The sequence below is a fragment of the Pseudomonas sp. CDFA 610 genome (assembly GCF_021147865.1).
GTDB lineage: Bacteria > Pseudomonadota > Gammaproteobacteria > Pseudomonadales > Pseudomonadaceae > Aquipseudomonas > Aquipseudomonas alliivorans.
The window spans coordinates 115,344-229,836 of sequence record NZ_JAGTPM010000003.1 but is presented as its reverse complement, the minus strand read 5'-3'; the positions used below and the strand labels follow the sequence as shown (position 1 = coordinate 229,836).

108 protein-coding genes, 1 tRNA gene and 3 pseudogenes (2 of these 112 only partly in view) are annotated in these 114,493 nt (G+C 58.3%); 73 read left to right on the top strand and 39 right to left on the bottom strand.

The window, feature by feature from the left end; translation table 11 throughout:
• The 7 genes and pseudogenes from cyoB to KDX39_RS06530 form a co-directional block, all read left to right on the top strand.
• A protein-coding gene (gene cyoB / locus KDX39_RS06560; RefSeq protein WP_184318744.1) for a cytochrome o ubiquinol oxidase subunit I crosses the window boundary here: on the top strand, positions 1-878 show its 3' end. It extends 1,135 nt beyond the left edge of the window; 878 of the gene's 2,013 nt are visible here — the last part of the coding sequence; the start codon falls outside the window, past its left edge; it ends in the stop codon at positions 876-878.
• Positions 879-880: 2 nt separating this feature from the next.
• On the top strand, positions 881-1,513 hold the full coding sequence (locus KDX39_RS06555; RefSeq protein WP_122691033.1) for a cytochrome o ubiquinol oxidase subunit III: 633 nt from the start codon (positions 881-883) through the stop codon (positions 1,511-1,513).
• Positions 1,513-1,845: a cytochrome o ubiquinol oxidase subunit IV gene (gene cyoD, locus KDX39_RS06550; protein WP_004878631.1), complete on the top strand. Its 333-nt coding sequence runs from the start codon at positions 1,513-1,515 to the stop codon at positions 1,843-1,845. Before KDX39_RS06555 ends, cyoD begins: the two co-directional genes overlap by 1 nt.
• Positions 1,846-1,855: 10 nt before the next feature.
• A complete protein-coding gene (gene cyoE, locus KDX39_RS06545; protein ID WP_099227420.1) occupies positions 1,856-2,743 on the top strand; it encodes a heme o synthase in 888 nt (295 codons plus the stop codon).
• Positions 2,744-3,023: 280 nt separating this feature from the next.
• A complete protein-coding gene (locus KDX39_RS06540; RefSeq protein WP_210071328.1) occupies positions 3,024-3,908 on the top strand; it encodes a glycosyltransferase family 2 protein in 885 nt (294 codons plus the stop codon).
• Between the two features lie 40 nt (positions 3,909-3,948).
• A pseudogene (locus KDX39_RS06535) lies at positions 3,949-4,582 on the top strand (CatB-related O-acetyltransferase).
• A gap of 127 nt (positions 4,583-4,709) precedes the next feature.
• A complete protein-coding gene (locus KDX39_RS06530; RefSeq protein WP_099227423.1) occupies positions 4,710-5,729 on the top strand; it encodes a branched-chain amino acid aminotransferase in 1,020 nt (339 codons plus the stop codon).
• Positions 5,730-5,818: 89 nt separating this feature from the next.
• Here KDX39_RS06530 and KDX39_RS06525 read toward each other — a convergent pair whose 3' ends face one another.
• The 3 genes from KDX39_RS06525 to KDX39_RS06515 form a co-directional block, all read right to left on the bottom strand.
• Positions 5,819-6,790: an ATPase gene (locus KDX39_RS06525; protein WP_231659767.1), complete on the bottom strand. Its 972-nt coding sequence runs from the start codon at positions 6,788-6,790 to the stop codon at positions 5,819-5,821.
• Positions 6,791-6,888: 98 nt separating this feature from the next.
• On the bottom strand, positions 6,889-7,677 hold the full coding sequence (locus tag KDX39_RS06520; protein ID WP_184318749.1) for a transporter substrate-binding domain-containing protein: 789 nt from the start codon (positions 7,675-7,677) through the stop codon (positions 6,889-6,891).
• A gap of 127 nt (positions 7,678-7,804) precedes the next feature.
• Positions 7,805-8,464 (bottom strand): hypothetical protein, encoded by a 660-nt coding sequence (locus KDX39_RS06515; RefSeq protein ID WP_231659766.1) that lies wholly within the window; start codon positions 8,462-8,464, stop codon positions 7,805-7,807.
• Between the two features lie 246 nt (positions 8,465-8,710).
• On the opposite strand from KDX39_RS06515, the gene sodC reads away from it, so the two are divergent.
• The gene (gene sodC / locus KDX39_RS06510; protein WP_231659765.1) at positions 8,711-9,229 is read left to right on the top strand and encodes a superoxide dismutase family protein; all 519 of its coding nucleotides are present in this window, start codon (positions 8,711-8,713) and stop codon (positions 9,227-9,229) included.
• A 138-nt stretch (positions 9,230-9,367) separates the two neighbouring features.
• On the opposite strand, the gene KDX39_RS06505 is transcribed toward sodC, so the two are convergent.
• The 3 genes from KDX39_RS06505 to KDX39_RS06495 all read right to left on the bottom strand — a co-directional run bounded on the left by KDX39_RS06505 (position 9,368) and on the right by KDX39_RS06495 (position 12,834).
• Positions 9,368-10,555: an MFS transporter gene (locus KDX39_RS06505; protein ID WP_231659764.1), complete on the bottom strand. Its 1,188-nt coding sequence runs from the start codon at positions 10,553-10,555 to the stop codon at positions 9,368-9,370.
• A 105-nt stretch (positions 10,556-10,660) separates the two neighbouring features.
• Positions 10,661-11,380 carry a carbonic anhydrase gene (locus tag KDX39_RS06500; protein ID WP_184318755.1) on the bottom strand — a complete coding sequence of 240 codons (720 nt, stop codon included), beginning with the start codon at positions 11,378-11,380 and terminating at the stop codon, positions 10,661-10,663.
• 206 nt (positions 11,381-11,586) lie between these two features.
• Positions 11,587-12,834, bottom strand: a complete 1,248-nt coding sequence (locus KDX39_RS06495; RefSeq protein ID WP_231659763.1) for a DUF1835 domain-containing protein — start codon at positions 12,832-12,834, stop codon at positions 11,587-11,589.
• Between the two features lie 235 nt (positions 12,835-13,069).
• On the opposite strand from KDX39_RS06495, the gene KDX39_RS06490 reads away from it, so the two are divergent.
• Positions 13,070-13,906, top strand: a complete 837-nt coding sequence (locus KDX39_RS06490; RefSeq protein ID WP_210071316.1) for an AraC family transcriptional regulator — start codon at positions 13,070-13,072, stop codon at positions 13,904-13,906.
• Between the two features lie 49 nt (positions 13,907-13,955).
• A complete protein-coding gene (locus KDX39_RS06485) occupies positions 13,956-14,525 on the top strand; it encodes a LysE family translocator (RefSeq protein ID WP_231659762.1) in 570 nt (189 codons plus the stop codon).
• 23 nt (positions 14,526-14,548) lie between these two features.
• Here KDX39_RS06485 and KDX39_RS26350 read toward each other — a convergent pair whose 3' ends face one another.
• Positions 14,549-14,674: a hypothetical protein gene (locus KDX39_RS26350; RefSeq protein ID WP_269439839.1), complete on the bottom strand. Its 126-nt coding sequence runs from the start codon at positions 14,672-14,674 to the stop codon at positions 14,549-14,551.
• A gap of 228 nt (positions 14,675-14,902) precedes the next feature.
• Between KDX39_RS26350 and hmpA the strand changes: the two genes are divergently transcribed.
• The gene (hmpA, locus tag KDX39_RS06480) at positions 14,903-16,087 is read left to right on the top strand and encodes an NO-inducible flavohemoprotein (protein ID WP_231659761.1); all 1,185 of its coding nucleotides are present in this window, start codon (positions 14,903-14,905) and stop codon (positions 16,085-16,087) included.
• Between the two features lie 3 nt (positions 16,088-16,090).
• Here the strand turns inward: hmpA and KDX39_RS06475 are convergent, their stop codons facing one another.
• The 5 genes from KDX39_RS06475 to KDX39_RS06455 all read right to left on the bottom strand — a co-directional run bounded on the left by KDX39_RS06475 (position 16,091) and on the right by KDX39_RS06455 (position 21,290).
• Positions 16,091-17,038 (bottom strand): alpha/beta hydrolase, encoded by a 948-nt coding sequence (locus tag KDX39_RS06475; RefSeq protein WP_231659760.1) that lies wholly within the window; start codon positions 17,036-17,038, stop codon positions 16,091-16,093.
• Positions 17,039-17,244: 206 nt separating this feature from the next.
• Entirely contained in the window at positions 17,245-18,264 is a 1,020-nt protein-coding gene (locus KDX39_RS06470; protein ID WP_231659759.1) for a transketolase family protein, read from the bottom strand.
• Positions 18,261-19,109: a transketolase gene (locus KDX39_RS06465; protein ID WP_231659758.1), complete on the bottom strand. Its 849-nt coding sequence runs from the start codon at positions 19,107-19,109 to the stop codon at positions 18,261-18,263. The genes KDX39_RS06470 and KDX39_RS06465 overlap by 4 nt, the downstream gene beginning before the upstream one ends.
• An 18-nt stretch (positions 19,110-19,127) precedes the next feature.
• A complete protein-coding gene (locus KDX39_RS06460) occupies positions 19,128-20,429 on the bottom strand; it encodes an MFS transporter (RefSeq protein WP_231659757.1) in 1,302 nt (433 codons plus the stop codon).
• Positions 20,430-20,540: 111 nt separating this feature from the next.
• On the bottom strand, positions 20,541-21,290 hold the full coding sequence (locus tag KDX39_RS06455; RefSeq protein ID WP_231659756.1) for an SDR family NAD(P)-dependent oxidoreductase: 750 nt from the start codon (positions 21,288-21,290) through the stop codon (positions 20,541-20,543).
• A 188-nt stretch (positions 21,291-21,478) separates the two neighbouring features.
• Here KDX39_RS06455 and KDX39_RS06450 point away from each other — a divergent pair, with 188 nt between their 5' ends.
• Positions 21,479-22,396 (top strand): LysR substrate-binding domain-containing protein, encoded by a 918-nt coding sequence (locus KDX39_RS06450; RefSeq protein WP_231659755.1) that lies wholly within the window; start codon positions 21,479-21,481, stop codon positions 22,394-22,396.
• An 8-nt stretch (positions 22,397-22,404) separates the two neighbouring features.
• Here KDX39_RS06450 and KDX39_RS06445 read toward each other — a convergent pair whose 3' ends face one another.
• The 5 genes from KDX39_RS06445 to KDX39_RS06425 all read right to left on the bottom strand — a co-directional run bounded on the left by KDX39_RS06445 (position 22,405) and on the right by KDX39_RS06425 (position 25,457).
• Positions 22,405-22,614, bottom strand: a complete 210-nt coding sequence (locus KDX39_RS06445; protein ID WP_231659754.1) for a DUF2945 domain-containing protein — start codon at positions 22,612-22,614, stop codon at positions 22,405-22,407.
• A 94-nt stretch (positions 22,615-22,708) separates the two neighbouring features.
• A complete protein-coding gene (locus KDX39_RS06440) occupies positions 22,709-23,656 on the bottom strand; it encodes a bestrophin family protein (protein ID WP_231659753.1) in 948 nt (315 codons plus the stop codon).
• 96 nt (positions 23,657-23,752) lie between these two features.
• Positions 23,753-24,298, bottom strand: a complete 546-nt coding sequence (locus tag KDX39_RS06435) for a BRO-N domain-containing protein (RefSeq protein ID WP_231659752.1) — start codon at positions 24,296-24,298, stop codon at positions 23,753-23,755.
• 339 nt (positions 24,299-24,637) lie between these two features.
• Positions 24,638-25,033 (bottom strand): PA0061/PA0062 family lipoprotein, encoded by a 396-nt coding sequence (locus KDX39_RS06430; RefSeq protein ID WP_231659751.1) that lies wholly within the window; start codon positions 25,031-25,033, stop codon positions 24,638-24,640.
• Positions 25,034-25,151: 118 nt separating this feature from the next.
• Positions 25,152-25,457, bottom strand: coding sequence for an antibiotic biosynthesis monooxygenase family protein (locus KDX39_RS06425; protein WP_231659750.1), 306 nt, complete (start codon positions 25,455-25,457; stop codon positions 25,152-25,154).
• A gap of 399 nt (positions 25,458-25,856) precedes the next feature.
• Between KDX39_RS06425 and KDX39_RS06420 the strand changes: the two genes are divergently transcribed.
• A complete protein-coding gene (locus tag KDX39_RS06420) occupies positions 25,857-26,024 on the top strand; it encodes a hypothetical protein (protein ID WP_371321812.1) in 168 nt (55 codons plus the stop codon).
• Between the two features lie 133 nt (positions 26,025-26,157).
• Here the strand turns inward: KDX39_RS06420 and KDX39_RS06415 are convergent, their stop codons facing one another.
• The 3 genes from KDX39_RS06415 to KDX39_RS06405 all read right to left on the bottom strand — a co-directional run bounded on the left by KDX39_RS06415 (position 26,158) and on the right by KDX39_RS06405 (position 27,422).
• A complete protein-coding gene (locus tag KDX39_RS06415) occupies positions 26,158-26,568 on the bottom strand; it encodes a hypothetical protein (protein WP_231659749.1) in 411 nt (136 codons plus the stop codon).
• A gap of 84 nt (positions 26,569-26,652) precedes the next feature.
• A complete protein-coding gene (locus KDX39_RS06410; protein WP_231659748.1) occupies positions 26,653-27,168 on the bottom strand; it encodes a DUF6998 domain-containing protein in 516 nt (171 codons plus the stop codon).
• A 169-nt stretch (positions 27,169-27,337) separates the two neighbouring features.
• Positions 27,338-27,422, bottom strand: a tRNA-Leu gene (locus KDX39_RS06405).
• A gap of 117 nt (positions 27,423-27,539) precedes the next feature.
• Here KDX39_RS06405 and queA point away from each other — a divergent pair.
• The 6 genes from queA (at position 27,540) to KDX39_RS06375 (ending at position 33,627) form a co-directional block, all read left to right on the top strand.
• Positions 27,540-28,604, top strand: coding sequence for a tRNA preQ1(34) S-adenosylmethionine ribosyltransferase-isomerase QueA (gene queA, locus KDX39_RS06400; protein WP_210070094.1), 1,065 nt, complete (start codon positions 27,540-27,542; stop codon positions 28,602-28,604).
• 14 nt (positions 28,605-28,618) lie between these two features.
• Positions 28,619-29,734 (top strand): tRNA guanosine(34) transglycosylase Tgt, encoded by a 1,116-nt coding sequence (gene tgt / locus KDX39_RS06395; protein WP_004878719.1) that lies wholly within the window; start codon positions 28,619-28,621, stop codon positions 29,732-29,734.
• A gap of 55 nt (positions 29,735-29,789) precedes the next feature.
• The gene (yajC, locus tag KDX39_RS06390) at positions 29,790-30,125 is read left to right on the top strand and encodes a preprotein translocase subunit YajC (RefSeq protein ID WP_002552468.1); all 336 of its coding nucleotides are present in this window, start codon (positions 29,790-29,792) and stop codon (positions 30,123-30,125) included.
• A 62-nt stretch (positions 30,126-30,187) separates the two neighbouring features.
• Positions 30,188-32,056 carry a protein translocase subunit SecD gene (gene secD, locus KDX39_RS06385; RefSeq protein ID WP_231659747.1) on the top strand — a complete coding sequence of 623 codons (1,869 nt, stop codon included), beginning with the start codon at positions 30,188-30,190 and terminating at the stop codon, positions 32,054-32,056.
• Between the two features lie 9 nt (positions 32,057-32,065).
• The gene (gene secF / locus KDX39_RS06380) at positions 32,066-32,977 is read left to right on the top strand and encodes a protein translocase subunit SecF (protein WP_099229613.1); all 912 of its coding nucleotides are present in this window, start codon (positions 32,066-32,068) and stop codon (positions 32,975-32,977) included.
• 110 nt (positions 32,978-33,087) lie between these two features.
• The gene (locus KDX39_RS06375; protein ID WP_004878725.1) at positions 33,088-33,627 is read left to right on the top strand and encodes a glycine zipper 2TM domain-containing protein; all 540 of its coding nucleotides are present in this window, start codon (positions 33,088-33,090) and stop codon (positions 33,625-33,627) included.
• Positions 33,628-33,690: 63 nt separating this feature from the next.
• Here the strand turns inward: KDX39_RS06375 and suhB are convergent, their stop codons facing one another.
• On the bottom strand, positions 33,691-34,506 hold the full coding sequence (gene suhB, locus KDX39_RS06370) for a type III secretion system regulator SuhB (protein WP_004878727.1): 816 nt from the start codon (positions 34,504-34,506) through the stop codon (positions 33,691-33,693).
• A gap of 215 nt (positions 34,507-34,721) precedes the next feature.
• Between suhB and trmJ the strand changes: the two genes are divergently transcribed.
• From trmJ to KDX39_RS06260, 22 genes are all read left to right on the top strand, one after another.
• Positions 34,722-35,489, top strand: coding sequence for a tRNA (cytosine(32)/uridine(32)-2'-O)-methyltransferase TrmJ (gene trmJ / locus KDX39_RS06365; protein WP_231659746.1), 768 nt, complete (start codon positions 34,722-34,724; stop codon positions 35,487-35,489).
• A complete protein-coding gene (cysE, locus tag KDX39_RS06360; protein WP_231659745.1) occupies positions 35,489-36,277 on the top strand; it encodes a serine O-acetyltransferase in 789 nt (262 codons plus the stop codon). The genes trmJ and cysE overlap by 1 nt, the downstream gene beginning before the upstream one ends.
• A 158-nt stretch (positions 36,278-36,435) precedes the next feature.
• Positions 36,436-36,927, top strand: a complete 492-nt coding sequence (gene iscR / locus KDX39_RS06355) for a Fe-S cluster assembly transcriptional regulator IscR (protein ID WP_004878734.1) — start codon at positions 36,436-36,438, stop codon at positions 36,925-36,927.
• A gap of 44 nt (positions 36,928-36,971) precedes the next feature.
• Positions 36,972-38,186, top strand: coding sequence for an IscS subfamily cysteine desulfurase (locus tag KDX39_RS06350; protein WP_099229616.1), 1,215 nt, complete (start codon positions 36,972-36,974; stop codon positions 38,184-38,186).
• Between the two features lie 85 nt (positions 38,187-38,271).
• A complete protein-coding gene (gene iscU / locus KDX39_RS06345) occupies positions 38,272-38,658 on the top strand; it encodes a Fe-S cluster assembly scaffold IscU (RefSeq protein ID WP_002552476.1) in 387 nt (128 codons plus the stop codon).
• 34 nt (positions 38,659-38,692) lie between these two features.
• A complete protein-coding gene (iscA, locus tag KDX39_RS06340; RefSeq protein ID WP_003365093.1) occupies positions 38,693-39,016 on the top strand; it encodes an iron-sulfur cluster assembly protein IscA in 324 nt (107 codons plus the stop codon).
• A gap of 10 nt (positions 39,017-39,026) precedes the next feature.
• On the top strand, positions 39,027-39,548 hold the full coding sequence (hscB, locus tag KDX39_RS06335; RefSeq protein ID WP_231659744.1) for a co-chaperone HscB: 522 nt from the start codon (positions 39,027-39,029) through the stop codon (positions 39,546-39,548).
• A 45-nt stretch (positions 39,549-39,593) separates the two neighbouring features.
• The gene (gene hscA, locus KDX39_RS06330) at positions 39,594-41,456 is read left to right on the top strand and encodes a Fe-S protein assembly chaperone HscA (protein WP_231659743.1); all 1,863 of its coding nucleotides are present in this window, start codon (positions 39,594-39,596) and stop codon (positions 41,454-41,456) included.
• 3 nt (positions 41,457-41,459) lie between these two features.
• A complete protein-coding gene (gene fdx, locus KDX39_RS06325) occupies positions 41,460-41,801 on the top strand; it encodes an ISC system 2Fe-2S type ferredoxin (RefSeq protein WP_099229617.1) in 342 nt (113 codons plus the stop codon).
• 14 nt (positions 41,802-41,815) lie between these two features.
• Positions 41,816-42,016, top strand: coding sequence for a Fe-S cluster assembly protein IscX (gene iscX / locus KDX39_RS06320; protein WP_231659742.1), 201 nt, complete (start codon positions 41,816-41,818; stop codon positions 42,014-42,016).
• A gap of 96 nt (positions 42,017-42,112) precedes the next feature.
• Positions 42,113-42,538, top strand: coding sequence for a nucleoside-diphosphate kinase (gene ndk, locus KDX39_RS06315; RefSeq protein WP_002552482.1), 426 nt, complete (start codon positions 42,113-42,115; stop codon positions 42,536-42,538).
• A gap of 31 nt (positions 42,539-42,569) precedes the next feature.
• Positions 42,570-43,718 (top strand): 23S rRNA (adenine(2503)-C(2))-methyltransferase RlmN, encoded by a 1,149-nt coding sequence (gene rlmN, locus KDX39_RS06310; RefSeq protein WP_231659741.1) that lies wholly within the window; start codon positions 42,570-42,572, stop codon positions 43,716-43,718.
• 38 nt (positions 43,719-43,756) lie between these two features.
• Positions 43,757-44,515: a type IV pilus biogenesis/stability protein PilW gene (pilW, locus tag KDX39_RS06305; protein WP_231659740.1), complete on the top strand. Its 759-nt coding sequence runs from the start codon at positions 43,757-43,759 to the stop codon at positions 44,513-44,515.
• Positions 44,515-45,516: a RodZ domain-containing protein gene (locus KDX39_RS06300; protein WP_231659739.1), complete on the top strand. Its 1,002-nt coding sequence runs from the start codon at positions 44,515-44,517 to the stop codon at positions 45,514-45,516. Before pilW ends, KDX39_RS06300 begins: the two co-directional genes overlap by 1 nt.
• A 3-nt stretch (positions 45,517-45,519) precedes the next feature.
• Positions 45,520-46,629 carry a flavodoxin-dependent (E)-4-hydroxy-3-methylbut-2-enyl-diphosphate synthase gene (gene ispG, locus KDX39_RS06295; protein ID WP_099229621.1) on the top strand — a complete coding sequence of 370 codons (1,110 nt, stop codon included), beginning with the start codon at positions 45,520-45,522 and terminating at the stop codon, positions 46,627-46,629.
• A 22-nt stretch (positions 46,630-46,651) separates the two neighbouring features.
• A complete protein-coding gene (gene hisS / locus KDX39_RS06290) occupies positions 46,652-47,941 on the top strand; it encodes a histidine--tRNA ligase (protein ID WP_210072908.1) in 1,290 nt (429 codons plus the stop codon).
• A gap of 39 nt (positions 47,942-47,980) precedes the next feature.
• Positions 47,981-48,622: a tetratricopeptide repeat protein gene (locus tag KDX39_RS06285; RefSeq protein ID WP_231659738.1), complete on the top strand. Its 642-nt coding sequence runs from the start codon at positions 47,981-47,983 to the stop codon at positions 48,620-48,622.
• Positions 48,615-49,766 carry an outer membrane protein assembly factor BamB gene (gene bamB, locus KDX39_RS06280; RefSeq protein ID WP_099229624.1) on the top strand — a complete coding sequence of 384 codons (1,152 nt, stop codon included), beginning with the start codon at positions 48,615-48,617 and terminating at the stop codon, positions 49,764-49,766. Before KDX39_RS06285 ends, bamB begins: the two co-directional genes overlap by 8 nt.
• A 140-nt stretch (positions 49,767-49,906) precedes the next feature.
• Positions 49,907-51,376, top strand: coding sequence for a ribosome biogenesis GTPase Der (gene der, locus KDX39_RS06275; RefSeq protein ID WP_004878760.1), 1,470 nt, complete (start codon positions 49,907-49,909; stop codon positions 51,374-51,376).
• Positions 51,377-51,496: 120 nt separating this feature from the next.
• Positions 51,497-52,645, top strand: coding sequence for a pyridoxal phosphate-dependent aminotransferase (locus KDX39_RS06270; protein ID WP_231659737.1), 1,149 nt, complete (start codon positions 51,497-51,499; stop codon positions 52,643-52,645).
• On the top strand, positions 52,633-53,424 hold the full coding sequence (locus tag KDX39_RS06265; RefSeq protein WP_231659736.1) for an amidohydrolase: 792 nt from the start codon (positions 52,633-52,635) through the stop codon (positions 53,422-53,424). The genes KDX39_RS06270 and KDX39_RS06265 overlap by 13 nt, the downstream gene beginning before the upstream one ends.
• A gap of 58 nt (positions 53,425-53,482) precedes the next feature.
• Positions 53,483-53,920 carry a hypothetical protein gene (locus KDX39_RS06260; protein ID WP_231659735.1) on the top strand — a complete coding sequence of 146 codons (438 nt, stop codon included), beginning with the start codon at positions 53,483-53,485 and terminating at the stop codon, positions 53,918-53,920.
• Positions 53,921-54,012: 92 nt separating this feature from the next.
• Here the strand turns inward: KDX39_RS06260 and KDX39_RS06255 are convergent, their stop codons facing one another.
• From KDX39_RS06255 to xseA, 4 genes are all read right to left on the bottom strand, one after another.
• Positions 54,013-54,882 (bottom strand): isocitrate lyase/PEP mutase family protein, encoded by an 870-nt coding sequence (locus tag KDX39_RS06255; protein WP_083182860.1) that lies wholly within the window; start codon positions 54,880-54,882, stop codon positions 54,013-54,015.
• A 366-nt stretch (positions 54,883-55,248) separates the two neighbouring features.
• Complete coding sequence (gene leuA / locus KDX39_RS06250; protein WP_231659734.1) at positions 55,249-56,919, bottom strand: 2-isopropylmalate synthase; 1,671 nt, start codon at positions 56,917-56,919, stop codon at positions 55,249-55,251.
• A gap of 394 nt (positions 56,920-57,313) precedes the next feature.
• Positions 57,314-58,138, bottom strand: coding sequence for a peptidoglycan DD-metalloendopeptidase family protein (locus KDX39_RS06245; RefSeq protein WP_231659733.1), 825 nt, complete (start codon positions 58,136-58,138; stop codon positions 57,314-57,316).
• 7 nt (positions 58,139-58,145) lie between these two features.
• Positions 58,146-59,525: an exodeoxyribonuclease VII large subunit gene (gene xseA, locus KDX39_RS06240; protein ID WP_231659732.1), complete on the bottom strand. Its 1,380-nt coding sequence runs from the start codon at positions 59,523-59,525 to the stop codon at positions 58,146-58,148.
• A gap of 236 nt (positions 59,526-59,761) precedes the next feature.
• On the opposite strand from xseA, the gene KDX39_RS06235 reads away from it, so the two are divergent.
• The 5 genes from KDX39_RS06235 (at position 59,762) to KDX39_RS06215 (ending at position 65,931) form a co-directional block, all read left to right on the top strand.
• A complete protein-coding gene (locus KDX39_RS06235) occupies positions 59,762-60,541 on the top strand; it encodes a sulfite exporter TauE/SafE family protein (protein WP_231659731.1) in 780 nt (259 codons plus the stop codon).
• A gap of 76 nt (positions 60,542-60,617) precedes the next feature.
• Positions 60,618-61,166, top strand: a complete 549-nt coding sequence (locus tag KDX39_RS06230; protein WP_231659730.1) for a sugar ABC transporter ATPase — start codon at positions 60,618-60,620, stop codon at positions 61,164-61,166.
• A 95-nt stretch (positions 61,167-61,261) separates the two neighbouring features.
• Positions 61,262-62,731 carry an IMP dehydrogenase gene (gene guaB / locus KDX39_RS06225; RefSeq protein ID WP_231659729.1) on the top strand — a complete coding sequence of 490 codons (1,470 nt, stop codon included), beginning with the start codon at positions 61,262-61,264 and terminating at the stop codon, positions 62,729-62,731.
• A 105-nt stretch (positions 62,732-62,836) separates the two neighbouring features.
• Positions 62,837-64,414 carry a glutamine-hydrolyzing GMP synthase gene (guaA, locus tag KDX39_RS06220; RefSeq protein WP_231659728.1) on the top strand — a complete coding sequence of 526 codons (1,578 nt, stop codon included), beginning with the start codon at positions 62,837-62,839 and terminating at the stop codon, positions 64,412-64,414.
• A gap of 308 nt (positions 64,415-64,722) precedes the next feature.
• Complete coding sequence (locus KDX39_RS06215) at positions 64,723-65,931, top strand: tyrosine-type recombinase/integrase (RefSeq protein ID WP_231659939.1); 1,209 nt, start codon at positions 64,723-64,725, stop codon at positions 65,929-65,931.
• A 70-nt stretch (positions 65,932-66,001) separates the two neighbouring features.
• Here KDX39_RS06215 and KDX39_RS06210 read toward each other — a convergent pair whose 3' ends face one another.
• Entirely contained in the window at positions 66,002-66,973 is a 972-nt protein-coding gene (locus tag KDX39_RS06210; protein ID WP_231659727.1) for a hypothetical protein, read from the bottom strand.
• 83 nt (positions 66,974-67,056) lie between these two features.
• Between KDX39_RS06210 and KDX39_RS06205 the strand changes: the two genes are divergently transcribed.
• Both KDX39_RS06205 and KDX39_RS06200 read left to right on the top strand, forming a co-directional pair.
• Positions 67,057-67,278 carry a helix-turn-helix transcriptional regulator gene (locus tag KDX39_RS06205; RefSeq protein ID WP_231659726.1) on the top strand — a complete coding sequence of 74 codons (222 nt, stop codon included), beginning with the start codon at positions 67,057-67,059 and terminating at the stop codon, positions 67,276-67,278.
• A 114-nt stretch (positions 67,279-67,392) separates the two neighbouring features.
• Positions 67,393-68,745 (top strand): replication protein, encoded by a 1,353-nt coding sequence (locus KDX39_RS06200; protein WP_331462071.1) that lies wholly within the window; start codon positions 67,393-67,395, stop codon positions 68,743-68,745.
• 277 nt (positions 68,746-69,022) lie between these two features.
• Here KDX39_RS06200 and KDX39_RS06195 read toward each other — a convergent pair whose 3' ends face one another.
• The 5 genes and pseudogenes from KDX39_RS06195 to trbJ form a co-directional block, all read right to left on the bottom strand.
• Positions 69,023-69,640: a hypothetical protein gene (locus KDX39_RS06195; protein WP_231659724.1), complete on the bottom strand. Its 618-nt coding sequence runs from the start codon at positions 69,638-69,640 to the stop codon at positions 69,023-69,025.
• A 389-nt stretch (positions 69,641-70,029) separates the two neighbouring features.
• Positions 70,030-70,350 carry a hypothetical protein gene (locus KDX39_RS06190; RefSeq protein ID WP_122576273.1) on the bottom strand — a complete coding sequence of 107 codons (321 nt, stop codon included), beginning with the start codon at positions 70,348-70,350 and terminating at the stop codon, positions 70,030-70,032.
• Positions 70,351-70,352: 2 nt separating this feature from the next.
• A pseudogene (gene trbL / locus KDX39_RS06185) lies at positions 70,353-71,807 on the bottom strand (P-type conjugative transfer protein TrbL); the annotation flags it as partial.
• A 158-nt stretch (positions 71,808-71,965) separates the two neighbouring features.
• Positions 71,966-72,151 (bottom strand): hypothetical protein, encoded by a 186-nt coding sequence (locus KDX39_RS06180; RefSeq protein WP_231659723.1) that lies wholly within the window; start codon positions 72,149-72,151, stop codon positions 71,966-71,968.
• Positions 72,152-72,153: 2 nt separating this feature from the next.
• On the bottom strand, positions 72,154-73,047 hold the full coding sequence (trbJ, locus tag KDX39_RS06175; protein ID WP_231659722.1) for a P-type conjugative transfer protein TrbJ: 894 nt from the start codon (positions 73,045-73,047) through the stop codon (positions 72,154-72,156).
• 766 nt (positions 73,048-73,813) lie between these two features.
• On the opposite strand from trbJ, the gene KDX39_RS06170 reads away from it, so the two are divergent.
• The 7 genes from KDX39_RS06170 to tadA all read left to right on the top strand — a co-directional run bounded on the left by KDX39_RS06170 (position 73,814) and on the right by tadA (position 85,534).
• A complete protein-coding gene (locus KDX39_RS06170; RefSeq protein WP_231659721.1) occupies positions 73,814-74,185 on the top strand; it encodes a plasmid mobilization protein in 372 nt (123 codons plus the stop codon).
• A gap of 706 nt (positions 74,186-74,891) precedes the next feature.
• Positions 74,892-76,580 (top strand): RNA-directed DNA polymerase, encoded by a 1,689-nt coding sequence (locus KDX39_RS06165; protein WP_231659720.1) that lies wholly within the window; start codon positions 74,892-74,894, stop codon positions 76,578-76,580.
• Entirely contained in the window at positions 76,573-78,126 is a 1,554-nt protein-coding gene (locus KDX39_RS06160) for a DNA polymerase (protein ID WP_231659719.1), read from the top strand. The genes KDX39_RS06165 and KDX39_RS06160 overlap by 8 nt, the downstream gene beginning before the upstream one ends.
• Before the next feature lie 415 nt (positions 78,127-78,541).
• On the top strand, positions 78,542-79,456 hold the full coding sequence (locus KDX39_RS06155; protein WP_231659718.1) for a hypothetical protein: 915 nt from the start codon (positions 78,542-78,544) through the stop codon (positions 79,454-79,456).
• The gene (locus KDX39_RS06150; RefSeq protein ID WP_231659717.1) at positions 79,456-83,085 is read left to right on the top strand and encodes a DEAD/DEAH box helicase; all 3,630 of its coding nucleotides are present in this window, start codon (positions 79,456-79,458) and stop codon (positions 83,083-83,085) included. Before KDX39_RS06155 ends, KDX39_RS06150 begins: the two co-directional genes overlap by 1 nt.
• A 569-nt stretch (positions 83,086-83,654) precedes the next feature.
• Positions 83,655-85,028 carry a multicopper oxidase family protein gene (locus KDX39_RS06145; protein WP_231659716.1) on the top strand — a complete coding sequence of 458 codons (1,374 nt, stop codon included), beginning with the start codon at positions 83,655-83,657 and terminating at the stop codon, positions 85,026-85,028.
• Positions 85,028-85,534 (top strand): tRNA adenosine(34) deaminase TadA, encoded by a 507-nt coding sequence (tadA, locus tag KDX39_RS06140; protein ID WP_231659715.1) that lies wholly within the window; start codon positions 85,028-85,030, stop codon positions 85,532-85,534. Before KDX39_RS06145 ends, tadA begins: the two co-directional genes overlap by 1 nt.
• Here the strand turns inward: tadA and mltF are convergent.
• Positions 85,531-87,021 (bottom strand): membrane-bound lytic murein transglycosylase MltF, encoded by a 1,491-nt coding sequence (gene mltF / locus KDX39_RS06135; protein WP_231659938.1) that lies wholly within the window; start codon positions 87,019-87,021, stop codon positions 85,531-85,533. The genes tadA and mltF overlap by 4 nt on opposite strands.
• Before the next feature lie 213 nt (positions 87,022-87,234).
• Between mltF and purL the strand changes: the two genes are divergently transcribed.
• Together purL and KDX39_RS06125 are read left to right on the top strand one after the other, a co-directional pair.
• The gene (purL, locus tag KDX39_RS06130) at positions 87,235-91,131 is read left to right on the top strand and encodes a phosphoribosylformylglycinamidine synthase (protein ID WP_231659714.1); all 3,897 of its coding nucleotides are present in this window, start codon (positions 87,235-87,237) and stop codon (positions 91,129-91,131) included.
• 16 nt (positions 91,132-91,147) lie between these two features.
• Positions 91,148-91,459, top strand: a complete 312-nt coding sequence (locus tag KDX39_RS06125) for a Nif3-like dinuclear metal center hexameric protein (RefSeq protein WP_099229642.1) — start codon at positions 91,148-91,150, stop codon at positions 91,457-91,459.
• 100 nt (positions 91,460-91,559) lie between these two features.
• On the opposite strand, the pseudogene KDX39_RS06120 reads toward KDX39_RS06125, so the two are convergent.
• Both KDX39_RS06120 and KDX39_RS06115 read right to left on the bottom strand, forming a co-directional pair.
• A pseudogene (locus KDX39_RS06120) lies at positions 91,560-91,982 on the bottom strand (L,D-transpeptidase family protein); the annotation flags it as partial.
• A gap of 191 nt (positions 91,983-92,173) precedes the next feature.
• Complete coding sequence (locus tag KDX39_RS06115; RefSeq protein WP_231659713.1) at positions 92,174-92,725, bottom strand: NUDIX hydrolase; 552 nt, start codon at positions 92,723-92,725, stop codon at positions 92,174-92,176.
• 150 nt (positions 92,726-92,875) lie between these two features.
• Here KDX39_RS06115 and KDX39_RS06110 point away from each other — a divergent pair, with 150 nt between their 5' ends.
• The 5 genes from KDX39_RS06110 to purT all read left to right on the top strand — a co-directional run bounded on the left by KDX39_RS06110 (position 92,876) and on the right by purT (position 96,124).
• On the top strand, positions 92,876-93,472 hold the full coding sequence (locus KDX39_RS06110; protein WP_099229644.1) for a CoA pyrophosphatase: 597 nt from the start codon (positions 92,876-92,878) through the stop codon (positions 93,470-93,472).
• A 58-nt stretch (positions 93,473-93,530) separates the two neighbouring features.
• A complete protein-coding gene (locus KDX39_RS06105; RefSeq protein WP_099229645.1) occupies positions 93,531-94,055 on the top strand; it encodes a gamma carbonic anhydrase family protein in 525 nt (174 codons plus the stop codon).
• Entirely contained in the window at positions 94,055-94,273 is a 219-nt protein-coding gene (locus tag KDX39_RS06100; protein WP_099229646.1) for a DUF1289 domain-containing protein, read from the top strand. Before KDX39_RS06105 ends, KDX39_RS06100 begins: the two co-directional genes overlap by 1 nt.
• Before the next feature lie 98 nt (positions 94,274-94,371).
• The gene (locus tag KDX39_RS06095; protein WP_122438476.1) at positions 94,372-94,839 is read left to right on the top strand and encodes a VUT family protein; all 468 of its coding nucleotides are present in this window, start codon (positions 94,372-94,374) and stop codon (positions 94,837-94,839) included.
• Positions 94,840-94,942: 103 nt separating this feature from the next.
• Positions 94,943-96,124, top strand: coding sequence for a formate-dependent phosphoribosylglycinamide formyltransferase (gene purT, locus KDX39_RS06090; RefSeq protein ID WP_231659712.1), 1,182 nt, complete (start codon positions 94,943-94,945; stop codon positions 96,122-96,124).
• A 52-nt stretch (positions 96,125-96,176) separates the two neighbouring features.
• Here purT and KDX39_RS06085 read toward each other — a convergent pair whose 3' ends face one another.
• The 3 genes from KDX39_RS06085 to KDX39_RS06075 form a co-directional block, all read right to left on the bottom strand.
• The gene (locus KDX39_RS06085; protein WP_231659711.1) at positions 96,177-97,496 is read right to left on the bottom strand and encodes an MFS transporter; all 1,320 of its coding nucleotides are present in this window, start codon (positions 97,494-97,496) and stop codon (positions 96,177-96,179) included.
• A 296-nt stretch (positions 97,497-97,792) separates the two neighbouring features.
• On the bottom strand, positions 97,793-99,037 hold the full coding sequence (locus KDX39_RS06080; RefSeq protein ID WP_231659710.1) for a transporter associated domain-containing protein: 1,245 nt from the start codon (positions 99,035-99,037) through the stop codon (positions 97,793-97,795).
• A 12-nt stretch (positions 99,038-99,049) separates the two neighbouring features.
• Positions 99,050-99,862: a cytochrome C assembly family protein gene (locus KDX39_RS06075; protein WP_099229651.1), complete on the bottom strand. Its 813-nt coding sequence runs from the start codon at positions 99,860-99,862 to the stop codon at positions 99,050-99,052.
• A gap of 213 nt (positions 99,863-100,075) precedes the next feature.
• On the opposite strand from KDX39_RS06075, the gene ffh reads away from it, so the two are divergent.
• The 11 genes from ffh to KDX39_RS06020 all read left to right on the top strand — a co-directional run bounded on the left by ffh (position 100,076) and on the right by KDX39_RS06020 (position 113,591).
• The gene (ffh, locus tag KDX39_RS06070; RefSeq protein WP_004878868.1) at positions 100,076-101,452 is read left to right on the top strand and encodes a signal recognition particle protein; all 1,377 of its coding nucleotides are present in this window, start codon (positions 100,076-100,078) and stop codon (positions 101,450-101,452) included.
• Between the two features lie 247 nt (positions 101,453-101,699).
• Positions 101,700-101,957 (top strand): 30S ribosomal protein S16, encoded by a 258-nt coding sequence (gene rpsP, locus KDX39_RS06065; RefSeq protein ID WP_024685933.1) that lies wholly within the window; start codon positions 101,700-101,702, stop codon positions 101,955-101,957.
• Positions 101,958-101,962: 5 nt separating this feature from the next.
• The gene (rimM, locus tag KDX39_RS06060) at positions 101,963-102,502 is read left to right on the top strand and encodes a ribosome maturation factor RimM (RefSeq protein WP_069143792.1); all 540 of its coding nucleotides are present in this window, start codon (positions 101,963-101,965) and stop codon (positions 102,500-102,502) included.
• A gap of 5 nt (positions 102,503-102,507) precedes the next feature.
• Positions 102,508-103,260 carry a tRNA (guanosine(37)-N1)-methyltransferase TrmD gene (trmD, locus tag KDX39_RS06055; protein WP_099229652.1) on the top strand — a complete coding sequence of 251 codons (753 nt, stop codon included), beginning with the start codon at positions 102,508-102,510 and terminating at the stop codon, positions 103,258-103,260.
• 44 nt (positions 103,261-103,304) lie between these two features.
• Positions 103,305-103,655, top strand: coding sequence for a 50S ribosomal protein L19 (gene rplS / locus KDX39_RS06050; RefSeq protein ID WP_002552524.1), 351 nt, complete (start codon positions 103,305-103,307; stop codon positions 103,653-103,655).
• Positions 103,656-103,756: 101 nt separating this feature from the next.
• On the top strand, positions 103,757-104,653 hold the full coding sequence (gene xerD, locus KDX39_RS06045) for a site-specific tyrosine recombinase XerD (RefSeq protein ID WP_184318861.1): 897 nt from the start codon (positions 103,757-103,759) through the stop codon (positions 104,651-104,653).
• Positions 104,654-104,799: 146 nt separating this feature from the next.
• The gene (gene dsbC / locus KDX39_RS06040) at positions 104,800-105,540 is read left to right on the top strand and encodes a bifunctional protein-disulfide isomerase/oxidoreductase DsbC (protein WP_043303225.1); all 741 of its coding nucleotides are present in this window, start codon (positions 104,800-104,802) and stop codon (positions 105,538-105,540) included.
• A gap of 134 nt (positions 105,541-105,674) precedes the next feature.
• Complete coding sequence (locus KDX39_RS06035) at positions 105,675-106,979, top strand: homoserine dehydrogenase (RefSeq protein WP_231659709.1); 1,305 nt, start codon at positions 105,675-105,677, stop codon at positions 106,977-106,979.
• A 50-nt stretch (positions 106,980-107,029) separates the two neighbouring features.
• Positions 107,030-108,439: a threonine synthase gene (gene thrC / locus KDX39_RS06030; RefSeq protein ID WP_231659708.1), complete on the top strand. Its 1,410-nt coding sequence runs from the start codon at positions 107,030-107,032 to the stop codon at positions 108,437-108,439.
• 177 nt (positions 108,440-108,616) lie between these two features.
• Complete coding sequence (locus KDX39_RS06025; protein WP_231659937.1) at positions 108,617-112,201, top strand: ATP-binding protein; 3,585 nt, start codon at positions 108,617-108,619, stop codon at positions 112,199-112,201.
• 118 nt (positions 112,202-112,319) lie between these two features.
• A complete protein-coding gene (locus KDX39_RS06020) occupies positions 112,320-113,591 on the top strand; it encodes an EAL domain-containing response regulator (RefSeq protein ID WP_231659707.1) in 1,272 nt (423 codons plus the stop codon).
• Here KDX39_RS06020 and KDX39_RS06015 read toward each other — a convergent pair.
• Together KDX39_RS06015 and KDX39_RS06010 are read right to left on the bottom strand one after the other, a co-directional pair.
• Positions 113,560-114,222, bottom strand: a complete 663-nt coding sequence (locus KDX39_RS06015) for a response regulator transcription factor (protein WP_231659706.1) — start codon at positions 114,220-114,222, stop codon at positions 113,560-113,562. The genes KDX39_RS06020 and KDX39_RS06015 overlap by 32 nt on opposite strands.
• Positions 114,223-114,245: 23 nt before the next feature.
• On the bottom strand, positions 114,246-114,493 hold the 3' portion of the coding sequence (locus tag KDX39_RS06010; protein ID WP_231659705.1) for a hypothetical protein. Its footprint extends 22 nt past the window's final position; 248 of the gene's 270 nt are visible here — the last part of the coding sequence; its start codon lies off the right edge, out of view — the gene reads right to left on this strand; its stop codon occupies positions 114,246-114,248.

Below are 114,493 nucleotides of genomic sequence, written 5' to 3'. Positions count from 1 at the left end.
CGCCGGTACTCTGGACCCTGGGCTTCATGGTCACCTTTTCGATCGGCGGCATGACCGGCGTTCTGTTGGCGATTCCAGGTGCTGACTTCGTATTGCACAACAGCCTGTTCGTGATCGCTCACTTCCACAACGTCATCATCGGCGGTGCGGTGTTCGGTTACATCGCCGGCTTCGCGTTCTGGTTCCCTAAAGCGTTCGGTTTCACCCTGAACGAGAAGTGGGGCAAGGCAGCGTTCTGGTTCTGGATCGTCGGCTTCTTCGTCGCATTCATGCCGCTGTACGCGCTGGGCTTCCTGGGTATGACCCGTCGTCTGAACGCTACCGACATGCCAGAGTGGAACATCTACCTGGACGTTGCGCTGTTCGGCGCCGTGCTGATCGCGTGCGGTATCGCTTCGCAATTGATCCAGCTGTTCGTCAGCATCCGTGACCGTGCCAAGAACCCTGATCTGACCGGTGACCCGTGGAATGGCCACACGCTGGAATGGTCGACTTCTTCGCCACCACCGTTCTACAACTTTGCCGAACTGCCGAAGGCGGACGACATTGATGCGTTCACTGACGCCAAGCGTGCAGGCACTGCCTACAACGTTCCGGCCAAGTACTCGGCGATCCACATGCCTAACAACACGCCTACCGGCCTGTACATGGGCATGCTGCTGACCGTATTCGGTTTCGCGTTCATCTGGCACATCTGGTGGCTGGTTGGCGCAAGCCTGGTCGCAACCATTGCGGTCTTCGTTGCTCACGCTGCACGTGACGACCAGGGCTACATGGTGCCGGCTGAAGAAGTAGCGCGTATTGAAGGTGAGCATCACAAGGTCCTGGCGGCCAACGGTGCATACACTCCTGTCAAGTCCTCGCTGGAACAGGTTTAAACATGTCGAATATTGCAATCAACCCTGGAGCCCACGATCACGGTCACGATCATGATCACGGGCATGACGATCACCACGACAGCGGTGGGATGACGGTTTACGGCTTCTGGCTGTACCTGATGACCGACTGCGTGCTGTTCGCCTCGTTCTTCGCGGTCTACGCCGTGATGGTCAACAGTGTCGCGGGCGGCCCTTCGGGCCAGGACATCTTCCTGCTGCCATTCGTGGCCGTGGAAACCGCGTTCCTGCTGGTCAGTAGTATCACTTACGGTTTCGCCATGCTGGCCCTGTACAAGGGCAAGAAAAGCCAGGTTCTGGGCTGGCTGGCGCTGACCTTCCTGTGTGGTGCTGCGTTCATCGGCATGGAAATCTACGAGTTCCATCACCTGATCCACGAAGGTTACGGTCCTAGCCGCAGCGGCTTCCTGTCAGCGTTCTTCGCGCTGGTCGGCCTGCACGGTGTGCACGTAACCAGCGGTCTGATCTGGATGGCGATCATGATGATTCAGGTCCAGAGAAAGGGCCTGACCAACACCAACAAGACGCGCCTGAGCTGCCTGAGTCTGTTCTGGCACTTCCTGGACGTTGTCTGGATCGGCGTGTTCACTGTTGTCTACCTGATGGGGGCTTTGTAATGTCGAATTCACATCACCCGGCTGAAGACAATAGCCACGGCTCCGTGAAGTCCTACATCATCGGTTTCGTACTGTCGATCATCCTGACGGCCATCCCGTTCGCGCTGGTCATGTCTCCTTCGTTGCCGAAGGACATGACGATCGCGATCATCCTGGCGTTTGCAATCATTCAGATCTTGGTGCACCTGCATTACTTCCTGCACCTGGACTTCACGAGTGTGCAACGCAACAACGTGATGGCCTTCGCCTTTACCACGATGGTTATCGTTCTGCTGGTTGGCCTGTCGTTGTGGATCATCTTCAGCATCCACCGCGAAATGATGGCGCATTGAGGAATACCAGATGTCACTGAAGCACTTTATCCAAATCACCAAGCCGGGGATCATTTTCGGTAACGTGCTTTCGGTGGCAGGTGGCTTTTTTCTGGCTTCCAAGGGGAATATCGACTTCAGCGTGTTTCTGGCTGCAGTCATTGGTACTTCCCTGGTCGTTGCGTCCGGTTGCGTGTTCAACAACTGCATTGATCGTGACATTGATCAGCGCATGGAAAGGACCCGCAACCGGGTCCTGGTGCAGGGACTGGTTTCTCTGAAACTGGCCCTGCTCTACGCGACCGTACTCGGTATCGCAGGCGTAGGCCTGCTGTATACCAAGGCCAATCCGCTGGCTGCACTGTTCGCGGTGATCGGCTTTGTCATCTACGTCGGCTTCTACAGCCTGTACCTGAAACGCAAATCCGTTCACGGCACGCTGGTCGGCAGTCTTTCCGGGGCAATGCCTCCGGTCATTGGCTACTGCGCAGTGAGCAACAGCTTCGATTTCGCGGCACTGACGCTGCTGGTCATGTTCAGCCTGTGGCAGATGCCGCACTCGTACGCGATCGCGATCTTCCGTTTCAATGACTACCGTGCCGCGAAGATTCCGGTTCTGCCGGTCAAGCGCGGCATTCTGGTCACCAAGCGCCACATCCTGCTCTACATCCTGGCATTCCTAGTGGCGACCCTGATGTTGACGGTGGGCGGTTACGCAGGTCTGAACTACCTCGCCGTTGCGGCGGGCATGGGCATGTACTGGTTGTACATGGCGTGGAAAGGCTACAAGGCCGTTGACGATACTGTCTGGGCTCGCAAGCTTTTCGTGTTCTCCATCTTCACCATCACCGCGTTGAGCGTGATGATGTCGGTGGACTTTCAGGTCACCAAGGAGCTGCTGGTCACTTATGCGTTCTGACCGGTAACCTGTTTTACTAAAAACCCCATTCATTCGAATGGGGTTTTTTTTCGCCCCGATTTTGCCTCGCAAAACGCGTGGGCGGGTGCTCAGGTGCGAGCTAGACGTATCGCCATGTCGCCGATCGGATTCGTCATGGTGTGCGTGAATCTTTGCTCATGGGAGGGTCATGGAAAATAGAGATGACTTGTCGCATCATGTGCGTTTTGTATTCGATCTGTTACGCAATGCGCTGTATTTCAAAGCCTAGGGCTGGATAATAATTATGGCTGTTACCCCTATGACGTCCTCAACTGTTCAGGACATTTCGCCTAAACCGCTCGTGTCGATCATCGCCCCCTGTTACAACGCCGAGCGATTTCTGGAAGCTGCCATCCAGAGCATTTTTGCTCAGGATTACGAGAACTTCGAAGTCATCATTGTCGATGACGGCTCTACGGATAACAGCATTGCGATGCTGGAGGCGCTGCAGAGCCAGTATCCATTCCAGCTTTATCGCCAGCCTAATCAGGGTGTGAGCGCCGCGCTCAATCACGGGCTCAAATACGCCAGAGGCGCTTACGTGTCCACACCGGATCTGGACGACATCATGCTGCCGTCCTCCGTAAGTGTCCGTGCCCGATACCTTGATCAGCATCCGAAAGTGGGCTGCATCGGCGCGCTCATCAGTTACATGGATTGCGACGGCAATGAGATCAAGTGCCAGTCCCGCAATTACATCGAGCGTCTTGATTTTGACGATGTGCTGCGCGGTGCTGTGGTCGTAGGCGCTCCGGTCGCTCTTTACCGTATGCAGGCCGTCCGTGACGCGAACGGTTATGACCCCGAGATCAAGGTTCAGGATTTTCAGATGACCCTGAGAATCGCGGCTCAGGGTTACGAAATTCACGTCATCCCGGAAGTCGTGACCCGTTACCGCCGTCACCCCAATAACCTGTCGCGAAAATACAAGGTGCTGCTTGAGGCTGATCTCAAGACCATCGAGCCTTACCGTGATCATTCCGGTTATCAGAAAGGCCGAACCCTCATCGTCAACAAGGCCCTCAAATACGCATCGGTTTCAGACAAGCGATACGCCTGGAAACTGCTTTGCTCGATCCCGTTGAGGCATGTGGACCGCACCACCTGGCGTCGCTGCAAGCGCCTGCTGTTGAGCTACCGGTAGGTAGCCAGAACCTCTCGCAACCTATTGATCCAGAGTGCTCATGAGGTTCATCGAAAGGCTAAAGGCCAGAAAAATACGCAAGCAGCTTCGCCAGTTGGGCAAGCTGGAAAGGGCCGCCGAGAAAATCAGGTTGCGCTACCCGCGCAATGAAGTCGGGGTCGGTACCTACGGCATCCCGGACGTCATCAAGTTCGGCGATGATACGATCCTGCGAGTGGACTCCCATTGCCGAAGGTGTAAGGATTCTGTTGGGCGGCGAGCATCGAACCGACTGGATCACCACATACCCGTTTCCGGCCATGGTCGATCGAGTCAGCGACATCCAGGACTACGCGCCGAGTAAAGGCGACGTGACCATCGGCAGCGACTGCTGGATCTGCGCAGACGCGGTGATTCTTTCCGGCGTGACGATCGGGCATGGGGCCATTGTGGGCGCCGGCGCCATGGTCGTACGCGATGTAGCCCCCTTTTCCGTGGTCGGCGGCAATCCGTGCAAATTCATTCGCTGGCGTTTCGATGAGGACGTTCGCGAACTGCTGCTTCAGGCCGCGTGGTGGGACTGGCCCATGGAGGAGGTCAAGCAGGTTGCGCGCACCTTGTGCAGTTCGGACATGGAGGCGTTTCTGGCTTATGTTCGACAGCGGCAGGGCGCTGTGCAGGCAGTGACAGGCTGACGGTTTGAACGGATGCAAAAACGCTACATCGGTTTGTATTTATTTCAAGCCTCAGGTTTCGAATGATCTGGCAGAATACGGCAATGGCCTGACTCGTCCAGGCAGTCGCTAAATGATAGAGGGCGTTATGAGTCACGAAAGCATCAACTGGGACACTCTGGGTTTCGATTACATCAAGACCGACAAACGCTACCTGTCTCACTGGCGCGATGGTGCCTGGGATGCGGGCTCGCTCACGGAAGACAATACTCTGCACATCAGCGAAGGTTCTACTGCGCTGCATTATGGTCAGCAGTGCTTCGAGGGGCTCAAGGCCTATCGTTGCAAGGACGGTTCGATCAACCTGTTCCGTCCCGACCAGAACGCCCAGCGCATGCAGCGCAGTTGTTCCCGTCTGTTGATGCCCCACGTGCCCACCGATGTGTTCATCGAAGCCTGCAGACAGGTGGTGAAAGCCAACGAGCGTTTCATTCCGCCTTACGGTTCCGGTGGCGCGCTTTACCTGCGCCCGTTCGTGATCGGCGTGGGTGACAACATCGGCGTGCGCACGGCACCGGAATTCATTTTCTCGATCTTCTGCATTCCGGTAGGCGCCTATTTCAAGGGCGGTCTGAAGCCGAACAACTTCGTGATCTCCGGCTACGACCGCGCGGCACCGAATGGTACGGGCGCAGCCAAGGTCGGTGGCAACTACGCCGCCAGCCTGATGCCGGGTTCCGAAGCCAAGAAGCACAGCTTCGCCGATTGCATCTACCTGGATCCGCAGACCCATTCCAAGATCGAGGAAGTAGGTTCAGCCAACTTCTTCGCCATTACCAATGACGATGTGTTCCTGACGCCCAAGTCGCCGTCCGTGCTGCCGGGTATCACCCGTCTGTCGCTGATCGAACTGGCAAAATCCCGCCTGGGCCTGACGGTCGAAGAGGGCGATGTGTTCATCGACAAAATAGGTGAGTTCAAGGAAGCGGGCGCGTGCGGTACGGCTGCGGTGATCACGCCGATTGGCGGGATCTCGTACAAGGACCACCTGCATGTGTTCTACAGCGAAACCGAAGTAGGTCCTGTCACTCAGCGTCTGTACAAGGAACTGACCGGTGTGCAGTCTGGTGATATCGAGCCGCCAGCGGGCTGGATCGTCAAGGTCTGATACCGGCCCTGATCATGCCCACGCAGAGCGATGGGCACGATCAGGGTTGAGGCAGACTTGTGCATAACGAGGCGCGCTGTTTCAAACGCTCAAGCCGCAAGCTCCTTCTGCGGCCCCAATACAATCGCCAGATGCCGCAAATCATCGACCTCAACGCTGAAGCTCTTTCCTGAGGGGCTCTTCGTCAGCGTACCCAGTGCATAGACCGTAAAGAATTTCACTTCGTCGGCATGGCTCAGCAGTTCGCTGATGTAACGGCTGGAGCGATAGGCCTGCATCTGTGCGGGCGACACATAGAGCGTCACCAGCTTGCCCTCAAGTCTGTCAAAGAACTTGAACTTGAAACCCTGCCCGTAGCGCTGTTCCACCAGACCACCGCCATACAGCACACGTCCGTTGTCGCCCACCTGTGCGTATTTGATATGGCGAAAGTACGAGCGCAGTGACAGCTCGCCCTGACCCGGTATGCGTAGCTTCAGCAACTTGAACTCCTCGGGTGAGAGTTCAGCCTTTGCCTGGCGATAACTGTCCACCAGACGTTCGAGGTTGTTGGTGCGGGTTTCGCTGTAACGTAGCGCTTTCGGCTCGGCAGGCGGAGCAGGCGTCGTGCCGGGAGCCGGTGCAGGGGTGGGACTGCCCGCTTTTTCCACTCCGGACTTCTCCTTGGCGGGCTCCTTTATCGTGGGGTCGAACACGTCAATATAGTCGTCCAGCTTGCGCTTGGCCTTGCGCAGCGCTGTTTGAGGGTCGTTGGCGTCGACCTGATCTTCAGCAGATTCGTCTGCATCCGCGTCCACCCATTCACAATCGGCATGATGGTCGTGATGTGGATTGGCACGGAAGTGAGCGGCGACAAAGGTCGGATTGTCCTGCGGCTTGACGTCGTAGCGGACCCCGGTCACTTTCGCTCCCATTGCCCGGCAGGCTTCGTTCGAGCACAGAAACTCGAAGCGTTTGCGGGGCGGCTCCTGAGAGAAGTATTCGCGACGGGCGCCTGCGATGGACATTTCCTGCTGCAGTTCGACACAGAATGCGCGGGTGATGGGTTTCGTGGGCTTCATGCTCGCAGTTGCCTTCCAGACGGTTGATCCTGCAACACGCTATTTCAGCCGGGCCCGCCTTGCAACCAATGCCGGACGGGCTCGGGCCATCGTGTCGGTTACTGCGCGGGTACGGCCAGCCATTCACTCAGGGCCTGCTGATAAGCGCCTGTGGCTTTGCTCAGGTGCAGCCACTGATCGACGTAGGCTTTCCAGGCTACATCGTCGCGTGGCAGCAGGTAGGCTTTCTCTCCGTATTGCATGTAACGCGTCGGGTTGACTGCACACAGGCCGGGCATACGCTTCTGCTGATAGAGCGCTTCCGAGGCATCGGTGATCATCACGTCGGCCTTCTTGTCGAGCAGTTCCTGAAAGATGGTCTTGTTGTCATGGAACGCGATGGGTGCCTGAGGCAGATAGGCGCGAGCGAACGCCTCATTGGTGCCGCCAGCGGGCTCGATAAGGCGAACCGACGGTTTATTGATCTGCTCAATGGTCTGGTACAGCGCCTGGTCTTCACAGCGCACCAGCGGAATCTTGCCGTCGATATCCAGCGTGTTGCTGAAAAACGCCTTCTTCTGACGTTCCAGCGAAACGGAAATGCCCCCCATCGCGATGTCGCACTTGCCGGCAATCATGTCCGGCATCAGGGTTTTCCAGGTGGTTGGCACCCATTGCACGTTCACACCCAGGCTTTTGGCCAGCGAGCGGGCCATGGTGATGTCGATGCCTTCGTACTCACCGTCTTCGCGATGAAAGGTGTAAGGCTTGTAGTCACCCGTGGTGCACACCGACAACTGCCCGGCCTGCAACACCTTGTCCAGGTGCGAAGATGATTCCTCTGCCTGCACCATGCCTGTCAGACCCAACAGAAGGGCAGCCGATACGCTGTAATTCAGTTTCATCATGAAAGTAGGGGCTCGCATGTGTCGTCGATTTTTATTGGAAGCGACAGAGTGCTTCATTTGCAGGGAGGATGTGAAGCAGGAACAAGGCCTTGGGCTCAAAAGAAGCGGTCGTCAGACACTTGAGCGGTCAGGTGTACAGCTCTTCCAGCGACATCAACTGTTCTTCGATGAGGGTCATTTGCGATTCCCAGTCGGCCTGGGTTCTTTTCCAGGTTTCACCTTCATGGGCATAGAGGAAGTCGACGATGGTGTGCGTGACCTTGCCTTTGCCTACGGCACCGAACGCTTCCGCGCTCAGCGCGCGGGCCAGCATGTCCAGTTGGGCGGCGTGGTTGAGCCAGTGCCAGTGATCCTTGATCACCACCTTGTCGAGCAGAATGCACTGCTTCTTGAAGGCCCTGAGTGCAGATCCCAGAGCGCTTGCCGCCAGCAGTGTATTGATCTTGCCGACATCCTGGCCGGACTTCTGATTGGCCGCAGGGCCGAAAAACCATTCATTGAAACCGATTTCTATCTCGCGGAACGCGACGTTGGCGTCCCAGATGATGCTCAGGGCCTTTTGCTGGCGGGTCTCGCGCTTCCACGATCCGTAGGCCTTGAACACCACGCCCGCGATCCCGATCACCGCCAGTGCTTCGCTTAGCGATGACGCCGCCTCGACAATGTAATAGGCGTTGGCGGCACTGCCCGGCGATGTACTGACGGCTGCGCTGTAAAAAACTGCGGCTACAACGACCACCAGCGCAAAACAGGCACTGTAGAACCCGAACGCGTAGGGGTCTTTCATGGGGTGTTACGACCGTAAATTATGAAAGAGTCTGTGTCAGGTTAGCCGAGGCTGCAGAGGTTTGCAGGGTCGCCGGGCAGAGGGCGCCTGTCGAAGTTTTTGCATCAAAACCGTACCGGCTGTGGTCACAGGTGATGCCGTATACGAAAACGTTGATGAGCACAGCGAAGAAGGCCGCTTGATCGATGCCGTTTCACGCTCATCCGCGTTCAACCTCGATTCCTCCATCAAGGACGTATTGACCTTATGAAACCTTATCTTTGGCTAGGCCTGCTGGGCATGTTTTCCGTCGGCGTACAGGCCGCATCGCTGGACGTTCCGATCAATCTGGTCAGCGCTGATGGCGCACCGAAGCTGATTGGCACCGTGTCGGTGAGTGAAACGGAGTACGGGCTGGTGTTCACTCCCAACCTCAAGGACCTGCCGGCAGGCATTCATGGTTTTCACGTCCATGAAAACGGCAGCTGCGATGCAGGTACCAAGGACGGCGTGAAAGTCGCGGCGCTGGCCGCTGGCGGGCACTTCGATCCGGCCAAGACCGGCAAGCACCTGGGGCCATACGCCGACGGTCATTTGGGTGACCTGCCAGCGCTTTACGTCAATGCTGACGGCACCGCGAACTACCCGGTCCTGGCTCCGCGTCTGAAGAAGATTTCGGAAATCAAGGGCCATGCGCTGATGGTGCATGCCGGTGGTGACAACCATTCCGACCATCCAAAGCCTTTGGGCGGTGGTGGCGACCGGGCTGCCTGCGGCGTGATCTGATCGCGGTTTTATAGCGCTGGCGAGCATGCCTGACCTGCTGCAGCCACATTTGTGTGTAGCAGGTCTGGCGCTGACGCGCAGCAAGCTCCTTCTCACAGTCCGGTATGGTGTATGAACGTGGTGAGCATCCGGGATCATTCACTTCGGATCAGTACGACCTGCAAACACCCGAAGCGCCAGCCCGCCGAGCAGAGCAGTCAGCAGCGCCATTGCCACGATGACCACGCGGATGCCCAATGGACCGGCCAGCAGCGCGACCAGCAGACCGGCAATCGGCTGTGAAAGGTTATTGAGCAGTGTCATGACGCCTACGGTTTTGCCGAAGTCTTCTCGCGGGATAACTTGCTGCCGGATGCTGCGCATATAGACATTGAACATCTTGTCGAACCCGACGATCAGCAGAAAGCCCGCCACGTAGCCACTGAAAGATGGACTCAAGGCAATGGCCAACGCGCCGCCGGTAATCGCCACGTAAGACACAGCGCCGAGCACTCGCAGCGGCAGTACTGCCCGTGCCAGAAAAAACAGGATCAGAATGGTCGCCGCTGCGCCCGCCATTTGCAGTCCGGCATAGCGCTCCTGATCACTGCCGTATTCACCGATGACCATGGCGGCAGAGGTCGCCAGGGTTACGCCGACGATCAGATTCACCCCGGCCGCCAGGGTGATGATCTTCTTCAGCTCAGTGAGGCGCCGAATATGCCCGGCAGCGATACTCACTGATTGCCAGACGCTGTTGTCCCTTTGTTCGAACACGCAGGGATCGAGACGGCGAGTGCGGTGCCAGACCCATGTGGCCAAGTCCGCCAGCAGAAACAGAGCGGCGCAAGCCAGCACCACCCAGTGCCACGCCCACGTGTTCAGCAACAGCACGGCCACCAACGGGCCGAGCACCAGCCCCGTCTGATCGGCAATCTGAGAGTAGGAGAGCGTGCGCGCATAGCTGTAGCGCGGGAACACATGTGGCATCAGCACTTCGCGGGCCATCACACCTTGAGTGGTCAGTACGCCGCACAACGCCGACAGCAGGATCAGCCAGACAAGGCCGCCGAAAACCACGTACAACAGCATCGCCAGCAGACACAGAAACGCCCGGTACATCTGGCTGATGTGAAGAATCCGGACCGCAGAGAATTTATCGCACAGCGCTCCGCAGATCGGAAACGCCAGAAAGCGTGGCAGTGACTCGGCAAAGAACGCCAGGCCCGCCCATGACGCGCTGTTGGTGGTCTGAAAAACGACCAGTGGCACGATGAAAAGAAGAATCTGATCGGCCAGTCGCGACAGTAACAGAGCGCTGAAAAACGCCAGATAATCCTTGGTCACGCGACACTCCTTTTGGCGGTGATATCCAATGCCACATCAAGGAGGGTGGCGCAATCCGTGCGCTTGAATCTATCCGACTTTTTCTATGCCATACGACCATTCGTATCAGACGTCGAAGAAGTCGACCTTGCCGTTTTCCAGGCTGTAATAGGCGCCGACGACCTTGACGGTGCCTGCCTTGATCGGGTTCATCAGGGCTGGCTCGGACGCCGAGCGCAGACGTGCCACAGTGCGCTGGATGTTGCTTTTGACCGAGTCTTCCAGAAGGTTTTTGCTTTTCTTGCCCTTGGCTGTCAGGACGGCAGGAATGATCGGCTCGATCATCTGACCGATAGCGCCTGGAAAGACCGTGTTGTCTTCGACCACCGAAACGGCGGCGGCAACGGCACCGCATTTTTCATGACCCATGACCACGACCAGCGGAACGCCGAGCTGGCTGACACCGTATTCGATCGAGCCCAGCGCGGTGGTGTCGACAGTGTTGCCCGCGTTACGCACGATGAACAGTTCACCCAGACCGCGGCCGAACAGCAGTTCCGGCGGAACGCGCGAATCCGAGCAGGAAATCAGGATGCAGAACGGCGTCTGGCCCTTGGCGATTTCCAGACGGCGGTCACGATTGCCTTCGGTCTTGATGGTGGTGTCTTTCATGAACGCATCATTGCCGTCACGCAATGTTTTCAATGCCTGATCGGCAGTCATGTTGGTACGGGGCGATGCAGGTGAGGCGGCATTTGCGATGGAAGGCATTTGCATGAGTGCGGCAGCAGCCGGAAGGCAGCAGGCACCCTGAAGAATCTTGCGGCGCGACAAGGACGAATTCATAAAAAGCCTCGGGCTGATTAACTGTCGATAAGGAGGGGTGAATTCAGCGCCCGATGCCATGGTGTTTCGGGCGCAGAATCCTTTCACTTCATACAGTTAATGGAATTTATTTTCCAATTGAATTTGCCGTCGTTGTCACAAATACTTCACAGAAAAGTCGTCCGGCTCGACAGTTTTTTCCGCGCCTACTCACCCTGCATACGTCTTCAAACGCGCCATATGGGTCGGTTTTCGACGTTGATCGTCCAGTGAGGCTGGCCCGGAATAATGCACACACCACCGACCCAACGCAGGTGCTGCGCGTGGTCCAGCCAATAAGCGCCTTCATCCAGCACTCGCTTACCCAGGGCTGTCAGTGTCAGCGTTCGCTGCTGCCATTTCAGGTGCGCTTGCGCTTCTTTCAGCAAAGGAGCCGCTGAGTCGATCAAGGGACGCAGCAGCGCTTGAAACATCATGTCACCTAAAAAGGGCAGGGGGTCACGCTTGTCCATCAGTTCAGCGAAGACACGGCCAAAGGTGGTCGGGCCTGCTTCGCGAAGGTACTGCAAGGAAAGGCGTTCGGTGAGCGACAAACCGTCCTCACTGCCCGGCAGCTCTTGAAGTTGTCGTAACAGTGCCGGAGCCAGCAGTCGCAGAGGCAGTTGCGGTTCATGAGCCAGGCCTGCCAGTGCAACAGGTGATGCATCGCAATAGGCTCGCCACACCGTGCGTGCGCAGTTCAGCATGTCCTGAGTCACCGGTTTGCGCTGTGGCCACAGCCAGGCGAGAACGTTCGGTGCCAACTGACCGATGCCGATGAAGCGCTGAACCCCCGGCACACGGTCCACCTCGATCAGCTCAAGCCGTGGCGGCAGTCGCTCCAGACCTGCCAGGGCTCTTATCAGAAAGAGTTGGTCGTAGGCATCGGCCTCGCACCACAGCACATTGTGTTGATCGCTGCTCAGTTGTTCGAGACGGCCATATTCTTCGTCTGTTCTGCGGGCGACATCGGCGCGATTCATATCAAAGGTTGCGCTGATGAAATCACTGCGCTGCGCTCGAAAGTCCGCGTCTGGCAGGTCCTGAACCGGGCCCATGCACAGCGGGTCGCTGAGCATGTGGAACGAGCCTTTGAAGCCGGCCAGTTGCAGGCTGTGGGCGATGTCGTTGCCGCACCGCCAATGCACGGTCCGCGGCTCGTCGCTGGCGTCGAAGTCAGGATGCTGCGCGGCAAAGGCAACGGCGTCGACATGGGCCTTGAGTCTGGGCCAACTGCTGAAACCCAGTTGGCGCGCAATCAGCCACTGCGCATCGGAAAGCGTTGGCGCAAGCGTTCGGCCCGACGTACCGAGCAGTGCGAGCTGATCGGGGGCGGTACCCTGTTTCAGGCGCTGCAACAGTTCCTTTGCGCGCTTGCGCTGCTGCTCGAGGTTGATGCGGCCGTCTTGGGACCGGAAATCAGTACTGCTGGACATACGAGCTCCTTGTACAAACCTTGTCCGCTTGAAGGTCGGGAGTCGTAATGACAAGAGGGTGAAGCAGTGTCCTGGGCGCAGCCCTTTCCGCGGATGGAGGCGTGGAGGCGCCGGTCGCAAATATAGACGACCCAGGGTTTGCGCACAAACCTTCTAGACTTTGCACCTCTGCCGCGCGATAACGGCAGACACGCTCATCTGCCCACTCAAGCCACTCAAGCCACTCAAGCCACTCATGAAGTCAGCCAACTGGATCGACCTCGCTCAGGACCGGGATACCGGGATCGAGACGTTGCGCGCCCATTTTCGTGGGCATGCCTACGATCCGCATTGGCATGACAGTTATCTGGTGGGCGTCACGGAGCAGGGGGTGCAGCAGTTTCACTGTCGCAGGCAGCGGCATGCCAGCACCTGCGGCCAGGTGTTCATGCTTGAACCCGGTGAGGTTCATGACGGCGACGCGCCGAATGCCGATGGCTTTACCTACCGCATGCTGTATCTGGACCCGCACTGGATCGGCCGTGAACTGACGTCGTTGTTCGAAGACGCGCCGCAGGACTTCCAGCCCGGTTTTGCCAGCACGCTGGTGCGTGACCCGCGGCTGGCCCAGTCCATCGTGTCTGCGTTTTCGGCGCTGCATGGCCAGGAGTCGCGCATCATCCGGCAGAGTGCACTCGATAGTCTGCTCGAACGGCTGACCGCCCATGTGCACTGGCGAGTCAGGCAGCAGCACGACCCTCGACTGCCCTTGGTCGCCCTGCGTGCCCGGGATTATCTGCACGCCCATTTTCGGCGTGATCTGGGGCTGGACGAGCTCGCGATGGCCTGTGGCGTGGACCGCTTCAGGCTGACCCGCGCCTTCAAGGCTGCCTTCGGCCTGCCACCTCACGCCTATCTGGTGCAGTTGCGGCTGTCGATGGCGCGCAGGCTCCTGGCCCGTGGCGCGCAGCCTGCCGAGGTCGCCAGCGATCTGGGGTTTGCCGACCAGAGTCATCTGGGCCGCTGGTTCCTGCGCGCCTACGGCTTGACGCCTGCGGCCTATCGCACACGCTGCACAGACCTTCCAGACTGACGCTGCGTATTGCGCGAGCATGGCGGCTTGTCATCCATGGAGTCCGGTCATGCTGTCTTTTCTGCTGTTCGCTTTCGTCGCGTCGATCACCCCCGGACTCACCAATCTGCTGGTGCTGAGCAACAGCGCCCGTTACGGTCTGAAGGCCAGTCTGCCGATCATTCTCGGCGCCTGCATGGGGGCCGCCGGACTGGTGTTGCTGGTCGGCACCGGCGTCGGTCGTTCGTTGATGCAAGTGCCTGCCGTACAGCCCGTCATGGCGGCCATCGGCGTCGGCTGGCTGACCTGGCTGGCGTGGAAAATCTTCAACAGTCAGGCAGGTCCCTTGAGCTCCGATGACAGCCGTCCACGCCTGGGATTCGTCGGCGCGGCGGGTCTGCAGGTGGTCAATCCGAAGACCTGGATGATGGCGCTGGCCGTCGTCAGTGTGTTCAGTCAGGGAACCGTGGCCCATCTGGCGCTGGCGTTCTTCCTCGTGTCGTTGCCTTGTCTGGCGTGCTGGGCTCTGTTGGGCGCGGGGTCCGCACGCTTGCTCAAGTCTGCCGATGCCCTGCAATGGCTGAACAGGAGCATGGCGGTGTTGCTCTTGGTGTCAGCCTGGGCCGCTTACTTGCACTGAGAAACCCGCAGGCTTGACTGCCATCACGCCTGCATCGAGCACTCCAGTTGTTCGCGCGCGCAGCTCGGCAGGTCCGGGCAGGTAAATGGCTTGGCGAGCAGAAACAGCTCCGTGCTGGATGTGCGCTGTGCGGCGTCATTCTGGCTCATGAAACAGTCCGGTTCCAATTTCCCGAGGTAATACGCGCACGAGTGTTCAGCCGTTTTCGACAGAGTCCGGGAAGCGGGTCGGAATGACCCGTTCGTCCATGGAAAGGTCATTATGACCTTGTCATTTTGACTTCTTCTTCCTTGTTGCCCTTGATTTCATGAGGGTTTTCAGTTGGCACGTGCGTTGCTCTATCCAGGTATCGACTTTCAAGCGTTCTGGAGCTGACCATGCTGACCGACATTCAACGTGACATCGTCAAGGCAACCGTGCCCATTCTGGAAGTGGGGGGTGAAGCTCTGACTACCCACTTCTATCAGATCATGCTGCGCGATTACCCAGAGGTTCGTCCGCTGTTCAATCAGGCCAATCAGGCCAATGGTGCTCAGCCTCGTGCTCTGGCCAATGCCGTGCTGATGTACGCGCGCAACATTGATCGTCTGGAGAACCTCGGCCCGCTGGCCAGCCAGATCGTCAACAAACACGTGGCGTTGCAGATCCTCCCCGAGCATTACCCTATCGTCGGAACGTGCCTGCTGCAGGCGATCCGCGAAGTGTTGGGTGCCGAAACCGCCACTGACGAAGTGATCGCTGCCTGGGGCGCTGCTTATCAGCAACTGGCTGACATCCTCATCGGCGCCGAACACGCGGTGTACGAAAGCATCGCCTCAGCTCCGGGCGGCTGGCGTGGCGGGCGTGCGTTCAAGGTAAAAGCCAAGACGCCGGAAAGTGCCGAGATCACCTCGTTCTATCTCGAGCCTGCGGATGGTCAACCTGTCATCGCTCATAAGGCCGGTCAGTACATTGGCCTGCGCCTGGTCGTGAATGGTCAGGAAATCCGTCGCAATTATTCGCTGTCGGCTGCATCGACAGGCATCGGTTATCGCATCAGCGTGAAGAAAGAAGTGGATGGCGTGGCTTCGAACTACCTGCATGAACAGGTCAAGGCGGGTGACGAGCTGCAACTGTTTCCGCCGTCCGGCGAGTTCACCCTGATTGAAGGCAGCAAGCCGTTGGTGTTGATCAGCGGCGGCGTCGGTATCACGCCTACCCTGGCGATGGCCGAAGCAGCGCTGGAGGCTGGCGGTCGGGACGTGGTGTTCATCCATTACGCGCGCAACGCTGAAGCGCATGCGTTTCAAAAAGTGGTCAAGGAATGGCAGGCACGCTATCCGCAGTTCCGCGCCCATGTCGTCTACAACGACACGGTTGCTGATCCTGCCCAGCCCCATATTGTCGGCCTGCCTGCCGTCGAGCATCTTCAGCAGTGGCTGCCTGCGAACCGGGACGTCGAGGCTTATTTCCTCGGCCCCAAACCGTTCATGGCGTTCATCAAGCGAGCGCTGCACGAGCTGGGTATTCCGGACGAGCAGAGCCATTACGAGTTCTTCGGCCCGGCTGAAGCGCTGGTCTAGCGACTATGGCATGCCCTTGTCTGTGCACAGGCAGGCGAGGGCACGCGTGATGTCCTGTTTGAGCTGATCGGTCTGACGGCCCGGATACTGATCGAACATATGTGGTACGCCGGGGTACAGGTGCAATTCCACCGGCACGCCGGACCTGGAAAGCTTGAGCGCAAAGGCCAGGTTTTCTTCCAGAAACAGATCGAGCGCGCCGACGCTGATAAAGCTCGGCGGCAGCCCGGTCAGGTCATTGGCCAGTGCGGGTGAAAAAAGCGCTGCCCGTTCATCGTCCAGTGCATAGGTACCTTGCAGGCACTGCCAGCAGAACCGGTTCGCGTCACGGGTCCAGCTCAGCATTCCGGTGCCGGGGTTGTCGTCTGACGAATTGGCCGAGCCAGTGCGGTGGTCCAGCATCGGGTAGACCATCAACAGCCATGCCAGCCGATACTCGTTTTTGTCCCGCGCCATGATCGATACAGCAGCAGCCAGGCCACCACCTGCGCTGTGGCCCATGACCATTACCTTTTGCGTATCCACGCCGAGTGCCAGGCCTTCTTCGAAGATCCAGGCCAATGCTGCGTAGCAGTCGTTCAGCGGCGTGGGAAACGGGTGTTCGGGCGCAAGTCGATAATCGACGGCGACGATCAGGACGTTCAGCTCGTTGGCCAGATCGACGAGATAATCGTCAGCCATCTCGGGTCGGCCGAGCACGAAACCGCCGCCGTGGATGTACAGCAGTGTGGCAAGTTTCTGTGAGGGATTGAGGCTGTGTGCCGGGCGATAGACGCACAGCCTGATGTGATCCTTCTGTGTCCAGTACGGCGTGTGCCTCGCTCCGTCAGGCTGTTTCCAGGCGGCTTCAACGCGATGCCTGATGACGGGAAGATTATCGAGCGTCCAGACGCTCGAAGGCTCATCCAGAAAAACAGCGTAGGCCGGGTCGAGCAGGTGGTTGGCATCCATCGTCCAGTCTCGTCAAAAAGCGCAGCAAACACCGATGGCAGGCGGCTTGCCAGCCGACTACCGGGAACCGGCAGCAAGGCCTGCGCATGCGGTGTGCCAGATGCAACCAAGGGCCGCTGCGCAGCCCATCGCTGCTGGCGTAACTCCCAGATCTGCCACGCTCTGCGGGCAGAAGCAGATATCAGCGCTTCCTCAGTATCCGACCGCTACAACCACGCCTTGATCTGTGCACAGACCGCTGGTGTGGAAATGCCATAGCGATCATGCAGCGTCGGCAGGGCGCCGGCATCGAGAAACGCATCCGGCAGCGCGATCTGTCTGAAGGTTGGCGTGACGCCATTGCGCAGCAGCACCGTCGCAACCGCTTCACCCAGCCCGCCGATGATCGAATGGTTTTCTGCCGTCACCACCAGCCGCCCCGGTTTTCTGGCTTCGGCCAGAATGGTCTGTTCATCCAGCGGCTTGATGGTCGGTACGTGCAGCACCGCCACGTCGACGCCATCGGCCTGCAGTTCCTTTGCAGCTTCAAGCGAGCGCATGGTCATCAGGCCGGTGGAGATTATCAGCACGTCGTTGCCGGTACGCAGGGTCTTGGCCTTGCCGATCTCGAACTGATAGCCGTACTCGTCCAGCACCAATGGAACGTTGCCGCGCAGCAGGCGCATGTACACCGGCCCCTGATGCGCAGCGATGGCCGGTACGGCCTGTTCGATTTCCAGCGCATCGCACGGGTCGACGATCATCAGGTTGGGCATGGCGCGGAAGATCGCCAGGTCGTCCGTGGCCTGGTGGCTCGGGCCGTAGCCGGTGGTGAGACCGGGCAGGCCGCAGACGATCTTGACGTTGAGGTTCTCCTCGGCAATCGCCATGCAGATGAAGTCGTAGGCGCGGCGCGAGGCGAACACCGCGTAGGTGGTCGCGAACGGCACGCAGCCCTCACGGGCCATTCCGGCGGCGGCGCTCATCAGCAACTGTTCGGCCATGCCCATCTGGTAGAAACGCTCGGGGTGTGCCTTGGCGAAAATGTGCAGGTCGGTGTACTTGGACAGGTCTGCCGACAGCCCGACGATGTCCGAGCGCTGATCTGCCAGTGCCGCCAGCGCATGGCCAAACGGTGCCGAACGGGTGGCCTGACCTTCGGAAGCAATCGAAGCGATCATGGCCGACGTGGTGAGCTTCTTTTTCACGGCAGGTGCCGCCGCAGGGTTCTGGTTGACAGTGCTCATACGGTTTGCCCCTCGTCGAGGTTGTTCAGTGCAAGGTCCCACTCGTGCTCGTCGACACGGATGAAGTGAGTCTTCTCGCGGGTTTCCAGAAAGAGCACGCCTTTGCCCATTTTCGTGTCGCAGATGATCACCCGAGGCTGTGCGCCCGGATGCTGGCGGGCGGCATCGAACGCGGCGACCAGCGCGTGCAGGTCGTTGCCATCGACGCGTTGCGTGAACCAGCCGAAGGCCTGCCAGCGATCCACGATGGGCTCGAAAGCGAGCACTTCGCTGGAATGACCATCTGCCTGCTGGTTGTTCACGTCGATGATTGCGATCAGGTTGTCGAGCTTCCAGTGGGATGCCGACATCGCCGCTTCCCAGGTCGAGCCCTCGTTCAGTTCGCCATCCGACAGCAGGTTGTAAACGAAGGACGCCGAATTTTTGCGCTTCAGACCCAGACAAGCGCCGACCGCGATGCCCAGGCCGTGACCCAGCGAGCCGCCGGTGATTTCCATGCCCGGCGTATAGGCGGCCATCCCCGACATGGGCAGGCGGCTGTCGTCCGAGCCGTAGGTTTCGAGCTCGTCCAGCGGGATGACTTCAGCCTCGATCAAGGCCGCATACAGCGCGATGGCGTAGTGACCGATCGACAGGTAAAAGCGATCACGCTGCTCCCATTCCGGGTCTTCAGGCTTGTAACTCATGGCATGGAAGTAGGACACCGCCAGCAGGTCGGCCGCGCCCAGCGCCTGGCCGACATAGCCTTGGCCCTGAACCTGACCCATGCGCAAGGCATGGCGACGAATGTTGTGGGCACGCTGTGCCAGCGAGGTGGATGAGGCAGATAACGTTTGGGTTGTCATGGTGATGACTCCGTAAACTCAACGATTGACCGAAGCGGCAGGGATACGCAGGACCAGAAACGCACCGATGAACAGCACGCCGGTGATCAGGTACATGCCGATGGCGCTGGAGCCGGTGGTGGTCGTGATCCAGCCGATCAGGTAAGGCGAGCAGAAGCCCGCGAGGTTGGCGAAGCTGTTGATGCCCGCAATACCCGCCGCCGCAGACACGCCGCCCAGCAGGGTGGTAGGCAGCATCCAGAACAGGGATGACGCCGAGAGAACGCCCGCTGCGGCCAGGCACAGGCTCAGTACCGAGATCAGCAGGCTGTTGCCGAACACCGCTGCCAGGCTCAGGCCCAGCGCACCGGCGATCATCGGAAGAACCAGATGCCAGCGGCGCTCGCGGTGCTTGTCGCCGCTGCGGCCCATCAGCAGCATGGCGACGATGGCGCACAGGTAAGGCACGCTGGTCATCAGCCCGATGTGCAGCGGATCGGCCAGTCCGGCGTTGCGGATCAGTGTCGGCAGCCAGAAGGTGATTGCGTACTGACCCATGACCACGCAGAAGTAGATGCAGGCCAGCAGCCACAAACGACGGTCACGGATGAACTCACCCACCGAGGCATGCACGACCTTCTGGCTGTTGTCTTCGGCCAGCTCCTTTTTGATCAGCTCTTTTTCGTCATCGGTGAGCCAGGTCGCCTGATGCACACCGTCCTTCAGGTAAGCCAATACCATCAGGCCGACAATCACCGTGGGAATGGCCTCGATGACGAACATCCACTGCCAGCCTGCCCAGCCATGAAAGCCTGCGAAGGTGCCCATGATGTAGCCCGACAGCGGCCCGCCGATCATCCCGGACAACGGAATAGCGATGAACCACAGCACGGTCATGCGTGCACGGCGATAGGAGGGGAACCAGTAAGTGAGGTAGAGCAGCAGGCCCGGCGCCAGACCGGCTTCGGCCACCCCGAGCAGAAAGCGCAGGGCATAGAACTGCCATTCGGTTTCGACGAAGGCGAACAGGGCGGAAATGATGCCCCAGGAAATCATGATGCGCGCAATCCAGCGGCGTGCGCCGACGCGATGCAGGATCAGGTTGCTGGGTACTTCGCAGAGAAAATAGCCGATGAAGAACATGCCGGCGCCGAGGCCGTAGACGGCTTCGCTGAAGGCCAGGTCATTCATCATGGTCAGCTTGGCGAAACCGACATTGACCCGGTCCAGGTAGGCGCACAGGTAGCACAGCATCAGGAACGGCATCAGCCGCCAGGCGGTCTTGCGGTAGGCGTTGGCACGGGCGGTCGAAGCCGCATCGAGGGGCATGGTGGTTATCATGATGGTCTGATCTCTTGTTTTTATAGACCGCCAGGCAAACCGGCCCGGCGTGTCATCGATCCAGAGCAAATACGGGCCGTCACACTGGCTGATCGGCCCGCCGATGGGCTATCAGTGAATCAGCATGCCGCCGTTCACATCCAGCGTAATGCCGGTGAGGTAGGAAGACAGGTCACTGGCCAGAAACAGCGCGGCATTGGCCACGTCCTGAGCGGCACCCAGGCGACCCAGCGGAATGCCTTCGATGATCGCGTGGCGTCGCTCGTCCTGCATCAACCCGCCGGTGATATCGGTGTGAATCAGGCCCGGCGCGATGGAGTTGATGCGAATCTGGTCCGGTCCGAACTCCCGTGCCATGGCCTTGCCCAGGCCGAGCACGCCGGCTTTCGCCGCGCTGTAATGCGGGCCGCCGAAGATGCCGCCACCACGCTGCGCCGAGACCGACGACATGCACACGATGCTGCCCGAGCCTTGCGCACGCATGGTCGGAATGACCGCCTGCGACATCAGCAGCGTGCCGCGCAGACTGACGTCCAGCACCTTGTCGTAATCGCCGGGACGGATGTCCAGTGTCTTGATCGGTTGGGTGATGCCGGCATTGTTGACCAGCACGTCGATGCGGCCGAAGTGCTCAATGATCGTTGCAACGGCCTGTTTGACCTGGGATTCATCGGCCACGTTGGCGGCCAGGCCCAGATGGCCTTCGCCCAGCGCGGCGGCAGCGTCGCGTGCTGCGGATTCATCGAGGTCAAGGATCACGACGCGTGCGCCGTGTTGCGCGAACGTGACAGCCGTGGCGCGGCCGATTCCACGTTCGGAGGCAGCACCGGTGATGATTGCAATTTTGCCTTGAAGCAGCATGAGGGGAGTCCTCTGATTGTTTTTATGGGTTCGATTCGAGTGATCGATGGGCTCAGAGTGTTCCCGGTGCTGCCCGCGAGCAATAACGCAACCATCACTGGTCGATGAAAAAAATTCACCTCTCGTCATTTCCGCTGAGCAGTGCTTGAATGCCAGAAACTCAATCTTCCTGAAGCTTCGGAGCTGCCGTGCGTGCCGATGACGATCCACACTCGAACCTGCCACCCCTGAAAGCCATTCAGGCCTTCGAGCAGACGGCACGCTTCGGCAACCTGGCCCGCGCTGCCGAAGTGCTGGACCTGACACCGTCGGCGGTCAGTCATCAACTGGCCAAACTGGAAGCGATGATCGGTCGGCAACTGTTCGTGCGCGCGGCACGCGGCGTCACCCTGACGCCGGTGGGTGAGCAGTACCTGAAAGAGGTTTCCGGATTGCTGCACAGCCTGGCCGTGGCAACCGAGCGCGCCGCCAGCGACGTCAGCCTCGATTGCCTGCGCCTGCATTCGTCACCCAGCTTCGGGCTGTTATGGCTGATGCCACGCCTGGAAGCCTTTCGAATCAGCCACCCGGATATCCAGATCAACCTGTCGTGTTCCTACGAATCGTTGCACTTCAGTCGTGACAAGATCGACGTCGACATCCGTCACGGCCGACCCAACTGGCCAAGCTATGAAGTACGCACCGTGCGCCACGAAACCTTTGCGGTACTGGCGTCGCCGAAGCTGCTGGAGCGATACCCGGTCAACAGCGCAGCGGACCTGCTGAACAGAGAGCTGATTCTGTCCGAAGCCACATTATTGAAGTGGCCGGAGCTGTTCGCCCAGCACGGCCTGGCGCGCCCGGAAAAACCCTACGCGCTGAGTTTTGACCGTTCCTACATGACGCTGGAGGCCGCGAGTCACGGCCTGGGCTTTGCGCTGGAAAGCACGCTGCTGGCGCAGAAATACCTGCAAAGCGGCGCGCTGCTGGAAGTCGTACCGCACCTGTTGAGTTCACCGGTGGCGGCGCATCATCTGGTGTTTCCCAAGGCCCACTCCAGCTTTCCGAGGGTCAGGCGCTTTCTGGAGTGGATGGAAAACGAATTGGGGCACGGGTTCGTGTTCTGAGCCGGGCGTCAGACCTTGTGCAAGGCGTCCTCGTGATGCATCGCCAGATGCCCGGTCTTGTCGCTCTTCACTTCATATTGCGGACTGTCTTTCGACGCGGGCCGATGCTTGCCCATGAACTCCACGTCCTTGACGTGCACCTTGGTCACCTTGCCCCGTATCTCGCCAACCTCCGAATTCCAGCGCACGGCATCGCCAACCTTGAATGAAGTGGTCATGTGTTCTCCTCGAGCGCGTTTCCGATTTGCTGTTTAGAGCCAGGCCCTTGGGGAGCGTTCACAGGATTATGGGAGCCACCACCCCGCGATCGGCTCACGCCGTCGCCTGACGAACCGAGGGCGCAATCGGCCCGATCATCGCTTTCAGGTGTGCCAGTAACGGGCCCTGTTCCGGCTCGTTGTACATCGAGCACAGGTTCTTTTCGATGTTCTGGCACAGGTCTTCCATGCGGATCCGGTGCTGGCTGTTGCCGAACGGCGCCTGCAAGTCGGTGCCGATCCGCTCCATGGCCAGCAACAGGCAGCCCACCACCGTCGAAATGAGCGGCGTGAACCAACCCAGGGTCGTCACCATGCTCAGCGGCATGATCACGCAGAACAACGCACTGAACAGTCGGGGAAAGTAAACGTAAGGGTAGGGAAGTGGCGTATTGGCAATCCGCTCCATGCCGCCCTGGCAATTGGACAGATCCACCAGCGTCGTTTCCAGCCGTGAAAACCGGATGCTGTCCAGCCGGCCTTGCGCGAATTCGTCGGCGATGATCGACGCCGAGCCGCTCAGAATGTCGTTGGGGAAGTTGTTGCTGTCACGCGCCCGTTCTATTTCGAACGGGGGCAGCAGGCCGTCGAGCCGGGCTTCGCTGACGTCACCCTTCAAGTGCGCACGCAGCGCTCGCAGATACGCCACGTGACGACGAAACAGCTCACCCTTCACCGGGTTTTCCCGAGCACGGCCTTCGCCATCGATCAGGGTCAGAACCTGTCGGCCATAACTGCGCGAACTGTTGACCATCGCCCCCCACAAGGTGCGCGCTTCCCACCAGCGGTTATAGGCACTGGTGTTACGAAAACTGATCAGCACAATCAACGCCGAGCACAGCAGTGTCAACGGCATGAGCGGGAAATCGATGCCAATGCCGTCCATCAGCATGAAATCCATCGTCACGCCCACGTCCCAAAGCAACAGCCATAACAGCGACCAACCTACATAGGTCAGCGTCCTTCTGAAGCACTTCCATTTCTTTTCAAAGAGACCGGTCATGGCGAAACTCCTGCCCGAGGTGGGTGAATGGCTCGCCACATAGTTGTAACAAGCCGTGACACAAACCTACGGCACGACGCTTAACGCTCGCTTAATTCATGACTGGTCGGTCATTCGGGTATGGCGTCTGAATGCATTGTTCCAAAGACTTCTTTTCGAACGAGGCGCAGTTTCGGCCACCACATTCGGCATATCCCGCAACCGGATCCATGACTCGTCTCGCCAGTGCAGGACACTCAGGGACGTCCCTGGCCATCTCAACTGACTGACTTTCGGATTATCCAGCGTCACGTTGTGCTGATCCCGGAGTACTGTCAGCACTTCATGGGTCAGCCATTGCCGCAGCGCCCGGTTTTCCGGCACGTAGTGATGAACCAGCAGCGCGAACACGCCGGATTCACTGACCATCAACTGCCTGCACCACTCGCCATTGGCCTGCAGCCAGACCACCCGGCGTTGGTCTGCATCCAGCTTGAGCGTGGCGCGCTCATCCAGCGCCTTGCCCATCAGGCGGGCAAGATCGGCCAGACAGAACCAGGCCTGCGCTTCAGAAACAGCAGCCCGAAGCATGCGATGGTGACGAAAGAAAAGGATGGCTTCGAAATGGGCGGTGCAGGGCTCGGAAGGGGTAATGTTCAACATGGGTACGGCTCCTGAATAGAGAACTGCCACCGGACGTCGCTAAACGAAAAGGTGGCAGCTGTGCGAAGGTTAGCGAACCGGTATCCAGGAAACCGGCAGGCCCGAAGGCCTCCGACGCACAGCCGCCATAACACTTGCTTCAAGTTTTGGCTTGATGCAGGGGAGAGCGATAATACGCCTGGATAGAACGGATCGCTAAATCCGGTTGCTGATGGGGCAGCGAACGGCGGGAAGATTGGACTTTCTGGCTAACCGAAAATAGAGGCTGATTCGCTGAGTGTCGTAGGAAAGGGCCGTGCCTTCTTCAAACGGTTTTCCAGGCGAGGAATCTGGGCAAGATCACAGGCAAGGTACCTTGTCCGTCTGCGCCAGCGCCTTCCCCTTGTTGTCGATCAGCGTTACTTTGACTTCCGTCCCCGACCTGCTTTCAACCAATGTATAAAGCTCATCGGCAGCAAATTCGCTGTACTCAAGCGTCGCTACGCAACGTCGCTGACTCTTCTGATAACCCCTCGCGACAATACCCAATTCCATCGAGTGCTTGCCGGGTGACACTTCGAAGTGATTCAAGCTTTCGGCAGGTGTCGTATCAAGGCGCCTGGCGATCATCTCATCACCCACCTGAGTTTCAATATGAACGATGGCATTGCCTTTGTCAGGCACAGGCATTCCGGTCGCACATCCAGCCAGGCCTGATACGGCTACAACGAACGCTGCAAGTTTCAAGAACTTCATGGGAAAACCTTTATATGAGTGTGGGGTATAGCAATAAGTAACTTTTCAAGGGCGCGTGCGTTCCTGACAGGCGTGTCAAAGCCTGGTCGATCCGCTTGGGTTATCGGGTATAACTGGGTCAGGCTGGAATATCGATATTGGCCGCAAAGCGAGCGAAGGCAATACTGGCTTCGGCGCCGATGAGTTCATCAATGAATCCAGTCATTGCAGCCGTACAGAAATGATCAGTCATCTGCTCTTCATTTGACCAGTAACCGCTGACGATCCAGCGCGCCGTGCCTTTTGTGCTCCTGTTCAGCGCGTAGCTCAAACAGCCCGGCGCGTTTTTCAATTGCTCGATGTGCTTGAGCAACAATGCCTCGACATCATGCCTCGGACTTTCCAGGAAACTGATCTCCAGAGTATTGATTGAGGTGATTGTCATGCGCTTGAACCTTTGCTGCCTGTCGAATGCTTGATCCTGTACCTGGTGACTACGCATTGGACCGTTGCCAGGTATGCGAACAGGCTACTGGCTTTTCCACGTAAAGGTTACCCACTCAAAAGCTCATGCAGACTTGAGTTTTGCTCAGCAATGGTCAGGTGCGCAGTGTCAGGTCTTCATCCCGAAACCATTCATGCCGATCACCCGTGCGGACTGGCTTTTTCTATGGCGCGCAAGCCGCACGCTGATAAATGTATCTATTTGCTCTACAGGCAATAAAAACTCATCGCCTGTCGCGCAAGCAATTTGCCGGAATGCCGGTCAAATCAATCGCGATGCCCCGGAACACAAACAACCGGTTTTCAGGGGCTAGCGATGTGAGTAAAAGCAGATAACAAGTTGCAGCGCGACGATCACAAGACCGACGCGTCGTTTGGCGGTAATGACAAGGATCTGGACAACGATCACAGCACCGACGCTGCGTTTGGTGGTAGCGACACCGATCAGGACAATGACCACAGCACGGACAAATACAATGTCGGAGCGCCGCCACACGCGAAAAAATAGCGCTCTGGATCTATTCGGCGTTTGAAAGGGTTTGGTTGGGCTGTGCCTTAAGCGATCAGCTCTTTGAGGGTGTAATGCGCTTGCCAGTCATCGGGGCAAGCGCATTTTTCAGGGTGACTGTATGGTCTGATCGTTATGCGGAAGGATTCTGAATTTTCCTGGCGATCAAGGTAACGCCTTCGGTGAAGCTGAAACCATACCCATAGCCATATCCCCAGCCTCCGCCTGCAGCGCCTATTTGTTCGGGGAATGTTACGTCCTTGTGCTTGAATTCGTAGTTATAGGCACCCGACAGGATCGGCAGGATGGTCTGAATTTCATAACCGTCAGCATTGAGCAAGGCAACCGCGTCTTCGATGTCTTTCGAAAGCCGCTCGCCATCAACCTCGCAATCCGACCAACCGGTTTGCTGCCATTGTTTCTCTTTTCGGGTCTCTTCTTTCGTACCGAACAGCCCCCACGTCATCTCACCCGTGGGCACTTTGACGGTGACTTCCTCACCGATAGGGCGGAAGTGGGCTTTTACATAAACGATCTTGTTCACTGGGCTGTCCTGAGGTCCATTCTGCGGCGATTATACCGATGGGCAATGTCATGAATAGAACGGACGATTGGGCAGAGCAACAGGTCAGCGCGTCATGTCAGTATTCGGAAGGCTGGCATGGGCCTTTAGCGGAAGCTGATCCCGCGGATACACTTCCAGCGCCAATCGTTGAATAGTGGCCAGACTCAGTACCTTGGTGCCGTTCCATCCATTTTCCGGCAGCAAACTACGCACGGGCGCTTCGGGTCCGTTGTAAGCAACCATGGCGGTATTGGACTCAAAGTCGATTCTGAAAAACAGCAGGTAATCGGCAAAGCCTTTGCCCGGCGTGAAGGCCGGGCCTGATCTTGCGTTGCCGGTCGCTTTCACTTGCACGGTTTTCCCGGATCGAGTGAGCGCGTCGACTCCACCTGTGCGTTTCTGGGGAATGAGTAGATCGAAATGCTCCAAGGCCAATGCTTCTGCGATATCGCCTACAAGACGTCCATCCAGCGTGAACTTCAAGCCTGTGCTGACATAGTGAGCAGCCAGTGCCTGCTGCGCTTTCCAAAGATCCACAATGACTTCGGGCAGTTGAAATTCGATTTGCCTGGCATCCATGTCTTGCCCTTCCCTTTAACAAGCTGTCGAAAATTCCCGGTCGGGCACTGCAAGCATCATCGGGAATTGCCTGGCAGTTTTACAGAGGCGGACAAGCCTGTGATTGCGCCATGGCCACTTTCCACCAGACGAAAAAAAAGACCTTGAATTTCAAGGTCTTTTTCAATTTTGGTGCCCCGAGGGAGAATCGAACTCCCACTTCTTTCGAAAACGGATTTTGAATCCGCCGCGTCTACCAATTCCGCCATCAGGGCTCAATGGCGGCGAAGTATAGGGATCGGTTTTCCGTTGGTCAACAGGGATTTGCGCTGGTTTTTTACTAATTCCGCCAAACCGGATAAACTTCCCGGCCCTGCTAAACGAACCCCATCATGCGCGTCGCTGACTTTACCTTCGATCTCCCGGATTCCCTGATTGCTCGTCACCCGCTGGCCGAGCGTCGCAGTAGTCGTCTGTTGACCCTGGACGGGGTGAGCGGCGCGCTGGCACATCGTCAATTCACTGATTTGCTTGAGCATTTACGCCCGGGCGATTTGATGGTGTTCAACAATACCCGCGTCATTCCTGCGCGTCTGTTTGGTCAGAAAGCCTCCGGCGGCAAGCTGGAGGTTCTGGTCGAGCGCGTGCTGGACAGTCATCGCGTGCTGGCGCATGTGCGCTCCAGCAAGTCGCCCAAGCCGGGCTCGTCGATCCTTATCGACGGCGGCGGGGAGGCCGAGATGGTGGCGCGGCACGATGCGCTGTTCGAGCTGCGTTTCGCCGAGGAAGTGCTGCCATTGCTCGACCGTGTCGGGCACATGCCGTTGCCTCCTTATATAGACCGCCCGGACGAAGGCGCGGACCGCGAGCGCTATCAGACTGTTTACGCTCAGCGCGCCGGTGCGGTGGCGGCGCCGACGGCGGGGCTGCATTTCGATCAGCCGTTGATGGAGGCGATTGCCGCCAAGGGCGTCGAGACGACGTTCGTCACGCTGCACGTCGGGGCGGGTACGTTTCAGCCGGTGCGCGTCGAGCAGATCGAAGATCACCACATGCACACCGAATGGCTTGAAGTCGGTCAGGACGTGGTCGATGCCGTGGCCGCGTGCCGTGCGCGTGGCGGACGGGTGATCGCGGTCGGGACCACCAGCGTGCGTTCGCTGGAGAGTGCGGCGCGTGACGGGGTGCTGAAGCCGTTCAGCGGCGACACCGATATCTTCATCTATCCAGGCCGACCGTTTCATGTGGTCGATGCCCTCGTGACCAATTTCCATTTGCCCGAATCCACGCTGCTGATGCTGGTTTCGGCGTTCGCCGGTTATCCCGAGACCATGGCGGCCTACGCGGCTGCCATCGAGCACGGGTACCGCTTTTTCAGTTACGGTGATGCGATGTTCATCACCCGCAATCCCGCGCCGACGGCCCCACAGGAATCGGTACCAGAGGATCACGCATGAGTCGCACCTGTCGTATGTCTTTCGAATTGTTGGCCACCGACGGCAAGGCCCGTCGCGGTCGCCTGACCTTTCCCCGTGGTGTGGTCGAGACCCCGGCGTTCATGCCGGTGGGCACCTACGGTACGGTCAAGGGCATGCTGCCACGGGACATCGAAGCCACGGGCGCGCAGATCATTCTGGGCAACACCTTTCACCTGTGGCTGCGTCCGGGCACTGAGGTCATCAAGGGCCACGGCGATCTGCACGATTTCATGCAGTGGCAAGGTCCGATCCTGACCGACTCCGGCGGTTTTCAGGTGTTCAGCCTCGGTGCCATGCGCAAGATCAAGGAGGAGGGCGTGACCTTCGCCTCGCCGGTCGATGGCGCCAAGGTGTTCATGGGGCCGGAAGAGTCCATGCAGGTTCAGCGTGATCTGGGTTCGGACATCGTGATGATTTTCGACGAATGCACGCCGTACCCCGCCGATGAAGACGTGGCGCGCATCTCCATGGAGCTGTCGCTGCGCTGGGCCAAGCGTTCCAAGATCGCTCACGGCGAGAATACCGCTGCGCTGTTCGGCATCGTTCAGGGGGGCATGCATGAAAGCCTGCGCATGCGCTCGCTGGAAGGTCTTGACCAGATCGGTTTCGACGGCCTGGCCATCGGCGGTCTGTCGGTGGGCGAGCCCAAGCACGAAATGATCAAGGTGCTGGATTACCTGCCCGGCCAGATGCCGGCAGACAAACCCCGTTACCTGATGGGAGTAGGCAAGCCGGAAGATCTGGTCGAAGGTGTCCGCCGCGGAGTGGATATGTTCGACTGCGTGATGCCGACCCGCAATGCCCGCAATGGTCATTTGTTCATTGACACCGGTGTGCTGAAAATTCGTAACGCGTTTCACCGGCATGACAATTCGCCGCTGGATCCGACCTGCGACTGCTACACCTGCAAGAACTTCTCGCGCGCTTATCTGCATCACTTGGACAAGTGCAACGAAATGCTGGGGAGCATGCTCAATACGATCCACAATTTGCGGCACTACCAGCTGCTTATGGCTGGTTTGCGCGAGGCTATTCAACAGGGTACATTGGCCGCCTTTGTCGATGCCTTCTATGCCAAACGCGGAATTCCCACGCCGCCTCTGGGTTGAAACAGAACGAGTTTTTCCTGCTTTTCTATACTAATTATGTAACTTGGAGCGACACATGAGCTTTTTCATCTCTCCCGCTTTCGCGGATGCTGCTGCACCGGCTGCCGGTCCTGCGGGCAGCGGTTTCGAGTGGATTTTCCTGGTTGGCTTTCTGGTCATCTTCTATCTGATGATCTGGCGTCCACAGGCCAAGCGCGCCAAAGAGCAGAAGAACCTGCTGGGCAACCTGCAGAAAGGCGACGAAGTCGTGACCAGCGGCGGCATCGCCGGCAAGATCAACAAAGTGACCGACGATTTCGTCGTGATCGAAGTGTCTGACACCGTTGAGTTGAAAATCCAGAAGGGCGCAATCGCAGCCACTCTGCCAAAAGGCACCCTGAAAGCGATCTGAGTACCAACTTTTACCCATCGACGGGGCGCGCAAGGCGCCCCGCGTTTTAAGCGGGCGGCGTGATGCTGAACAAATACCCTCTGTGGAAATACGTACTGATCCTGGCGGTGCTGGTGGTCGGTTTTATTTATTCCGCACCCAATCTCTACCCTGACGATTCGGCCATTCAGATCAGTGGCGCAAGTACTGCGTTGCAGGTCACTCAGGCAGATGTGGATCGTGCAGCCAAGGCGCTGACTGATGCCGGTATCTCGGTCAAGGCTTCTTCTCTGGCTGAGAATGGCAAAGGCGGTTTGTTGCGTCTGAGCAAGCAGGAAGACCAGTTGCCGGCCAAGGATGTCGTGCGCAAGGCGCTGGGTGATGACTATGTCGTCGCGCTGAACCTGGCTCGCACCACGCCGAACTGGCTGCGCAATGTTGGCGCAACTCCGATGAAACTCGGTCTCGACCTGTCCGGTGGTGTGCACTTCCTGCTGGAAGTCGACATGGACAAGGCAATCGATGCCCGTCTGAAAGTCTATGAAGGCGAAGTCAAGGCGCTGCTGCGCAAGGAAAAGGTGCGTTATCGCAGTCTGCCGCAGCTGGGTAATGTGATTCAGCTGGGCTTTACCGACGACGCAGAGCGCGAGCAGGCTCGTGCGCTGGTACGCAAAACCTTTACCGATTTCGAAATCACGCCTGCCGAACTGAACGGGATTCCCGTACTGCGCATGGCGCTGACGCCGGCCAAGCTGGCCGAGATTCGTGAATACTCCATCAAGCAGAACCTGACCACCGTACGTAACCGGGTCAACGAGCTGGGTGTTGCCGAGCCGCTGGTTCAGCGTCAGGGCGCCAACCGTATCGTGGTCGAACTGCCGGGCGTGCAGGACACGGCTGAAGCCAAGCGTATTCTGGGCAAGACCGCCAACCTCGAATTCCGTCTGGGCGCAGGTCCCGAGGATTCGAAAGGCACCACCGAAATGTTCGAATTCCGCGAAGGCGGACGTCCGGCAGCAGCGGTGGAGCGTGGCCTGATCATCACCGGTGACCAGGTAACCGACGCCAAGGCGAGCTTCGACGAGCATGGTCGTCCACAGGTGAACATCAACCTTGATGGTCACGGTGGCGAGCTGATGAGTCGTGCAACCCGCAGCAATGTGGGTCGCAGCATGGCGGTGATCTTCATCGAGCAGCGTCCGACCACCACCTACACCAAACAGATGGTCAACGGCGTCGAGAAAGACGTGCCGGTCCAGACGTTCAAGGAAGACAAGAAGATCATCAGCCTGGCGACCATCCAGTCGCCACTGGGCAGCCAGTTCCGTATTACGGGCCTGAACGGTCAGGGCGAATCGTCCGAGCTGGCGCTGCTGTTGCGTGCCGGTGGTCTGGCCGCTCCGATGTACTTCGCTGAAGAGCGCACCATCGGTCCGAGCCTGGGTGCCGACAACATCACCAAGGGTGTCGACGCTTCCCTGTGGGGCATGCTGTTCGTGTCGCTGTTCATCATAGCCATCTACCGTTTCTTCGGCCTGATCGCTACCGTGGCGCTGGCCTTCAACATGGTCATGCTGCTGGCACTGATGTCGCTGCTGGGTGCAACGCTGACCCTGCCGGGTATCGCCGGTATCGTGTTGACCATGGGTATGGCGGTGGACGCCAACGTGCTGATCTTCTCGCGGATACGTGAAGAGATCGCCAACGGCATGACGGTTCAGCGCGCAATCAGCGAAGGTTTCGATCGTGCCTACACGGCGATCCTCGACGCCAACCTGACGACGCTGCTGGTCGGCGGCATTCTCTTCGCAATGGGCACAGGCCCGGTGAAAGGGTTTGCGGTGACCATGTCGCTCGGGATCTTTACCTCGATGTTCACAGCCATCATGGTGACCCGCGCAATGGTCAACCTGATCTATGGCGGTCGTGACTTCAAGAAGTTGTGGATTTAAGGGGCTGCCATGAAACGTACCATCAACTTCATGGGCGTTCGCAACGTTGCGTTCGCCATTACCATGCTCCTTACCGCACTGGCGTTGTTCAGCTGGTTCCATAAAGGGCTTAACTTTGGTCTGGACTTTACCGGCGGTACGCTCATCGAGCTGACCTACGAGCGTCCGGCCGACTTGGGCAAGGTCCGTCAGGAACTGGTCGAGGCCGGTTATCACGAGGCGGTCGTGCAGAGCTTCGGTGCAACCACCGACCTGCTGGTGCGCATGCCGGGTGAAGACCCTCAGTTGGGCACTCAGGTGGCGGAAGCGCTGCGCAAGTCGGGTGCTGACAACCCTGCGGTGGTCAAGCGCGTCGAGTTCGTCGGTCCTCAGGTCGGTGAAGAGCTGCGTGACCAAGGCGGTATCGGCATGCTGCTGGCGCTTGGCGGTGTACTGATCTATCTGGCGTTCCGCTTCCAGTGGAAGTTCGCGGTCGGTGCAATCATCTCGCTGATCCACGACGTGGTGGTGACGATGGGCATCCTGTCGTTCTTCCAGATCACCTTCGACCTGACGGTGCTGGCGGCGGTGCTGGCGATCATCGGTTACTCGCTGAACGACACCATTGTGGTATTTGACCGGGTTCGTGAGAACTTCCGTCTGCTGCGCAAGGCGTCGTTGATCGAGAACATCAACATCTCCACTACCCAGACGCTGCTGCGCACCATGGCGACGTCGATCTCCACGCTGCTCGCGATCGTCGCGCTGTGGGCGTTTGGTGGCGACAGCCTGGAAGGCTTCTCCATCGCGTTGTTCATCGGTGTACTGGCGGGTACCTACTCGTCGATCTACATCGCTAACGTGGTGCTGATCTGGCTGAACCTGACCACCGAGGACCTCATTCCTCCGGTCGTGGTCGAGAAGGCGGATGATCTGCCCTGATAGCCAGTTGTCATAAAAAAGGCGCGAGTGATGAACTCGCGCCTTTTTTTATGCTCCAAGGCTAGGCATTGCGCAGTCATGCTGCGTTTCGATTGGGTCAGGAGGTTCACGTGAACAAGTCTATGCTTGTTGGTGTTGTATTAGGTGCTGCTGTCGTAACTGCTGGCGGTGCCGTTGCCACCTATAGCCTGGTCAAGGGTGGTCCTGAGTATGCGGACGTATTGGCTGTCGAGCCGATCAACCAGCAGATCAAAACCCCTCGCGAAGTTTGCAAGGACGTAACCGTTACCCGTCAGGCGCCTGTCAAGGACCAGCACCAGATCGTGGGTAGCGTCATCGGTGCAGTTGCTGGCGGTTTGCTGGGTAACCAGATCGGTGGCGGTAACGGCAAGAAGATCGCGACCGTTGCAGGTGCGGTCGGTGGTGGTTATGCCGGCAACAAGGTTCAGGAAGGCATGCAGGAGCGTGACACTTACACCACTACGCAGAACCGTTGCACGACAGTCAACGACGTGAGCGACAAGGTGGTGGGTTACAACGTCAAGTACAAGTTGAATGAGAAAGTGGGTCAGGTCCGCATGGAACGTGATCCAGGCAATCAGATTCCTGTCGACAAGAATGGTCAGCTGATTCTGGGTCAGGCCCAGTAAGTCAGCCGAGTTTCTGCAAGGCATAAAAAAACCGGCTTTCGCCGGTTTTTTTATGCCTGTCGCTTAGCGCTTGAGCGAAGGCGGCAGGTGCGGTGCGATTGCAGTCAGCACAGCCTTGAAGCATTTGGTGTTGCCAGCAACGATGTGGCCTTTTTCCAGGAAGTCATGACCCCCTGTGAAGTCGCTGACCAGACCGCCTGCTTCCTGAATCAGCAGAGCGCCTGCGGCGATGTCCCATTCGGACAGGCCCGACTCCCAGAAGGCGTCGAAACGACCGGCTGCGACGTAGGCAAGGTCCAGGCTGGCGGCGCCTGCGCGGCGGATGCCTGCGGTCTGGCCAACCAGGCTGCGGAACATGCCCAGGTAGTTTTCGAGATTGTCCATCTGGTTGTCGCGGAATGGGAAGCCGGTACCCAGCAGCGCGCCTTCAAGGCTTTTGCGCTGGCTGACGCGCAGACGACGACCGTTCAGGGCGGCGCCACGGCCACGGCTGGCGGTGAATTCTTCCTGGCGGACGGGATCGAGGACAACGGCGTGTTCGAGGCGACCGCGGTATTTACAGGCGATGCTGACCGCGAAGTGCGGGATGCCGCGTACGAAGTTGGTCGTGCCGTCCAGTGGGTCGATGATCCACAGGTAGTCGGTACCTTCGCCGCTGCCTTCGTGCATGCCGCTTTCTTCACCCAGGATGCCGTGGGTCGGGTAGGCTTTGCGCAGAGCGGTGATGATGCTCTGTTCGGCGGCACGGTCGATCTCTGAGACGTAGTCTTTGGCTTCTTTTTCGTCGACCTTGATGGTATCCAAGCGCTCGATGGAGCGGAAAATCAATTCGCTGGCGCTGCGGGCGGCGCGCAGCGCGATATTCAGCATGGGCTGCATGGACAATTCACCTAAGGTTGTTAAAGAGAGCCGGCCATTCTATTGGGTGCGTCGAATTATTTCCAGCCTTGCGTTGTAACGGTTGTCGGGTTTCAACCCATTTTCCACTGCGCTCCTGTGTGCTCGGAGGGTGCCCGGCTTGAACGGGTTAATAGCGTTAGTCGGGGCGTTTCTGTAAGATTTGCCCCCCTAATTCGCGTCAGTGAGCGTTCGCTTTGTTGCAGAACATTCGTGTTGTCCTGGTCGGCACTACCCATCCCGGAAATATCGGCGGGGCTGCTCGCGCCATGAAAAACATGGGGCTTTCGCGCCTGGTGCTGGTCGATCCGCGGATCTTCCCCTCTCCTGACGCCGATGCCCGGGCCTCCGGAGCCACCGACATTCTGGAAGGTGCGCAGGTTGTCGCCACGCTGGAAGAGGCCTTGGCAGGTTGCCGTCTTGTGCTCGGTACCAGCGCCCGTGATCGCAGTCTGCCGTGGCCGATGCTGGACCCTCGTGCGTCGGGCGTGAAGGTTGTCGAGCAGGCCGGACAGGGTGCCGAGGTCGCGCTGGTCTTTGGTCGCGAGCATGCAGGCCTGACCAACGAAGAGCTGCAGCGTTGTCACTTCCATGTGCATATCCCTTCCGACCCCGGCTTCAGTTCGCTGAACCTGGCTGCTGCCGTACAGGTGCTCAGCTATGAAGTGCGCATGTCCTGGCTGGCGGCGTCCGAGCAGCCCGCCCATGACGAATCCTCCAGAATGGCGCATAACGCCGAGCTGGCGACCATGGACGAAATGGAGGGCTTTTATGGTCATCTGGAAACCACGCTGGTGGCCATCGGTTTCCTTGATCCCGAAAAGCCCCGGCACCTGATGGCGCGCCTGCGCAGGCTTTTTGGTCGCAGCGAAGTGGAGCATTCCGAGCTCAGCATTCTGCGCGGGATCCTTACCGAAACCCAGAAAGCTGCGCGCGGTGAACCCTACAAGCGGAAGGATCAGTGATGTTCGAACGTCTGCGAGAAGATATTCAAAGTGTGTTCCATCGTGACCCGGCCGCGCGCAACGCGTTCGATGTGTTGACCTGCTATCCAGGAATGCATGCGATCTGGCTGCACCGTTTCGCGCACATCCTGTGGGGCAAGGGCTGGAAATGGCCGGCGCGGGTGGTCTCCAATTTCGGTCGCTGGATGACCGGGATCGAAATTCATCCCGGGGCGCGCATCGGTCGCCGCTTCTTCATTGATCATGGCATGGGCATCGTGATTGGTGAGACCGCCGAGATCGGCAATGACGTGACGCTGTATCAGGGTGTAACCCTGGGCGGCACCAGCTGGAATGCCGGCAAGCGTCATCCGACGCTGGAAGACGGCGTCGTGGTGGGGGCGGGTGCCAAGGTGCTGGGTCCGTTCACTGTCGGTGCCGGAGCCAAGATCGGTTCCAATGCGGTTGTGACCAAGGCTGTGCCGGCAGGCGCGACGGCGGTGGGTATTCCGGGGCGCATCATCGTCAAGTCCGACGATGAAACCGAAGCCAAGCGCAAGGCGATGGCCGAGAAGCTGGGCTTCGATGCCTACGGCGTCAGTGCCGATATGCCGGACCCGGTCGCGCGGGCCATTGGCCAGTTGCTAGACCATCTGCAGGCTGTGGACGGTCGCCTCGAAGATATGTGCGGTGCCCTAAGTCGGCTGGGCAGTGACTACTGCGCCAAAGATTTGCCGGAGCTGCGCGACGAAGTCTTCGATTGCGTCAAGGACAAGCGCGAAGAGACGCTGAAAGACAAGATCGGCTAGGCAGGGCAGGGGGTTGGGGCGTGTCATTGCGCCGCACCTTTGCTATGATGCAGCCCGCACTTTTTGCTAAACCCGACTGTTTTACTCGGTCTAATAGTTGACTCATTTACTCGGGAATAGCATACTCACGCTCATTCCGATCCTCTGCGGTACACGCCATGCGACTGACTACAAAAGGCCGATACGCTGTAACAGCCATGCTTGACCTGGCCTTGCACGCGCAGAACGGGCCAGTGTCTCTGGCCGATATCTCCGAGCGACAGGGTATTTCCCTGTCTTATCTCGAGCAGCTGTTTGCCAAGCTGCGCCGTGGCAATCTGGTTTCCAGTGTCCGTGGTCCTGGTGGCGGTTATCAGCTTTCTCGCGACATGAAAGGTATTCAGGTCGCGCAGGTCGTCGATGCGGTCAATGAGTCGGTCGATGCCACACGCTGTCAGGGATTGGGTGATTGCCACGCCGGCGACACCTGTCTTACCCACCACTTGTGGTGTGACCTGAGCCAGCAGATTCACGAATTTCTAAGCGGTATCAGCTTGGCGGATCTTGTCACTCGCCGTGAGGTACAAGAAGTCGCTCAGCGCCAGGACATGCGCCGTAGCCATTGCAATACGTCGCAACTGGGTAAGATCGAAACGTCCGCCGTTGAATGAACGCAGATGAATGAGCGGTGCGCCTGCCTGATAGGAGAGCTTCAATGAAATTGCCGATTTACCTCGATTACTCCGCGACGACCCCGGTCGATCCGCGCGTCGCGCAGAAAATGATCGAATGCCTGACAGTCGAAGGAAACTTCGGCAACCCGGCTTCGCGCTCCCACGTCTTTGGCTGGAAAGCCGAAGAAGCGGTCGAGAATGCCCGCCGTCAGGTCGCCGACCTGGTCAACGCTGATCCGCGTGAAATCGTCTGGACTTCCGGTGCCACCGAGTCCAACAACCTTGCGATCAAGGGCGTTGCGCACTTCTACGCCAGCAAGGGCAAGCACATCATCACCTCCAAGGTCGAGCACAAGGCTGTCCTGGACACCACGCGCCAACTGGAGCGTGAAGGTTTTGAAGTGACGTACATCGAACCGGGTGAAGACGGTCTGATCACGCCTGCCATGATCGAAGCTGCACTGCGTGACGACACCATCGTGGTCTCGATCATGCACGTGAACAACGAGATCGGCACCATCAACGACATCGCCGCGATCGGTGAGCTGACCCGTTCGCGTGGCGTGTTGTTCCACGTTGACGGCGCTCAGTCGACCGGCAAGGTTGAAATCGATCTGGCCAGCCTCAAGGTTGACCTCATGTCGTTCTCTGCCCACAAGACCTACGGTCCCAAAGGTATCGGTGCGCTGTACGTGAGCCGCAAGCCGCGTGTTCGTCTTGAAGCAGCCATGCACGGTGGTGGTCACGAGCGCGGCATGCGTTCCGGCACGCTCGCCACCCACCAGATCGTCGGCATGGGTGAGGCATTCCGTATCGCCAAAGAAGAAATGGCCGCTGAAAACGTGCGCATCAAGGCGTTGAGCGATCGTTTCTACAAGCAGGTCGAGAATCTGGAAGAGCTCTACGTCAACGGCAGCCTGACCGCCCGCGTACCGCACAACCTGAACCTGAGCTTCAACTACGTTGAAGGCGAGTCGCTGATCATGGCGCTCAAGGATCTGGCGGTATCGTCCGGCTCGGCCTGTACGTCTGCATCGCTCGAGCCTTCGTATGTATTGCGCGCTCTGGGCCGCAACGACGAACTGGCACACAGCTCGATCCGTTTTACCTTCGGCCGCTTCACCACCGAAGAAGAGATCGATTATGCCGCGCAGAAAGTCTGCGAGGCCGTTACCAAGCTGCGGACACTTTCGCCGCTGTGGGACATGTTCAAAGACGGCGTCGATATCTCCAAGATCGAGTGGGCGGCGCACTAATTTAAAGTCGCCTCCAACACAGGTCGTGGTCAGCATCTGCTGCACGACCTGAAGAGCGGCTCCCTGATGTGAGAGGAATAGAATCATGGCTTACAGCGAAAAGGTCATCGACCACTACGAGAATCCGCGCAACGTCGGCAAGATGAACGCGGAAGACCCTGATGTTGGCACCGGCATGGTCGGCGCTCCGGCATGCGGCGACGTGATGCGTCTGCAGATCAAGGTCAACGAGCAGGGCGTTATCGAAGACGCCAAGTTCAAAACCTACGGCTGCGGTTCGGCAATCGCTTCCAGTTCTCTGGCAACCGAGTGGATGAAAGGCAAGACTCTGGACGAAGCAGAGACCATCAAGAACACTCAGCTGGCTGAAGAGCTGGCTCTGCCGCCGGTAAAGATTCACTGCTCGGTACTCGCCGAAGACGCCATCAAGGCGGCCGTTCGCGATTACAAGCAGAAGAAAGGTCTGCTGTAAGCAGTCCTTTTTCAGAAACGCGTAAGGAGTTCCGATGGCTATCAGCATGACAGAAGCTGCCGCTAACCACGTACGACGCTCCCTCGAGGGGCGTGGCAAGGGTGATGGCGTTCGTCTGGGTGTTCGCACCACAGGCTGTTCAGGTCTTGCCTATGTGCTCGAGTTCGTCGATGAGGCGGCCAGCGAAGATACCGTCTTCGAAATGCACGGCGTGAAGGTGATTATCGACCCGAAAAGCCTGGTCTATCTCGATGGCACCGAGCTCGACTTCGTTCGGGAAGGGTTGAACGAAGGCTTCAAGTTCAACAACCCCAACTCGCGCGGTGAGTGCGGCTGCGGCGAAAGCTTCAACGTCTGAGGCTTTTATTGTGGGTACTCCCTGTCACTTCGCCCTGTTCGAGCTCAAGCCTGATTTCCAGCTTGACCTTGATCAGTTGGCGACGCGTTATCGCGAATTGGCGCGTGGCGTCCATCCAGACCGTTTTGCCGACGCTTCCGAGCGAGAGCAGCGCACGGCGCTGGAGCGTTCCGCCAGCCTCAACGAAGCCTATCAGACACTCAAGAGCCCGCCGAAAAGGGCACGCTACCTGTTGGCCATGAACGGCAACGAGGTGCCGCTCGAGGTCACCGTGCACGATCCGGACTTTCTTCTGCAGCAGATGCAGTGGCGCGAAGAACTCGAGGATCTGCAGGATGAAGCTGATCTCGCCGGGGTCGCGACGTTCAAACGTCGGCTCAAGGTGGCTCAGGATGAACTGAATCAGAGCTTTGCTGCCTGTTGGAGTGATGCTGCACAGCGCGAGCACGCCGAAAGGCTGATGCGGCGTATGCAGTTTCTCGACAAGCTTTCTCACGAAGTGCGCCAGTTAGAAGAGCGCCTCGACGATTAACCCCGTGCTGCCCTGGCCGCACGCCCAGTGATTATTCTGAAACGCATGGCCTTACTGCAGATAGCCGAACCCGGCCTCAGTCCTCAACCGCATCAGCGCCGTCTGGCTGTGGGGATCGACTTGGGCACCACCAACTCTCTGGTTGCTGCAGTGCGCAGCGGCCTGTCCGAGCCACTGGCCGACGCAGAAGGTCAGGTTATCCTGCCCTCTGCCGTTCGCTATCACGCTGATCGGGTCGAAGTGGGGCAGTCGGCGAAAGTCGCCGCTTCCCAGGATCCGTTCAACACCGTGCTGTCGGTGAAGCGTCTTATGGGGCGTGGACTGACCGACGTCAAGCAACTGGGTGAGCAACTGCCTTACCGCTTCGTCGATGGTGAGTCGCATATGCCGTTCATTGAGACTGTCCAGGGGCCGAAAAGCCCGGTGGAAGTCTCTGCCGACATTCTCAAGGTGCTGCGTCAGCGTGCTGAAGAGGCGCTGGGTGGTGAATTGGTCGGTGCGGTCATCACGGTTCCTGCCTATTTCGATGACGCTCAACGTCAGGCCACCAAGGATGCTGCCAGGCTGGCAGGTCTTAACGTGCTGCGCCTGCTCAACGAGCCGACTGCCGCTGCGGTCGCTTATGGTCTGGACCAGAAAGCCGAGGGCGTGGTCGCCATTTATGACCTGGGTGGCGGCACGTTCGATATCTCGATTCTGCGGCTGACGGGCGGCGTGTTCGAAGTGCTGGCGACTGGCGGCGACACTGCGCTGGGCGGCGATGATTTCGATCATGCGATTGCCAGTTGGATTGTTGCCGAAGCCGGCCTTTGCGCCGATCTCGCGCCTTCTGCCCAGCGCAGCCTGCTGCAGGCGGCGTGCGCGGCCAAGGAAGCGCTGACCGATGCCGCCGCCGTCGACGTGACCTACGGTGATTGGAAGGCAGTGCTGACTCGCGAAGCGCTGAACGCCATGATCGAGCCAATGGTTGCCCGCAGCCTGAAGGCGTGCCGCCGCGCCGTGCGCGACACCGGCATCGAGCTTGAAGAGGTCGAAGCGGTCGTCATGGTCGGTGGGTCGACTCGCGTGCCGCGTGTTCGGGAAGCGGTTGCCGAGCTGTTCGGTCGCCAGCCGTTGACGGAAATCGATCCGGATCAGGTGGTGGCCATCGGGGCTGCGATCCAGGCCGACACTCTGGCCGGCAACAAGCGTGACGGCGGAGAATTGCTGCTGCTCGATGTGATTCCGCTCTCGCTGGGGCTGGAAACCATGGGTGGGCTGATGGAGAAGGTCATTCCGCGCAACACCACGATTCCCGTGGCGCGCGGTCAGGACTTCACCACGTATAAAGATGGCCAGACGGCCATGATGATTCATGTGCTGCAAGGCGAGCGCGAGCTGATCAGCGATTGCCGCTCTCTGGCGCGCTTCGAGTTGCGTGGCATTCCGCCGATGGTGGCGGGTGCGGCCAAGATCCGTGTCACCTTTCAGGTGGACGCTGACGGCCTGCTGAGTGTTTCGGCGCGTGAACTGGGCTCGGGTATCGAGGCGAGCATTCAGGTCAAGCCTTCCTATGGTCTGACCGATGGCGAAATCACCCGCATGCTCAAGGATTCCTTTGCCTACGCCGGTGACGACAAGGTTGCCCGCGTATTGCGTGAGCATCAGGTCGATGCCGAGCGTCTGCTCGAAGCGGTGCAGGGCGCGCTGGATGCCGATGGCGAGCGTCTTCTCGATGAAGAAGAACGTCTGGTCATCAACCTGCAGATGGATGAACTGCGCGAATTGATGAACGGCACCGATGGACACGCGATCGAGCAGCAGACCAAGCGTCTGTCGCAAGTAACCGATGCATTTGCTGCCCGCCGCCTGGATTCCACGGTGAAAGCCGCCCTGGCTGGACGCAACCTGAATGAGATTGAGGAATAACTGATGCCGCAGGTGATTTTTCTGCCCCACGCCGAGCACTGCCCGGACGGGCTGGTTGTAGAAGTTGAACCCGGTATATCCATCCTCGAGCTTGCTCACGAGCATCACATCGAGATCGAAAGCGCCTGTGGCGGCGTGTGCGCCTGCACGACCTGTCACTGCGTCATTCGTCAGGGATTCAATTCGCTGAATGAAGCCGACGAGCTGGAAGAAGACATGCTCGACAAAGCCTGGGGCCTTGAGGCGCAATCGCGTCTATCCTGTCAGGCAATTGTCGGCACCGAGGACCTGACCGTCGAAATACCCAAATATTCGCTCAATCACGCTGCCGAAGCGCCGCATTGATTCAAGGAACGCTCATGAGTCTCAAATGGGTCGATGTGCAGGAAATTGCTATTCAGTTGTCCGAGGAATACCCGGATACCGATCCGTTTTCATTGAATTTCGTCAAATTGCGCGATCTGGTCATGGCGCTTCCCGACTTCGAGGATGAGCGAGATCGTGGCGGGGAGAAAGTCCTCGAAGCGATCCAGACCCTCTGGAAAGAAGAGGCGGATTGACGTTCAGTTACTTACGCAGTTAGGCAATACACCAGAACCCGCGTATAATTCGCGGGTTTAATTTTTCGCTTCAATCACTGTTTCTGGAGTTTCACCATGGCTGTTCAACGTACTTTCTCCATCATCAAGCCTGACGCCGTTGCAAAGAACGTAATCGGCGAGATCACCACTCGTTTCGAAAAAGCCGGTCTTCGCGTTGTTGCTTCCAAGCTGAAGCAACTGTCCAAGGCCGAAGCTGAAGGTTTCTACGCTGAGCACAGCGCTCGTGGTTTCTTCGGCGACCTGGTTGCTTTCATGATCTCCGGTCCGGTTGTCGTTCAGGTTCTGGAAGGCGAAAACGCTATCGCTCTGAACCGCGAGCTGATGGGCGCTACCAACCCTAAAGAAGCTGCTGCCGGCACCATCCGTGCCGACTTCGCTGATTCCATCGATGCCAACGCTGTTCACGGTTCCGATTCCGAAGCAGCCGCTGCTCGTGAAATCTCGTACTTCTTCGCAGCTACCGAGGTAACCGCTCGCTAAGTCTTGCGACTAACGAGTGAAGGGTGAATTCATGATTGCATCGACTGGTAAAACCAACCTGTTGGGTCTGACTCAGCTGGAAATGGAGAAATTCTTCGACTCTATCGGGGAGAAGCGCTTCCGTGCCGGTCAGGTCATGAAGTGGATTCACCACTTTGGTGTCGATGATTTCGACGCCATGACGAACGTCAGCAAGGCCTTGCGCGAAAAGCTCAAGGCCTGTGCCGAAGTTCGTGGTCCTGAAGTCGTCAGCGAGGACATTTCGAGCGATGGCACCCGTAAATGGGTGGTGCGCGTCGAGTCCGGCAGCTGCGTCGAAACCGTCTATATTCCGCAAGGCAAGCGCGGCACTCTGTGTGTGTCTTCCCAGGCGGGCTGTGCCCTGGATTGCAGTTTCTGCTCCACCGGCAAGCAAGGCTTCAACAGCAACCTCACCGCCGCCGAAGTCATCGGTCAGGTGTGGATTGCCAACAAATCCTTTGGCAGTGTCCCGGCGACCGTCGACCGTGCCATCACCAACGTGGTGATGATGGGCATGGGTGAGCCACTGCTGAACTTCGACAATGTCATAGCCGCCATGCATCTGATGATGGATGACCTGGGGTATGGCATTTCCAAGCGCCGGGTGACCCTGTCCACCTCAGGCGTGGTACCGATGATCGATGAGCTGTCCAAGCATATCGATGTATCGCTGGCCCTTTCGCTGCACGCGCCCAATGATGCGCTGCGCAACCAACTGGTGCCGATCAACAAGAAATACCCGCTGAAGATGCTGCTCGAATCCTGCCGTCGTTACATGTCGAACCTGGGCGAAAAGCGTGTGCTCACCATCGAGTACACCATGCTCAAGGACATCAATGACAAGGTCGAGCACGCTGTTGAAATGATCGAGTTGCTCAAGGACACGCCTTGCAAGATCAATCTGATTCCTTTCAACCCGTTCCCGCACTCCGGTTACGAGCGTCCGAGCAATAACGCAATCCGTCGTTTCCAGGACCTGTTGCATCAGGCTGGCTATAACGTCACTGTGCGTACCACGCGTGGTGAAGATATCGATGCTGCCTGTGGCCAGTTGGTCGGCCAGGTGATGGACCGCACGCGTCGTAGCGAACGCTACATCGCAGTGCGTGAGTTGAGTGTCGAGGCCGAATCAGTGCCAGGCACGGCAACCCGAACCTGACTGCCAAACCGAACGCGAAACTGACCAAGAGGGACTTCATGTCTGTGCGCGCCCCGTTGCTGCTGTGTGTTGTCATGTTGCTCGCGGGCTGCGTATCAACCGGCAATGTCAATCCGCTCTCCACCTCCCAGGGACGTGAAGAGGCGCGCAAGGCATACGTTCAGCTCGGAATCGGCTATCTGCAGCAAGGCCAGACCGAGCGCGCCAAGGTACCTCTGAAGAAAGCACTTGAACTGGATGGTTTGGATGCCGGAGCCAACGCGGCACTGGCGCTGGTCTTCCAGGCCGAAATGGAACCGGAACTTGCCGACCAGTACTTTCGCAAGGCGCTGTCGGCGAGCCGCAACGACACACGCATCGTCAACAACTATGGCAGTTTCCTCTACGAGCAGAAGCGCTACAAGGAAGCCTATGAGCGTTTCGAGCAGGCTGCCGCCGATAACCTCTACCCTGAGCGTTCGCGGGTTTTCGAAAGCCTGGGCATGACCTCGATCAAGCTGGGCAATCGCGAGCAGGCCCGCGAGCAGTTCACCAAGGCATTGCGGCTGGACAGCCAGCAACCGCGAGCGTTGCTGGAAATGGCTGAGTTGTCTTACGAAGACGGGCATTATGTGCCGGCGCGTGACTATTACGACCGTTTTAGCCAGCTGAGCGAGCAAAATGCACGTAGTCTATTGCTCGGTACGCGATTGGCTAAAGTGTATGAAGACCGCAACAAGGCGGCCAGTTTTGGTCTGCAATTAAAAAGACTCTATCCCGGTACGCCGGAATATCAGCAATACCTGTCGGAGCAATGATGAAAGCGGCGCATCCCGAAGTTGTAGCAACCACCCGCGTGAATCCTGGAGAGACTCTGCGCCAGGTTCGCGAGAGCAAAAACTGGTCGCTGCCTGATGTGGCTTTGAGGCTTAACCTCACCGTGACCTCACTGAGTCATCTGGAGAACGGGAACTTTGAAAAGCTGCCCGGGCACACCTTCGCCCGGGGCTATGTGCGTGCCTATGCGAAACTGCTGGAGCTGGATCAGGCCGCGCTGGTCGAGCAGTTCGATCAGTTCACCGGCACTGACGGCAAGGGCAGCCCGGTGCACGCACTGGGTCGCATCGAGGAGCCCGTGCGTCTGTCGCACAATATTCTGCGCATCGTCAGCCTGTTGCTGCTGATAGTGCTGATCGGTGGGGGTTTTCTCTGGTGGCAGGACCAGGCCTCGATGCGTGGCAAGGATCTTTCAGGGCTCAACCTTGAACACGTAGAAGTCGAAAGCGCCGATGGCACTACCCAGATTCACCCGCTGGACGAGCCCGAGGACCAGGCGGTCGTCGAGAACCAGTCAACCGGCGAAACTTCACTGCCGTTGAACACCGGTACGCCGTCCACGCAAACCCAGAGCGCTGCGCCTGAAGTCTCGGCTCCTGCCGTTACAGCACCTGCGCACACGCAAGCACCTGCTACTGCTACGCCACCGGCCGCTTCGGCCCAGGCTTCCGCAGTTGCGCCATCCGTTCCGTCCATGCCGACCGCTCCAGCCGCCGAGCAGATTGCTCCAGTCGTAGCCGGTGCCGGGCAGGTCAACGTGCAATTCACGGCCGATTGCTGGACTCAGGTAACAGATGGCAACGGGAAGGTGCTGGTCAGCGGACTCAAGCGCAAGGGCGAAAGCCTTGACGTCAACGGCAAGCCGCCGCTGACCCTGCGCCTGGGGTTCGCCCGCGGTGCGCAAGTCAGCTATAACGGTCAGCCTGTAGACGTGGCACCTTTTACCAGCGGCGAGACTGCTCGCCTGAAACTAGGTCAATAAGTCATGCACGGCGAATCCCCGATCAAGCGTCGCGAATCCCGAAAAATATGGGTTGGTTCTGTTCCTGTCGGCGGCGATGCCCCGATTGCAGTGCAGAGCATGACCAACAGTGACACCAATGATGTGGCGGCCACGGTCGCGCAGATCAACCGACTGGAAGCGGCCGGCGTCGACATCGTGCGGGTCTCCGTACCCGACATGGATGCCGCTGAAGCGTTCGGCCGCATCAAGCAGCTGGTGAAGGTGCCGCTGGTGGCCGACATCCATTTCGACTACAGGATTGCGTTGCGGGTAGCTGAACTGGGCGTCGATTGCCTGCGCATCAATCCGGGCAACATCGGTCGTGAAGACCGGGTACGTGCCGTGGTCGATGCCGCCCGTGATCGTGGCATCCCGATCCGCATCGGCGTCAACGCCGGCTCCCTGGAAAAAGACCTGCAGAAGAAGTACGGCGAGCCCACACCCGCCGCGCTGGTAGAATCCGCGTTGCGTCACGTGGAGCATCTGGACCGGTTGAATTTCCCGGACTTCAAGGTCAGCGTGAAGGCCTCCGACGTGTTCATGGCCGTCGAAGCCTACCGCCTGCTGGCCAGGCAGATCACCCAGCCGTTGCACCTGGGCATTACCGAAGCCGGTGGATTGCGTTCAGGTACAGTGAAATCGGCCGTCGGCCTAGGTATGCTGCTCGCCGAAGGAATTGGCGATACTATCCGCATCTCACTGGCCGCTGATCCGGTCGAAGAAGTGAAGGTCGGGTACGACATTCTCAAATCGTTGCGCCTTCGTTCACGTGGTATCAATTTCATCGCCTGCCCGAGTTGCTCGCGGCAGAACTTCGATGTGGTCAAGACCATGAACGAGCTTGAAGGTCGTCTCGAAGATCTGCTGGTGCCGCTGGATGTGGCGGTCATCGGTTGTGTGGTCAACGGTCCTGGTGAAGCCAAGGAGGCGCATATCGGCCTCACGGGCGGTACGCCGAACCTGATCTACATCGATGGCAAGCCTGCGCAGAAGCTGACCAATGACAATCTCGTGGATGAGCTGGAACGCTTGATTCGTGAGAAAGCGGCTGAAAAGGCCGAAGCCGACGCATCGGTCATCGTGCGCGGCTAACCCGTATTGCTAAGGATTTTTTGTGAGTAAGTCTCTGCAAGCCATTCGTGGCATGAACGACATCCTGCCCGAGCAGACGCCGCTGTGGCGTCACTTCGAAGGCACCGTCTCGCGTCTGCTCGATAACTACGGTTACCGGCAGATTCGCATGCCTATCGTCGAATTCACCGACCTGTTCAAGCGCTCCATCGGCGAAGTCACCGACATCGTCGAAAAAGAGATGTACACCTTTGCCGACCGCAACGGTGACTCGCTGACCCTGCGCCCTGAAGGCACGGCGGCCTGCGTGCGCGCAGTGCTCGAGCATGGCATTACGGGTGGCGGGCAGGTTCAGAAACTGTGGTACATCGGGCCGATGTTCCGTCACGAGCGTCCGCAGAAAGGCCGTTATCGCCAGTTTCACCAGATCGGTGTGGAAGTCTTCAATCTTGACGGTCCGGACATCGATGCCGAACTGATCGTCATGACCTGGCGCCTGTGGGGCATGCTGGGTATTCGCAATGCGGTCAAGCTTGAACTCAACAGTCTGGGTACGAGCGAGGCCCGTGCACGTTATCGCGAGGCGTTGGTGGAGTTTCTGTCGGCGCGTCTCGACCAACTGGACGAAGACAGCCAGCGCCGCCTGAAGACCAACCCGTTGCGCGTGCTCGACACCAAGCATCCCGAAACTCAGGCGGTGCTGGTGGATGCACCGAAGCTGGCTGATTATCTCGATGAAGAATCCCGCGTTCACTTCGAAGGCCTGAAGGCCCGTCTGGACGCTGCCGGCATTCCTTATGTGATCAATCCCAAACTGGTGCGCGGGCTGGATTATTACAGCAAGACCGTTTTCGAGTGGGTCACCGATCAACTGGGTGCTCAGGGTACTGTCTGCGCGGGCGGTCGTTACGACGGTCTGGTCGAGCAGATGGGCGGCAAGCCGACAGCGGGTGTCGGCTTTGCGATGGGCATCGAACGCCTGGTTCTGCTGCTGGAAACCCTGGAGCAGATCCCGGAAGAGATTTCCCGCCAGGTCGACGTGTACCTCTGCGCATTCGGCGAAGCTGCCGAACTGGCGGGGCTGACGCTTGCCGAACAGGTCCGCGACCGTCTGCCGAACTTGCGTCTGCAGATCAATGCCGGTGCAGGAAGCTTCAAGAGCCAGTTCAAGAAAGCCGACAAGAGCGGCGCGCTGTATGCTCTGATCCTCGGCGACGAAGAGCTTGCCCAGAAGATCATTGGCGTCAAACCCCTGCGTGGTCAGGGTGAACAACAAAATATTGCCTGGGATGCTCTGTCAGAGCACCTGGCCTCCTGCGTCGTGCAGGGTTGAAGCTGATTAACAGCCGTTTTAGCGAATAGGAGTATTGGGGTGTCGAGTTCTGAAGATGATGAGCTGGCGGGAGTCAAGGACTGGTGGCAGCGCAACGGCAAACCCCTGGTTGCAGGTGGCCTGCTCGCGCTGATCGTGGTCCTGGGCTGGCAGTTCTGGCATAGATATCAGGCTAATCAGTCGCAAGGCGCCTCGATGCTCTACCAGCAGTTGCTCGAAACCGCACTGACGCCAAGTGGTCAGGCAGACACCACGCGTGTCGCCGAGATCTCCGGCAAGCTGAAAAGCGAATACGGCGGTACGACTTATGCGCAGTACGGCAGTCTTTTCGTCGCCAAGGTGGCGGTGGATACCGGTAAACTCGACGACGCAGCAGCAGAGCTGAAAGCGGTTGCCGACAAGCCTGCCAACGACACGCTGGGCGAAATTGCCCGTCAGCGTCTGGCGCGCGTACTGGCAGCACAGAACAAGGCTGATGATGCGCTGAAACTGCTGGAAGGCGATGCTGAAAAGTCGTTCCTGGCCAGCCGTGAAGAACTCAAGGGTGACCTGCTGGTTCAACTGGGTCGTACCGACGAGGCACACGCTGCATACCAAAAGGCCAAATCCGCTCTGTCTGAAGAGGCAGCGGTCGGTGGTCTGCAAATGAAGCTCGACGATCTGGCGAAAGGGGATGCGTGACGTGATTCGTTGGAAACATGCAGCATTGCTGGCTCTGGCCATTCTGGCCGCGGGTTGCAGCAGCAACAGCAAGAAAGAACTGCCGCCAGCCGAGCTGACCGACTTCAAAGAAGAAGTGGTCCTGCAGAAGCAGTGGAGCCGCTCCATCGGAGACGGTCAGGGCAAGACTTACAATATGCTGGTTCCGGCCATTGACGGCGATCGCATTTTTGCGGCCGACGTCACGGGCGAAATCGTGTCGCTGGACCGCCTCACCGGCGACGTGATCTGGAAGAAGGATCTCGAGCTGCCGGTCTCCGGTGCGGTGGGTGTGGGTTACGGCCTGGTGATGATCGGCACCCTCAAAGGTGAAGTGGTCGCCATGGACGCCACCACCGGCGAAGAAAAATGGCGCGCTCGTGTGAGCAGCGAAGTGCTGGCCCCGCCTGCCACCAACGGCAGCGTTGTCGTGGTTCAGACCCAGGATGACCGCGTGGTCGGCTTCGATGCCTCCACCGGTTCCCAGCTCTGGATCTACGAAAGCACGCCTGCGGTGCTGACCCTGCGCGGTACAGGCGCTCCGTTGGCAACCAACCGTCTTGCGGTGGCTGGTCTGTCCACGGGTAAAGTGGTCGCGCTGGACATCACCAACGGCGTACCGATCTGGGAGCAGCGTGTAGCGGTTCCGCAAGGTCGTTCGGAACTGGATCGTGTGGTCGATATCGACGGTGGTCTGCTGCTGTCTGGCGGTACACTGTACGTCGCGACCTACCAGGGTCGTGTTGCCGGTCTGGAACTGGAAAGCGGTCGGGTGCTCTGGCAGCGTGACGCGTCGAGCTACTCGGGCGTTGCCCAGGGCTTCGGCAGTGTTTACGCGACCCTGGCCTCCGGCACCGTCGAAGGTATCGACGAGCGTTCTTCCTCCGCACTGTGGAGCAACGAGTCTCTGGCCCGCCGTCAACTGGGCGCGCCGGAAGTGTATTCCAGCTATATCGCGGTCGGCGACATGGAAGGCTATCTCCACCTGTTGAGCCAGGTAGACGGCCGTTTCGTGGGTCGTCAGCGGATCGACAGCGACGGCCTGCGTGCTCGTCCGCTGGTGGTTGGTGACATGATTTACGTGTATGGCAACAGCGGCAAACTGGAAGCCCTGACCATCAAGTAATGATTGATGAAGCCGGGGGCCTGAGGCCTCTGGCGACCTTGCTCAGGCAAGGCTGCGGTGCCCCTGGGTGCCGCCCCGAACTCCGGCCGCTGCCCTGCAGCGGCTTTTGTATTTTCTGAAATAACGAAGTGGAGAGCCTAATGGTTCCCGTAATCGCCCTGGTGGGTCGACCGAACGTCGGCAAGTCCACCATGTTCAACCGCCTGACCAGGACCCGCGACGCTATTGTCGGCGATCTGTCCGGTCTTACCCGTGATCGCCAATACGGAGAGGCGAAGTGGCAGGGGCGCTCCTACATTCTGATCGACACCGGCGGTATCTCCGGTGACGAGCATGGCATGGACGAAAAGATGGCCGAGCAGTCTCTGCTGGCTATTGAAGAAGCCGATGTGGTGCTGTTTCTGGTAGACGCCCGTGCAGGCTATACCGCTGCCGATCAGATGATTGGCGAGCACCTGCGCAAACGTAACAAGCGTTCCTACGTGGTCGCCAACAAGATCGACAACATCGACGAAAACCTGGCCCGTGCCGAGTTCAGTCCGATGGGACTGGGCGACGCCATTCCGGTGGCCGGTGCCCACGGTCGCGGCATCTCTCAGATGCTGGAAATCGCCTTGCGCGAATTCCCGCGTGACGAGGACGACCAGGAAGACGCAGAAGTCGAAGAAGTCGCCGAAGGTCAGGAAGCCAAGCGCATTCCAGGCCCCAGCGAGAAAGACGGCATCAAGATCGCGATCATCGGCCGCCCCAACGTCGGCAAGTCGACGCTGGTCAACCGCATGCTTGGTGAAGACCGGGTTATCGTCTACGACGAGCCAGGCACCACCCGTGACAGCATCTACATTCCCTTCGAGCGTAACGAAGAGAAGTACACGCTGATTGACACCGCCGGTGTACGCAAACGCGGCAAGATCCACGAGGAAGTCGAGAAGTTCTCGGTGGTCAAGACGCTGCAGGCCATCAAGGACGCCAACGTGGTGATCTTCGTGATGGACGCCCGCGAGGGTGTCGTCGATCACGACCTCAACCTGCTGGGCTTTGCGCTGGAAGCCGGTCGCGCACTGGTCATCGCACTGAACAAGTGGGACGGCATGACACCGGGCGAGCGTGATTACGTGAAGGTCGAGCTGGAGCGTCGTCTGTTCTTCGTCGACTTCGCGGACATTCACTTCATTTCGGCCTTGCACGGCACCGGCGTGGGCAACCTGTATCAGTCGGTACAGAACTCGTTCAAGTCTGCAGTGACCCGTTGGCCGACCAGCCGCCTCACCCAGATTCTCGAAGACGCCGTCAGCGAGCACGCGCCGCCCATGGTCGGCAGCCGCCGCATCAAGCTGCGCTACGCTCACTTGGGGGGGGCCAACCCGCCGTTGATCGTCATTCACGGCAATCAGGTCGAGAAGGTGCCCAAGTCCTACGTACGCTACCTGGAAAATACCTATCGCCGTGTGCTCAAACTGGTCGGTACGCCGATCCGTATCGAGTTCAAGGGCGGTGAGAACCCGTACGAAGGCAACAAGAACACGCTGACTGACCGTCAGGTCAACAAGAAGCGTCGGATGATGTCGCACCACAAGAAAGCCGACAAGAAGCGCCGCGACAAGCGCTGAATCGTCTGTAGGAAATGTACGAAAAAGGCACCTCTGGTGCCTTTTTTTATGCGCGCTCCATGGGCTATCCTGCCTGACCCGTGCCGCCTTGGTGCCGGGGGATTGCAGGGAAAGGGCTCCATGATCGACAGCAAGCTGCCTAATGTGGGCACCACCATCTTCACCGTCATGTCACAGTTGGCTGCCGAAACCGGCGCCATCAACCTGTCTCAGGGCTTTCCCGATTTTGATGGCCCGCAGGCGCTGCGCGATGCGGTGTGCCGTCATGTCATGCAGGGCCACAATCAGTATTCACCGATGACCGGTCTGCCCGCGCTTCGTCAACAGGTCGCGGCCAAGATCGCCCGCAGCTATGGGCGCACGGTCAGCCCTGACACTGAAATCACCATCACGCCTGGCGCGACTCAAGGTATTTTCTGCGCGATCCAGACGGTCATCCGCCCCGGCGACGAAGTGATTATTTTCGATCCGTGCTACGACAGCTACGAGCCTGCGGTCGAGCTGGCGGGCGGGCACTGCGTTCATGTGCAACTGGGGCAGGATGATTTTTCCATCGACTGGCAGAAGCTCACCGACGCGCTCAGCCCGCGCACGCGCATGATCGTCATCAACAGCCCGCACAACCCGAGCGGTGCGTTGATCAGTCGTGCCGAGCTGGATCGGCTGGCGACGCTGATTGCGGAGCGTGATATCTATCTGCTCAGCGACGAGGTGTACGAGCATCTGGTCTTTGACGGCCAGCGACACGTTAGCGTGCTGGACCATGAGGCGCTGTATCAGCGAGCGTTTGTCGTGAGCTCGTTCGGCAAGACCTATCACGTCACCGGCTGGAAAACCGGTTATGTGGTCGCACCGCCTGCGTTGACTGCCGAAATGCGTAAGGTTCATCAGTACGTAAGCTTTTGCGGCGTGACCCCGCTGCAATTCGCGTTGGCCGACTTCATGGCTGCGCACCCTGAGCATGTCGACGAGCTGCCGGCGTTTTATCAGGTCAAGCGCGACTATTTCTGCGATCAACTCAAAGCTTCACGCTTCGCCTTCAAGCCGGTCGGCGGTACCTATTTTCAATTGGTGGACTACTCGCAGATCCGCCCTGACCTCAATGACGTCGACATGGCGCTGTGGATGACTCGCGAACATGGTGTTGCGAGCATCCCTATCTCTGTGTTTTATCAGAGTCCGCCGCAAGGCCAGCGACTGATCCGCCTGTGCTTCGCCAAGCAAGAGGAGACGCTGCGTCTGGCAGCGGAAAAACTATGCGCGATCTGAGCCAGTTGCCGAACCTGAACCTTGCCTTGATCCAGACCACTCTGGCCTGGCATGACCGTGATGCCAATCTCCAGCACTTCGAATCGCTGCTGAGTCAGACGCAGGGTGCTGATCTGGTGATCCTGCCGGAGATGTTCACCACCGGCTTCTCGATGGAGTCCGAAGCGCTTGCGGAGGCCGAGGGCGGACCGACATCGGAGTGGCTGTTGCAGCAAGCCAGGCGCATCAATGCAGTGATCACCGGCAGTGTGATCATTCGTGCCGCCGATGGCAGTCATCGTAACCGTCTGTTGTGGGCGCGCCCCGACGGCGAATTGCTGCATTACGACAAGCGCCATCTGTTCCGCATGGCCGGGGAGCATGAGCATTACACGCCCGGGGAGCGTCAGGTGAGGTTCGAACTCAAGGGCTGGCGCATTCGTCCGCTGATTTGCTACGACCTTCGTTTCCCCGTGTGGAGCCGCGACGCTCAGGACACCGATTTGCTGCTGTACACCGCCAACTGGCCGGGCGCCAGACGTTTGCACTGGAACCGGCTGTTGCCTGCCAGGGCGATCGAAAACCTGTGCTATGTGGCGGCAGTGAATCGGGTTGGAACCGACGGCAAGGGCTTCGCATACACAGGCGACAGTCAGGTCCTGGATTTCCAGGGTGAAAACCTGCTTAGCGCTGGCGAGGCCGACGGGGTATTCCATGCGGCTCTCAGCGCTACTGATCTTCAGGCCTATCGCACGCGTTTCCCGGCAGAATTGGACGCTGACTCATTTATCATCAATTAAATGCTTCAGAATGTTACGAGTCTGCCGATAGCGTGTCGCAGACAATCAGGAGAGCGCCATGGTTACCATCAATACGTCCACGTTGACCGCTTACTCGAACTCGCTGTCTTTAACAGTGAAGAATCAGGAGGCGCAGAAGGCTACAGGTACTGCTACTGCTACCACGGACGATGATAAGAAGACCACGGAAGTGAATCCGGAAAGTGCCAAAGCAACCGGTGCATCCGACGGCGGCAGCGTCGGTGGATCAAGCAAAAGTGCGCTCGATGAAACCAAAGAAAAGATAAAAGAGCAGATCAAGCTGGCTCAGAAGCAACTGGCTCAACAGCAGGCTCAACTGGCTTCTGTTGAGGCCAGCCAAGGCACGCCTGAAGAGAAGGCCATGAAGGCGATGGCTATCCAGGCGCAGATCATGGCGACCAGCTCCAACCTGCAGACTCTTCAGGGTGCGTTGTTGCAGCTTGAGACTGAGGGTGGCGTGAAAACCACTGCCTGAAACGAGTTTCGCGGACGACTCCACGAAGCTCATATAACAAAGCCTCCCTTTCTCTACGAGAGGGAGGCTTTTTCAGTTCAGCGCTACAGTACTTATTCGTTCACATTCATAAACTTCTTCGCCCACTCGACGTAGTCCTCAGGCTGGGTGTAGGTGTGGGTCAGTTCGGTCGCGCTCATGTTTGAAGTGCTGCCCAGAATCTGGCGCTGCTCGCGCAGGCAGTCATAAGTCGCTTTTATTGCCGCAAAGTACGCAGCGTGCCCATGTACGCAGACACGCACGCCCATTTCCGCCAGGCGGTCATTGTCGTGCAGCTCAGGGTTGCCATAGGTGACCAGCATCAGCGGCACGGTCAGGCCTTCGGAAATCTGCGCCAGGTGATCAAAATCACGGATGCCGACGATGGTGATGCCATCGGCGCCTGCGCTCTGGTACTGCTGCACGCGGCTGATGGCTTCCTGAACCGGAATGATCGCCGCATTGGTGCGGGCGAAGATCGACATTTCAGGATCGACCCGTGCTTCCAGGGCAGCGCGAATCTTGCCCACACCTTCTGCTGTGGAAATAAGGTCCGTCGATTTGCGGCCAAACTGCGCGGGCAGAAGGGTGTCTTCGATGGTCAGGGCCGAGATACCGGCGCGTTCCAGCTCAGTGACAGTGCGCATGACGTTAAGGGCGTTGCCGTAACCATGGTCTGCGTCTGCAATGACGGGAAGCTGTGCGACACGGCCGATGCGCGTGGCCTGCTCGACGAACTCGCTGAGTGTGATCAGGGCGAAATCAGGCGCTGCCAGTACTTGCAGCGAAGCGACCGAGCCGCCAAGGATGCCGACTTCAAAGCCCAGGTCAGCGGCGATGCGCGCAGACATCGGGTCGAATACCGAAGCGGTGTGAAAGCAGGATTTTGACGAGGTCAGCTCACGAAAGCTGCGGCGCAGGTCTTGATGGGAAGCCTTGGGCATAATCGCTCCAAATGTGATTGGATCAGCTCGGCGTTGACGACGCCAAAGCTGTTTTCAATGCACGGAAGGTCTGCCCGTGCATTTTTTTCGTCGGGGAAACAATGCAATAGTCGTCTTGTTTTTTATAGGAAGATGGAGCGGGCAGGTCAATTGGGACGGGCATCTTCAGCCTATGAATGGCTGTTCGATTCAGGCCGGTCCAAGCCAAGGGCAGCATGCTACCACAGCGTCAATAAAAAAGATTATGCCGAAACGGACAGGGTCATGCGCTAAATGGAATAGCCCTAGAGGGCATGTGGCGGAGTCGGGGAGGGATTGTCCAACCGAAATGGCAGCGGATCAGCGTCCGCTGCCACATTCCTTCACTCAGGCCGCTTTGGCTTGTGCCTGGCTCAGTGAGCGGTTCAGTGCGCTGAACAATGCGCGGAAGCTGGCGGTGGTGATGTTTTCATCGATGCCCACGCCGTGGACGGCCTTGTCACCATTCACACGCAGCTCAATGTAGGCAGCGGCCCTGGCTGTGGTGCCGGAACCGATGGCGTGCTCGTTGTAGTCCATGATCTCTACGGAGATCGGCAGGCCGGCCACCAGCGCTTCCAGAGCACCTTTGCCCTTGCCGCGCCAGTGCTGGGTTTCGCCATCGACGTGTACTTCGGCATCGACCGAACTGTTGCCGTTCTCTTCCTGCAGCTTGTGGCTGATCAGCGCGTAAGGCGCGTTGGCCTGCAGGTATTCACGACGCAGCAACGAGTGGATCTGCTCGGCAGTCATCTCAAGGCCCAGACGGTCGGTTTCACCTTGAACCACCTGGCTGAACTCGATCTGCATGCGGCGCGGCAAGGAAATCCCATATTCCTGTTCCAGCAGGTAGGTGATGCCACCCTTGCCCGACTGGCTGTTGACGCGAATTACGGCTTCGTAGCTGCGCCCGATATCGGCCGGGTCGATCGGCAAGTAAGGCACTTCCCAAAGCTCGCCTTCCTTCTGCTGAGTAAAGCCCTTGCGGATGGCATCCTGGTGCGAGCCGGAGAATGCGGTATGAACCAGGTCGCCCACGTATGGGTGACGCGGGTGAACCGGAATCTGGTTGCACTCTTCGACGACCTTGCGCACGCCGTCGATGTCCGAGAAGTCCAGCTCAGGGTTGATGCCCTGGGTGTAGAGGTTCAAGGCAACGGTCACCAGATCGACGTTACCGGTACGCTCGCCGTTACCGAACAAGCAGCCTTCGACACGGTCCGCGCCCGCCATCAGGCCCAGCTCGGTGGCCGCGACGCCGGTGCCACGGTCGTTGTGGGTGTGCAGGCTGATCAGCACGCTGTCACGGCGCGTGATGTGGCGACCGAACCACTCGATCTGGTCGGCGTAAATGTTGGGTGTAGCCACTTCAACGGTCGCAGGCAGGTTCAGGATCACCTTGTTCTGCGGCGTCGGGTTCCAGACTTCGATCACTGCGTCACAGACTTCCTTGGCGAACTCCAGCTCGGTGGCGCTGAAGGTTTCCGGCGAGTACTGGAAGGTCCACTGGGTTTCAGGTTGTTCGGCGGCGTATTTGACGAACAGCTTGGCAGCGTTCACTGCGATGTCCTTCACGCCAGCCTTGTCCTGATTGAACACAATGCGGCGGAACGACGGGCAGGTCGCGTTATACAAGTGAACAATGGCTTTCTTGGCACCGCGCAGCGACTCGAACGTGCGGGCGATCAGGTCTTCACGCGCCTGGGTCAGCACCTGAATGGTGGTGTCGTCCGGGATGTGACCGTCTTCGATCAGGGTACGCACGAAGTCGAAATCAGTCTGCGAGGCCGACGGGAACGAGGCTTCGATTTCCTTGACGCCGACGCTGACCAACGTCTTCCAGAAGCGCAGCTTCTTGGCAGCATCCATAGGCTCGATCAGCGACTGGTTACCGTCGCGCAGGTCGGAACTGCACCAGATCGGCGCCGCAGTGATGGTCTTGGAAGGCCAGGTGCGGTCAGGCAGATCAATGGTCGGAAACGCGCGGTACTTGTTCGAGGGATCTTTGAGCATGGTCATGTAAATAGTCCTTTGTACTTATAGGCCGGAAAGAAGCGGCCACCGTTATCGCTAACTATGGTCGAGGCACTGCAATCCAGCCCGGCAGTCGTGCACTGACCAGGCTGAGGCACCGATGTTGGCGCAACAGGAATAGGGTTTGAGAGGTGTTCATGAGGCCAACCGTAACCATTGAGGTGGACGATGGCAAGCACTTGAAAATAATTGGGATAAATTCTTGTTATTTTTGATTTTTGGCTTTTTTATCGCACAATTGTTGCGTTTTTTTCAGGGTAATTGTTCGTGATCTGTGATGTGCGCAAGATGATGTTTGGCGATACTCGGTTCGGTGCGTCCCGCTCGTGTCCATTCGCGAGCAAGCTCGCGAAGGCTGCCTGAAGCGCAGCACGGATCATCAAGGTTGAAACGCGCCGATGAAGATCGCCGGATCCACCCGGGCATCGTTCAGGCTGATGTTCCAGTGCATGTGCGGACCCGTCGCGCGGCCGGTTGCGCCTACTTCGCCAACGACGCCGCCACGCGGTACGAGGTCGCCCTGTTTCACATTGATCTTCGACATGTGGCAGAACATGCTGATAAAGCCCTGACCGTGATCGACGAACACGGTATTGCCGTTGAAGAAATAATCGCCAATCAGGATGACCTTGCCGGCTGCCGGGGATTTGATCGGTGTGCCTGCAGGTACCGCGAAGTCCAGACCGGCGTGCGGGTTGCGTTCTTCTCCATTGAAGAAGCGGCGAACCCCGAACTTGCTGGATAGCGGACCGTTGACCGGCTTGTCGAGAATCAGGTTGCTCGGCGTGCCGGGGCTGAAGCTACGGTAGGCGCGTATCTGTTCGGCCAGTTCGCCTTCGATGCGTTTATTGTCTTCAGGGTTCGGATTGACCTGACGCTTGTTCTTCAGGGTAATGCGCTGCTCCGGGTACTTTTTGGTGCCGACAGTGAAACTCAGCGAGCGGCCGCCCGAAACGACCTGTTCTGTACCCGGTTTGACAGTCAGTGGAATGCCGACAATCGCCAGCCAGCGTGTGCCTTGCTCCTTGACCACCAACACCCGCTTGCCCTGATAGGTCGCGGTCGGTGCCTGTGCGCCAGTGCCCAGGTCGATGACGGCGACGCCTCCTGGAACGGGCTTGTTCAGTGCACGGGTGATGAAACTGTCGGCCTGAACAGGCAGGCACAGCAGCAGAGCGAACAGCGGGGCGATAAAACGTAGCATCAGGCAGTCAGTCCAGAAGGGAAAGGGTCACGGGCGTCAGGTGATTGTCTTCGACCCGTACTTGCAGCTCGCCTTCATCCAGCTTCGCGGTCAGGCGTTGGCCGGGGCGGGTTTGTGCGGCATCGCGGATCGCGTGGCCCCGTTCGTCGAGCAGAATGCTGTAGCCGCGACCCAGAGTAGCGAGCGGGCTGACGACGTTGAGAGTCTGGACCTGACTTTGCAGGTGCAGTTTACGGGCTTTGATCTGTTCTCGAATGGCGCGCGGCAAGCGCTCGGCCAGCACATCCAGGCGCTGGCGCAGGAACACCAGCGTGCGTCCCGGATGCTGGGCGGCAAGGCGGCTTTCCATATGAGCCAGACGAACCTGACGCTTGTGCATGCTTTGCTCGAAAGCGCGGCGCATGCGCATGTCCAGGTCATCGAGACGCTGGGATTGCTGACGCAGCCGTTCGCCGGGATGACGCAGGCGTCGGGAGATCCCGTCGAGGCGCAGGCGCTCGCGCATCAGGCGATCCTGCATTCGGCTGATCAGTCGGCGATGCAGGTTGTCGACGCGGCGGTGCAGGTCGCTGGAATCCGGAGCCAGCAGTTCGGCTGCGGCTGACGGGGTTGGCGCACGGACATCGGCCACGAAGTCGCTGATCGACACGTCGGTCTCATGCCCGACCGCGCTGACGATAGGTGTCACGCAGGCATCAATGGCGCGGGCCACGGCTTCTTCGTTAAAGCACCACAGGTCTTCCAGCGATCCGCCACCACGAGCGAGGATCAGCGCATCGAAGCCTCGGGAGTCGGCCAGTTTGAGGGCGCGGACGATCTGATTGATCGCCTCGCGTCCCTGAACGGCGGTCGGAATCAGGGTCAGTTCGACACGCGGTGCGCGGCGGCGGAACACGCTGATGATGTCGCGGATCACTGCGCCGGTCGGCGAACTGATGATGCCGATACGCTGTGGATGCAAGGGCAGGGCGACCTTGCGCTCAGCGCTGAACAGGCCTTCGTCGCTGAGCTTGGCTTTCAGCGCATCGAACGCCAGACGCAACGCGCCGTCACCGGCAGGCTCAACGGTGTCGAGGATCAACTGATAGTCGCCACGACCTTCGAACAGCGACACCTTGCCGCGCACCTTGACCTGCAACCCATCCCTGAGCGCCTGGCGCACTCGCGCCGCACTCTGGCGAAACAGCGCGCAACGCACCTGAGCGCCTGAGTCCTTCAGGGTGAAGTACACATGGCCCGAGGCTGGACGCGAGAGGTTGGATATCTCGCCCTCGACCCAGATGCTGCTGAACACATCCTCCAGCAACACCCGCGCGCGGCCGTTGAGCTGGCTGACAGTAAGGACTTCCCGGTCGAGGCCGAGTCTTGCGAATGGGTCTTTGATCATGTCGGGCATCATAAAGGCAATGTTGGCTGAGCGCACGAGGTCTGCGTTCGCTCAAGAAGGGGTACAGATTGAGGAATCAATGAGCCGGGCGCATGACGTGTGCAGCGATGAGCGCTGCAGCTTGGGCGTATGGCCCAGGACCTTCCACCTCCGGTCTTTCAGGCAACTCTGAACGTTAAAGCAACCTGCCAGTGCCTTTGCTAAAGTCCCTGCAGTCCCTCCATAAAGGAAGCATCGTGGGCGATATCGAGGCGTTCGCAGTGTTTACTCAACTGGGCTTCACACCGCTCGACTGGCTGATCATCGAGCTCAGTGTGGCTGCTGCTTATCTCGTATTCGGCATCGCCGGTTTCGGCACGGCGCTGGTGGCAGGTCCCGTCCTGATTCACTTCATGCCGCTGTCACGCATCATTCCGTTGCTGGTCATGCTCGATTTCCTCGCCGCCTTTGGCAATCTGCTGCCGTCGCGACACTCAGTGGTCAAATCCGAACTGCTGCGTCTGCTTCCGTGTATGGCGGTGGGCTGCACGCTGGGTGTGATGTTCCTGCTCAATCTGAAGTCCGATCTTCTACTTCTATTAATGGGCATCTTTGTCACGGCTTACGCGCTGTACAGCCTGGCGGTGAAGGTACGGCCCACCCAGCTTGCCGCAGGCTGGGCCATTCCCATGGGCACCATTGGCGGTCTGTTTGGTGCCTTGTTTGGCAGTGGCGGCTTTTTATACGCGATCCACCTCAACAGTCGCCTGACCTCGAAAGAGCAGGCCAGGGCTACGCAAAGCGCTCTGATCAGTTGCAGCACCGTCGTGCGCCTGAGTCTGTTTATGATCGCGGGGGTCTACGCCGAAATTCCGCTGCTGGTGCTCGGTGTCTGTCTGTTGCCAGCGATGCTGATCGGCTCCTGGGTGGGGAGGGCGCTGACCCAGCGCTTGTCCCGCGAAACCTTTGTGCGTCTGGTGACGTGGCTGGTGCTGGTGAGCGGCATCGCCCTGATTGGCCGTTACATCGCAGGGTGAATGCCGATTTCACGCTTGACCTGAAAGCAGGGCCGATTAAGCTGCGGCCTCAATCGGTTTCAAGCGACACTCAGTCATGAACACCCAAAGCATCATCGTCCCGCAAATCTCTACCTTCCCGGCCCATGAAGCCAGAGCGCGGCTGATCCTGCGCTGGCTGACCAAGCTCAACGTGGTCGAGCCGGAGCTGTCTACCTGCGGACGCACGGGCAACAAGATGGCCTACGCCGTGGCACCGGGGGCCAGGCGCGTGGTGCAGAATCCGGAGGCCTTGCCGTTCGGGGAAGTCATCAACGGCCTGGAGATCGTGACCAAGCGCTGCATCTTTACGCCACTCGATAACTTCGCCGAAGAAGCTGGTTGTCCGGAATGCCGTCGTGAAATCGGCGAGGCGCTGTTCGACAGCCTTGAAGACTGGATGCCCGGGCACACCGACAACTTCACCTGCCCGGAATGCCGTCATGAAGACGACATCAACGGCTTTCTGTTTCTGGACGCCTGCGGTTTTTCCAACCTGGGATTCATCTTCAACAACTGGCTCGACGCGTCCTTCACCCAGACCTTTCTCGACGACTTCGCCGAACGTCTGGATCGCCCGGTGTCCTTCGTAAAAGTGCGTCTATAAACGGCCTCAATAATAGACTGAGGTTTACATTGAGCCGGGCGGGGTGTGTAGGTATAATGGCGCGCTTCCAATTTTCCCGCCCGGGAGCCCCCGCGATGCTGCGTATCAGTCAAGAAGCCCTTACATTCGACGACATTCTCCTTGTGCCCGGTTATTCCGAGGTACTGCCCAACGAAGTCAGTCTGAAAACCCGTTTGACCCGTGGCATCGAGCTGAATATTCCTTTGGTCTCCGCTGCAATGGACACCGTCACCGAGGCCCGTCTGGCAATTGCCATGGCTCAGGAAGGCGGTATCGGTATCATCCACAAGAACATGACCATCGAACAGCAGGCTGCCGAAGTGCGCAAGGTCAAGAAGTTCGAGGCCGGTGTCGTCAAGGACCCGATCACGATCGAAGCCGACGCCACGGTGCGCGACCTGTTCGAACTCACCCGCATGCACAACATTTCCGGCGTACCCGTGCTGCATGATGGCGACCTCGTCGGCATCGTGACGTCTCGCGACGTACGTTTCGAAAACCGTCTTGATGTCCCGGTCCGCGAAGTGATGACGCCTAAAGAGCGTCTGGTCACCGTGCGTGAAGGCGCTGACAAGAACGAAGTGCGTGAGCTGCTGCACAAGCACCGTCTGGAAAAGGTCCTGATCGTCGACGACAAATTCGCCCTCAAGGGCATGATGACCGTCAAGGACATTGAAAAGGCCAAGGCCTACCCGCTGGCCAGCAAGGACGACCAGGGTCGTCTGCGTGTCGGCGCCGCAGTCGGCACGGGTAAGGACACCGGCGAGCGCGTCACTGCGCTGGTTGCCGCTGGCGTTGACGTGGTGGTTGTAGACACCGCACACGGTCACTCCAAAGGTGTGATCGACCGCGTTCGCTGGGTCAAAGACAACTTCCCGGAAGTGCAGGTCATCGGCGGCAACATTGCCACCGGCGAAGCGGCCAAGGCGCTGGTTGCTGCTGGCGCCGACGCAGTCAAGGTCGGTATCGGCCCTGGCTCGATCTGCACCACCCGTATCGTTGCCGGTGTCGGCGTTCCACAGATCAGCGCCATCGCCAACGTTTCCGCTGCGCTCGAAGGCACCGGCGTGCCGATGATCGCCGACGGCGGTATCCGCTTCTCCGGTGACCTGTCCAAGGCCATCGTGGCTGGCGCTTCCTGCGTGATGATGGGTTCGATGTTTGCCGGTACTGAAGAAGCACCGGGCGAAATCGAGCTGTTCCAGGGCCGTTCCTACAAGGCTTATCGCGGCATGGGTTCGCTGGGTGCAATGTCCCAGGCGCAAGGTTCGTCCGACCGCTATTTCCAGGATTCGTCCGCCGGTGCCGAGAAACTGGTACCGGAAGGTATCGAAGGCCGCGTTGCCTACAAAGGCCCGCTGTCCGCCATCATCCATCAGTTGATGGGTGGTCTTCGTTCTTCCATGGGCTACACCGGCAGCGCCACCATCGAAGAAATGCGCACCAAGCCTGAGTTCGTGCGCATCACGGGTGCCGGCATGGCTGAATCCCACGTCCACGACGTGCAGATCACCAAGGAAGCGCCGAACTATCGCGTTGGTTGATCCGGATTGCACCGTGGCTCACGCCGCGATGCCGTTCAGCAAGTTTCATGGCCGGGGCTGTTGACGCAGCCCCGTGTCGTTTCTGTTTTTTGACGAGATTGAGTCATGGCCCTCGACATTCACGCCCACCGTATCCTGATCCTCGACTTCGGTTCCCAGTACACCCAGCTGATTGCCCGCCGCGTGCGTGAAATCGGCGTGTACTGCGAACTGCATCCGTTCGACATGGACGACGAAGCGATTCGCGAATTCGCCCCGCGCGGCATCATCCTCGCTGGCGGCCCGGAATCCGTACACGAAGCCAACAGCCCGCGCGCGCCGCAGGCCGTGTTCGACCTCAACGTTCCGATCTTCGGCATCTGCTACGGCATGCAGACCATGGCTGAACAACTGGGCGGCCGCGTTGCCGGTTCCGACCTGCGCGAGTTCGGTTATGCCCGTGTTGACGTCGTCGGCAAGAGCTGCATCCTTGACGGCATCGAAGACCACATTGACGCCGATGGCGTGTTCGGTCTCGACGTCTGGATGAGCCACGGCGACAAGGTCACCGAAATCCCGGACGGCTTCCACGTCCTGGCCAGCACCCCGAGCTGCCCGATCGCCGGCATGGCCGACGACACCCGCGGCTACTACGGCGTGCAGTTCCACCCGGAAGTGACCCACACCAAGCAGGGCGGTCGCATCCTGTCGCGCTTTATCCTCGACATCTGCGGCTGTGAAGCCCTGTGGACGCCGTCGCACATCGCTGACGACGCCATCGCCACCATTCGTGCCCAGGTCGGCACTGACAACGTCCTGCTGGGCCTGTCCGGCGGCGTCGACTCATCGGTGGTCGCCGCCTTGCTGCACAAGGCCATCGGCGACCAGCTGACCTGCGTCTTCGTCGACAACGGTCTGCTGCGCCTGCACGAAGGCGAGCAGGTCATGGCCATGTTCGCCGAGAACATGGGCGTCAAGGTCATCCGCGCCAACGCCGAAGAGCAGTTCCTGAACAACCTGGAAGGCGAGAGCGATCCAGAGAAGAAGCGCAAGATCATCGGCCGCACCTTCATCGACGTGTTCGATGCCGAATCCTGCAAGCTGGACAACATCAAGTATCTGGCGCAAGGCACCATCTACCCGGACGTGATCGAGTCGGCTGGCGCGAAAAGCGGCAAGGCACACGTCATCAAGTCGCACCACAACGTGGGCGGCCTGCCGGAAGAAATGAACCTCAAACTGGTCGAGCCCCTGCGCGAACTGTTCAAGGACGAAGTCCGCCGTCTGGGCCTCGAACTCGGCCTGCCGTACGACATGGTCTACCGCCACCCATTCCCGGGCCCGGGCCTGGGTGTGCGCATCCTGGGTGAAGTGAAAAAGGAATACGCCGACCTGCTGCGTCGCGCAGACCACATCTTCATCGAAGAACTGCGCAAGGCCGACTGGTACCACAAAGTCAGCCAGGCCTTCGTCGTATTCCAGCCCGTCAAATCGGTAGGCGTCGTCGGCGACGGCCGTCGCTACGCCTGGGTTGTCGCACTGCGCGCCGTAGAAACCATCGACTTCATGACCGCACGCTGGGCGCACCTGCCTTACGAGCTGCTGGAGACCGTAAGTGGCCGCATCATCAACGAGATCGAGGGTATTTCCCGCGTGACGTATGACGTGTCGAGCAAGCCGCCTGCGACGATTGAGTGGGAATGATTGGGCGTCCGGCATTGTCCGGCACGATCTAGCAAGAAATGCCCTGGAGCCCGCGTAATTGCGGGCTTTTGGCTTTTTGGGTCTGGCAAATTCTGGCAGCTTTGTGCATCGCCAAGCACCGTGTTTATGTGGCATGGTACGGGGCATTGACTAAGCCAAATGCCATGCTTAGTGCTCGATACCATGTCGCCTTAGTAGGGAAGGGCATGGTATCAAATTTCATCATTAGCCCGGTTTCATTGGGTTTTAACGTGGTGCATGAGTGCTTTTTTGAGCATGGTATTTTTTCCATGGAATCCATAACTGCCATGTTGACCGATACCAAGCTGCGCAACCTCAAACCGACAGAAAAACTCTACAAAGTGAACGACCGCGACGGGTTGTACGTGGCCGTTACTGCTGCCGGTTCCATCTCATTTCGCTACAACTACTCCATCAACGGCCGTCAGGAGACCATCACGTTCGGTCGCTATGGCGTTGGTGGCATCACACTTGCTGAAGCCAGAGAGCGCCTGGGAGAGGCTAAAAAGATGGTTTCGGCGGGTAAGTCACCTGCCAAAGAGAAAGCCCGCGCCAAGGCACGCACCAAAGGGGCAGAGACGTTTGAGGCGTGGGCTGAGAAATGGCTGCGCGGGTATCAGATGGCTGACTCGACCCGTGACATGCGCCGATCTGTTTACGAGCGCGAGCTAAAGCCGCGCTTCGGTAATCAGAAACTGGTGGAAATCAATCATGAAGATCTGCGAACGCTGACTGATGCAATCGTGGAGCGAGGAGCTCCAGCTACGGCCGTGCACTCCCGCGAGATCGTGATGCAAGTGTTCCGATGGGCGATTGAGCGTGGCCAGAAGGTCGAGAACCCGGCTGATTTGGTACGTCCTGCAAGCATCGCTAAATTCGAGCCACGTGACCGCGCTTTAGGGCCTGACGAAATCGCGTTGATGTATCAGTACCTGGACCGCATCGGCACCGCCTCATCCGTGAGGGTGGCCGCTAAGTTATTGTTGCTGACAATGGTTCGCAAAAGTGAGTTGACCAACGCTACCTGGAATGAGATCAATTTCAGCGAAGCCTTGTGGACCATTCCGAAAGAGCGGATGAAGCGCCGCAACCCCCATTTGGTGTTCTTATCTCAGCAGGCTTTGGATTTCTTCATCGCGTTGAAGACGTTTGCCGGTGGTTCAGATTACGTCTTTCCCTCCCGGTACGATTCTGATTTGCCAATGAGCACCGCGACGATCAATCAGGTGCTGACGCTGACCTATCGGCTTGCGCAGAAAGAAGGGCAGCCGCTAAGCAAGTTCGGCCCGCATGATTTGAGGCGCACAGCGAGCACGCTGCTGCATGAGGCGGGTTACAACTCAGACTGGATTGAGAAGTGCCTTGCGCACGAGCAGAAGGGGGTACGGGCCGTTTACAACAAGGCTGAATACCGCGATCAGCGTCGGGCGATGTTGCAGGATTGGGCGGATATGATTGACGAATGGACGCTAAAAAAACCACGTGCGAAGGTTTGATTTAAGAGTCCGGTTCGGCCGCGTGAACCTCTATTGCTTGTGTATTTGGGTTGACACTAAAAAGAGCCACCTAACCGGATCGGTGTGGCTGACTCAACCAAAATATCTCTGGGATTGAGGCAATTGCTTTGGATACCGCTTGGCGTTCGATACCCAGCCTGCGCGCAATCGCTGATTGATTGAAACCAAGCCGTTGGAGCATGAGTATCTGTTTTTTTCTATCAGATAATCTTGAGTCCACCATGAGCCGCGCTAGGTCCCGTAACTCTGCTTCCTCTGCTAGCGTTAGCGTTTGGCCAAGCATGTAGTTGTGTATGTAGCTGTCAACCAACTCGTCACCTGATTTCGCTTGCGGGGTGCCTCGCGAGGCGCATTGTCGGCTGAGCCTAATTAGTTCGAGGTCAAACTGCGCTACAGACCGTTTTGCTTTCCTGTACTCGGGATTCCAATCGTCATCCGGCAACTTAGGGCGATGAGCCGCGCAGTACAGGTTGCTTAGGCGTAGTTTTTCATCGATGCCGCGTTGGCCTTCGTCTTTGACGGATTCGGCGAATGAGGCCAGCTCCGCAAGCGAGCCGCAAAATCTACAAAAAACTTTTAAGCGTTGACCATTTAAGCCGCGAACATTTCTGTTCGCCGGTTGCTTGCGCTTGCATGCCCATACCAGCTCGATGAGCGTTTCGAGTGTGGCGATAAATCGCTGATCTCTCTTGGACTGCTGGTCTTCTGTTAGGACAAAAGCTCTTAGCAATCGGCGCTGTACGCGAACCATGGCTTCAGCACCAACCAATCGCATGATCTCACTGAATGCTACGCCGGTACCGGCTCCTGGTACGTGCCCCAGATAGCGCGACGGGAGTGTTGCTGTATACGTAGCAACAACGGGGTCGATGAGTTCTTCTACAAGGCGAGCGATGGGGTAACGCTTCGATGCTGCGGAGTACGGCTCCCAGCAATCTCGAAATCGTTTGATGGCATCTGCGACGGTGGGGTCGCATCCCTTCCAAATGGCGATGGCTGAGCTATTTTTCATGTCAACCATTTTAGCCAATCATTCCGTCGAAGCAAGCGGCACATAGGGGCACGATCAGGCACACATTTGCTGTGACTGATAGAGGCCGAGGTATGCACGTATCGACGAACAGAACTCTCATCGACAAGAAGACGCTTCTAGCGATGATCCCGCTGTGTGAGCGGACGATCTACAACTTTGAAATCAAAGGTAAGTTCCCGCGTCGCATTGCGATCAGCAGTCGCAAAGTAGTATGGGATTTGGCTGAGGTCGAAGATTGGATTGACGCATGTAAGGACTCCGGCCCTGCGCCCAGGCCCGGAATTGGAGTCTGAGCGGTGCAGATCGGGCCCGACGCAGGGCCCATGTCGCAGCAGCATGCTAGAACGGCTTGCGGTCGCCACCAATGTCCACAGCTTGCGCTATTCAGTTCTCAGGACGAGGCGCAGATGTACCACGACAGCAACAGGAGCGGGTTTTTCTCGCTGTTGGTTGACGTACGTGGCGAAAAACGCCAGTCCTCCCACCGGTTAGCGGACATGCCCACCATTCTCAATTTGGTGGATAAAAACCGCGACACATGGATGTCTCAGGCAGAGTTCATCCGGCCCAACCGGCGGGTCGTGAACCTTGCCCGGTTGGGGCTGTTGTTCACCGATCTTGACACTTATCGCATACCTTCTCTCGCCGGTCGCACGCCTGACCAACTGGCGATGTCGGTGCTGTATTTCTGCACTGAAGAAGGGTTACCGGCACCGTCCGTACTGATCTACAGCGGCCGGGGTATCCAGGCGAAATGGCTACTCGACGGTACTATCCCGCGTCAGGCATTGCCCCGCTGGAATGCTTGCCAACGCTACCTAGTGGATCGCCTCGCACATGTCGGGGCCGATCCGATGGCCAAAGACGCAAGCCGCGTTTTGCGAACCATCCAGACAGTCAACAGCAAGAGTGGCGAAGTCTGTCGCGTTGTTCACGTCACGAACGACACCGATGGCCAGCCCGTCCGCTACAACTTCGAGTATATGGCCGAGGCCCTGCTACCAACTTCCCGTTGGACAATCGAGCAACAGCGGCAGGACCAGGCCGAGCGGGTCAAACGCAAGCTTAAGCCCTTCCTTTTGGTGCCCGGCGGTAAAGCTGACAATCTCCGCGGATTCTCCGGCCGCCAGCTTGCTTGGGATCGCCTCGAAGACCTGCGCAAGCTCGCCGAGCTGCGCGGTGGCGTCAACGAAGGCAGCCGGATGCAGCACCTATTTTGGCGCTTGAACTTCCTGCTACTGTCCGGCGCGACCAACAGCAAGCAGATGTATCACGAAGCCTCAGCGCTGGCTCGCGAGCTAGATCCGAAATGGAGCAGCCGTTCCAAGGAACTAATGACGCTGTTCAGTAAGGCCAAGGCGTACGAGTCTGGGGAAAGGGTTAGCTTCGGAGGTAAGGATTACACGCCGCTCTACACGCCCAGGAACGAAACCCTGATCAACCTTTTCATGATCACCGTGGATGAACAGCGGCAGCTCAAGACGATCATCGGCTCGGGGATGGCCCAGGAGCGTGACAGGAAGCGCCACGAGATCCGCAGGCGCGCCGCCGGTGCGGTTAGCCGCGAAGCCTATATCGAAGTGGCTAACGGCAAGCTGGCAAAGGCTCAAGCGCTCAGAGCGGAAGGCATGAGCGTGCGAGCGATTGCTAGGCAAATGGGCATCTCGGTGGGGGCCGTTTCCGGCTACCTCAAGGTGAAGCTTGTGAAGTGTTCAGAGTCCGTGCGTACTACTAATGGCGAAGCTCCCGATCCCGTGTAGGTGTTCAATGTCCGTCCGTATTACTAATGGCGAAGCCTCCGCGTTGTTGACTGCGGATCTGTTGTTGGTGATCTAGGTGGTGGGGCAGATCTAGTCACTGAAGGCGGAGGTCTTAGATGTGTCCCAAGGCGCCTATGCTAGTAACGGGGATGGCCCCCGCAATAGCTGTTCCATGTCCGTGCGTATTACTAATCGAAAGCCTGTGGTTTCGCAGTGCGCAGAAATGTACTCCTTCTGGCCGCGAGTTCGCATCGCTTGGCAGCTCGATGTAGTTGTTTCATTGCGGCGGGGTCTCATTCACCGGCACCCACGGTCCACTCGGTTGGTTCGTCCCGACATACAGCATGGTTAGCACTCCGTGCTCGTAGCTACCGGGTACTGCACCGAATTCAATCTGATCCCCACTGTTGAAAAAACCATCGTGAAGAACGATAGGGCTGCCGTTCCTCGGTGTGATTGTGACTCGGGTCTTGCCTGATGGACGACATGATGCCCGGACAACGGCGTCCGTGTAGGTTTCACTGTCCCCAAACTGGTAGGTCCCGATGTCGCTTTTGCCACCAGGCCGTCGGCAGTCTCGGCCCAGTAGTGAGACGCCCATGATCTCTGCGGAATGATCAGTGGTGAGCTTCGCCGGCATATAGAAGGTGAGTTGCGCGACTATCTGTTGGTCTGCTGGCATTGGCATGACGTGGTCCTGAGCCCACGCGATAAACGACAAGCACAGGGGGCCGATGTTTTGAGAAAGGAAGCTTGTGTAAGACTCCATCAACGCTCCGCCGGTAGCGGATAGAAAGGCAATCCATAGCGCCTTGATCCCGCCTTTTTTCCGGTCTGCTGATTCGGGAGGAGATGTTTCTGATTCCTGCTTCTTTGATTTTTCTTTAATGCGCACGTTCGTCCGCTCAATTGTTCAGTCAGTTAAAACAAGGTTGTATTTTCAAGCCAGGGTGACCACCTCGCCAGTTGAGAAAGCGTCAACGATCAGTATCGGCCAAGTATTCGTCGTAATTTTATTGGTAAATGGATCAGCACGCGAGAGGCGTCGAGAGGGATACCCCCCTGACCGGTGGACACCAAAAAGAAAGTCAGGGCGCTGGTTTGTCTATCGACTTCCCCCGAAAGGCCTCAGGAGGCGGTGAGCCGCTTTTCAGTTGTTTAGTAATGGTGCACGCCGGTGAGAGGCGAAAATCGCTCCGAGCGCAGCACATATGCCTTCTTGATGTGCAGCAGGCAAACAAAACCCCGCACTTGAGCGGGGTTTTCTGTAGGGCAGGGTAGTGATTAGCGATTGGCTGGGGTTTCCTGCTGCTGTGCTTGCTGCGCGGCTTGGATGGCCATCAAAACTTGCCGGTTCAAGTTCGCGTTAGTCTTGCTGCCCAGCAAAGGTAGTCGATTTAGAGCCTCTGCCCCGACAAACATGCGATACGAAGCCGACATTGCGAGCGGGCTAACGCGAAGCTGCAGCGCCGTGTACTGCCGATCCAGCTTATCTAGCTGCGGCCCGTAACCTTTGCTTCGCAGCCACCGGCCTAGTGCCCACATGCCGACGGCGAACGTAAAGGCGAATACTGCGAATCCAGCGAGCATCAGAAATCCCATCATGATTATTTCTCCGTTTTTTCGTTGTTGGAGGCCGTACCCGGCACACTCAGCGAGGCTAGGCGACCATTAGTAGGGCTTGCGTCTGAGGCTGGACGGATCACGTTGGAATCACCCTGCTCGGAATTAGCGGCTAACTCTCCGCCGCTGTTTGGAGCGGCCGAATTGGCCGCGCTATTTGAAGGTGAGGTTGATCCAGCACCAAGGGATAAGCCGTGCGAATTCTCCATGCCCGGTATAGCCATTGAAGCCATCACCCCGAGCACCTTCGCACCTCCATTCGCCGCTTGAGAAAGGGAATTTCCCGACACTTCAGTACCCATTTTTGATGTCTCTTGTTGTTTGTCTTTGTCGTCGTTGTCTTGCACTATCTTTCCAGCCTGCTTGGCGGCCTGCTGCACGCCGCTGTTAGGTGGTTGGGCAGGGCTGGGCGTCGCTTTAGCGGCACTGCCACCTACGCTCGACCCTGCTGATGTAGGGACTTTGATGGCTGCACCGCCACCAGTGCTGGCACCCACTCCAGAGGACGCGGCGTTGCCCATTGAAGCCGCTGCACCGATGCCGGAGTTTGCCGCACCGGCAAAGCTGGAGTTAATAGAGCCAGCCAATCCTCCGCTACCAGCCGCCCCTGCGGCACTTGCACCACCACCGGCAGCGCCAAGCGCACCAGCGGCGGCGGGCGCAGCGGCACCGGCCGTGGCGATGGTGGCGACTGCGGCAGCAGCACCGGCAGCGCCAGCCGCTGCCATTCCACCGATGGCCGAACCTCCACCCATTGACGTGCCGCTGATCATCCCGCCAATCAGTTCGGGAATAGTCTTGGTCAGGTAGGCGCATACCAAAGCCAAACCTGCCAATGTCATCAGAGATGCTTCGTCATTGGTATAAGCCGCTAACCAGGACTTAGCCGACGTGACAATAATTCCTACGATCAAGGTTAAGACGAACAGCTTGGCACCTACTGCAATAACAAAGCGGAGTGGTGCAATTGCAAAATCGCGTGTCCATTGCGAACCACCGAAACCGAAGAAAAGTACGGAGGCATTAATGATGACGTATGACTCTACAAGCGTCACAAACATAAATGCCGCGATAAAGGCGAAGCACAGTAAAACCAAGCAGCCAACAAGCGCGATAAGAATTGCTTTACCCGGAGAAAAAAGTGAAATGCCTTCCACGATGGTGCGTGAGAAGTTGACAGCCACCGCGAACATATCACCGGGCTGAAGCGCACGGCCCAAACCGCTAGCCGTGCCCGCAGCTTCTCGGAAACTGTCCACTACGGCTGTCGCCCATAGCACGGAATGTTCAATGACTGCGTAGAAAAAGCCAATGGTCATGAAGAAGCGGATCAGCTCGCCGACAATTTCGCCTAAGTCAGCTTGTCTCATCACTAAAGGCATGAATGTCCAAACCAATTGGATGAGAGCGAGAGATGCTAGTAAATTGAGTGCATAACCCTGTAGCCGTGGTGATCATTCACTTGCGGCTTGATAGAGCATCCGCAAAAGCCCGTTCATTTCATTGCTTTGAGTTACATCTCCTGCTGCCATCGCGCTACCGGCCGAAAGCAAGAGTGTTGCACTAACCAGTGCTATAAATGCTGAGCGGTGCATAGTTAGAAATCCTCAGACGGGCCCCAGTTGTTTTTCCGTGCTTCAAATTTCTTATCTGTGTCTGATTGCATCGACCGCTCAACAGCCACGCAATCGGTGCGGATAGAAACAATGAATCCAGATAGAGCAGAGCCACCAAGAGCAGAGGCGATGCATAACCCAACGATCAGATTTTTAGATATGAACATGGTTAGAAATCCTCGGAAGGCCCCCAGTTATTTTTACGGGCCTCAAACTTTTGCTCGGCGGCTTCGCTAGCAGCCTTCCGGTCGCCCTGCTGAGCCATATAGTTGCCTTGCATGGTTATTTGGGTGGCCAGTAGATCGCGCAGCTTTTGCAACTGCTGAACGTTCTGAGAGGCTATCTCGTTGCCTGCCTGAATAGCTTGCATCCGGCCCACGGCCGACTGTGAGCGAGCCACCATGTGATCGAGCTGGGTATCCTCAGACTCGAAAGTGCTGGTGTTGAGGTTCGCCGCCTCAAGCGCCATTTTCACGCTGTCGCGGTTTTGCTCTGACCACTTCTGATAGCGCTCACCCGCCGGTACTTCTGCCGAGTTTGCAGCTTGATTCAGATAGGATTGAAAGCCGGGAAAAGCCGTATTGAACTGCGAGTCCATGTTCTGGATCTGGCGGCCTAGAGACTGCGAGCGGGTGTAGATGTTGGCCACTTTTTTGAGATCGGCCGCGACGCTGCTGAACATTGAGCTGGGCAAGCCGGTGCCTTGAGTGACCATGTTCTGATACTGCTGAATTTGCGTCTGTAATGTCTCGGCGGTGTTCAAGGCGGTATTAACGGCCTCGACGTACTCGAACATCTGCTGATAGAACGTCGAGCAGTTCGAGCAATAGATGGCGTAAGCCGGGGGTGGGGCGATGTACATGGCCAATCCGAAAAAGACGGCTACGGCAATTTTGGCACCATAGTCCGCCTGTCGACGGAGTTTCCGAGCAGGAGAAACGGTCGTTTCGCGCAGGGGAATTGTTGCCAGCGGCGTTTTGGCGATAATGAACGTTATGATTTTTTGGTGCATTTCCCGGCCTCTATCAGTCACTTTGGTCAGTGCCTGATCGTGCCCGGACATGCCGGTTGCATCGATGGAATGATTGGCTAATTAGGTTGACATAGGGAAGATCAATTCGTGGCGATTATTTGTTCAATTCGCAAAGGTTAAACCCTTAGAAGGCTATATAAGATCATCACGGTTGTTTCCGCTGCTTGGGTCATGCCGGAACCCAGGTCGGGGCTTCGACATAGGGGCTGGTACCGTTGGGAGGGCGGACTGCATTCGTTCTGGCACCGACGCTACCGGAACTGTTATTTCGTCAGGAATTGTGGGCTGCTGGGCGCCACGTTTGGTCGGCTTGCGGATGTACTTTCCTACGTATCGAGCGAACTGGCTATAGCTCAGCCCCGTGTTATCTCCGCCGTGGTTCTCATAAACGACCGTCACCGGCCAACCGGCTTGAATGAGACCCCGAAATTCATCGAGGCGCGCTAAAAACGCCACCCGCCCTGCGCCAGTAAGCCCTTCTTTTGGTGTCTTCATCACCGAACCTCCGCTTAAGCATAGTGACGCAAGTATGCGCAAAAAATTGTCTATTTGCCATGCGTAATCTAGCCTATAGATGCGTAGGTATGCGTAGGTATGCTAGGTGTGAACCGTTAGCAAAGATACGCATGTATTTGCGTCGAATCGGACGGCAAGATGTGTGTTGTACGGGTACGGGCAAGCCCGCACCCTACCAACACCACCACTTATTCGCCTTCGGCTCAACGTATCTTGCTCTGCGAGGCGCACAGCCGCTGCCGCGTCTAAGAGCAAAAGCACAGCAACAGCAGGAGCACCCATGACAGGCGGCACCAAAGGAAACACAACGGCTCGCCGACGCGGCAGGCCCATCGAGGTTTGGGTCAACGATGAAGAGAAGGCGACAATTACTGCTAGGGCTAAGGAGGCTGGGCTGGCACGCTCGGCCTATCTGCGAGCTCTCGGTTTGAATACGCCTTTGAAGTCAGTCGTTCACCTGGGCGCAGTGACTGACCTTGTGAAGGTAAATGGCGACCTCGGACGGGTTGCCGGGTTGTTAAAACTATGGCTTGCAGAGAGACGCGGCGAAGGCGCGAACGCCGTTGATGTGGAGAGTGTAATGATGGAGTTCCGGAGGTTACAGGTGGCCATAGGAATGAAAATGGGGGAAATTGTCAAAACTCACAACTGACCTCCTAGTTCTGATCGGTTTTCGGGACGTGCAACCTCAAAAAACCGATAGTCGGTTTGCAGCCTTTCGCTCGACTGTCTTGAGCTCGATTCCGTCCACCCATTACTCAATTTATGCTGGATTGCCTTATTTCATGTGTGTCGAAACGAGAGGGTAGGTCCAAATGAGAGATCGATCGCACGATGACGCGATGTCCGAGCAGTTCGGAAAAGACCCTGCATACGCGGCTGAATTACTCGCTGACGTGATACGTGAAGGCAATCCAGCAGAGCTGGTTATTTTGCTACGACAGTTAGCCCTCGCGGTTGGCCTGCACGACTAAACCAAGCACGACTAGTGGCGGTGCATCATCCCTTCATCTTTTTCAACAGGTGCTTATTCCAGCCTTCTCGTTCTTCCCGCGAGTCGCCTCCGTATGCTTGCCGTTTTTTTTGGGGGCTCTAAGGGCTGGGTGTGCACCAGACAGTGGTTTTCTGGACACATGGGGATTCGACATCCGAGGCTATCTGAATCGAAATGGTCGAGTTAACATGCCCGTCTGCGTTTCAACGTCCCTGTACGTGCGTAAGGAGGAGCTTATCGGCTATCCGCCAGACCTAGCGCCGGAGGCGGTGAAGGTGTTGCGGCAGGCTGCAGCTTTGGCGGTGGTTTGAGGCAATCCGTAGGTGCTGAAGTCGGGAAAAGTGGGACTAAGGGAATAGCGCGAATGGAAGGCAGTGACGAAACGGATTATGTGCTCAATCCCGCTTTCTGGTTAAACGGCCAGGCGCTTGGATTTCCGGTGCAGTTCGACCTTGTGCTGAAGCATCTTCGCCAAGATATGCGTGACGACTGGTATTTCGATTGTCTTCAGTACGATGATCTCTTCAAGCATCCAGCCGAGGCAAAGCGGGTGATCATTTCACTCCTGAAGGAATGGAACGGTGTGTATCGCGGTACTCGTAGCGTTGTCAGAAATATACCGAAGAAAGGATACGGCGAGCGCTACGGTCTAGAGACGGACTTTTTCGACCGCTTCGTCTATCAAGCAATTTGCAGCTTCCTTATCCCCTTCTACGACCCGCTCCTGGGTCATCGGGTGCTTAGCTACCGATACGATCCAGCACCGTTGAACTCGAAGTATTTGTTCAAAAACAAAATTGATCGTTGGTTCACGTTTGAGGGCGTGACGCTGACATTCCGCAGATCTGGACGGCATCTTCTGGTGACCGATCTCAGCAATTTTTTCGAAAACGTGTCCCGCCTTCAGATCATAAACGCACTCGAAGAAGCTATTCCTGATCTCGTGGCGACCGGCCCTGAAAAGCTACAGATCCGCAACGCAATCGCCACACTCGATCGATTACTGACCCAATGGACCTTCAGCCAAGATCACGGCCTTCCGCAAAACCGCGACGCCTCGTCTTTTTTGTCCAATATTCTGCTTTCGTCCGTTGATAGGGAGATGACGAAGAAGGGGTATGACTATTATCGCTACGTGGACGACATCCGCGTCATCGCCGAATCCGAACTCCAAGCACGCCGCGCACTGCAGGATTTGATCAGGAAACTGCGGTCGGTCGGTCTCAACATTAACGCCAACAAAACTGAGATTCTCTCCCCGGATGTAACAAGCGTGAAGGTTGCGGAATATTTCCCTTCGCAGGATAGCGCTACGATTGCGATCAACCAAATGTGGCAATCCCGCAGTCGGCGTATCGTTACTAAATCGGTGACTTATATATTTGATATTCTTAGCCAATGCATCGCGGCCGGAGACTCGCAGACACGGACCTTCCGTTTCGCAGTAAACCGAGTGGCGAAGATAGTAGAGTCTGGGCTATTCGATGTGGGGGATGCTTTAGCGACCAACCTGCTTGACACCCTGTCACGCTCCCTTTCCGAGCATGCAGTCACGACCGACCAATACTGCCGGCTAATAGCCACGCTGGATCGCGACGGTCGCTGTATACCAGCGTTGGAAAAATTTCTTGTCGCAGAAGACGGTGCCATACACGACTGGCAGAATTATAACATCTGGATGCTGCTCGCGATGCGAAGATACAGATCCGAGGAGCTCTTGGTGCTTGCAGACCGTAAGCTACGAGAGGACGTAAAGTCGGGTGAGGCAGCCGCAATTCTCATCTGGCTACGTTGTGTTGGTGAAGCAGCTCTAATCGAAAGGTGCATTGGGGAGTTCGATTCTCTGCCTTACCAGAACGCTCGCTACCTTCTAATTGCCTCTTCCGTTCTTAGTAAAGACGCGTTGCGTCCTCTCTATGGCCAAGTTCCAATCAGCTTGCGGGAGACTAGCCTTCGGGCCGAGCGTCACTGCAACAAGGACGGTCTTCCGTTCGCAGTACGCGAAAGCACCGATCTTATGAATCTTGTCGACGAGGTCAGCGGGTATGATTGATCTGCCTTTCAGGCTGATGCTCTTCGTTAGGGACTTCACCGGCAGAGGGGCAGATTCGTTTTACTGGTTCCAAGATGGCCAACTCCGGGAAACCGATGCCGTGAGCGTCGTGGAGTTTGCAGGGATAGTCGTATGCCACGACTTTTGGATGATTCGCGATGCCCTATTCGACAAAACAGGAAGTTTGCCGGGCATAATCGTTGACTTAGACGAGTTCCGTATTTCGATTAGCGGTGTCCCAGAGGACCGGCTCGCACGCGATAAGCGCGACGTGACTACACACCTGGAGCGTTACGGTGCGGAGCAGGAAGTCTGCATCACATACCAGAAAATGTTCAACAAGGGCGCTCCGTTCGATTTGGCCATTGCCGCCAAGGCTGCGATTGCAATTGAAACGATGTATCACGAGCTCTGTAATCAAGCATCTATCGATAACGAATTGGAGCGCTTTTTTACTGTTGAAGTCCCAACATACCGCCTTCTTCAACTCTCCATGTCAGCCGGAATCGCAATCAACGCAGCCGGACTCTCAGAAAAACGGTCACAAGCGGAGCACGATTACTTCCTATCGTTGAAGAACTATTCTGCCAAGCATGACATGCCGCTTGAGGCGCCAAGCAGGCGTGCCATAGAGACGAAGTTGCTTTTGGACGGATTCGAACTGGACGAAGTATCTGTTGAGTACCTTCTGGAGTTCGTACCAAGCGAGCTCGACTTCGGCGGTGACACTATGTCACTACTCGCTCTTGACACCGCACGTCGCGTGCTCGGTTCCCTAACATTATCGACCAACAAAACTCGACCGGTTGTGGATGTATTCGGCTCGCGCACGTCGCGTATCCAACTGCGCAGCCCTAGTCTCCAGAACGTTCCGAAGCTGTACCGCTCTATCATCACTGCCCGCGCTGACGCTGAGCTTTGCTACGTCGATTTTGATCAGTTCGAGGTAGGTGTAATGGCTGCACTCTCGGGTGACGACGAGCTGAAGCGTCTGTACGCTGAGGGTGACATGTATGATCTATTTGCAAACACGCATTTGGGGCTTACCGGCAAGCGGAAAGCCGCCAAGCAATTGTTTCTTTCTTACGCGTATGGAATGAGCCAAAAAGCACTGATCGATGCTGCTTTCTCGCTCGGTGTAGATCGACAGAAGGCGAAAGCAGCATTCCGGTTGTTTCAGCGTTACGAGGATTGGAAGAAATCGATATGGGCCGAGTTTCAGAGCACCGGACGCGTGGTTACAGTTTTTGGTAATCACTATCGAAGGTCTGGCAAGGGCAAGCTCACCAGTAAAGAACAGCGTTCGGCTGTGAGCCAGGTAGTCCAAGGGACAGCGTCTCTGATATTCAAGCGCTCGTTGTTGGCGGTCGCCTCTATCAGCGACGTTAGAGTGGTTTTGCCGATGCATGATGCCTTGCTATTCGAGCATACTTTAGTCGAGACGCCAGCCAAGGTGGTTCATGCCTTTGAGCAAGTCATGACGGATGTGCTCAGTTCAATGGTTGCAGGGAAGGCGTCGATCGGCGACTTTATCGAGCGTGAGTGATTGTTGGCGATAGTTGACCGCTCGCGGGCTCGCGGGCATCGAAGATACGATTCAGTGAAAGCTGCATCCGTATCTTTACGGGGCAGTCCGCTCCCCGATAAAACGGAGCATCTGCAGTCGAGAGCGACCGTCTGCAATTCGGCCTTCGCTCATCGAACTGTTGCGCTAAGCTGAGACCGGTTGGAAACCCAGCGGCCTACGCATTTGAGTTTTTTTACCGCAGTTTGAAAAAGTGGAAGCGAGGTCCTACCTGACACAGCCGTATCAGGCTGCCGATGATCGAGCCTCAGGACATTTTAAATATGGAGGAAGATACTAGTTATCCCCCCTATCCAGGAACCGATCAGCATGGATTTTGACGGATGGCGTACTTGATAACTAATGGTAGTTTTGCGCGTGAACGAGTGCTCGCAAGATGATTCGCTTCCGTCGTGTGACATTACAGCCACTCAGCGCGTGGCTGGTTGCCCAACCCTCGACCGGCACCCACAGCAAATATGAACTGCGCGTGTGGCGGGAGGACAACGCCAATTTTGAGGAGCTGCGCGACGAACTGGTCGCCTATGCTCAGGAAGCCCTCGAGGATGCACGAGTCCGCATACGCAAGGGCTTCGAGGATAACCTCTCCCCTTTTTCAGATCCTGTCGATGATCCTGCTGCATACTATCCAGCGATGCTCAATCGCATCACTTTACAGGGCTATCTCGGCGAAACCCTAGCTGGTCTCGCGGTCGAACATTTTGGTGCCTTCGGGGAGATCGACTGGCAGGTGCCTGCCTTTCTGTTCCGCTTCCACGACCAAGAATTCCAGCATCTCGACCTCATTAATGAGCGCTTTATTATGGGCGAGCCGCACGATCGCGATGCTGAAGCCGAAAAGCGTCCTGGGCGGACTGGCGATGATGCTTTGGCCTTCCGGCTCGACGGCAATGGCAACATCACTCATATTCTCGCGCTTGAGGCAAAGTGCTTGGCTACTAGTAATACTGCGACTATTGCCGATGCCCACGGCAAGCTGGCCGCTGGATCGCGGCGTCCCAGCGGCATTCGCGAACTGATCACTTTGCTCTCGGACTATGAGACCACCGAAGCCCAGGCATGGGTTGCCCGGCTACTCGAACTTTATCGAGATGGCTTCAGGACTGCGAACCGGAGCGACGGGCTTGCCTATACCGTCGGACACTTTCCAGTTAGCCCAAAGACTCGGTTGAGCTGGCTGCAGGCTGATGCGCCACACACGTCATACAATGTGGACCGCCGGCTCGTTGCCATGGAGTTCCAGCTCTCGGAACTCAGGGCGCTGGTCGAAACACTTTACCGGGGGGCTTGATGCCAAGCGACGCCGTACTCAAAATCGCAGAGCGGGTCAGAGCGGATTTGGCCGGCTCGGCTCTATCCCCGCTGCAAGCGAAACTCTACAGCCAGCGTGTTCGTCGTGACATGGGCGCAAATGGCCTACCTTCGTTCACCCCAGCAGAACTCGCGTCACGACTCGATGAAGCTTGCTTGTTGCTGGAGACGGCCTGGATCGAGCGATCAGCCGATGATGGCCGTGCCTGGATAACTGCTGCAAAGCGTGCCGCCGAGGTTCTCGAATGGGTTTCGCACACAGCCCTGAAGCCTGCAGACGCCCCGATCCACCTTCTGTCGGCGGCTGCTTATCAGGTGGCTGGCTATCCAGCTATGGCGCTCGGCCATCTGCGTATGATGCCAGCGGGTGAGGCCTTTTCAACGATTCTGCGCGAATTTTTGCGGGGCGATTTCGATGCAGCACTGACTGCGGTGCAAATGTTCTGGAAGGTGCAGCACGAGCTTGACGAAAACCGTGATCCACGAGCCACATCCATTGATGACGGTGTCGAGGACGATGATGTGCGACTTGTGGATCTTGAAGTGTCAACTGTTCGTCACGTCATCATGTGCATCGGTACTATTTGCTCCTATCTTCGCACAGGCGAGATAGCATTGGTCGATCGTGCTTTAGTAAAGCTCGACGCGTTGGCGCAAAGTTATCTGCACAGCCGCGATTCCTACTCCTACTTGCTGGCGCGGCTCTGCGCCGGTGCAGCTCACCGCTTCATAGATTCAAGCCTATGGCCCCACGTTGAAAGACTCGCTGATGAGGCGAACCCAAGCATCCGCGTGGCGTTAATGCAGTTCGCACGTGCGGCATTTGTTAACCGACGCGCCTTGGTATGGCCTGCGCAACGGGCCGGCATTGATCGGTTAGCGGCCAACAACAGCTTCGTTCTCTGCACTCCAACCGGATCGGGCAAGACAACCATCGCCACCCTTGGCGCCGTTCAAGGCCTGTTCTTGACTCGCCCCGATCCGCTTCTCGCAGGGAATCTTGTGCTTTATCTCGTGCCTTCTCGCGCGCTAGCTGCCGAGGTCGAAACTCGGTTCACCGAAGACCTTCGCGATATTGCCGCGGAACCCGTGGTTGTCACCGGGCTTTACGGGGGCGCTGATTGGGGCCCTACCGACGCTTGGGTCCAAATCAATCAGCCTACTGTCGTCATCTGTACCTTTGAAAAGGCTGACGCGCTGTTGCGCTATCTTGGAACACTGTTTCTTGATCGCGTTCGCCTCGTCGTCATTGACGAAGCGCATATGGTGGAGCAGGATCCGAATCGATCAGACGCCGTCACCGATGGCACGTCTCGCGCGCTCAGGCTCGAGCAGCTCAGCGCTCGTCTGCTGCACGCGCAGGACAGCAAGGGCTTCCGTATAATCGCGCTCTCGGCTGTCGCTGCCAAAGCCGCACCGGCAATTGCATCCTGGCTGTCGAGCGACGAAGGCGGCGGTCCGATCAGTTCGACATATCGTAGTACGCGGCAGATGCTCGGTCGGCTCGAAGTCGCGCGGAGCGGCAGGTTCGACATTCGCTACGACTTAATGGACGGGCGCACTCTTGAGTTCGAGGATGAGCGTACCGATGATCGCCCCTATGTCCCTAGTCCTTTTCCATCGGTCCCCGACGGCGTTAACAGCGCGCTAGGTGTCGAGAAATCGTTGCGTGGGCCGACGCTCTGGGCCGCTCTCCACCTTGCTGCCGAGCGACCAGACGGTACCCGGCCGACTGTGATGATCTCGTTGACGCAGAACGTCAGTTCCTTTGCCGAGGACTGCGCTGATCTGGTTGAAAGCTGGATCGCGGCAGAAGTCGCACTCCCCAATTACTGGTCTGTCGCCGATGAGGACCCATACTGGCAGCGCTGCCTAGCCGCAGCCGAGGACTATTTCACGACAGCGTCCTTCGAGTATCGCCTGTTGGTCCACGGGATCGCGGTACATCACGGCCAGATGCCGGGACTCTTGGCACGGCGACTCAAGGTGGCGATCGATCGCGGCATTGTCCGAGTGGTGATCGCGACCTCGACGCTCTCTGAAGGTGTCAATATCCCGGTAAATACGCTGCTGATCCCAAGCGTCCATCGTGCGAACAAAGTCTTTACGACCAATGAATTCTCGAACCTCATTGGCCGCGCTGGGCGGCCGGGTGTCGCCACTGAAGGCAATGCCTTCGTCGTACTGCCTGAGCGTGAATATCGCAGCCGCAGCCGCGCATATGTCTGGAACCGCACTTGGGAAGGTTATGAGAAGCTCGTTAGAGAGCTGAAGGAAGCCACCGAACTTGCCTCTAATGGTGAACTGTCGCTTGAGCAAGGGACCGCAAATAGCGCGCTCGCTATGTTGCTAGAGCGGCTACGCGATGCGTGGGAAAATCTGAGTGGAAGCGACGATGACGATGAATTTGCCAAATGGCTCGAGGAAACTGCGGTTGTCAACGAGGACACCGATGAAGATGAAAGTGAGAAACTGCTAGATACGCTCGACGGATTGCTAATAACCGCAGTGCAAGAGATCGAACAGACCTGCAACGCGGATCTTAGTGCCGCCGATCTCGAAACCGAACTGTCGTCGCTGTGGCGACGGACTTACGCCTACGTCGCGGCGCAGGAGGAAGATCGCCTGGCACAGACTTGGCTCCAGCGAGGGCAGGCGATCACCAGCCTCTATCCTGACGCGAATCGGCGCCGTCAGCTCTACAAAACAAGCCTGCCGCCACGCTCGGGATCGATTCTCCTCGACCACGTCGATGACATTCGCGCAATTTTGGTGGGCGGCATTGATTATGCCGATTGGCCAGCAGAGCAACGGTTCCAGTTCATCAGTGCAGTCATTGCCCTTCTTAGTAAAGTGCCGGCGTTCCGCATCTCGACCAAGCTTGGAAAGATGCGTAAGCCTTTCGAAGACTGGGAAAAGTTGCTCCGTTGGTGGCTGTTTAAAGCTACCCTCCCAAAACAGCCAAAGCCTAAGGAGCTCGGACCTTGGTTCGCCTTCGTTTCCGAAAACTTTATCTATCGCGGCAATTGGGGATTAGGTAGCCTAATTGGCGTGCTGATGGATCAGGGCGACGCCGCTGGCCCGGTCGATGCGCTCACAATGGACGACTGGCCGCGCACTGGTCTGCCGTGGATCGGTTTTTGGCTCAAGGAACTGGTTAATTGGGGCACGCTTGATCCGGTTGCTGCCTTTTTGCTTGCGCGCGGCAATGCTCGCGATCGTACGCAGGCGGAAGCGGAGGCGCAGGTTTACTATGCGCAGCTCGGTGCCGACACCGCGTCAAATGAGAAGCTTGATCCTCGTCGTATAAGGGATTGGGTCGAAACACGCCAACCGGTGATTCCGATGCGAATGGCATCGCGTGAGATTACGCTCAACGTCCGGCTGGAACGACCGGCACGGGACTATATTGCGCGCAAGGTGAGCGTCCTGCCGCTAGCAACAGGCGATCGCCTCAGCTGGATCGATCCCGCTGGTTATGTCGTCGCATCCTGCGACCGTCCGGGCGATTGGGACGATCAATCCTCCCGCTTTCGCTTCGAGCTGTCCGTAGACCCTCGGCAAGTTACCGGCGAACCTTATCTGCTACATCGGCTTGAATCGTCTTAAGGAGCCACTCAGCTATATGTCGACCTCACTCCGGTGCATACTGCGCCGGAGTCGCCGGATTACTGATGGCGCTGAGGGAACCGGGTACGCTTATCACGACGAAACCCTACGTGAGGCTGTAGTAGATTCTTCATGCAGTGTGTCGAAGGAAGGTGTTTAGGACTTTATATTGCTCCAATTACCGGCAGAGCGATGGAAATCGCGGCATGGCACTTGTCATGGTATTTATTTTGACCCTGCTTCATAAGAAGCTATCAGAAAGGGTTTTGGTGGCTAGTTGATAATAGAGTGGGAATGATCCCGCGTCCGGTACAGCCCGGCACGATCTAGCAAAAAATGCCCCGAAGCCCGCGTAATTGCGGGCTTTTGACTTTTCGGCTCTTGGGGGCTGACGGTTTGTCGGCACTGCGTAATCTCACATGCAGACAACTCTCAGGAATTTAAGAAAATCCAGACGGCTGCCTGAGCCACTTGACCCTTATCTTTCCCCAAATGCAGGTGTATCGTATTCGCCCCCGCGCACCGGCCCTCCGGACGCGCTCCCGCAGTCGTTTCGAGGTCTTCGCTTTATGTCCTTCACCCGTCGCCAACTCCTCACAGGTATCGCTGGCCTTGCCGTGGTCGGTCTGGGTGCAGGTGGGGCTTCGCGTTACTGGCTGGGGCGCAGGGAGTCGGAAGCCGGTTCGGATTTTGTGCTGATTGCCGCGCCGCTGGATGTTGAACTGGTGCCCGGCCACAAGACGCCTGCCTGGGCGTTCGGTGGTTCTGCGCCGGGGACGGAGTTACGGGTGCGGCAGGGTGAGTGGTTGCGGTTGCGGTTCATCAATCAGTTGCCGGTCGAGACGACCATTCACTGGCATGGCATTCGGTTGCCGCTGGAGATGGATGGTGTGCCGTATGTTTCGCAGTTGCCGGTCAAGCCGGGTGAATATTTCGATTACAGGTTCCGGGTGCCGGACGCCGGTAGCTACTGGTATCACCCGCACGTCAGCAGCAGCGAAGAGCTGGGGCGTGGGCTGGTCGGGCCGTTGATTGTTGAAGAGCGCGAGCCGACCGGTTTCAGGCACGAGCGTACGGTCAGTCTGAAAAGCTGGCACGTGGACGAAGAGGGCGCGTTCACCGAGTTCAGCGTGTTGCGCGAGGCCGCGCGCGAGGGCACGGCGGGGCGGCTGTCGACGTTGAACGGGATTCCGCAGGCGGTCATCGAGTTGCCCGCCGGGCAGATCACCCGCGTGCGGCTGCTCAATCTCGACAATACCGTGACCTATCGTCTCAATCTGCCAGATGCCGAGGCGCAGATCTATGCGCTGGATGGGAATCCGGTGACGCCGCGTCCGTTTGGCGATGAATACTGGCTTGGGCCTGGCATGCGGATCTGTCTGGCGATCAAGGCTCCAGCGGCTGGCGAAGAGATCTCGCTGCGCAACGGACCGGTGCGGCTGGGTACATTCCGCTCGGTCGCCAACCACGACGCGCCGGGCGAATGGCCGCCGGAGTTGCCGGCCAATCCGGTCGCCGAGCCGGATCTGGAGAACGCCGAGAAGATCAATTTCAATGTCGAGTGGGTGGGTTCTGTGTCGGCCAACACCGATAACGGCAAGCCGCCGAGCCTGTGGCAGATCAACGGCGAAGCCTGGGACATCACCGACAAGACCTGCGCGGATCGGCCGATTGCCAAGCTGAAGCTGGGTCAGAGTTATATTTTCGAATTGAAGAACATGACCCAGTACCAGCACCCTATTCACCTGCATGGCATGAGTTTCAAGGTTATCGCGTCCAATCGACGCAAGATCATTCCGTACTTTACCGATACTTTTCTGCTGGGGCGCAACGAGCGGGCGCGGGTGGCTCTGGTCGCCGATAACCCTGGCGTGTGGATGTTTCACTGCCACGTGATCGACCACATGGAAACCGGTCTCATGGCCGCGATCGAGGTGTCGTGATGAGGCAGCCGCCAATCATTGACCGCAGCAACGACCAGTACTTCATGCGCGAGGCGCTGGCGCTCGCTGCACAAGGTGCCTCGTTGGGCGAGGTGCCGGTAGGTGCAGTCGTGGTGCAGAACGGCGAGATCATCGGCCGTGGTTATAACTGTCCGATCAGTGGCAGCGACCCCAGTGCCCATGCCGAAATGGTTGCCATCAGGGATGCCGCCAAAACCGTGGACAACTACCGTCTGCCCGGCAGCACGCTGTATGTGACGCTTGAGCCATGCAGCATGTGCGCGGGCCTGATCGTGCATTCCCGTGTGGCACGCGTGGTCTATGGCGCGCTGGAGCCCAAGGCGGGCATCGTGCAGAGCCAGGGGCAGTTTTTCAGCCAGGCGTTTCTCAACCATCGCGTGCTGGTTGAAGGCGGCGTGCTGGGCGAGGAGTGTGGTGTGATGCTGAGCGAGTTCTTCAGGATGCGACGTGCTGCGAAGGATACGGCGCAGAAGGGGAAGGCTTAGAGCGCGCTCTTGTCGTCGCTGGCGGCAGGTTCGGGCGTTGAGTCTGATGTGGGTTTGGTCTTGTCTACACCGGGCACATGCAAATCGCCCTCTGCGACTTGATTGCCTTCCAGTTGCGGCTGCGTGACCCAGGTCAGGATGTCGTAATAGCGGCGGATGTTGGCAACGAAATGCACCGGTTCGCCGCCACGGGCATAACCATAACGCGTCTTGCTGTACCACTTTTTCTGCGAGAGGCGCGGCAGCATTTTTTTCACGTCGAGCCATTTATTGGGGTTCAGGCCCTCGTTTTCCGCGAGTTTACGCGCATCCTCCAGATGGCCGCTGCCCACGTTGTAGGACGCAAGAGCCAGCCAAGTGCGATCCGGCTCTTCTATCTTGTCATCCAGTTGTTCCTTCACGTAGGCAAAGTACTTGGCTCCACCCTGAATGCTTTGTCGAGCGTCCAGCCGGTTGGTCACGCCCATGGCCTGCGCGGTGTTCTGGGTCAGCATCATCAGGCCGCGCACGCCGGTCTTGGAGGTCACGGTCGGCTGCCACATGGATTCCTGATAGCCGATGGCTGCGAGCAGACGCCAGTCCACCTGTTCTTTCTTGGCGGACGTCTGGAAATGCTTCTCGTACTTTGGCAGGCGCTCCTGCAAATGCTGTGCGAAGGTGTACGCGCCGACATAGCCAAGGACGTCGACATGGCCGTAATAGCGATCTTTCAGGCGCTGCAGGGTGCCGTTTTTCTCGACTTTGTCCAGATAGGCGTTTATTTCGTTCAGCAGGCTGTTGTCTTCGCCAGGAGCCACAGCCCAGCGCTGCTCGCGGGCTTCGCCCAGGTCGAAAGCGACGCGCACATTGGGGAAGTAGACCTGGTTCATCGCCAGTTCGTTGGAATCGACCAGCGTGAGGTCGATCTGACCTTCATCGACCATGCGCAGCAGATCGACGACTTCTACCGCGTCGGATTCTTCGTATTCAATGCCTGGGTTCTGCACTTTCAACGCGGCGAGCTGCTCGGCATGGCTGCTGCCTTTGAGCACGACAATTCGTTTACCGACCAGATCACCCGCATCGGTCGGGCGTGACTGGCCGTTGCGGTAGACGACCTGCGGCGTGACTTCGAGGTAGGAGTGGGAGAAACGGGCCTGCTGCCTGCGCTTTTCCGTGTCGATCAGACCGGCGGCGCCCAATACCGGGCCTCCCGGCTTGTTCATCTGGTCGAAAAGATCGTCCAGGTTGTCGGCGGTTTCGATCTTCAATTCCACGCCCAGATCTTCGGCAAAGCGCTTCACCAGCTCGTATTCGAAGCCGGTTTCACCGTTGCGATCCTGGAAGTAGGTGGCCGGACTGTTGCGGGTGACCACGCGCAGCACGCCGTCCTCCTTGACTCGCTCCAGTGTGTTGGGTTTATCCACACAGGCGCTGAGCATCAGGAAGAGTCCGGTTGCGATGAGCCACTTGGCGCAACGAGTGCGGAAATCGGGTCTGAAGAACATCGGTGCAGTATACGCAAAGCGCACCGGGCGCCATATCTCGACAGCGATGCTTGCGTCTGATAGGCAACGGCATTTTGATAGCATTTGTCGCGTTTTCGACGGTGGCGTGACATTCGGGCGCATGGAATGCTGCCGTTTTGGGTGATCAACGTCCCAGTTTAGGCTAGAATACGCGGCCTCAAAGCACACCCCCTTCCCGAGGCTGTCCCGAAGATGTTGATCCTGCGCGGTGCTCCTGCCCTTTCTGCCTTCCGCCACAGCAAATTACTAGAACAACTGAAACAAAAAGTTTCAGCTGTCAGTGGCTTGTACGCTGAATTCGCTCACTTCGCCGACGTCACTGACGCTCTGTCCAGCGAAGAACAGCAGGTTCTCGACCGTCTCCTGAAATACGGCCCAAGCGTGCCGGTTCAAGAGCCGAGTGGCCGTCTGTTTCTGGTGTTGCCACGGTTTGGCACCATTTCGCCATGGTCGAGCAAGGCCAGCGATATCGCTCGCAACTGCGGCCTGGCGAAGATTCAGCGCATCGAGCGCGGGATTGCCTTTTATGTAGAAGGCCAGTTCAGCGAGGCCGAGGCTCAGTCCATCGCTGACAGCCTGCACGACCGTATGACTCAACTGGTTCTGGGCGACCATGAACAGGCTGCCGGTCTGTTCAGCCATGCTCAGCCCAAGCCGTTGACGGCCATTGATATCCTGGGTGGCGGTCGCGCTGCGCTGGAGAAGGCCAACGTCGAACTGGGTCTGGCCCTGGCCGAGGACGAAATCGACTATCTGGTCACCAGCTTCAACGGGTTGGGTCGCAACCCGCATGACATCGAACTGATGATGTTCGCCCAGGCCAACTCCGAGCACTGCCGCCACAAGATTTTCAACGCCAGTTGGGACATCGACGGCCAGAGCCAGGAAAAAAGCCTGTTCGGCATGATCAAAAATACCTATCAGATGCACAGCGAAGGCGTCCTGTCTGCTTATAAGGACAACGCTTCGGTGATCGTCGGCAACGTCGCCGGTCGTTTCTTCCCGGATCCGGAAACCCGCCAGTACGGCGCGGTGCAGGAGCCGGTGCACATTTTGATGAAGGTCGAAACGCACAACCACCCGACCGCGATTGCTCCGTTCCCTGGCGCATCGACCGGTTCCGGCGGCGAGATCCGCGACGAAGGTGCAACCGGTCGCGGCGCCAAGCCAAAGGCTGGCCTCACGGGTTTCACCGTTTCCAACCTGCAGATTCCGGGCTTCGTGCAACCCTGGGAGAAGCCTTACGGCAAACCCGAGCGCATCGTGACCGCGCTGGACATCATGATTGAAGGCCCGCTGGGTGGCGCGGCGTTCAACAACGAATTCGGCCGTCCGGCGCTGACCGGTTACTTCCGTACCTTCGAGCAATCCATCACCACACCGCACGGTGATGAAGTCCGCGGTTACCACAAGCCGATCATGCTGGCTGGCGGTATGGGCAACATTCGCGAAGACCATGTCCAGAAGGGCGAGATCACGGTCGGTTCCAAGCTGATCGTGCTGGGCGGTCCGGCCATGCTGATCGGTCTGGGCGGCGGTGCTGCTTCATCGATGGCGACCGGCACCAGTTCTGCCGATCTGGATTTTGCTTCGGTTCAGCGTGAAAACCCTGAAATGGAGCGTCGTTGCCAAGAGGTCATCGACCGTTGCTGGCAGTTGGGTGACCGTAACCCGATCAGCTTCATCCATGACGTGGGTGCCGGTGGTCTTTCCAACGCCTTCCCTGAGCTGGTCAACGATGGCGGTCGTGGCGGTCGTTTCGAACTGCGCAACGTGCCAAACGACGAGCCGGGCATGGCCCCGCTGGAAATCTGGAGCAACGAATCCCAGGAGCGTTACGTTCTGGCCGTCGGCGTTGAAGACTTCGAACGCTTCAAGGCGATCTGCGAGCGCGAGCGCTGCCCGTTCGCCGTGGTGGGCGAAGCGACTGCCGAGCCACAACTGACCGTGACCGACAGCCATTTCGGCAACAACCCGGTGGACATGCCGCTGGAAGTGTTGCTGGGCAAGGCCCCGCGCATGCACCGTTCGGTCGAGCGTGAAGCCGAGATGGGCGACGATTTCGACCCGAGCACGCTGGATATCGAAGAAAGCGTTCAGCGCGTTCTGCGTCATCCGGCGGTTGCCAGCAAGAGCTTTTTGATCACCATCGGCGACCGCAGCATCACAGGCCTTGTGGCTCGCGATCAGATGGTTGGTCCGTGGCAGGTTCCTGTCGCTGACTGCGCTGTGACCGCCACCAGCTTCGACGTCAACACCGGCGAAGCGATGGCTATGGGCGAGCGGACTCCGCTGGCCTTGCTGGATGCTCCGGCATCGGGCCGCATGGCCATCGGCGAAACCCTGACCAACATCGCTGCCTCGCGCATCGAGAAGCTGTCCGACATCAAGCTGTCGGCCAACTGGATGTCGGCGGCCGGTCACCCTGGCGAAGACGCACGTTTGTACGACACCGTGAAAGCGGTGGGTATGGAGCTGTGCCCCGAGCTGGGCCTGACCATTCCGGTGGGCAAGGACTCCATGTCCATGAAGACCCGCTGGAGCGACGACAGCGAAGAGAAGAGTGTGACTTCGCCGTTGTCGCTGATCGTGACCGGCTTCGCGCCTGTGGTGGATATTCGCAAGACCCTGACTCCAGAGCTGCGCATGGACAAGGGCATAACCGATCTGATCCTGATCGATCTGGGTCGCGGTCAGAACCGTATGGGCGCTTCCATTCTTGCCCAGACTCACGGCAAGCTGGGCCGCCTGGCCCCGGACGTCGATGACGCTGAAGACCTCAAAGCGTTCTTCGCCGTGGTTCAGGGTCTGAATGCCGACGGCCACATCCTGTCCTACCACGACCGTTCCGACGGTGGCCTGTTGGTCAGCACTCTGGAAATGGCCTTTGCCGGTCATTGCGGCCTGAAACTGCACCTTGACGGTCTGGCTGACAACGCTTCCGAACTGAACGAGATTCTGTTCAACGAAGAGCTGGGGGCAGTCATCCAGGTTCGTCAGGACGCCACGCCGCTGGTGCTGGCTCAGTTCAGCGCGGCCGGTCTGGCAGATTGCGTGTCGGTCATCGGCCAGCCGGTGAACAACGATGAAGTCGTCATCAGCTTCGCGGGCGAGCCGGTATTCACGGGGCAGCGCCGTCTGCTGCAGCGTCAGTGGGCCGAGACCAGCTACCAGATCCAGCGCCTTCGCGACAACGCCGAATGCGCCGATCAGGAATTCGACGCACTGCTGGAAGAAGATAATCCAGGCCTGACCGTCAAGCTGGGCTTCGACGTCAACGATGACATCGCTGCGCCTTACATCAAGACCGGTGTGCGTCCTCAGGTGGCTGTGCTGCGTGAGCAAGGCGTCAATGGTCAGGTCGAAATGGCCGCTGCGTTCGATCGCGCAGGCTTCAATGCCATCGATGTGCACATGAGCGACATCCTGGCCGGTCGTGTCGATCTGAACGACTTCAAGGGCATGGTTGCCTGTGGTGGCTTCTCTTACGGTGACGTACTGGGTGCCGGTGAGGGCTGGGCCAAGTCGGCGCTGTTCAACAGCCGCGCCCGCGATGCGTTCCAGAGCTTCTTTGAGCGTACCGACAGCTTCACCCTGGGCGTGTGCAACGGTTGTCAGATGCTGTCCAACCTGCATGAACTGATTCCGGGCAGCGAGTTCTGGCCGCACTTCGTCCGTAACCGCTCCGAGCAGTTCGAAGCACGCGTTGCGATGGTACAGATCCAGGAATCGCCGTCGATCTTCCTGCAGGGGATGGCCGGTTCGCGCATGCCGATCGCCATCGCTCACGGCGAAGGCCACGCGGAATTCCGCAATGCTGACGCACTGCTGGAAGCTGATGTGTCCGGAACGGTCGCGCTGCGTTTCGTGGACAACCATGGCAAGGTCACCGAAACCTACCCGGCCAACCCGAACGGTTCGCCGCGTGGTATCGGTGGTCTGACCACCCTCGACGGACGCGTCACCATCATGATGCCGCACCCTGAGCGTGTGTTCCGCGCCGTGCAGAACTCGTGGCGTCCTGAGGACTGGAACGAAGATGGCGCGTGGATGCGCATGTTCCGTAACGCCCGCGCCTGGGTCAACTGAGGCGGGCTGGCGGAACATGTACAAGCTTGCCTTTTTTGTTCCGCCGAGCCATGTGGACGAGGTCAAGAGCGCCGTATTCGCTGCGGGTGCAGGGCGAATCGGCGCTTATGACCAGTGCTGCTGGCAAGTGCTCGGCCACGGTCAATTCCGCCCGCTGGATGGCAGTCAGCCATTTATCGGGCAGGGCGGCGTGGTTGAACAGGTGCAGGAGTGGAAGGTCGAACTGGTTGTGGCCGATGAGCTGATTCAGCAGGCAGTGGTGGCGCTCAAGCAGAGCCACCCTTATGAAACGCCAGCTTATGAAGTATGGCGGCTGGAAGATTTCTAGGTTCTGTCGCTGAAATACCTGTGTGTCAGCCCGAATGGGACGCTCCGCGTCCTATTTTAGGTAACAGCGAGCCTGGCTGGTCTGACTCTGTCTGGCTTGATTAAGGCCTTATCTCGATCATCGTTCCGTCTTTCACCAGATCCCATATCTCGCGCATGTCGTTGTTCTTCAGCGCGATACAGCCGTTGGTCCAGTCCAGGGTGTGGAAATACCATTCCGGGTACTCTTCATCCACCGGCGTGCCGTGAATCATGATCATGCTGCCCGGTTTCACGCCTTCGCGACGTGCACGTGCCGAGTCCGAAATGTTCGGGTAGGAGATGTGCATCGAGAGGTTATAGTTGCCGCTTGGTTGACGCCAGTCGAGCCAGTAGAAACCCTCGGGCGTTCGCTGGTCGCCTTCCTGAAGTTTGGTGCCCTTGGGGTTCTTGCCCAGCGATATGCGATAGGTCTTGAGTGCTTCACCGCCACTGATCAGTTGCAACTGACGCACTGACTTGAGCACCAGCACCTTGTCGATTTTCTTGTCGGCAATGCTTTCGGTGTTGATCACCTTATTGTTGATGATCTTCTGTTCGCTGCCCTTGGGCACGATGGTCTGAGTGAAAGCAGCCTGGGACAGCGGGACGAACAACATGCAGACGAAAGCGAGCAACCAGCGCATTACCATTTCCCTGAGGGCTCAAGAGAGCCAATCTCGATTGCGAAGCCGAATTAAGAAACCTGCATTGGACGTGACGGGGGGAGGGCACTGGTATGAACCGGGTAAACCTGCCGACGCCGATCCGCGAAGAAGCATTCTAGGGTACGCCTGACCGTCATGAAAGCCAGGTCTTGCCAGGGAATGTCGGCTTCTTCGAATAATTGCACTTCAAGGCTCTCGATGCCGGCAGCGAAGTCCTCGGTTGCCATCTCTGCGCGGTAGAACACATGCACCTGATTGATGTGTGGCACATCAATCACTGAGTACAAATACAGCTCCCGCAGGGTCGCACACGCTTCTTCGACCGTTTCGCGCCGTGCGGCCTGTTCGATGGTCTCGCCGTTCTCCATGAACCCTGCCGGCAATGTCCAGAAACCCAGGCGCGGCTCGATGGCGCGACGGCACAGCAATACCTTGTTGCCCAGGGTCACCAGGCAGCCCGCGACGATGTTGGGGTTCTGATAATGAATGGTGTGGCAATGCTCGCAGACATACCGCAGGCGGCTGTCGCCTTCGGGGATGCGCTGGATGACGGAGTTGCCGCACTGGCTGCAAAATTTCATGGTGTCGGTCGATAGTGAATGCAGGCGCTATCTTGGCTTGTCCCGCCGCCCATGAGCAAGCGTCTATGTGGGGCGACTTGTCCTACAAGGGCTTGGGCACTTCGCTGCTTTGGTGCATAGTGCCAGGTAAGCAACAGATCGAGATTTGCCATGCTGGATGAGCTACTTCGCCGTGTAGTCAGTCATACGCCGGACACCCTTGAGACGGATCGCTTCTTTCCCGAGGCTGCAGTGCTGGTGCCTGTCACCCGCAGTGACGAGCCGGAGTTGATCCTGACTCTGCGCGCCAGCGGGCTTTCGACCCACGGTGGCGAGGTCGCATTTCCCGGTGGACGGCGCGATCCCGAAGACCCGGACCTGATTTTCACGGCGTTGCGCGAGGCAGAAGAAGAGATCGGCCTGCCGCCCGGTCTGGTGGAAATCGTCGGGCCATTGAGCCCGCTGATCTCCAAGCACGGCATCAAGGTCACACCTTACGTAGGGGTGATTCCCGATTTCGTCGAGTACCGGCCCAATGATGGTGAAATCGCCGCTGTCTTCAGCGTACCGCTGGAGTTCTTCCGTCAGGACACCCGCGAACATACGCACCGAATCGACTACGAAGGGCGCAGTTGGTACGTCCCCAGCTATCGTTATGGCGAGTACAAGATCTGGGGGCTGACCGCGATCATGATCGTCGAGCTGGTCAATGTGATGTACGGCACGCAGATCAGCCTGCATCATCCGCCCGAGCGCTCCACTACCTGAACGGTGTGTCATCCATAAAGAGTCATGCCCAAGAGCGTGACCAGCCTGAGGAAACCGCATGAAATACCGACTGGGAGAGTCTCGCGTCCAGATCGATCCGCAAAGCTGGGTCGCGCCCAATGCGGTGCTGATCGGCAAGGTCAGGCTGCAGGCCGGTGCCAGCGTGTGGTTCAACGCCGTACTGCGCGGCGACAACGAGCTGATTCATATCGGCGAGAACAGCAACGTGCAGGATGGCACGGTGATGCACACCGACATGGGTTCGCCGCTGACCATCGGCAAGGGCGTGACCATTGGCCATAACGCGATGCTGCACGGCTGCAGCGTTGACGATTACAGCCTGATCGGTATCAACGCGGTCATCCTCAACGGGGCAAAAATCGGAAAATACTGCATCATCGGCGCCAATTCGCTGATCGGCGAGGGTAAGGTCATTCCCGATGGTTCGCTGGTAATGGGCTCGCCGGGTAAAATCGTCCGCGAATTGACCGATGTGCAGATGAAGATGCTCGAAGCCAGCGCCGCCCATTACGTCCACAACGCCCAACGCTACGCCCGCGACCTGGCGGTGCAGGAAGATTGATGAGCACTGAATCGATAGTCGAGAAGCCGGTCCGTTCACCCTGCGTCAGCATCTGCGCGCTGGACGAAGACGATATCTGCACCGGCTGCCAGCGCACCGTCAGCGAAATCACCCGCTGGAGTCGCATGAGCAATGACGAGCGTCGTGTCGTGCTGGGTCTGTGTGACGACCGCGCCAGGGCCAGCGGGATGATGTGGACGCTGGGTGGCAAGGGCTGAGGGCCTGGCAAGGAACGAGGAGCAGCCCGTAACCATTCCCACCGCTGCGTCCGCGGCTGCTAACATTGGCCCCCATTTTTTTAGGCAGCAGTACCGCCATGCTTTTTCTGATTGCCTACATCGGCAGCGTCGTGCTGATCAACTTCGCGTTTTCCAGCGCTCCGCATCTGGACATTATCTGGTCGGCCTGGGGCGGGCTGGTGTTCGTGCTGCGCGACATGGTGCAGATCCGGTTCGGCCATGGCGCGATTCTCGCCATGCTGGCGGCACTGGTGCTTTCCTATGTCACCAGCGATCCGACCATTGCCTTGGCCAGTGCCACGGCATTTGCGGTATCGGAGTGCATCGACTGGCTGGTGTTCAGCATCACCAGGCGACCCTTGCGTGACCGTCTGTGGATCAGCTCGGCGCTGAGCATTCCGCTGGACACCTTTATCTTCTTCGGCATGATCGATGCCCTGACAACGCCAGTGATTCTGACCGCGCTGCTCTCCAAGTTTGCCGGGGTGACGGCCGTCTGGATGATCATGGCCTGGCGGGCGCGCAACAACGCCTGTCCGGGTTGAGCCCCCATTCGCAAGGGCTTCATGGTAAATTGCGCGCCTTTCTCCACAGCGGTCGCTCGCACACGGCGGGCTGCCCTCGATATCTGCTCCACGAGGACCTGAGATGACTCAAATCGGAACTCCACTGTCGCCTACCGCGACGCGCGTACTGTTCTGCGGCAGCGGCGAGCTGGGCAAGGAAGTCGTGATCGAGCTGCAACGCTTGGGCGTCGAAGTGATCGCGGTCGACCGCTATGCCAACGCGCCGGCCATGCAAGTCGCGCACCGCAGCCACGTGGTCAATATGCTCGACGGCGCAGCGCTGCGCGCAGTGATCGAGGCCGAGAAGCCGCATTTCATCGTTCCGGAAATCGAGGCCATTGCCACCGATACGCTGGTCGAGCTGGAAGCCGAAGGTTTCACCGTCATCCCGACCGCTCGTGCTGCGCAGCTGACCATGAACCGCGAAGGCATTCGTCGCCTGGCCGCTGAAGAGTTGAAGCTGCCCACTTCCCCTTACCACTTTGCCGACACCTTCGAGGCCTACAGCAAGGCGGTAGAGGATCTGGGCTTCCCATGTGTGGTAAAGCCGGTCATGAGTTCGTCGGGCAAAGGCCAGAGCCTGCTCAAAAGCGTTGACGACGTTCAGAAGGCGTGGGATTACGCACAGGAAGGCGGGCGTGCCGGTAAAGGCCGCGTGATCGTCGAGGGGTTCATCGACTTCGATTACGAAATCACCCTGCTGACCGTGCGCCATGTGGGCGGCACCACGTTCTGTGCGCCGGTCGGCCACCGTCAGGAGAAGGGCGATTACCAGGAATCCTGGCAGCCACAGGCCATGAGCCCGGCAGCGCTGGACGAGTCCGAGCGGGTGGCCAAGGCTGTGACCGAGGCTCTGGGCGGTCGCGGCATCTTCGGTGTCGAACTGTTCATCAAGGGTGATCAGGTGTGGTTCAGCGAAGTGTCGCCGCGTCCGCATGACACCGGTCTGGTGACACTGATTTCCCAGGACCTGTCGCAGTTCGCCTTGCACGCCCGCGCCATCCTGGGCCTGCCGATTCCGTTGATCCGTCAGTTCGGCCCTTCGGCCTCCGCAGTGATTCTGGTTGAAGGCCAGTCGACGCAGACCGCGTTTTCCAACCTCGGTGCTGCACTGGCCGAGCCGGATACAGCCTTGCGTCTGTTCGGCAAGCCGGAAGTCAATGGTCAGCGCCGCATGGGCGTAGCGCTTGCGCGTGACGAGTCCATCGAGGCCGCTCGCGCCAAGGCCACCCGCGCATCGCAGGCGGTCAAAGTCGAGTTGTAACATTGTCCCTGATCGTGCCCATGGGCACGATCAGGGTTGATTGTGAATGTGTTCAACCCACCCGATTCAAGTCCTCATGGCGTGTCTCCTTAAGGCACAGCACTGCCAGCACGCTGATCAGCGCTGCTGCCGAAACATACCCGCCCACCCAGCTCAGTCCGCCCATGGCCACCAGTTTCTGTGCGAAGAAAGGTGCAACCGAAGCCCCGACGATTCCGCCCAGGTTGTAGGCCGCCGACGCGCCTGTATAACGCACTTGCGTCGGAAACAGCTCCGGTAGCAGCGCGCCCATCGGTGCGAAGGTGATACCCATCAGGAACAGCTCGACGCACAGGAATAACGCCACGCCCCATGTGGTGCCGTGGGTCAGAAGCGGTTCCATGGCAAAGCCCGACAGAATTGCCAGCACACCACCGACCAGCAGAACCGGTTTGCGTCCGAAACGGTCGCTGGCCAGCGCGGCCAGAGGGGTGGCGGCAGCCATGAACAACACTGCAAAGCACAGCAGTCCCAGAAAGGTCTCCCGGGTATAACCGAGTGTCGAGACGCCGTAACTCAGCGAAAACACGGTCGAGATATAGAACAGTGCATAGCACACCACCATTGAGGCGGCACCCAGCAGCACGGGCCTCCAGTGATCGCGGAATGTTTCCACGATGGGCATTCCGACTCGCTTGTGGCTCGCCATGGCCTCGGCAAAGACGGGGGTTTCTTCCAGCTTCAGGCGTACGTACAGGCCGACCATGACCAGCAAGGCGCTGAGCAGAAACGGAATCCGCCAGCCCCAGGCACGGAACTGCTCGTCGCTCAGGGTCATGGCCAGCGTCAGGAACAGGCCGTTGGCGGCAAGAAAGCCGATCGAAGGGCCCAGTTGCGGAAACATACCGAACCAGGCGCGCTTGCCCTTTGGGGCGTTTTCCGTCGCCAGTAGCGCCGCGCCGCCCCATTCGCCCCCCAGACCGAGCCCCTGACCGAAGCGCAGCACGCATAGCAGGATCGGCGCCCAGGCACCAATGGTTGCGTATCCCGGCAGTACGCCAATGAGCGTGGTGCAGATGCCCATCAGCAACAGCGACGCGACCAGTGTCGATTTACGGCCGATACGGTCACCAAAGTGGCCGAACAGTGCCGAGCCCAGCGGGCGTGCGAGGAAAGCGATGCCGAAGGTCAGAAATGACGACAGCATCTGTGCGGTGCCGGACGTCTGAGGAAAGAAGACCGGGCCGATTACCAGTGCGGCGGCCGTGGCATAGACGTAGAAATCATAGAACTCGATGGCGGTGCCGATGAAGCTGGCCGTGGCGACGCGAGTCGCAGAGTTGGCAGGTGGCGCTGCCGCGGTGTCTTCGTGAGCGGCTGAGGTGCTGGTCATGCAGTTATCCCTGACGGTCATCTTGCCTGTCGACACGGCATGCGCGGCGGCAAGTCTTCGTTGTTGTGATTGTTACGTCATTATGGCGCAGCGCTGAGCAGCGTAGCCCGGTTGGGCGGGAGGGCAATGGCCGCGCTCATGGGTAAGGGCGCGGGCCAGAGAAATTGAAGTGTTCAGGCTACAGGCTGATCGTCTGACGTGCGGGTAGCACAACGACTGCCGGGCTGGATAAGCGTCTCGATTATAGGAAGCGGACCGGATTTGAAACAAGTGTTTGCACGGCGCTGAATCGTTCTTTACTTGAACACCAGGCTCGGCGCGTTCTGCCACATGGCCACGCGCGTGACACGGTTGTCTTCGGTTTCCAGAATTTCCAGCCGGTACGGGCCTATCTTCAGGCAGACCGGTGCTTCGGGAATGGTTTCCAGCGCCTCGGTGACCAGTCCGTTCAGGGTTTTCGGGCCGTCGGATGGCAAGTGCCAGCCCAGGCTCTTGTTCAAATCGCGAATGGAGGCGGCGCCTTCCACTTCCAGTCGGCCGTCTTCCTGGCGTTTGATGTGCGGATTGTCCAGGGTCTGCTCGCTTTCGAACTCGCCGACGATTTCCTCAAGAATATCCTCGAGCGTGACGATGCCCAGCACTTCGCCATATTCATCGACCACTACGCCCAGACGGCGCTGCTGCTTGTGGAAATTGAGCAGCTGCAACTGCAGCGGGGTACTTTCCGGGACGAAGTACGGCTCATAGCAAACCGACAAAAGCTGTTCCTTGGTCAGTGCGCCCTTGGGTAGCAAGTGGCTGATGTCGCGGGTGTTGATAATGCCCTGCACCTGATTGATGTCATTGTGAAACACCGGCAGGCGGGTGTGGCGGGATATGATCAGACGCTCGATGATCAGCTCGATGGTGTCATCAAGGTTGACGCCGTCCACTTCGCTGCGCGGAATCAGGATGTCATTCACAGTGATGCTGTTCAGCGCATGAATGCCCGACAGCACGTTTGCGCGTGGGTAATGCTCCTGAACGCCATCGTGATGAGGGGTTTGCTGTGCTTCTTCGTCGAACTCCCGGCCAGGATCCTGCACGTTGCCTTTGAGAACCGGGCGCAGCAGGGTTTTCACGAGGGTGTTGAACACCCAGGTCACGGGTCGGACGATCATCATCGGCAGGCGCAGCAAGCCGTTGCCCAAATGCAGTGTCGAAACGGGATAGCGGCTGGCCAGACGACGCGGCATGTATTCGCCAAACACCAGCATCACGCCAGCGGTGCCCAGCCAGGCAACGGTCGGACCGTTGTAGAACCAGTAATCGGCGGCAATCAGCGTTGCGATCACGGTGATCAGTACCCTGATCAGCGTGTTGCAGAGAATCAGGCTATTGAGGTTAAAGGCCAGCTCGGGCAACGTCGAGTCGCCGGGACGGCTGCCTGCGCGCATTATCTTTAATTGCTGGTGGGCGTTTTCCACTGCGGTGAACAGGCCGGACCAGAGTATCAATAGCGCCAGAACGCCGAGCAGCGGGGCGATGGGCAGGTTATCCATGATCGTCGCCCGTCAGATATGCAGAATGAATTCGCGTACCAGCTTGCTGCCGAAATAGGCCAGCATCAGCAGGCAGAAGCCACCCAGCGTCCAGCGGATGGCCTTGTGTCCACGCCATCCGAGGCGGTTACGGCCCCACAGCAGTACGCTGAATACGATCCAGGCCAGACAGGCCAGCAGAGTCTTGTGCGCCAGATGCTGAGCGAACAGGTTTTCGACGAATACCCAGCCGGAAATCAGCGACAGCGACAGCAGTATCCAGCCTGCCCACAGAAAACCGAACAGCAGGCTTTCCATCGTCTGCAAGGGCGGGAAGTTCTTGATCAGACCCAGTGGGTGCTTGTGCTTGAGCTGGTAGTCCTGCACCAGCAGCAACAAGGATTGAAACGCTGCAATGGTGAGCATGCCGTAGGCGAGCAGCGACAGCAGAATGTGGCTGAGAATGCCGGGTTCTTCCTCGATCGGTTGCACCGTGCCACTGGGCGCGAACTGCGCCAGCAGAGCAGTGATCATCCCGAGAGGGAACAGCAGGACGAGCAAGTTTTCCACCGGTATGCGGGTGGTGGCGATCAGGGTCACGACGATCACCGACGCCGCAATCAGGCTGGCCGAGTTGAAGAAGTCCAGACCAAGGCCGGCCGGGCGCGCCAGTTGCGAGAACAGGCCGATGGCATGGGCGATCACGGCAAGCGTGCCGAGCAGATACAGCAGGCGCTTGTCAGGCCTGATGCTCTGGCTCAGACGAAGGCCCTGATAGACGGTCGCAGCGGCGTAAAGAATGGCGGCGGCGAGGCTGGGGAGCAGGCTGGGTGGCAAAGGGGACATAGATCCTGATGGACGGGCCTGAAAAGACGCTGAGTTTGGCATAGAACCGACAAATCACGAAAGACCACAGAAGCAGTCTGCGTGGTGTCCGTGCAGCGGAGTCTTCGCTATAATCCGCCACCTGCTCAAGCCGCAGGCTCGCCGAGCGCCATTTCTGCATCACGGGCCGGGCCGCATCAACCGGGGTTCGACGAGAGCCTGAAAGGATCGCCCATGTTTGAAAATCTGACAGACCGCCTCTCGCAGACGCTTCGCCACGTAACTGGCAAGGCCAAGCTGAACGAGGACAATATCAAGGACACCCTGCGCGAAGTGCGTATGGCCTTGCTCGAAGCCGACGTCGCGCTGCCGGTGGTGAAGGACTTCGTCAATAACGTCAAGGAACGTGCGGTCGGCACCGAGGTGTCGCGCAGCCTGACGCCGGGCCAGGCGTTTGTGAAGATCGTCCAGGCCGAACTCGAAAGCCTGATGGGCGCTGCCAACGAAGACCTGGTGCTCAACGTCACGCCGCCAGCCGTCGTACTGATGGCCGGTCTGCAGGGCGCGGGTAAAACCACGACTGCCGGCAAGCTGGCGCGCTTCCTCAAGGAGCGCAAGAAGAAAACCGTGATGGTGGTCTCGGTCGACGTTTACCGTCCCGCCGCCATCAAGCAGCTTGAAACCCTGGCCAATGATATCGGCGTGACGTTCTTTGCGTCGGACATCAGCCAGAAGCCTGTGGACATCGCCCAGGCTGCCATTAAAGAAGCCAAACTCAAATTCATCGATGTGGTCATCGTCGATACCGCCGGTCGTCTGCACATCGACGCCGAGATGATGGGCGAGATCCAGTCGCTGCATGCCGCGGTCAAGCCGGCCGAGACGCTGTTCGTCGTCGACGCCATGACCGGTCAGGATGCTGCCAACACCGCCAAGGCCTTTGGCGATGCGCTGCCATTGACCGGCGTGATCCTGACCAAGGTCGACGGCGATGCACGTGGCGGCGCCGCGTTGTCGGTGCGGGCCATTACCGGCAAGCCGATCAAGTTCATCGGTATGGGCGAGAAGAGCGACGCGCTCGAGCCGTTCCACCCGGATCGTATCGCCTCGCGAATCCTCGGTATGGGCGACGTGCTCAGCCTGATCGAGCAGGCCGAACAGACCCTGGACAAGGACAAGGCCGACAAACTGGCCAAGAAGCTGAAGAAGGGGAAGGGCTTCGATCTCGAAGATTTCCGCGATCAGCTGCAGCAGATGAAGAATATGGGCGGCCTTGGCGGCCTGATGGACAAGCTGCCAAGCATTGGCGGGGTCAACCTGTCGCAGATGGGCAACGCTCAGGGCGCAGCCGAGAAACAGTTCAAGCAGATGGAAGCCATCATCAACTCGATGACCCCGGCCGAGCGCCGTGATCCTGATCTGATCAGCGGCTCGCGCAAGCGTCGCATTTCGATGGGGTCCGGCACCCAGGTTCAGGACATCGGGCGTCTGATCAAGCAGCACAAACAGATGCAGAAGATGATGAAGAAATTCTCCGCCAAGGGCGGAATGGCGAAAATGATGCGCGGCATGGGTGGAATGTTCCCCGGCGGCGGCATGCCAAAGATGTGATTGTGTCGCGCGCGTAGTGTCTTGCGCGCGTCCCGCATGGGGGGTGACCCCCGCTCAGCCCGCGTATTGCGGGCTTCTACCTGCTGTCACAACGACAGCGCTCCAGCAAATCTGGACGGCACGCCTATAGGCGCCGGAAAAAGACATTTGCAAAAGTCGGGATATTCCTTAGAATATGCGGCCTTTCGGGCACCTATGCCCGCTGTGCATCTTAGATTTGCAGCACCGACTACAGGAACGATGTTCAATGCTAACCATCCGTCTTGCCCTTGGCGGCTCCAAAAAGCGCCCGTTTTACCACTTGACCGTAACCGACAGCCGCAACGCTCGTGACGGTTCCCACAAGGAACAGGTTGGTTTCTTCAACCCGGTTGCCCGTGGTCAGGAAATCCGTTTGTCCGTTAACGAAGAACGCGTCAACTACTGGTTGAGCGTGGGTGCACAAACTTCCGAGCGCGTTGCACAGCTGCTCAAAGAGCACAACAAGGCAAAGGCCGCGGCCTGAGTCTTATGAACGCGACGCCTGCACCTGCCGACGATCTGATCGTCATTGGCAAGATTTACTCAGTTCATGGCGTTCGCGGCGAAGTGAAGGTTTTTTCCTTTACTGATCCGATTGGAAACCTGTTGGACTACAAAACCTGGACGCTTCGGCGCGAAGGCAGCGTTGAGAAGCAGGTTGAGCTGGTCAGCGGACGCTTACAAAGCAAGTTTCTGGTCGCAAGGCTCAAGGGTCTCGATGATCGCGAAGAAGCCCGTCTTCTTTCCGGTTACGAAATCTGCGTGCCGCGTAACCTGTTCCCTGATCTGGACGATGGCGAGTACTACTGGTACCAGCTTGAAGGCCTGAAGGTCATTGACCAACTTGGGCAATTGCTCGGGAAAATCGATCACCTGCTCGAAACCGGTTCGAACGATGTAATGGTTGTAAAGCCCTGCGCGGGCAGCCTGGATGATCGTGAACGCCTGTTGCCCTATACGGAGCAATGCGTGTTGGCAGTCGACCTGGGTGCTGGCGAGATGAAGGTGGATTGGGATGCGGACTTCTGAGTGCCATGGCTAGCCTACGCATAGAAGTCATCAGTCTGTTTCCCGAGATGTTTTCCGCCATCAGCGAATACGGCATTACCAGCCGTGCGGTGAAACAGGGGCTATTGCAGCTTACCTGTTGGAATCCGCGGGATTACACCACTGATCGCCATCACACTGTGGATGATCGCCCATTTGGCGGTGGTCCGGGCATGGTGATGAAGATCAAGCCCCTTGAAGATGCTCTGGTTCAGGCCAGGCAAGCGGCAGGGGATGCGGCGAAGGTGATTTACCTGTCGCCACAAGGCCGCAAGCTGGATCAGTCTGCGGTACGCGAACTGGCGCAAGAGGAAGCGATTATCCTCATCGCCGGTCGTTATGAAGGCATTGACGAGCGCTTTATTGAGGCTCATGTCGATGAAGAGTGGTCGATTGGTGACTATGTTCTTTCCGGTGGCGAGCTGCCGGCGATGGTCCTGATTGACGCGGTTACGCGGCTGCTGCCTGGAGCTTTAGGGCATGTGGACTCCGCGGAGGAAGATTCCTTCACGGACGGTCTGCTGGATTGCCCGCATTACACCCGACCTGAGGTGTATGCGGATCAGCGTGTTCCCGACGTGTTGCTAAGTGGCAATCACGCGCACATCCGGCGTTGGCGTTTACAGCAGTCCCTTGGGCGGACCTATGAACGACGCGCTGATCTTCTGGAAAGCCGCTCGCTTTCTGGAGAAGAGAAGAAGCTGCTGGCGGAATACATCCGCGAGCGGGACGATAGTTAACGTATCGATGGTCGATCCAGACGGATTACCTTAGGAGCACCAGCATGACTAACAAAATCATTCTTGCCCTCGAAGCAGAGCAGATGACCAAAGAGATCCCTACCTTTGCCCCGGGCGACACCATTGTCGTTCAGGTGAAAGTGAAGGAAGGCGACCGCGCTCGTCTGCAGGCCTTTGAAGGCGTTGTAATTGCCAAGCGTAACCGTGGCGTGAACAGTGCTTTCACTGTTCGTAAAATCTCCAACGGTGTTGGCGTTGAGCGTACTTTCCAGACCTACAGCCCGCAAATCGACAGCATGGCTGTGAAACGTCGCGGTGACGTTCGCAAGGCCAAACTGTACTACCTGCGTGACCTGTCCGGTAAAGCAGCTCGCATCAAGGAAAAACTGTCCTGATACAGTTTTTCGATGCATGAAAAAAGCAGCCTTCGGGCTGCTTTTTTATTGTCTGGTGTTTAATGATGGACCTTCTTTCTGTTGCATAAGCTTGAGTACCCATGCCTGCCATCGACCACCCGCTGATTGACCAGTTTCTCGACGCCCTTTGGCTGGAGAAAGGCCTGTCCGACAACACCCGCGACGCCTACCGCAGTGATCTGGCCCTGTTTCACGGCTGGTTGCAGGAGCGCAACGTGGATTTGGCGACTGCCGGGCGCGAGGCCATTCTCGATCATCTGGCCTGGCGGGTAGATCAAGCCTACAAGCCGCGCTCGACTGCGCGGTTTCTGTCCGGTGCACGAGGCTTCTATCGCTACCTGCTGCGCGAAAAGCTGATTGCAATAGATCCCACCCTGCAAGTCGACATGCCGCAACTGGGCAAGCCGCTGCCCAAGTCGCTGTCCGAGGCTGACGTCGAAGCGCTGCTGGCGGCGCCGGACCTGAGTGAGCCCATTGGCGAGCGGGACCGGGCGATGCTTGAGGTGCTCTATGCGTGCGGTCTGCGGGTGACCGAACTGATCAGTCTGACGCTGGAACAGGTCAATCTGCGTCAGGGCGTGCTGCGGGTGATGGGCAAGGGCAGCAAGGAGCGTCTGGTGCCGATGGGCGAGGAAGCCATCGTCTGGGTCGAACGCTACATGCGCGGTGCCCGTGACGAACTGCTGAACGGTCGTCCCAGTGATGTACTGTTTCCCAGTCAGCGTGGGGAACAGATGACGCGCCAGACGTTCTGGCATCGGATCAAGCATCAGGCCGTGGTCGCAGGCATCGATAAATCCCTCTCGCCACATACGCTGCGCCATGCATTTGCCACGCACCTGCTCAATCACGGTGCCGATCTTCGTGTCGTGCAAATGTTGCTAGGGCACAGTGATCTGTCGACGACGCAAATCTATACTCATGTGGCACGTGCCAGGCTTCAGGATCTGCATGCCCGGCATCATCCGCGGGGTTAGTTCCGGTTGCAATTTACCTGGCGTCTTGCCGTTGTCCGGGTCGGTGTTACGGGCCTTATGTGATAGGCTTTGCCGGTTTCGCAGAACCAGGCCGACCTGCTACGTTTGCGCAGTGGTCGCCCTGTCCGCCGTCGATAGGAGTTTTCATGCGCTTGCCCCAGATTTTTGCTGCCGCCGTCGTTGCACTGGCTGGTACGTTCAGCACGTTTGTCCAGGCCGATGCCGCTCCTGAGCAGGCCATTCGCAAGACCCTCGATACGCTCAAGCTGGAACTTCCGGTAGAAAGCATCGCACCCAGTCCGCTCAATGGCCTCTACGAGGTCAAGCTCAAGGGTGGTCGCGTGCTGTATGCCAGCGCCGATGGACAGTTCGTGGTTCAGGGTTACCTGTTTCAGGTCCAGAACGGCAAGCCGGTCAACCTGACCGAGAAAACCGAGCGTCTGGCGATCTCCAAGACCATCAATGCCATCCCGGCTGCCGAGATGGTGGTTTACCCGGCCGTGGGTGAAACCAAATCGCACATCACCGTGTTTACCGACACCACGTGCCCTTATTGCCACAAGCTTCATGAGGAAGTGGGCGAATTGAACAAGATGGGCGTCGAAGTGCGTTATCTCGCATTCCCGCGTCAGGGGCTGGGTTCTCCGGGTGACGAGCAACTTCAGGCCGTCTGGTGCTCCAAAGACCGCAAGGGCGCCATGGACCGTATGGTCGACGGCAAGGACATCAAGGCTGCCAAGTGCGACAACCCGGTCACCAAACAGTACGAACTGGGGCAGTCCATCGGTGTAAATGGCACGCCAGCGATCGTTCTGGCCGATGGTCAGGTCATTCCGGGCTATCAGCCCGCTGCGCAGGTCGCCAAGCTGGCGCTGGGTGCCAAGTAATACCTGACGCAGTTCTGGCTCTGCGTCGTGACACAACGGCTTTGCCGCCGTCTCGCTAAATTGTAGTCGCGTGGCGATACGCGACTGTTTTCCACAGCCGATTCAGGATCGGCTGTTTTTCGGGGAGTTCATCAGTGAAACCGGTCAAAGTAGGCATATGTGGGCTGGGTACTGTCGGTGGCGGTACTTTCAACGTACTCAAGCGTAACGCCGAGGAGATTGCCCGCCGTGCCGGGCGTGGAATCGAAGTTGCGCAAATTGCGGTTCGTACACCAAACCCTAACTGCCAGATTACCGGTACGCCTACCACCAGCGATGTGTTCGCTGTTGCCAGCAACCCTGAAATCGACATTATCATCGAGCTGATCGGCGGCTACACGGTCGCCCGCGAGCTGGTGCTCAAGGCCATCGAAAACGGCAAGCACGTGGTCACCGCCAACAAGGCGCTGATTGCCGTTCATGGCAATGAAATCTTCGCCAAGGCGCGCGAGAAAGGCGTCATCGTTGCGTTCGAAGCGGCAGTTGCCGGCGGCATTCCTGTCATCAAGGCAATCCGTGAAGGCCTCTCGGCAAACCGTATCAACTGGGTGGCCGGCATCATCAACGGCACCGGCAACTTCATCCTGACCGAAATGCGCGAGAAGGGCCGCACCTTCCCGGACGTGCTGGCTGAAGCGCAGGCGCTGGGCTATGCCGAAGCTGACCCTACATTCGACGTCGAGGGCATCGACGCCGCTCACAAGCTGACCATCCTGGCATCCATTGCATTCGGTATCCCGTTGCAGTTCGACAAGGCCTACACCGAAGGCATCACCAAACTGACCACCGCCGACGTGAATTACGCCGAAGCGCTTGGCTATCGCATCAAGCATCTGGGTGTGGCGCGCAGCACTGCGCAAGGCATCGAGTTGCGCGTGCACCCGACCCTGATCCCGGCCGACCGTCTGATCGCCAACGTCAACGGCGTGATGAATGCTGTAATGGTCAACGGTGATGCGTCCGGTTCGACGCTGTTCTACGGTGCCGGTGCCGGCATGGAGCCAACGGCTTCCTCGGTCATCGCCGACCTGGTGGATGTCGTGCGCGCCATGACCTCCGATCCTGAAAAGCGCGTACCGCATCTGGCCTTCCAGCCCGATTCGCTGTCGGCTCACCCTATCCTGCCGATCGAAGCCTGCGAAAGCGCCTATTACCTGCGCATCCAGGCCAAGGATCATCCGGGCGTTCTGGCTCAGGTGGCGAGCATCCTGTCCGAGCGCGGTATCAATATCGAGTCGATCATGCAGAAGGAAGTCGAAGAGCATGACGGGCTGGTACCGATGATCCTGCTGACGCATCGTGTGATCGAGCAGCGTATCAACGACGCCATTGAAGCGCTGGAAGCCCTGCAGGACGTAGTAGGCCCGGTGGTTCGCATCCGTGTTGAACATCTGAATTAATCAAGGCGCCGAGCCTGCGGGCTCGACGCTCAGACCAAAGGTTTGATCCCATGCGCTATATCAGTACTCGCGGCCAAGCGCCTGCGCTGAATTTTGAAGATGTGCTGCTGGCCGGACTGGCCACCGATGGCGGCCTTTACGTGCCGGAAAACCTGCCGCGCTTCACCCAGGAAGAGATCGCATCCTGGGCAGGCCTGCCTTACCACGAGCTGGCCTTCCGGGTGATGCGTCCTTTCGTGACCGGCAGCATTCCGGACGCAGACTTCAAGCAGATTCTCGAAGAAACCTACGGCGTCTTCGCCCACAGCGCCATCGCACCGCTGCGTCAGTTGAACAGCAACGAATGGGTTCTGGAGCTGTTCCACGGTCCGACGCTGGCGTTCAAGGATTTCGCCCTGCAACTGCTCGGCCGCCTGCTGGATTACGTACTGGCCAAGCGTGGCGAGCGCGTCGTCATCATTGGCGCCACGTCCGGTGACACCGGCTCGGCGGCCATCGAAGGCTGCCGTCGTTGCGACAACGTCGATATCTTCATTCTGCACCCGAACAATCGGGTGTCGGACGTTCAACGTCGCCAGATGACCACCATCTTCGGTGACAACATCCACAACATCGCCGTGGAGGGCAACTTCGACGACTGCCAGGAAATGGTCAAGGCCAGCTTCGCCGATCAGAGCTTCCTGAAAGGGACCCGCCTGGTCGCGGTCAATTCGATCAACTGGGCGCGGATCATGGCCCAGATCGTCTACTACTTCCACGCCTCGCTGCAATTGGGCGGCCCTGCACGCTCGGTATCGTTCTCGGTGCCGACCGGCAACTTCGGGGATATCTTCGCCGGTTACCTGGCCCGCAACATGGGGCTGCCGATCAATCAACTGATCGTGGCTACCAATCGCAACGACATTCTGCACCGTTTCATGAGCGGCAATCAGTACGTCAAGGAAACCCTGCACGCCACGCTGTCGCCGTCGATGGACATCATGGTGTCGTCCAACTTCGAACGTCTGCTGTTCGACATGCACGGTCGCAACGGTCTGGCGATTGCCGAACTGATGAGCAATTTCAGACAGGGTGGCGGTTTCAGCGTTGACGAGGAGCGCTGGACCGAGACACGCAAGCTGTTCGACTCACTGGCGGTCAGCGACGAAGAGACCTGTGAAACGATCGCCGACGTGTTTGCGAAAACCGGCGAGCTGCTGGACCCGCATACCGCAATCGGTGTCAGGGCTGCACGCGAATGTCGTCGCAGCCTGGATACGCCGATGGTGATTCTGGGTACAGCGCATCCAGTCAAATTCCCTGAGGCAGTAGAGAAGGCTGGCGTAGGAAAAGCGCTTGAGCTGCCTGCACATATGTCTGATCTTTTCGAGCGTGACGAGCGCTGCACGGTCCTGCCCAATGACCTGAAAGCCATACAGGCTTTCGTCAGCCAGCACGGCAACCGCGGAAAACCGCTCTGACGGAATCGTTGTGTAACAACTTTAGGCCCGCCCACCAGCGGGCCTTCTTGTTTCTACGTGCCAAACTTCCGGGGGTTTTCAGTTCATACAGATGAGTCGGTCGTTGTGAAGCAAGCAAGTATGCAAGTGGTTGCCAAGGGGACAGGCAAGATGACGGGTGATCGCGTCTGGCATGCGATGGTTTTTCTGCTGATGCTTGTTTTTGCTCAGGCGGTGGTTGCAGCGCAGAGTCTGCCGTTTACCCTGACCGCCCCCTTTCTGCCTTCTCCCGACCTGCCGCTGGAAGCCGCGGATCGAACGTGGCTGGATCAGCACAATGTGCTTCGGGTCGGTATCGCCATTGCCGATTACGAACCCATCGACATCACCAGTGACCGCAATCGCTATCAGGGCATCAGCGCCGACTACCTGGGGCTGGTTGGCGATCAGTTGAACGTCGCCATGCAGGTCACCGGATTCGCCCAGCGCGAGGAAGCCATCGACGCATTGCGCAATGGCAGCATCGACATCCTGACCAGCGCCAACGGATTCGAGCGGGGTGTGAAGGGGCTGGCGTTTTCCACGGAATACATGCCGGATCGCTCGGTCGTTGTCGGGCGCGGCAACGACCTCAGCCCCTCGTTCAGCCTTGCAGACAAAAAAGTGGTTCTGCTCGACGGCTACGCCGATTCGGATGTCGTGCACAGTGTCTATCCCCGGAGCGAGATCATTATCGCTCCAAACCTCTACAGCGCACTCGAGGCGTTGAGCCAGGGCGAGGCGGACGTCTTTATCGGTAACGAGGTCATCGTACGCTCCTACATCGCGCTGCGGCCTTATCTGGGCTTGCAGATCAAGTTCGAAAGCGCGCTGCCACCGGTGGGTTTCGCCTTCGCGGTGCGTGCGCAGGAGCAGCGTTTGCTGGGCCTGATCGACCGTGCGCTGGCCAGCATCGATCCCGCCGTCTGCCGCGAAGTCACGGGGCGCTGGACGGTGGGCCTGGGCGCAGATCTGGCAGGACAACGCATCAGCCTCACGGGTGCCGAGCGGCGCTGGATCGTCAAGCATCCCAGCGTCACGGTGTCCACGACCCAACACCCCCCTTATATCTACAAAGACCGGAATGGTCAGTGGGTGGGGCTCAATATCGATGTGCTGGCGCGTATATCCCGCATGACCGGTCTGCAGTTCATTCATCGTGAAGTGCCCTCCACGCAACTGAGCATCGACGCCTTGCGTACCGGCATGGCCGACATGAACACCACGCTTGCGGAGAATCCAGAGCGTCGGCGATTTCTGGACTTCACCTATTCCTTTGGCGGCAATAATTGGGTATTCGTCGTGCGCTCCGACAGCTCTTCCAATGTTTCTCTGGCAGGTCTGGAAGGGCGTGTGCTTGCCTTGCCGTCCCGGCATGCCCTTGAAGATCAGATCAGACGCGAGTACCCACAGATCCAGTTGAAGCTTGCCAACACCTACGATCAGGCCAGGGCGATGGTGGAAAGCGGTGTGGCCGATGCAACGATTCAGAATGAAGCGGGCGCCTATCTGTTTCCGTCCGCAGAGTTGAAGGTTGCCCGTAGCGTGGACGGCAAATGGTCGCCGGACCGGTTCTCGGTGGTCAAATCCCAACCCGAGCTTCTGGGCATTCTCAACAAGGCACTGGAGGAGTTTCCCGTCGCCGAACTGCGCTCCATAAGAGTGAAATGGCTGGGTTCGACCTTGCCCCAGCCTTCGCTCTGGAACCGCCTGCCACAATGGGTCGTATGGGTGGTGATCCTGGCGCTGTTGACCGGCCTGGTGTCGCTGGTCTGGAGCAGCAGGCTTAACGCGCAGATTCGTCAGCGCCTTCGAGTGGAAAGACAACTGAGTGACCAGTTGGCCTTCAAACGCGCATTGCTCGACGGCATTCCCAACCCTATTTACGTGCGTGACCTAAAGGGGCGGCTCATTTCCTGTAACCGAAGTTACGAAGAAAGCTTCGGCGTCAGCTTCGAACAGTTGAACGGTCGGCGGCTGACTGATGTTGACCTCATTCCACGCTCGGTAGCCGAACAGATGCACGCCGACTACGCGAAACTGCTGGAAGATCATCAGCCGATCTTCGCCGATCGCACCATGGAGCTTTTTGGCAAGCGTGTAGATGCGTGGCAATGGACGGTGCCGTTTTTCGGGGCAGATGGCCAGTTGCAGGGGCTGTTGGGCGGGTGGATCGACATCACTGAACGCAAGCGACTGGAGCAGCAGCTTGAGCAAGCATTGCGTCATGCGGATCAGGCCAACGAAGCCAAAAGCGCATTTCTGGCCACCATGAGTCATGAAATCCGTACCCCGATGGGCGCAATCATCGGTTTGCTGGAGCTTGAGTGCGCGCAGGCGGTGCGTCTCGGGCATGAACCTTCCCAGGCGATCAGGGTGGCGCACCGCTCGGCTCAGGAGCTTGTGGCGCTGATTGGCGACAGCCTTGATCTGGCACGGATCGAGGCCGGAGGCATGAAGTTGTCCCTGGAAGTGACATCGTTGCAGGCGTTCTTCGAGGGTATCGTTCATCTGTTCGCCGCTCAGGCCCGGGCGAAAGGGCTCGAGCTTCGTCTTGAACTCGACGAGCGGGTGAGAGGCGATTACTGGCTGGACCCGTTGAGGCTGCGTCAGGTCCTGCACAATCTGGTGGGTAACGCCTTGAAGTTCACCCGTCAGGGCGCTGTGGTAATCGCGGTGCAGGCACTCGATGCGCAGTCTGCCGACGAAGCCGGGGAATCGCGTATCCGTATCAGTGTCGAGGATAGCGGCCCCGGTATCGAGCCGGAACGTCAGCAGCAGGTCTTCCAGCCCTTTATCCAGGCCAGCGACGACACGGCCGCCCGCTACGGCGGTACCGGGCTCGGACTGAGTATTTCCCGGCAACTGGTTGAGTTGATGGGAGGTGATGTCAGCCTGCACAGTGAGCCGGGTAACGGTACGCAGATTGTGATCGACATCTCGTTTGCCAGAGTCCAGCACGCCGTCACACCGGATAGCGAGTCCGTGGGGATGCTTGCAGATCAGCGCAGTCTGCATTTGCTGGTGGTCGATGACCTGTCCGCCAATCGTATGGTGCTGACCCGCCAGCTCGAGTTTCTCGGTCATCAGGTCGTGCCTGTCGATAGCGGCGAAACTGCGCTGAACGTATGGCGTGAAGGTGAGTTCGATGCGGTGATCACCGATTGCAACATGCCCGGCATCAGTGGTTATGCCCTGACGGAAGCCATCAGGCGTATCGAGACTCTGGAAAGGCGCCAGCGGTGCCCGGTCATCGGTTGCACGGCCAACGCGATGATCGATGAAAGCCAGCGCTGTGAAGCGTCGGGAATGGACGGTCTGTTGATAAAACCCTTGTCGCTTGAGCGTCTGTCTCATGAGCTGGCAACACGAGTGCAAGAGCCGACCTTCGACATTCAGACATTGCAGCGTATGACCCAGGCCAATGAGCAACAGATGCAGCGTTTGCTGGCCGAGCTCTGGAAAAACCTTCTGCATGAACACGCGGCTCTGGAAACCGCCGTCCATTCGCAGGACTGGCAGACTCTGGATGCATCGCTGCACAGGCTCAAGGGTGCCGCCAGTCTGATTGACGCCATGCCGTTGGCCAAGGCCTGTATGGCACTGGAGGACGCCGCCCGGCGCGAGTCCGATGCCGATACGCTCGAACGCTGGCCGGCACTGGAGACGACTATCGGCAGCCTGCGCATGGACATTGAAGTTCATCTGGTTGAACTGCCCGAAGTCTCGCCCCTGCCAGGATGAACACAGTACTCTGATCGTCGGGACTGAAGGGTGTTTTAGGACTTGTCCTATGGGGCTCGCCTTCGCGAGCCTCTAGAGTACGGCTTCTCTGGGCCCGATGGCTTTCTCCCCGATAGGCATGACTGTGCGTTCACTCAAGGTTCTGGTTCTTGAAGATCACCCCTTTCAATTGATGGCGTTGCACCAGATGCTCAACGCCAATCAGATTTTCGATGTGCGAACCGCCGAAAGTGTCAAAGCGGCGCGGGAGTCTCTGGACAGCCGCGGCCCTGTCGATATCGCCATCTGTGACCTCCAGATGGAAGGTCCGGATGGCTTGGAACTGATTCGTTATCTGGCCGCCGAACACATGGCCAACGCGCTGATCATCCTGAGCAGTACCACAACATGCGTACTTGAGGGCGTCGCGCGTCTGGCCATTGCTCAGGGGTTGGAAGTGCTGGGTTATCTGTCCAAACCGGCCTCGGCTGCGGCCTTGAGCGAGTTGTTCAAGGCTTATGAGCCTCACGCGGTGACAGTAGAAGAGTCACCCCCCGAGCGGCAGGTGCAGGGTGCGTTGAGCGCCCCTCAATTGTTCGGGGACTCTACTGATCGTGATGCATTCGTCACCCAGTGGATCACGCACTTTCAACCCAAGGTCAGCCTTGATGGGGATGTCGTGGGTGCCGAGGCGCTGGTGCGCTGGCAGCATCCGGTGCATGGGCTACTGGCGCCGGGTCGGTTCATGGGCGTCGTCGAGGCCGAAGGGCTGATTGAACCGATGACCTGGCGTGTGCTGGATCAGGCGCTGGCGTTCTCGGCGCGAATGGCGGATCAGCAGGGTCAGGCGCTGCCGGTATCCGTGAACATAGCGCCACAGGTACTTCAACAGGCGCGCTTCACCGAACAGGTCATGGAGGCACTTGCGCGTCATGCGCTCCCGGCCAGCGTCCTGACCCTGGAAATTCTTGAACAGGATGCCGTTCAGCATCAGGGCTGGCAGATAGAAGATCTGTTGCGGCTGTGCATGCAGGGCTGCACGCTGTCGATCGACGACTTCGGCATGGGTGCGTCGAACATCGAGCGACTGCTGCAACTGCCTTTCAGCGAACTGAAAATTCCCACTGATTTTGTCCGGGGCATGAGCGAGGATCCTCGCAAGGCGGCCGTCGTTGCCGGTGCAATGGTCATGGCGCAACGCCTGTCCATGAACGTCGTGGTGGAAGGCGTCGAGACCCTGGATGATTTTCACAGCCTGTTAATGCTGGGTACGCCTGTCATTCAGGGGTATTTCATTGCCCGGCCCATGGCACCCGCGGACCTGACCCTATGGCTGGCCGAGCGCAGCGCTGCTTCCACAGTCGCCAGGGATTCGGGGCTTACGACAGCCCATGTTCCTGCAGATAGATAAACAGCGCCGCGTCATTGGCCAGTCCCAGTTTGCGCATGGCGCTGACTTTCTGGGCGCTGACGGTCTGCTTGCTGCGATTGAGCCGAGTCGCGATCCGGCCCACGGCATGCCCGGCCGACAGCAGGCGCAGCACTTCCAGCTCTCTGGGCGATAGCTGTTCGAGTGCCAGCGGTGAATCAGGCCCCAGTTGCCGGGCATCCTGCAGCACCCTGCGCACCGAGTCGGCCAGAAAGACCCGTCCGCGGCGGACGCTCTCGATGGCGGCGGGCAGCTCTCCGGCCACACTGGCTTTGCTCAAAAGGCCCTGAACGTTGAGGTCCAGCATTGCCTGAAACAATCCGGCGTTGGTCAGGGTCGTCACGACCACGACCGGCAGGTCCGGGAAATCCCGCTGAATGCGTTGCAGCAGACGCAGACCATCGTTCTGTTGCTCAACCGGCATCATGAAGTCCGTGACCAGCACATCACAGTCATGCCCGTTGAGCGCCGCCAGCAGTTCGTCCGGATTGCTCGCCTGTGCAACCACCGTTGCGGCGTTGTCCTGCTCAATTACCACGCGCAGTCCGATCAGGAAAATGGGATGGTCATCAGCCAGGATGATACGCAGAGGGTGACCGGTGGGTGCGCTCAAGGCATGACTCCGTCAGAGGGGGGCTAATGGTATTTCATCTGAGTCGGCTGTTTATCAAAGGTGCGCCAGAGACAGGCGGTTTGTAGGCGATGGCGCTCATCTTTGCTGAAAATTCCTACGGAGTTGATAACAATCTGCAGCGTTCGCCCGTGGGTCGGCCTGAAAGACACTGATGACTGCTTGCCGGCTCCCTCGTTTTTTTCCCTGTCACATTCGGCAGGCATGCTCGAATTCCAGAAACGTCGCCGACAGTGCAACGCAGAAAAGAACT

Coding starts and splice junctions, on each gene's coding strand:
- KDX39_RS06555 (WP_122691033.1), top strand. CDS start 881: ATGTCGAATATTGCAATCAACCCTGGAGCCCACGATCACGGTCACGAT.
- cyoD (WP_004878631.1), top strand. CDS start 1,513: ATGTCGAATTCACATCACCCGGCTGAAGACAATAGCCACGGCTCCGTG.
- cyoE (WP_099227420.1), top strand. CDS start 1,856: ATGTCACTGAAGCACTTTATCCAAATCACCAAGCCGGGGATCATTTTC.
- KDX39_RS06540 (WP_210071328.1), top strand. CDS start 3,024: ATGACGTCCTCAACTGTTCAGGACATTTCGCCTAAACCGCTCGTGTCG.
- KDX39_RS06530 (WP_099227423.1), top strand. CDS start 4,710: ATGAGTCACGAAAGCATCAACTGGGACACTCTGGGTTTCGATTACATC.
- KDX39_RS06525 (WP_231659767.1), bottom strand. CDS start 6,790: ATGAAGCCCACGAAACCCATCACCCGCGCATTCTGTGTCGAACTGCAG.
- KDX39_RS06520 (WP_184318749.1), bottom strand. CDS start 7,677: ATGATGAAACTGAATTACAGCGTATCGGCTGCCCTTCTGTTGGGTCTG.
- KDX39_RS06515 (WP_231659766.1), bottom strand. CDS start 8,464: ATGAAAGACCCCTACGCGTTCGGGTTCTACAGTGCCTGTTTTGCGCTG.
- sodC (WP_231659765.1), top strand. CDS start 8,711: ATGAAACCTTATCTTTGGCTAGGCCTGCTGGGCATGTTTTCCGTCGGC.
- KDX39_RS06500 (WP_184318755.1), bottom strand. CDS start 11,380: ATGAATTCGTCCTTGTCGCGCCGCAAGATTCTTCAGGGTGCCTGCTGC.
- KDX39_RS06495 (WP_231659763.1), bottom strand. CDS start 12,834: ATGTCCAGCAGTACTGATTTCCGGTCCCAAGACGGCCGCATCAACCTC.
- KDX39_RS06490 (WP_210071316.1), top strand. CDS start 13,070: ATGAAGTCAGCCAACTGGATCGACCTCGCTCAGGACCGGGATACCGGG.
- KDX39_RS06485 (WP_231659762.1), top strand. CDS start 13,956: ATGCTGTCTTTTCTGCTGTTCGCTTTCGTCGCGTCGATCACCCCCGGA.
- KDX39_RS26350 (WP_269439839.1), bottom strand. CDS start 14,674: ATGAGCCAGAATGACGCCGCACAGCGCACATCCAGCACGGAGCTGTTT.
- hmpA (WP_231659761.1), top strand. CDS start 14,903: ATGCTGACCGACATTCAACGTGACATCGTCAAGGCAACCGTGCCCATT.
- KDX39_RS06475 (WP_231659760.1), bottom strand. CDS start 17,038: ATGGATGCCAACCACCTGCTCGACCCGGCCTACGCTGTTTTTCTGGAT.
- KDX39_RS06470 (WP_231659759.1), bottom strand. CDS start 18,264: ATGAGCACTGTCAACCAGAACCCTGCGGCGGCACCTGCCGTGAAAAAG.
- KDX39_RS06465 (WP_231659758.1), bottom strand. CDS start 19,109: ATGACAACCCAAACGTTATCTGCCTCATCCACCTCGCTGGCACAGCGT.
- KDX39_RS06460 (WP_231659757.1), bottom strand. CDS start 20,429: ATGATAACCACCATGCCCCTCGATGCGGCTTCGACCGCCCGTGCCAAC.
- KDX39_RS06455 (WP_231659756.1), bottom strand. CDS start 21,290: ATGCTGCTTCAAGGCAAAATTGCAATCATCACCGGTGCTGCCTCCGAA.
- KDX39_RS06445 (WP_231659754.1), bottom strand. CDS start 22,614: ATGACCACTTCATTCAAGGTTGGCGATGCCGTGCGCTGGAATTCGGAG.
- KDX39_RS06440 (WP_231659753.1), bottom strand. CDS start 23,656: ATGACCGGTCTCTTTGAAAAGAAATGGAAGTGCTTCAGAAGGACGCTG.
- KDX39_RS06435 (WP_231659752.1), bottom strand. CDS start 24,298: ATGTTGAACATTACCCCTTCCGAGCCCTGCACCGCCCATTTCGAAGCC.
- KDX39_RS06430 (WP_231659751.1), bottom strand. CDS start 25,033: ATGAAGTTCTTGAAACTTGCAGCGTTCGTTGTAGCCGTATCAGGCCTG.
- KDX39_RS06425 (WP_231659750.1), bottom strand. CDS start 25,457: ATGACAATCACCTCAATCAATACTCTGGAGATCAGTTTCCTGGAAAGT.
- KDX39_RS06410 (WP_231659748.1), bottom strand. CDS start 27,168: ATGGATGCCAGGCAAATCGAATTTCAACTGCCCGAAGTCATTGTGGAT.
- queA (WP_210070094.1), top strand. CDS start 27,540: ATGCGCGTCGCTGACTTTACCTTCGATCTCCCGGATTCCCTGATTGCT.
- tgt (WP_004878719.1), top strand. CDS start 28,619: ATGTCTTTCGAATTGTTGGCCACCGACGGCAAGGCCCGTCGCGGTCGC.
- yajC (WP_002552468.1), top strand. CDS start 29,790: ATGAGCTTTTTCATCTCTCCCGCTTTCGCGGATGCTGCTGCACCGGCT.
- secD (WP_231659747.1), top strand. CDS start 30,188: ATGCTGAACAAATACCCTCTGTGGAAATACGTACTGATCCTGGCGGTG.
- secF (WP_099229613.1), top strand. CDS start 32,066: ATGAAACGTACCATCAACTTCATGGGCGTTCGCAACGTTGCGTTCGCC.
- suhB (WP_004878727.1), bottom strand. CDS start 34,506: ATGCAGCCCATGCTGAATATCGCGCTGCGCGCCGCCCGCAGCGCCAGC.
- cysE (WP_231659745.1), top strand. CDS start 35,489: ATGTTCGAACGTCTGCGAGAAGATATTCAAAGTGTGTTCCATCGTGAC.
- iscR (WP_004878734.1), top strand. CDS start 36,436: ATGCGACTGACTACAAAAGGCCGATACGCTGTAACAGCCATGCTTGAC.
- KDX39_RS06350 (WP_099229616.1), top strand. CDS start 36,972: ATGAAATTGCCGATTTACCTCGATTACTCCGCGACGACCCCGGTCGAT.
- iscU (WP_002552476.1), top strand. CDS start 38,272: ATGGCTTACAGCGAAAAGGTCATCGACCACTACGAGAATCCGCGCAAC.
- iscA (WP_003365093.1), top strand. CDS start 38,693: ATGGCTATCAGCATGACAGAAGCTGCCGCTAACCACGTACGACGCTCC.
- hscA (WP_231659743.1), top strand. CDS start 39,594: ATGGCCTTACTGCAGATAGCCGAACCCGGCCTCAGTCCTCAACCGCAT.
- fdx (WP_099229617.1), top strand. CDS start 41,460: ATGCCGCAGGTGATTTTTCTGCCCCACGCCGAGCACTGCCCGGACGGG.
- iscX (WP_231659742.1), top strand. CDS start 41,816: ATGAGTCTCAAATGGGTCGATGTGCAGGAAATTGCTATTCAGTTGTCC.
- ndk (WP_002552482.1), top strand. CDS start 42,113: ATGGCTGTTCAACGTACTTTCTCCATCATCAAGCCTGACGCCGTTGCA.
- rlmN (WP_231659741.1), top strand. CDS start 42,570: ATGATTGCATCGACTGGTAAAACCAACCTGTTGGGTCTGACTCAGCTG.
- pilW (WP_231659740.1), top strand. CDS start 43,757: ATGTCTGTGCGCGCCCCGTTGCTGCTGTGTGTTGTCATGTTGCTCGCG.
- KDX39_RS06300 (WP_231659739.1), top strand. CDS start 44,515: ATGAAAGCGGCGCATCCCGAAGTTGTAGCAACCACCCGCGTGAATCCT.
- ispG (WP_099229621.1), top strand. CDS start 45,520: ATGCACGGCGAATCCCCGATCAAGCGTCGCGAATCCCGAAAAATATGG.
- bamB (WP_099229624.1), top strand. CDS start 48,615: ATGCGTGACGTGATTCGTTGGAAACATGCAGCATTGCTGGCTCTGGCC.
- der (WP_004878760.1), top strand. CDS start 49,907: ATGGTTCCCGTAATCGCCCTGGTGGGTCGACCGAACGTCGGCAAGTCC.
- KDX39_RS06270 (WP_231659737.1), top strand. CDS start 51,497: ATGATCGACAGCAAGCTGCCTAATGTGGGCACCACCATCTTCACCGTC.
- KDX39_RS06265 (WP_231659736.1), top strand. CDS start 52,633: ATGCGCGATCTGAGCCAGTTGCCGAACCTGAACCTTGCCTTGATCCAG.
- KDX39_RS06260 (WP_231659735.1), top strand. CDS start 53,483: ATGGTTACCATCAATACGTCCACGTTGACCGCTTACTCGAACTCGCTG.
- KDX39_RS06255 (WP_083182860.1), bottom strand. CDS start 54,882: ATGCCCAAGGCTTCCCATCAAGACCTGCGCCGCAGCTTTCGTGAGCTG.
- leuA (WP_231659734.1), bottom strand. CDS start 56,919: ATGACCATGCTCAAAGATCCCTCGAACAAGTACCGCGCGTTTCCGACC.
- KDX39_RS06245 (WP_231659733.1), bottom strand. CDS start 58,138: ATGCTACGTTTTATCGCCCCGCTGTTCGCTCTGCTGCTGTGCCTGCCT.
- xseA (WP_231659732.1), bottom strand. CDS start 59,525: ATGATCAAAGACCCATTCGCAAGACTCGGCCTCGACCGGGAAGTCCTT.
- KDX39_RS06230 (WP_231659730.1), top strand. CDS start 60,618: ATGAACACCCAAAGCATCATCGTCCCGCAAATCTCTACCTTCCCGGCC.
- guaB (WP_231659729.1), top strand. CDS start 61,262: ATGCTGCGTATCAGTCAAGAAGCCCTTACATTCGACGACATTCTCCTT.
- guaA (WP_231659728.1), top strand. CDS start 62,837: ATGGCCCTCGACATTCACGCCCACCGTATCCTGATCCTCGACTTCGGT.
- KDX39_RS06215 (WP_231659939.1), top strand. CDS start 64,723: ATGTTGACCGATACCAAGCTGCGCAACCTCAAACCGACAGAAAAACTC.
- KDX39_RS06210 (WP_231659727.1), bottom strand. CDS start 66,973: ATGGTTGACATGAAAAATAGCTCAGCCATCGCCATTTGGAAGGGATGC.
- KDX39_RS06205 (WP_231659726.1), top strand. CDS start 67,057: ATGCACGTATCGACGAACAGAACTCTCATCGACAAGAAGACGCTTCTA.
- KDX39_RS06200 (WP_331462071.1), top strand. CDS start 67,393: ATGTACCACGACAGCAACAGGAGCGGGTTTTTCTCGCTGTTGGTTGAC.
- KDX39_RS06190 (WP_122576273.1), bottom strand. CDS start 70,350: ATGATGGGATTTCTGATGCTCGCTGGATTCGCAGTATTCGCCTTTACG.
- KDX39_RS06180 (WP_231659723.1), bottom strand. CDS start 72,151: ATGTTCATATCTAAAAATCTGATCGTTGGGTTATGCATCGCCTCTGCT.
- trbJ (WP_231659722.1), bottom strand. CDS start 73,047: ATGTCCGGGCACGATCAGGCACTGACCAAAGTGACTGATAGAGGCCGG.
- KDX39_RS06170 (WP_231659721.1), top strand. CDS start 73,814: ATGACAGGCGGCACCAAAGGAAACACAACGGCTCGCCGACGCGGCAGG.
- KDX39_RS06165 (WP_231659720.1), top strand. CDS start 74,892: ATGGAAGGCAGTGACGAAACGGATTATGTGCTCAATCCCGCTTTCTGG.
- KDX39_RS06160 (WP_231659719.1), top strand. CDS start 76,573: ATGATTGATCTGCCTTTCAGGCTGATGCTCTTCGTTAGGGACTTCACC.
- KDX39_RS06155 (WP_231659718.1), top strand. CDS start 78,542: ATGATTCGCTTCCGTCGTGTGACATTACAGCCACTCAGCGCGTGGCTG.
- KDX39_RS06150 (WP_231659717.1), top strand. CDS start 79,456: ATGCCAAGCGACGCCGTACTCAAAATCGCAGAGCGGGTCAGAGCGGAT.
- KDX39_RS06145 (WP_231659716.1), top strand. CDS start 83,655: ATGTCCTTCACCCGTCGCCAACTCCTCACAGGTATCGCTGGCCTTGCC.
- tadA (WP_231659715.1), top strand. CDS start 85,028: ATGAGGCAGCCGCCAATCATTGACCGCAGCAACGACCAGTACTTCATG.
- mltF (WP_231659938.1), bottom strand. CDS start 87,021: ATGTTCTTCAGACCCGATTTCCGCACTCGTTGCGCCAAGTGGCTCATC.
- purL (WP_231659714.1), top strand. CDS start 87,235: ATGTTGATCCTGCGCGGTGCTCCTGCCCTTTCTGCCTTCCGCCACAGC.
- KDX39_RS06125 (WP_099229642.1), top strand. CDS start 91,148: ATGTACAAGCTTGCCTTTTTTGTTCCGCCGAGCCATGTGGACGAGGTC.
- KDX39_RS06115 (WP_231659713.1), bottom strand. CDS start 92,725: ATGAAATTTTGCAGCCAGTGCGGCAACTCCGTCATCCAGCGCATCCCC.
- KDX39_RS06110 (WP_099229644.1), top strand. CDS start 92,876: ATGCTGGATGAGCTACTTCGCCGTGTAGTCAGTCATACGCCGGACACC.
- KDX39_RS06105 (WP_099229645.1), top strand. CDS start 93,531: ATGAAATACCGACTGGGAGAGTCTCGCGTCCAGATCGATCCGCAAAGC.
- KDX39_RS06100 (WP_099229646.1), top strand. CDS start 94,055: ATGAGCACTGAATCGATAGTCGAGAAGCCGGTCCGTTCACCCTGCGTC.
- KDX39_RS06095 (WP_122438476.1), top strand. CDS start 94,372: ATGCTTTTTCTGATTGCCTACATCGGCAGCGTCGTGCTGATCAACTTC.
- purT (WP_231659712.1), top strand. CDS start 94,943: ATGACTCAAATCGGAACTCCACTGTCGCCTACCGCGACGCGCGTACTG.
- KDX39_RS06085 (WP_231659711.1), bottom strand. CDS start 97,496: ATGACCAGCACCTCAGCCGCTCACGAAGACACCGCGGCAGCGCCACCT.
- KDX39_RS06080 (WP_231659710.1), bottom strand. CDS start 99,037: ATGGATAACCTGCCCATCGCCCCGCTGCTCGGCGTTCTGGCGCTATTG.
- KDX39_RS06075 (WP_099229651.1), bottom strand. CDS start 99,862: ATGTCCCCTTTGCCACCCAGCCTGCTCCCCAGCCTCGCCGCCGCCATT.
- ffh (WP_004878868.1), top strand. CDS start 100,076: ATGTTTGAAAATCTGACAGACCGCCTCTCGCAGACGCTTCGCCACGTA.
- rpsP (WP_024685933.1), top strand. CDS start 101,700: ATGCTAACCATCCGTCTTGCCCTTGGCGGCTCCAAAAAGCGCCCGTTT.
- rimM (WP_069143792.1), top strand. CDS start 101,963: ATGAACGCGACGCCTGCACCTGCCGACGATCTGATCGTCATTGGCAAG.
- trmD (WP_099229652.1), top strand. CDS start 102,508: ATGGCTAGCCTACGCATAGAAGTCATCAGTCTGTTTCCCGAGATGTTT.
- rplS (WP_002552524.1), top strand. CDS start 103,305: ATGACTAACAAAATCATTCTTGCCCTCGAAGCAGAGCAGATGACCAAA.
- xerD (WP_184318861.1), top strand. CDS start 103,757: ATGCCTGCCATCGACCACCCGCTGATTGACCAGTTTCTCGACGCCCTT.
- dsbC (WP_043303225.1), top strand. CDS start 104,800: ATGCGCTTGCCCCAGATTTTTGCTGCCGCCGTCGTTGCACTGGCTGGT.
- thrC (WP_231659708.1), top strand. CDS start 107,030: ATGCGCTATATCAGTACTCGCGGCCAAGCGCCTGCGCTGAATTTTGAA.
- KDX39_RS06025 (WP_231659937.1), top strand. CDS start 108,617: ATGGTTTTTCTGCTGATGCTTGTTTTTGCTCAGGCGGTGGTTGCAGCG.
- KDX39_RS06020 (WP_231659707.1), top strand. CDS start 112,320: ATGACTGTGCGTTCACTCAAGGTTCTGGTTCTTGAAGATCACCCCTTT.